This window comes from Allobosea sp. ASV33 (assembly GCF_016428755.1).
Classification (GTDB): domain Bacteria; phylum Pseudomonadota; class Alphaproteobacteria; order Rhizobiales; family Beijerinckiaceae; genus Allobosea.
This window is the reverse complement of the sequence record NZ_JAELTI010000006.1, coordinates 1-109,980: the sequence shown is the minus strand read 5'-3', so window position 1 is coordinate 109,980 and position 109,980 is coordinate 1. Positions and strand designations below refer to the sequence as shown.

Sequence of the window (109,980 nt, the reverse complement as noted above, 5' to 3'; positions counted from 1 at the left end):
CCCCCCCCCCCCCCCCCCCCCCCCCCCCCCCCCCCCCCCCCCCCCCCCCCCCCCCCCCCCCCCCCCCCCCCCCCCCCCCCCCCCCCCCCCCCCCCCCCCCCCCCCCCCCCGTTTTCATGCAAGGTTAATCGTCGGCAGCGTCAGATGTGTATAAGAGACAGCCCTTGGCCTCGCAGCCGCTCTGGGTCGTCGCCGGCGATCGGCTGGAGGGCGTGCGCGCCCACGGCATCTACGGTGCCGGCCTCTACAAGGGGCTCGACCTCAAGCTGAAGCGCTGAACGTCTTCGGCGCCGCGCGGTGGGAACCGCGCGGCGCTTTTTCTATGTCTGGCCACTAGGGAGGAATTGTCATGACGATCACGGTCATCAAGAACGCCGAAGTCGTTGTCGCCTGGGATGCGGAAGCCTCCCGGCATGTCTATCTGCACGGAGCCGATGTCGCCTTCGAGGACGGCACGCTGCGTTATGTCGGGCCCCGCTACGAAGGGCCGGCCGACGAGACCGTAGACGGCAGCGGGCGCATGGTCATGCCGGGCCTCGTCAACATCCATTCGCACCCCTCCAGCGAGGCGCTGAACAAGGGCTTCCTCGACGAGCTCGGCTCGCCCGCGCTCTACAATTCCTCGCTCTACGAGTTCATGCCGATTCTGCGTCCGGACGCCGAGGCCGTGCCGGATTGCGTGCAGGTCGCCTATTCGGAACTGCTGCTCTCCGGCGTCACCACGCTCGCCGACATGTCGGTCGCTCATCCCGGCTGGATCGATCTGGCTGCCAGTAGCGGCCTGCGCGTCTGCCTCTCGCCGATGTTCCGCTCGGCCCGCTGGTACACCAAGAACGGCCATGTCGTCGAATACGAGTGGGACGAGAAGGCCGGCGTCGCGGCCATGGAGCAGGCTTTCGCGGTCATCGAGCAGGCGCAGAAGCATCCGTCCGGCCGGCTCTTCGCGATGGTTTCTCCTTCGCAGATCGACACCTGCAGCGAAGGCCTGATCAAGGACAGCTACGCCGAGGCCAAGCGCCGTAACCTGCCCTGGCAGATCCATGCGGCCCAGTCGACGGTCGAGTTCCACGAGATCACCCGTCGCCATGGCGTGACGCCGATCCAACGGCTGGAGAAGCTCGGCGTGCTCGGCGACACCAGCATCGTCGGCCACGGCATCTTCCTCGACGATTACCCGCGCGTCGCCTGGCACAGCCGGCGCGACCTCGCGCTGCTCGCCGAGACCGGCACGATGGTCGCCCACTGCCCGACGGTCTTCATGCGCCGCGGCATCGCGCTCGACGATTTCGGCCGCTATCGCCGCGCCGGTGTCCGCATCGGCCTGGGCACCGACACCTATCCGCACAACATGCTCGAGGAGATGCGCCATGTCGGCTATGTCGCCCGCATGATGGCGGAGAACCCGCGCACGCTCACCACCACCGACATCTTCGAGGCCGCGACCACGGCGGGCGCCGCCGCGCTCGGCCGCGACGACATCGGGCGCCTGGAAGCCGGCTGCAAGGCCGACCTCGTTATGGTCGATCTCACCCATCCGATGATGCAGCCGCATCGCGACCCCGTCCGCAGCATGGTCTATGCCGCGGCCGAACGCGCCGTCGACCGCGTCTATGTCGACGGCAGGCTCGTGGTTCGCGACGGAACCGTCCTGACCATGGACTATCCGGCCGCAGCCTTGCGCCTCCACGAGGCCCAGAAGCGGACGGAAGCGGCGGCGCCCGCCAATGACTGGATCAAGCGCCCGGTGACGGATTATTCGCCGCTGACCTTCCCGGTGAAGTGAGGGGAACCCCCGCGGTCATGCTCGGGCTTGACCCGAGCACCTCATGAAGGAGAGGCAGCGGAGCCTTTCCCTGCCAGAGATTCTCGGGTCTGCGCTTCGCTTCGCCCGAGAATGACCCCTGCGATTTCGGGGTTCAGGGCGCATCGCCGCATCGTGAGCCCCCTGCGTCACGCCGCCCGCTTTCGGACGGCGCGATCCGGCGTTAGGTTGTGCCCATGTCGCAGGCAGACGAGACAACGCAGGCGGAGGCCGGCTCTTCGAGCCGTCTGGGCCTCATGCTGATCGGCGGAGGCTTCTTCGCCCTGTTTCTCACCGGCCTGCTGCTTTGGTGGCGCGAAGGCGATCGGCTTTTCACCGATGGTCTGATCGCCGCCATCGTGGCCTGTTTCTAGGCATCGGTCCGACAAGTGGGAACCGGTTTTCGGATCCGCCCGATGCCTGGAAAAAACGCTGTCTAGCGGCTGCGGCCGCCTGCCCGGGAAAACGTTCGTGAACCGCCGTCTCGTCCTGCCCCTCGTCGTCTTCCTGGCCGGGGCGCTCGCGCTCGCAGCCGCCGCGATCCTCACCTTCTCGCCCGGCCGCCAGGGTGGCGGCAGCGGCAGCGGCACGGCCAGCGTCGGCGGCCCGTTCACCCTGACGACGCAGGACGGCAAGCCGCTTTCCGACACCGACCTGAAGGGCTCGCCCTTCCTGGTCTTCTTCGGCTTCACCCATTGCCCCGACATCTGCCCGACCAAGCTCTTCGAAATCTCTGAGGCCCTGCGCGCGGCCGGCGACGGCGCCAAGGCGAAGGGGCTTAAAGCGCTCTTCATCACGGTCGATCCCGAGCGCGATACGCCGGACGCGATGAAGAGCTATCTCGGCTCCTTCGATCCGCGCATCGTCGGCCTGAGCGGTGACCGGCCGGCGATCGACGCCGTGATCAAGGCCTATCGCGCCTATGCCAAGAAGGTCCCGCTCAAGGATGGCGACTACACGATGGACCACACCGCGCTGGTCTATCTGATGGGCAAGGACGGCAACTTCGTCGGCGCCTTCAATATCGAGCAGCCTCCGGCGCAGGCGGCAGCGGAATGGTTGCGTCACTCCTGACCGGCTCTACAGGCGCGCGTCGGCGCGCCAGCCCATGCTCGGTCTTGTTCCAGGCGAAGCGGCGGTTGAAATAGTCGTAGAAGGCCATCCAGGCGGCGACCGAGACCAGCGCGTAGTAGAGAGGCAGCAGCGGAACGAGCAGCAGCAGGCCCGGCGCACCGCGTCGCAAAGCTCCGACGATCGGCGGCACGAACAGCGCGACGCTGCCCAGGAGCCAGACGCCGAGCGCGATGATCGAGGTGAGGGTCGCGACGGTGCCCACCGGCTCGAACAGCGAGCCGTCCCAATAGGCGATCAGCGCGGCGATGGCGAAGGCGGGATAGCCGAGAGCGGTCGCGACCGTACCGAAGACCAGCGACAGGAAGGCAAGGGTCGCGGCGAGGCCGGCCTCGCGGAGCAGGCGCAACGGCGCGCGCGAGTGCGTCACCAGCGTCTGGATATAGCCCTTGATCCAGCGCGAGCGCTGCTTCAGCCAGGCAGGAATGGTGACCGGCGCCTCTTCGCGCGTGTTCGAGGGCAGGTCGCCGATGCGATAGCCGGCGCGCACCAGCCGGAAGCCGAGATCGGCATCCTCGGTGACGTTCCAGGCATCCCAGCCGCCGACCGCGCGCAGCGCCTCGGTCCGGAAATGGTTCGAGGTCCCGCCCAGCATGATCGGCAGCTGGAACTGCAGCAGGCCGGGATTGAGCACCTCGAACAGCCCGGCATATTCCAGCGCGAACAGGCCGGGCAGCACGCCTTCCTCGGCATGGTCGATCACGAGCCTGGCCTGCAGGCAGCCGAGCTCCTTCGGGCCGCCGAGGAAGCGCGCCGCCGCCATGCGCAATTGCTGCGGGTCCGGAATGTCCTCGGCGTCGAAGATGGTGAAGAGCGAGCCGCGCGCTTCCAGTAGCGCCAGGTTCAGCGCGCGCGGCTTGGTCCGTGGCTGGCCGGGTGGCGCGACCGTCACCGAGAAATGCGGCGGCAGCGCCATCTGCGCCAACGCGCTACGCATGCCGGTATCGTCGGCCTCGATCAGCAGGCGGATATCGAGCTTGGCCGGGGGATAGTCGAGCGCGCCGAGCGCATCGACCAATTGCCGGAGCACCGCGAGCTCCCGGTAGAGCGGCACCGCGACGGTGTAGACGGGCAGGCGCGACTCGTCGATGCGCCAGCGATGGCTGCGCCAGAGATCGGGGGACGAGCGTTCGATCGAGGCCGCCAGCCGCAGCAGGATCAGGCCGAGGAAGAGCGGGCCGAGCAGCAATGCAAGCCCGAAGAAGGTTTCGAGCGGGGCGAAGACGCCGCCGAGCGCGGTGGTGGCGACCCCACCTCCGGCGGCGATCACCTGGCCGCGGCTCGCCCCGGTGCGCGCGCTCTCGCGCGCCAGCCCGGCAGGGTCGAGCCCGGCCGCGTGCTCCGCCAGGGTTTCGGCATTGCTCTGGCGCAGCGCGCCTGCGAAGCGGCGCGGCGTCGTCACGGCGATGTCGCCGCGGTTGCGCGGCCCGGCCTCCAGCATCCGCCGCAGCGCTGGTCCTTCGGGCGCGAGGATGAATCGGAACCGCAGGTCGTCGATCGTTGGCGCAATGCCCTGGCGCAGGATCGCCTCATGCCCGCCGCCGGGCATCGGGCGCGGCGGCTGCGGCAGGAAGGCGAGCCCCATCTCGTTCGCGAGCGCCCGGTAGAAGCCGGTCTCGTCGATCAGGCCGAGCGCGATCGCCTCGCGGACCGGTTCGGTGCGGTTGCGCCGGGATATGTCGGCAACGCGCGCGAGAAGCGAAGGCGCCAGGCCGTGCCGCGTCAGGAAGGCGAGTTCGACCGGCAGGCCGGTTGGACCCGGCCCGCGCCCGATCGGACGGTCGTCGTTACCGCTGCCCCCCACTGGCCCCGGTTCCGCTCCACGCGACGATGCCCGGCGCGGATGCGCCGGAAACAAGCTATGCTTGTCGCTGCCGATGCGAGAGTCGAGAGGCCGAGCCTAGAACTTTGGGCGAGGCCGGGGAGCGTCAGCGCGCGGCCAGGATCTCCGCGACCTGCGGGATGTCCTTGTCGCCGCGGCCGGAGAGGTTGATCACCATCAGGTGATCCTTCGGCTTCTGCGGGGCAAGATCGGCGACGCGGGCGAGCGCATGCGCGCTTTCCAGCGCCGGGATGATGCCTTCCAGCTTGGAGATCAGTTGGAACGCCTCCAGCGCCTCCTCGTCGGTGGCCGAAAGGTACTTCGCCCGGCCGATATCGTGCAGCCAGGAATGCTCCGGGCCGATGCCGGGATAGTCGAGACCGGCCGAGATCGAATGGGCGTCCTTGATCTGCCCGTCATCGTCCATCAGCAGGAAGGTGCGATTGCCGTGCAGCACGCCGGGGCGCCCGCCGCTCAACGAGGCCGCATGCAGGCCGCTCGGAATGCCGTGGCCGGCGGCTTCCACGCCGTAGATTTCGACGCTGGGATCGTCGAGGAACGGGTGGAACAGCCCCATCGCGTTCGAGCCGCCGCCGATGCAGGCGACGAGCGAATCGGGAAGACGGCCTTCGGCCTCCTGCATCTGCTCGCGGGTCTCCTTGCCGATGATCGACTGGAAATCGCGCACCATTGCCGGATAGGGGTGCGGGCCGGCGACGGTGCCGATGCAGTAGAAGGTCGTGCCGACATTGGTCACCCAGTCGCGCAGCGCCTCGTTCATGGCGTCCTTCAGCGTCTTGGTGCCGGATTCGACCGGAACGACCGTGGCGCCGAGCATTTGCATGCGGAACACGTTCGGCGCCTGCCGGGCGACGTCGACCGCGCCCATGTAGACGATGCATTCCAGCCCGTAGCGGGCGCAGAGCGTCGCGGTGGCGACGCCATGCTGGCCGGCGCCGGTCTCGGCGATGATGCGCTTCTTGCCCATGCGCCGCGCCAGCAGGATCTGGCCGAGCACGTTGTTCACCTTGTGGGAGCCGGTATGGTTCAGCTCCTCGCGCTTCAGGTAGATCTTGGCGCCGCCGAAATGGTCCGTCAGGCGCTCGGCGAGATAGAGCGGCGAAGGTCGGCCGACATAATGCTTCAGGCCGCTGGTCATCTCGGCGTGATAGGCCGGATCGGCCTTGGCGGCGTTGTAGGCCTCTTCCAGTTCCAGGATCAGCGGCATCAGCGTCTCGGCGACGAAGCGGCCGCCGAACAGGCCGAAGCGGCCGTTCTCGTCCGGGCCGTTGCGATAGCTGTTCGGGGTCGAGGGGGCGTTCATGCGCTCGAGCTTTCCTGTCCTGCCGCCGCGGCCTTGCGGGCCGCCGCGATGAATTCCGCGATCCGGTGGGGGTCCTTGATCCCCGGCGCGCTTTCGACGCCTGATGATACGTCGACACCGGCCGGATGGGTCACCTGGACCGCCTCGGCGACATTCGCCGGATCGAGCCCGCCCGATAGCATGAAGCGCTGCGAGGGGTCGAGACCGCCCAGCAGCCCCCAGTCGAAGGGCTTGCCGTGCCCGCCGGGGAAGGCGGCATCCTTCGGCGGCTTGGCGTCGAGCAGGACGAGATCGGCGGCATCGCGATAGCCCGTGACAGCTTTCAGGTCTTCCGCCGTGGCGATGCCGAGCGCCTTCATCACCGGCCGGCGAACGGCACGGCGCAGCGCCGCAATCTGCTCGGGCGTCTCGCGGCCATGGAATTGGAACCAGTCGGGATTGAGCGCGGCGGCAAGCTCTGCCGCCTGCTGCTCGCTCCAGTCCACGATCAGCGCGACGATCTCGGTCTTGCCACGCGCGATCGCCGCCAATTCCTTGGCCCGCTCCAGCGTGACGTAGCGCGGGCTCTTCGGGTGGAAATTCAGCCCGATCATGTCGGCGCCGGCCGCAAGTGCAGCCTCCAGCGTCTCGGGTGTCGAGAGACCGCAGATCTTGATCAGGAAGGGCGAACCATTGGACATGGCGCGGCGTTTAGCACGGTCCGAGCGCCGGTGCATGCCGTACTTGCGACATGATGGCGAAGGAAGCCATGTTCGGTCAGAGCGAGGAGGGGGGCGGATTGATCCGGCTGGGCATGGGCAGGCGCGGTTTGGCGATGGCGGCGGCGCTGCTTGCCGTGTCCGGCCTCGTCGCGGCGACGTTCTACTATATCGGCCAGCCGCGGACCTTGCGCCTCGCTGTCGGCCCGCTCGGCTCCGAGGATGCCCGCATGGCCGCCGCCTTCGTACAGGGTCTCAACCGCGACAAGGCCGCCGTGCGCCTGCGTCTCGTCCTCACGGAGGGCTCGGAGGACAGCGCCAAGCGGATCGATGCCGGCCAGGCCGATCTCGCCATGCTGCGCGCCGACATCGCCATGCCCTCGACCGCCGACACGGTGCTGATCACGCGCCGGACCTATCCGTTCTTCATCACCGCAACCGAAACCGCGATCGGCCGCATCGCCGATCTGCGCGGCCGCAAGATCGGCGTCGGGCGCAATCCGGCCGGCAATATCACCCTGCTGAAGCGGGTTCTGGCGCAATACGAGGTCAGGCCCGAGGAGGTCGAGATCGTCGGCCTGAACCAGGAGGAGATCGTCTCGTCGGCGAAGGAGAAGCGCATCGACGCCTTCTTCTCGATCAATGCCGTCGGCTCGCACACCAACAATGACGGCTTGCGCCGTCTGCGCGAGGCCTGGGGCAACGACCCCGTGCTGATCCCCGTCCGCGAGGCCGATGCGCTCGCCCTGCATTACCGCGCGATCGAATCCGGCGAGATCGTGCGCGGCGCGCTCGGCGGCGACCCGCCGCGCCCGGCCGAGAGCCTGCCGACGATCGCGATCACCTCCCGCCTCGTCGCGGCGCAGAGCCTCGACGACAATCTCGTCGGCGAACTGACCAAGGATATCCTCGGCCTGCGCCTGACGCTGGCCTCGGAACTGCCGGCCGTGCAGGCGCTGGAGACGCCCTCGACCGACAAGGACGCGCCGCTGCCGGTCCATTCGGGTGCGGCCGCCTATATCGACGGGGAGCAGGAGAGCTTCTTCGACCGCTATGGCGACTGGTTCTATATCGGCGCCATGGCGCTCTCGGCCGTGGGCACGGGCGGCGCCGCCCTGCTCGGCCGCGAGAGCGCCAACCGGCGCCGGCGGGCGATGGCGGGTCTCGACGAATTGCTGGAGCTCCTCGCCGTCATTCGATCCTGTGAGGACGAGGCGGAATTGATGCGCCTCGGTCATGAGGCCGACCAGATCCTGACGCGTGTGCTGGCGGATTATGCCAAGGGCGATCTCGACGTGGCCGCGCTCGCCGCCTACCGGCTAGCCATCGATCAGGTCGGCCGGGCCGTGGCTGAACGGCAGCGCGCGCTGGCGGAGGCTTGAGCGCATTTACTTTTCGGCAGCCTCTGCGGTTGCCGAAAAGCCCGTCAACGTTTATGTGCAGCGCAACGAATTCCAGATTCACGTGAAACAGGCTGCGCCGGCGGGGCATCGCTCCAGACCGGCTCGTGGCCTTGAAAGCAAGGCCCAACCCGCATGTCCATGCGCAACATCGCCATCATCGCGCACGTCGACCACGGCAAGACCACGCTCGTCGACAAGCTGCTGCAGCAGTCCGGCACCTATCGTGACAACCAGCGCGTCATCGAGCGCGTGATGGATTCCAACGACCTCGAGAAGGAGCGCGGCATCACCATCCTGGCCAAGGCGACCTCGGTCGTCTGGAAGGATACGCGCATCAACATCGTCGACACCCCCGGCCACGCGGATTTCGGCGGCGAGGTCGAGCGCATCCTGAACATGGTCGACTCGGCCATCGTTCTGGTCGATGCCGCCGAGGGCCCGATGCCGCAGACCAAGTTCGTGGTCTCGAAGGCGCTGAAGCTCGGTCTTCGCCCGATCGTCGCGATCAACAAGGTCGACAAGCCGGACGCCCGCACCACCGAAGTCATCAACGAGGTCTTCGACCTCTTCGCCGCGCTCGACGCCACCGACGAGCAGCTCGATTTCCCGATCCTCTACGGTTCGGGCAAGCAGGGCTGGATGGCCCATTCGCCGGAAGGCCCGCAGGATAGCGGCCTCGCGCCGATGTACGACCTCATCCTCTCGCATGTGCCGGAGCCCAAGGTCGAGGAAGGCCCGTTCCGCATGATCGGCACGCTGCTGGAAGCCAACCCTTATCTCGGCCGCATCATCACCGGCCGCGTCACTTCGGGCACGGCCAAGCCGAACCAGACCGTGAAGGTGCTCTCGGGTGACGGCTCGACCGTCGAGACCGGCCGCATCTCGAAGATCCTCGCCTTCCGTGGCCTCGAGCGCCAGCCGATCGAAGAAGCCGTCGCCGGCGACATCGTCTCGATCGCGGGCCTGGTGAAGGGGTCCGTCGCCGACACCTTCTGCGATCCCAGCGTCGACACCCCGATCAAGGCGCAGCCGATCGATCCGCCGACGGTGTCGATGACCTTCATGGTCAACGATTCCCCGCTTGCCGGTACCGAGGGCGACAAGGTTACCACCCGCGTCATCCGCGACCGCCTGTTCAAGGAGGCCGAGGGCAATGTCGCGCTGAAGATCGAGGAAGCTTCCGACAAGGACAGCTACATCGTCTCCGGCCGCGGCGAATTGCAGCTCGCGATCCTGATCGAGACCATGCGTCGCGAGGGCTTCGAACTCGGCGTCTCCCGTCCCCGCGTCGTGCTGAAGCGCGGTGAGGACGGCCAGTTGCTGGAGCCGATCGAAGAGGTCGTGATCGACGTCGACGAGGAGCATTCCGGCGTCGTCGTGCAGAAGATGTCCGAGCGCAAGGCCGACATGCTGGAGATGCGTCCCTCCGGCGGAAACCGCCTGCGTCTCGTCTTCCACGCTCCGACTCGCGGCCTGATCGGCTACCAGGGCGAATTGCTGACCGACACCCGCGGCACCGCCATCATGAACCGGCTGTTCCATGACTACCTGCCCTACAAGGGCGAGATCGGCGGCCGCCGCAACGGCGTGCTGATCGCGATGGAGACCGGCGAGGCCGTGGCCTATGCGCTGTGGAACCTCGAAGACCGCGGTCCGATGATGATCGAGCCGGGCTGGAAGGTCTATCAGGGCATGATCGTCGGCGAGCACACCCGCGAGAACGATCTCGAAGTGAACGTGCTCAAGGGCAAGAAGCTCACCAACATCCGCACGACGTCGAAGGACGAGGCGGTGCGCCTGACCCCGCCGATCCGGATGACGCTGGAGCGTTCGCTGGCCTGGATCGACGACGACGAGCTCGTCGAGGTCACGCCGAAGTCGATCCGCCTGCGCAAGGGCATCCTCGACCCGAACGAGCGCAAGCGCTCGCAGAAGCAGAAGGCCGAAGTGGCCTGAGATCAAATGCCCGGGCGCGAGCCCGGGCATTTTCGTTTCCGGGTCTGCGCTGAGCGCAGCCCGCGGATGACGCGCCGGGCGATTGTCCTTGCCCGCCCGCTCTGATCCTCTGCCGGCCTCTGGATCGTGTGTCGCATCGGGCCGAAAACTGGAGCCCAGTTTTCGGCCCGATGCGAAAGGGGAAGGATCATCGCCATGCAATTCCGCAATCTCGGCCGCTCGGGCCTGCGCGTCTCGCTCGTCGGGCTCGGCTGCAACAATTTCGGCGGTCGCATCGATCTCGATGCGACGCGCAAGGTCGTCGATGCCGCGATCGAACATGGCATCACCCTGTTCGACACGGCCGACATCTATGGCGAGCGCGGCGGCTCCGAGACCGCGCTCGGCGAGGTTCTGGGCGCGCGGCGCAAGCAGATCGTGCTCGCCAGCAAGTTCGGCATGGATATGGATGCCGAGGGTGTGAAGAAGGGCGGCTCGCGCCGCTACATCATGAACGCCGTCGAGGATTCGCTCCGGCGCCTCAAGACCGACTGGCTCGATCTCTACCAGCTCCACCGGCCGGACCCGCTGACCCCGATCGAGGAGACGCTGCGCGCGATGGACGACCTCGTCCGCCAGGGCAAGGTCCGCTATATCGGCTGCTCGAACGTCGTCGCCTGGCAGGTCGCCGATGCGCAATGGACGGCGCGCGATCTCGGCATCCCCGGCTTCGCCTCGGCCCAGGACGAGTACAGCCTGCTGAAGCGCGGCGCCGAGAAGGACCTGATCCCCGCCATCGCCCATTACGGCATGGGCCTGCTGCCGTATTTCCCGCTCGCCAACGGCGCGCTCACCGGCAAGTACAAGCGCGGCGCGGCGATGCCGGAAGGCGCGCGCCTGACCAAGCTGCCGCAGCGCGCCGACGAGATCTTCAGCGAGGATAACTGGCGCCGCATCGAGGGCCTGACCGCCTTCGCCGAGCAGCGCGGCCATACGTTGGTCGAACTCGCCTTCTCGTGGCTGGCCGCACAGCCGGTCGTCTCCAGCGTCATCGCCGGCGCCACCAGGCCGGAGCAGGTCGCGGCCAACGTCAAGGCGGCCGACTGGGCGCTGAGCCCGGAAGACCTCGCCGAGATCGACCGCATCACCGCGTAGGGCGTGCGACGATTCCGGGAGCGACACCGTCATCCCGGGCTTGACCCGGGATCCATCGTAGAGCGTCGAGCCCTCCGATGGGTCCTGTATCGGCGCGGCTACGCCGCTTGTCCGGGATGACGGCGCGCTTGTTGAAGCGGATGTCTCACAGGAAGGTCGCGATCTCCTCCAGCGGCTTCTTGCCGATGGCGGGGACGGCGCAGTCTTCCTGGGGATAGCCGACAACGAGCAGGATCAGGGCCTTCTCGTTGTCGGGCCGCCCGCAGATCGCGTTGAGGAAGTTCATCGGCGCGGGCGTATGCGTCAGCGTCGCGAGCCCGGCATCGTGCAAGGCGGCGATCAGGAAACCGGTGGCGATGCCCACCGATTCCGGCACGTAATAGTGCTTGATCTTGTTGCCCTCGGCATCGACGCCCCAGCGCTGGGCGAAGATCGCGATCAGCCAGGGCGCGGTCTCAAGGAAGGGCTTGTTCTCGTCGGTGCCGAGATGGGCGAGCGCGTCCAGCCATTCCTCGCCGGCGCGCCCCGCATAGAAGGCGCGCTCCTCCTCCTCCGCGCCCACGCGGATCAGTGCCTTGCGTTGGGGATCGGAGATGCAGACGAAGCTCCAGGGCTGCTGGTTGGCGCCCGAGGGAGCCGTGCCGGCAACGCGCACGGCGGTCTCGATCAATTCGCGCGGCACCGGCCTGTCGGAGAAGTCGCGCACGGTGCGGCGCTTGCGCATCTTGGCGAGGAAGGCGTCGGCCCGCCCCTGCATCTCCGCTTCCGGAACACCCTCGAAGACGAGGGGCATGGTGACATAGGGACTCACGACGCTTCGCTCCTGACGCATTTTGGCCAGCTTGCTGCGAATCGCCGCCCGGATGCAATGGACCGGTTGCGTCTGCCCGCTTATGGTCCGCGCCATGAGCGAGACAACCACCACCGCGCCCGCGCTGAAGCCCGGCGACCATCTCTTCCTGGTCGACGGCTCGAACTTCATTTTCCGGGCCTATTTCCAATCGATCAACCAGGACCGGAAGTACAATGCCCGCTCGGACGGCTTGCCTTCCGGCGCGGTCCGGCTCTTCGCCACCAAGCTCTTCCAGTTCGTGCGCGAGGGCGTGCTCGGCGTCCGGCCGACCCATCTCGCCATCGTCTTCGACAAGTCGGAGAACTCGTTCCGCAAGGCGATCTACCCGGCCTATAAGGGCAACCGCTCGGAGCCGCCGGCCGATCTCATCCCGCAATTCCCGCTGATGCGCGAGGCGGTGCGCGCCTTCGGCCTGATCCCGGTCGAGCAGGATGTCTACGAGGCCGACGATCTGATCGCGACCTATGCGAAGCAGGCCCGCGAGGCCGGCGCCGATGTCCTCATCGTCTCCGCCGACAAGGACCTGATGCAACTGGTGAAGCCGGGCGTCGCCATGTACGACCCCGCCTCCGGCGACCAGAAGAAGGGCGCGGGCTTCCGGGCCGAGCGCCGCATCGGCGAGCCCGAGGTGGTCGAGTATTTCGGCGTCATGCCGGACAAGGTCACCGACGTGCAGGCGCTGGCCGGCGACGCCACCGACAACGTGCCGGGCGCACCGGGCATCGGCATCAAGACCGCGGCCCAGCTCATCGGCGAATACGGCGATCTCGAAACCCTGCTGGCCCGGGCCGGCGAGATCAAGCAGCCCAAGCGCCGGGAGACGCTGACCAATCCCGAGGTGATCGAGAAGGTCCGCATCTCCCACCAGCTCGTCAGCCTCGTCGACGACGTGAAGGTCGAGACGCCCTTGGAAAACCTGACGCTGGAGCAGCCCGATCCGGCGAAGCTCATCGCCTTCCTCAAGGCGATGGAGTTCACGACCATCACCAAGCGCGTCGCCGAGGCCTATGAGGCCGATGTCGGCGCCGTCGACGCCGATCCGGATCTGGCGCCGGGTGGCGCACGCGCCGCCGAGCTCAAGGCCCTCTATGTCGGGGCCGATGCGATCGAGGACGCTGTATCCGGCTCCACACCGGTTGCGTCTCCCGCGCCTGCCGCTGCTACCTCGGGCGCCGCGGTCGGCGAAGACGGCTGGCTGAAGCCGGGCGACCTCGCCGCCGCCCGCAAGAACGAGGCGATCGCCGGCAAGATCGACCGCGCAGCCTATGAATGCGTGCGCACGCTTGCCGATCTCGAACGCTGGATCGGCTGGGCCTACGAGACCGGCCATGTCGCCCTCGATACCGAGACCAATTCGCTCGATGCGATGCAGGCCGATCTGATCGGCGTCTCGCTCGCGGTCGCGCCGGGCCGGGCCTGCTATATCCCGCTCCAGCATCGCGGCGGCGATGGCGGTCTCTTCGATGAAGGTTTGCTCGAAGGCCAGATTCCGCTGGCGGAGGCGGTTGCGGCGCTGAAGCCGCTGCTGGCGGATGCGGGCGTGCTCAAGATCGGCCAGAACCTCAAATACGACCTGCTGATCCTGGAGCGTCATGGCCTCAGCGTGTCCCCGATCGAGGACACGATGCTGATCTCCTATGCGCTCGATGCCGGCAACAACAGCCACGGCATGGACAAGCTCTCGGAATTGCATCTCGGCCACGAGACGATTCCCTATGCGCAGGTCGCCGGTACCGGCAAATCGCAGGTCACCTTCGACAAGGTCCCGCTCGACCGCGCGACGGACTATGCCGCCGAGGATGCCGACGTCACGCTACGCCTGTGGCTCGCGCTGAAGCCGCGCCTCGTCGCCGAGAAGAAGACGGCGGTCTACGAGGTGCTGGAGCGGCCGATGGTCGAGGTCCTCGCCCGGATGGAGCGCCGCGGCATCGCCATCGACCGGCAGATCCTCTCTCGCCTCTCCGGTGATTTCGCGCAGGCGCTGGCCCGGCTGGAGGACGAGATCTACGAGCTCGCCGGCGAGAAATTCACGATCGGCAGCCCCAAGCAGCTTGGCGACATCCTGTTCGGCAAGATGGGGCTGGCGGGCGCCAAGAAGACCGCGACCGGCCAGTGGGCGACCGGCGCCGGAGTGCTGGAAGAGCTCGCCGAGCAGGGGCATCCGTTGCCATCCAAGATCCTGGAATGGCGCCAGCTCGCCAAGCTGAAATCGACCTATACCGACTCGCTGCCTGCTTACGTGAACCCTCAGACCAACCGGGTTCACACCTCCTATGCGCTGGCGGCCACCACCACGGGCCGGCTCTCTTCGTCCGAGCCCAACCTGCAGAACATCCCGATCCGCACCGAGGCCGGCCGCAAGATCCGCACCGCCTTCGTGCCCGAGAAGGGCTACAAGCTCGTCTCGGCCGATTACAGCCAGATCGAACTGCGCCTGCTGGCCCATATCGCCGAGATTCCGCAGCTCCGGCAGGCCTTCGCCGATGGCATCGACATCCACGCCATGACGGCTTCCGAGATGTTCAGCGTGCCCGTCGAGGGCATGCCGAGCGAGGTGCGTCGCCGCGCCAAAGCGATCAATTTCGGCATCATCTACGGCATCTCCGCCTTTGGCCTCGCCAACCAGCTCGGCATTGGCCGCGAGGAGGCGAGCGCCTATATCCGCAAGTATTTCGAGCGCTTCCCCGGCATCCGCGACTACATGGACCAGACCAAGACCCATGTCCGCGCCCATGGCCAGGTCACGACGATTTTCGGCCGCGTCTGCCATTTCCCGGCGGTTTCCTCGAAGAACCCGTCCGAGCGCGCCTTCGTCGAGCGCCAGGCGATCAACGCGCCGATCCAGGGCTCGGCCGCCGACATCATCCGCCGGGCGATGACGCGCATGGACGATGCGCTCGCCGCCAACCGCCTCAATGCCCGCATGCTGCTGCAGGTCCATGACGAGCTGGTCTTCGAGGTCCCGGAGGAGGAGGTCGAGAAGACCTTGCCGATCATCGAGAAGGTCATGGTCGAGGCGCCGCATCCGGCCGTGCAGCTGCGCGTACCGCTCGCAGTCGAGGCCCGCGCCGCCGGCAACTGGGACGAGGCGCACTAAGAGCCTCTGGCCAACCGGAACCCGGTCGATCTTTCCAGCGTTGATCCCGTTGACGCGCCAGGGGGGCGCGGCTCGCGCGTTGGAAGCATCCCATGCTCAGTTCATCGGCCTGGCGGCCGTTTCCGCGCTACATGGCCGAGGCGGAACCGGTCGAGGACACCGTGGAGGTCACGCCCGTCGAGCATGACCTGATCGTGCGCTACGCCATCGTCGGCATCTTCGTCATTCTCGCCACGGCCTCGCTGGCACTGACCAAGGTCATCGCGATGCCGGTCGTTGCGGGCGTCATTTTCGGGCTCGTGCTCGGGCCCCTGGTCGATGTGCTGGCCCGCCACCGCGTTCCCCAACACGCGGCTGCGGCTCTGGTGGTCCTGCTCTTCATTGGCCTGCTGCTTGGCGCGGTCGCGATCCTCGCCGTGCCGGTCGCCGGCTGGAGCGACCAGGCTCCGGCGATGATGGCGGCCCTGCACGGCAAGCTCGCCGGCGTCTTCGCCTTCATGGACGAGTTCAAGCGCGGCATAGCCTCGATCACCGGCAAGGGCGCCGAACTTAGCGTCTCCCAGGGCAATCCGCTCTTCGACATCGCCATGTCCTCGTCGACGGCGGCCGGCGGCATGCTGATCTTCGTCGCGACGATCTATTTCTGGCTGGCGACGCGCCGCCACCTCAAGGCACGCGTGCTCAGGCTCTGTCTCGGTCGGGGCGCGCGCCGTTCGGCTGGGTCCTTCTTCGAGGAGATCGAGGCACGGGTGGCGACCTATTTCGCGTTGGTGACGGTGATCAATCTCGGCATGGGCATCCTGACGATGGCGATCGCCTGGCTTGCGGGCTTGCCTTTTCCGGTTTTTTGGGGCGCGCTCGCCTTCCTGCTCAACTATCTCGCCTTCGTCGGGCCGATCTTCGTCGCGATCATGCTTCTCGCCGGCGCATTGCTGGATGCGCCCTCGATCCTCGCGGCGCTCTGGCCGGCCGCGGCCTATTATGTCCTGCACCTGATCGAGGGCAACGCGGTCACGCCTGTCTTCGTCGGCAACCGGCTGACGATCTCGCCCTTCCTCGTTTTCATCGCTTTCATCTTCTGGCTCTGGCTCTGGGGGCCTGTTGGCGCCGTGCTCTCGACGCCGATCGTCATCGTCGCCATGGTGGCGCAGGAGGAATTTGCGCGCTATCGCCGCGAAAAGGCCAAGTCAGACACCGAAGAGGCCGATAAGACCGGCGAAGCCCAAGCTGCCTGAGCGGTTTCCGGAACAGAACCGCCTTGCACGCGTTTCCCGGTCAAGCGGTGGCCCTTGCGGTCGCCGCGCCTCCTCGCCACCATCCGCATTTCCATCAGCGACAGGACGACACCGCCATGGCCACCACGACATCCGCGAAACGACAGGCTGCCGCCGCCGCCAAACGCGCCAAGGCCGAGGTCGAGGCCGGCGCCGAGGATGTCGCGGCCGAGGTGCGCCAGGCCGGAGCCCGCGCCAAGCGCCAGGCGGGCGCGCTGGAAGACACCCTGACGCGTAGCGCCGAGGATATCGCCGCCACCGTCAGCGAGCGTCTGCGCGCCGTCGGCGTCGACACCGACAAGATGGTCGACATCGCCAAGGAGCAGGCGACCGAGCTGCAGCAGCTGATCGAGGACGAGATCCGCGAGCGGCCGCTGCGCGCGCTCGGCATCGCAGCGGCTGTCGGCCTGTTCGTCGGCTTCCTGTCGGCGCGCTGACCATGTTCGGGGGGATCGGGTCCTTCATCGCCGGGGAGATCTCCGGGGTGGTGAAGCGCAATGTCATCGTCTACGGCCTCTTCGGCCTCGCCGCCCTGCTCATGATCTGTGCCGGCGGCTATGCGTTGAACGCCCTGCATACCGTGCTGGAGCTTCGCTACGGCACGGTTGCGGCCAGCCTCTGGATCGCTGGCGGCCTGTTGGTGGCGGGCTTCCTCGCCATCTGCATCGCGCTCTTCGTCAAGAGCCGGCGCCGGCCGCCGCGCCCTGCCGCGACCGCGGCCCTCGCCGCGGCGCCGCTGGCGGCGAAGCTCATCGGCTCGCGCCTGAGCTGGCGCATGGCGCTGGCCGGCGGCATCGTCGTACTCGGTGCGATTCTGGGTCGCCAGATCGTCGCGGGCGGCGGTGATGACGATGCGGAAGCCTGATTCCGCATCGTTTCCCGGCATGGACGGGGCATGTCTTTTTACATAGGGATGTCGGCATGCGTCCCTTAACAAGAGCTGCATGTCCGATCAGGTGAGGCCTCCCACCCGCTTTCCGATACCGGTTTTCCCGGTCTTCGGCGCACGCCTGCGCTCTGCAACCTCCACGATCATTGCGATCGGCGTGGTGGCGCTGGCGGTCGTGCTGGCCGCCTGGATCAACCAGCAGGCGCGGCAGACGGCGGACCGCGTCTCCCATGCGATCGAGATCCGCGAACGGGCCGAGCGCTTCCTGGGCCGGATGCGCGATGCCGAGACCGGGCAGCGCGGCTTCCTGCTGACCGGTCAGGCCGATTATCTCGACCCCTTCACCGAGGGCCGGGCCGCCGCCGGCCCCGAACTCGACATCCTGGCCGCGCTGGTCGATGCCGATCCGGACCAGAAGGCTCGGGTCGCGGCCTTGCGTGCGGATATGGGCGTCAAGTTCGCGGAACTCGACCGCACGATCTCGCTGGAGCGTGCGGGGCGCCGGCCGGAAGCTCTGGCGTTGGTCCGCAGCGAGGCCGGCACGGCGGCGATGGACCGGCTGCGCGACAACGTCCAGGCCATCCAGCAGAGCGAGAATATCCGCCTGATGTCGCTTTACCGGCGCGAGGAGCGCCGCCGCCTCTGGGGCAGCACCGGCATCGTCGTGGCGCTGGCCGGCCTTGCCTTCGCTGCCTGGCAGCAATTGCGCCGCCGCCAGCGCCGCAGCAACGCATTGGCGATCAGCAATGCCGAGCTCGAGCGGATCGTGAGCGAGCGCACGCGCCAGCTCGAAAGCGAACGCCTGCGCATCGAGGCGCTGCTGCGCGACGTCAATCACCGCGTCGGCAACAACCTCGCCATGGTCTCGGCGCTGCTCAACGTGCAGAGCCGGCAGACGCGGGAGCCGGCGGTGAAGGCCGCGCTGGCACAGGCGCAATCGCGCATCCAGGCGATTGCGGCAGGTCAGCGGCGCTTGCGCCTGGACATCGAGACCGACGAGATCGATGCGCGACCCTATATGGAAGATCTGCTCGCCGAGATCGGCAAATCGGCGGAAGACCGGCCCATCAAGATCGATCTCGACATGGAGTCGATCCGTTTGCCCGGCCGCGACGCGGTTTCCTTCGTCGTCATTGTCAACGAACTCGTGACCAATGCCATCAAGCACGCCTTCCCGGACGGCATGGCGGGGCGGATCGTCATCCGTTTCGCCCCGGCCGACCATGAAGGCGAGCCCGCGCTTGCGCTGTCGATCGAGGATGACGGTGTCGGCATGCCGGCGGACGTGGCGAGCAAGGGCCTGGGCCAGACCGTGATCGCGAGCCTGCTGCGCAGCATGCGGGCGACCATGACGTCCGGGCCGCTCCATGATGACCATGCGGAGCGCCCCGGTACGAGGGTGATGATCGTCTTTCCAAAACGGGAAGCGCCCGCGCCCCAATCCTGAGATGCGTCAGCCCTGGGCCGACTCGAGGTCGGACGGTGCGACCGCGCTTTTCACGAAGGCCGCGACCTCGCGCGTCGAGAAGGGCTTGCGCAGGAAGCGGACGCCGCGCAGCGCGGCGGGCACCTCATGCGGCGCCGATCCCGAGACGAAGGCGAAGGGCGTTCCGCTGTCCTGGAGCACGCTCGCGACGTCGAAGGTCTTGCCGCCCACGACATCGATGTCGAGCAGGGCGCAGGCAAGCGGCTTCGCCGTCATGCGACGGGCTTCGGCCACGGATTCGACGACGATCAACTCGACGGCGTCGCCGAGCTGGTCGGCAACGGCGCTCTCGATGTCCATCGCGATGAACGGGTCGTCCTCGACGATCAGTACGCGGATATCAGCCATCGACCGGCTCTCTCACTCACTGCAATCTCTGGTTACGCGATGTCAACGTAACAGGATTGGCGAAGTTCCTGCTTCGGCACTCCAGCATGGCCGAAAGCTTGGAATTTGAGTCGAATTTGACCGGTCAAGGTTAGCAAAAGGTAATCCCGCCCGCGTTTGGGATGTCAGCGGCGGCGGCCTCCCGAGCCAGCCAAGGTCAGCTCGAACTGCGTCACGCCGACGGCGGCATTGAAGCCGCGCACCGTCTGCGCCACCCGCGGCTGAAGCGTGACCTTGTTGCCTTCGCCTCCGACGAGCGCAGACCCGGCGCCGGTCGCGGCCGGGGCGGGCGCCGTGTAGCTCCCGCTCAAGGCGCCCAGGGGCGCCCGCGCGTAGGGTCCGTAGACATGCCAGGCCATCCGCGTCCCGCGGATCGAGCCGAGATCGACCCCGTACTGGCGGACGATCCCGGTGTAATACTGTACCGGACCGCGGCGCGGCCTGAAGCGGCAGTCGAGCGGCTTCTGTGATTTGGCGATGGCGGCGAAGCCGGCGCCCACGGTGCAGGACAGGCGCCCGGTCGGCGGGCCGGAGGTCTGTGCCGCGGCGGGCTCATGCATTCCTATGAGGCCAGCGAAGGCAAGGGCGGTTAGGCAGGATCGGGAATGCCCAAGGCTCATCGCAAATGCTCCTGTGAACTGGCGGTACGAACGCCCCAAGAAACCCACAGTTCCTGGCTAGGGAACCAAAGGAGAGTTTGTAGCGTTGGCGTTTCATCTTGGCATGGGAATGTCGATGGCCGTGAGTCGTCCTCTTGGGGAAATCCCAACAATAATCGATCCGGAGTTCCTGGCGCTGCCGCCGTTCTGGGAGCTTGAGGACTTGATCGCCGCGGGCCTCGACTGCGAGGCCGCCCTGGCCGTGATGGCGGCGCGCCGCAGCGGCCCCCGCCTCGTCGATGGGATCGTGCCGAGCAGCCGGGAACGAAGCCTGCTGCTGCGCTTCCGGTCGTCCGACGACACGAACTGAAGTCCTCACTGGCAGAACCGCGAGGCGCGTGAGCGCCGCTCCTGAATGTCGACATGCAGGTGATTGGCATGGGCGGCATCCGAACCCGGCCCGAGCGTGGTCATGAAGGCGCCGCAGGCCGATTGCCTGACCGCATCGAGAAAGCGGTTCTGCGCAAGGCCCTGCGGCTTCTCGACCACGACCTCCACCGCATCCCCTCCAGTCCTCAGCTTGATCGCGAAGATGTCGAGCGCCTGGCCGGTCGCGTGCTCGCTGACCGGGCCGGTCGATGCGCGGTTGCGCCGCCGGCATTCGTGGCCGCCGCCGACGCGCAAGGCGACGAGATCGCGCTCGAAATGGCCGCGAGCCAGCGGCTGGAGGCTGCGGTCGAGCCAATCGGCGAGGGTGCGGGCCATGGCGCAGCTCAGCAAGGGCGGGGGTGCGAAGGTCACGACCGCTGGACCGCCCTGTCCGCGGATGGCGAGGGCCTCGACCCGGACCGGTTCGCTGACCCGGCAGGCCGGATCGCTATCCTGCGGCCCGGGCGTCGCCGCTGCGACGCGGTTGCCGGGAACCGCCGCCAAGGCCGACAGGCATGAAGCCTCGGTGGAGGGTGTTACCGGCGCATTCGCGCTCGGGGGTGCTGCCGTCGTAGCCGGCGGCTCGGCCTTTCCGGCTCCATCCGGCACGGACGGGCGCAATTCGGGCGGACGCGGCGGAGGCTTCTGTGCGGAGATCGGGGCCGTGACTGGGGCAGCCGCCGCAATGGCTGGCACCAGCCCGATGCCGAGGGCGATGATCAGAGAGAGGAGAAGCCCTTCGCCCGGACGACCACGGGCGTTCGCCCCGTACGGCTTGTTGGAATGTCGTGCTAGCTGTCCAGGGCCGAGGCGCTGACGATCGTGAGACCCGTCAGGCCGGCAAGGACCAGGGACAGGATGTCCGCGCCCGTCGCGCCCGGTTGCACGATCCCGGAAAAGAGGGCAGCCCCGATCGATAGCGCCGCGATCGCGGCCGAGAAGCAGGTCGTCGCCATAATCCACGCCCTCCCCAACTGCAAACGAAACTGTCATTCAACGCGGAACGCATCATCTCCGCCCGGGTTCCCGGATGGCAAGAAAAAAGGCCCGCGAATGGTGCCGCGGGCCTTGAGAATCTTCGACGGCGGTCGAAGCGTCAGGCGGCCTTGCGGCCGGCGCGGCGATCGAAGAACAGAGCCTGGCTGATCGCGGCCTTCACGGCCTCCGGCTGGAACGGCTTGGTGATCAGGAAGGCCGGCTCCGGCCGGTCGCCGGTCAGGAGGCGCTCGGGATAGGCGGTGATGAAGATCACCGGCACGTCGATCGAGGACAGGATCTCGTTGACGGCGTCGAGGCCGGAGCTGCCGTCGGCGAGCTGGATATCGGCGAGCACCAGCCCGGGCCGCCGCTTGGCGACGAGGGCGATCGCCTCGCGCTGTGTGCGGGCGACGCCGGTGACGGTATGGCCGAGCTCCTCGACCATGGTCTCGATGTCGAGCGCGATGATCGGCTCGTCCTCGATGATCAGTACCTCGGTCGCGACCTGCTCGGCGATTTCCTGGCCTGCGGTCTGGATCAGGGCGGAAGCCTCGGCCGCCGTCACGTCCATGACCTTGGCGACGTCGTCGAGCGGGAAGCCCTCGACCGTCCGCAGCAGGAAGGCTTGGCGCGGGCGCGGCGTCAGCGCCTCCAGATTGCGCTCGGCCGGGGCGCGCGAGAGCTCGACCACCGGCGCGGCCACGTCGACGCTGGCCGACGACCAGAGCTTCAGGAATGTCTTGTACAGACCGATGCGCGGATCGACGTCGCGCGGGAATCCGGAGGGGTCTGCGACCAGCGCTTCCAGCATGGCCACCACATAGGCGTCGCCGCTCGGCTGGCTGCCGCACAGCGCCCGCGCGAAGCGGCGCAGATACGGAAGATGAGGCGCAATTTCTTTTGCAATCGACATGAACGCGTCCCTTTTAACGTGCTGGAATAATGGCTTAGGATACGCGCGAGACAAGGAATTTATTTTTTCCTAACTGTGGAACCTTGTCTGGGGGGGCTCGTTGTAAAGGCGTATTGGTGTCGCTATCGCGTCGTGGCCTTGGCAACGGGCAGGATGTTGCAAGGCCTGGGATAGTGATGTTCGAGAATGAGGGACCGGCTGGAAAAGCTGGCCCGTCGGTGGTGCGAGGGCTGAGATGAACGGGTTGGATGCAGCGATGACTGAACCGGACGATCCCGACGAAGGTTTCGATCTGGTTCTGGACCCCAAGGTGCAGGAATCCATCGGCCGCTCCCTCAAGGCCCATTACGACGACATCGTGAACGCACCCGTGCCCGACAAGTTTCTCGTGCTGCTCGCGCAGCTTGAGGCGACCGAGCAGCGTGCAGCTGGAGCGTCGCGCGATGAGTCCCAGTGATATCGCGCCTGCAGGCCAGACTGAAACCCTGGCGCAGGAACGCAGGACCGAAGACTTCAAGGACGGGTTGATCCGCGAGATTCCGAATCTGCGCGCTTTCGCCGCCTCGCTCTCGGGTTCCATGCAGCTGGCCGACGATCTCGTGCAGGACACGCTGCTGAAGGCCTGGGGCAATTCGGACAAGTTCGAACCCGGGACCAGCCTGCGGGCCTGGCTCTTCACTATCCTGCGTAACACCTATTACTCGCTGTACCGCAAGCGCGGTCGCGAGGTGCAGGACAGCGAAGGCACCTATGCCGAGCGCATGGCGACGCATGGCAATCAGGAAAGCCATCTCGACCTCGCCGATTTCCGCAAGGCGCTGGCGAAGCTCCCGGAGGAGCAGCGCGAAGTGCTGATCATGGTCGGCGCGACCGGGCTCTCCTATGAGGAAGCCGCCGAGATCTGCGGCGTGGCGATCGGGACGATCAAGAGCCGGGTCAATCGTGCGCGCACGAAGCTGGCCGAGCTCCTGTCCATCGGCAGCGTCGATGACCTCGGTCCGGGCCGCACCAATGCAGCCGCGATGCAGAGAGTTGGTTCCGAACCCGTTGGATCTTGATGCGTTTGCGGCGTTTCAGCACAGTCAGGACGCGTCTGCTGGCTTTGCTGGTCGCGATCGCCATCCCGATCGCCTGCGCCTCGGCCTTTGCGGCTTACGCGACCTATCGGGCCGCGATCGTCGCGATCGAAGCCGCGCAGGCGCGCGCCGTCGATGATTTCGCGGTGCGCACCCGCGTCTGGTATCGCGGCATGTCGCGTGCACTGCTCGCCTTCGGCGCCACGGCAGCCGAAACCGGGCTCGCCACGGCCGGATGTCGCGATGCCGGCGTCAAGGCGATGGAACGGTCCGAAGGCTTCCGCGGCTTTCTGCTGCGCGGCACGGATGGACGGGTTTGCGCCGGGGCTGTCGATCCGGACCTTTCCGCTGAGGCGTTGGACGGCTTCGCGAGGCAGCTCGCGGGCCGGCCCGCAGTCGGAATGTGGAACGGCGCCAATCTCGGCCGTATGCGCTACGATCAGGTCACCGCCGGCGGGCGCCGCTATCTCGCCATCCTGGCCTCGGACATCCCCGGTGCGAATGGTGGATTGCAGCAGGCCCTGCTGCTGACGACCCCCGAACTGCTCGAGAACGTCTTCGATCTCGGCGAGGACGGCCAGGTCCTCAATGTCGCCTTGGTCGGACGCGATGCCGGCGTCATCGCCAGCCGTGGCAATAATCGCGACATGTCGTGGCTGCCGCGGACCGACCGCGTGATCGAGAAACATGCGCGCTGGATCGCGCCGAGCCGTGCCGGGGTCGACAAGGTCTATGCTGCCCGCGTGGTCGCCGAGCCGGACTTCTATATCGTCGCCAGCTTCGACGATCGTCCGGCCGACGCCGCCCGGCTGCAATTCGTGGTGCTGCTGCTCGCCCCGCTCCTGACGCTTGCCCTGCTCTGCCTGGTCTGCATGCGGGCGATCGACAAGCATTGCCTGCGCTGGCTGCGCGGGATCGAGGTCGCGGCGCGGTCGCGGACCTCCAACAACCGCGTACGCGCCTCCGTGGCGGACGACATGCCGAGCGACATCCGCAGCGTCGCCGAGGCATTCAACGGCATGGTCGAGGAGCAGGAGGTGCGTCAGCGCCGCCTCCAGACCGCACTCGACGACAACCGCTTCCTCGTCCGGGAGCTGCATCACCGGGTCAAGAACAGCCTGCAGGTCGTGCAGAGCTATATCGGGCTGAGCAAGCGCGATCATCGCGACGAGGCGCGGCTCGCTCTGGCCGATGCCGAATGCCGGGTGCATGTGCTGTCGGCGGCCTATCGTTTCACCCTCGCCGATGGCGAGATGCAGCCGGTCCGGGTCGACCTCTTCCTCGACGACGTCGTCACCATGATCTCCAACCTGATTCGCAGCCGCGACCAGTGGGTGACGAGCCGGATCGAGACCGAGGCGACGCTGTCCGTCGACCGCATCATCCCGCTCGGCTTTCTCGTGGCGGATGTCGCATCGAGAGCGCTGCGCAGCACGCCGGGCGTGCGGATCGCCGTGGAGGTCCTCGATCTCGATGATTCGGCGATCGAGGTCGGGCTCGAGGTCGATCGCGACATCCAGCATAGCCCGCCGCCACGGCTCTTCGCCGGGCTGCTCACCCAGATCGAGGCCGTCCAGACGCAGGAGCCCGGGGGCCGCAGCCTGGGCCGCTGGCGGATCGGCCACGGCTCCTGAAATCTTCAGGTTCGAAAATCTTCGGGTCACACGAGAAAGCGCGCCGCCATCCGGGTCTCTCCGGAATGACGGCGCGCTCGTAGTGATAGTGGATGTTCAGCGAACGATATGCGTGATCGGCCCTTCGGCCATCGCCTGCTGCGACGGCGAGGCGATCGCGCGCTTCGCGGCGCTGCGCGAGCGGTCGGACCGGTCGACGGCAGCGAACTGGACGGCATCGGCCTGACCGCGCTCACCCTTCGCGAGAGCGACGCTCGTCGAGCTCTGGTCCGCCGGCATCTGAAGCCCGGCACCCAGGGTCATGCCGGTCACGGCCCCACCCATGAGGCCGAAGAAGACGATGGCGCGCATGGCCGGCGCGAGGCTGGACTTGAGCATGGATGTCTCCAGGGCTGGCCGGCCGATTGACCGGCTTTCGGGATTGAAAACGCCCGAAATGCGGCTCAGGTTCCCATCAAGGCGTTCGTCGGCCCGCGGCTTCCGTCGCAGCGGAACGCGGAACGCCTTCGCAGCGTTGTCGGAAAAGCCGGATTTGCGCCGGCGATCGGGGGGATCGAATTAAGCCATGAACATCGCCAGCCGGCCGGGACGTCTCGGCACGCCCTGCCTCGCCTGCCCTTTACGGCTCAAGCCCGCTTTCAGGGACAAGTCGGATGAGGAGATCCGCTTCATCCAGACGATGAAGACCGATCACCGTACCGTGCACGCCGGGCAGGACATCATTCATCCCGGGCAGGAGGATGCGGAGCTCTACACGCTCTTCTCGGGCTGGGCCTTCCGCTACAAATCCCTGCCGGACGGGCGCCGCCAGATTCTCAATTTCCTGCTGCCGGGCGACTTGGTCGGATTGCAGGCGTCGCTGCTCTCGGCCGCCGAGCACGGCATCGAGGCCCTGACGGATGTCGAGCTCTGCGTCTTCCCCCGCAAGCGTCTCTGGGACCTGTTCGTGCGGATGCCGACGCTGGCCTACGAAGTGTCCTGGCTCGGCTCGCGCGAGGAGTGCATGGTCGACGACAACCTCACCTCGGTCGGCCAGCGCAACGCGGGCGAACGCATCGCCGCTCTGATCATCGCGCTCTATCACCGGGCCGACGCGCTCGGGCTCGTCACCAATAACGGCTTCGACTTCCCGCTCTCGCAGCAGCAGCTTGCGGATGCGCTCGGGCTCTCGCTCGTTCACACCAGCAAGACCTGGTCGCGGCTGCGTCGCGAAGGCTTGTTCTCGCTGGCAGGGGGAAAGCTCACCTTGCTCAATCCGCATCTCACGGCGCGGATGGCGGCGGCCTATGAGAGGATCACGGCGCCAAGGCCGCTGATCTGACGGCATGGTTTTGGGCCGTTGCGGATTAAGGACTTGGCTAAGCCGCGCTCTTGACCCCATATGCCCCGCAGGTAACGTTGATTTGCGTCAGACGCGTCGTCTCTGCGGCGTTCAAGGGGTGTCATGTCTTCGACGGTTCGTCATCGCCCACCGCGTGCCGCTTCGCTGGCGACTCGCCTGGGGCAGTCCCGCGTCGCGACGCGGATCGAAGGCGAGATGCGCGTCACCGCCGCCGATCTCGTCGATCGCGTGGCCGAGGCGAAGCTGAAGGTCGCGGCCGTCCGCTACAAGGTCGAGGGCGAGGTCCGCAACACCGCGGAGAAGTTCAAGAGCCGCGTCAGCGAGGCCAAGGCGAAGCTCGGCGACGAGGCGCGTTTCATCAAGTCCTGGATCGACGATCCCCGGCGGACCGGCTCGGTCACGCCGTCGAGCCCGGCGCTCGCCAAGCGCATGGCCTCCTTCGTCGATCCGGAGCAGCCCGGCCCGGTTATCGAGATTGGCCCGGGCACCGGCCCCGTCACCGAAGCGCTGATCGAGCGCGGCATTGATGAAAGCCGCTTGATCCTCGTCGAGTACAGCCCCGAATTCTGCGAATTGCTCAGCAAGCGCTTCCCGCGGGCGACGATCGTGCAGGGCGATGCCTATGCCCTGTCGGAGACGCTCGCCGGCCATCTCCATGAGAAGGCGATCGCGCTGGTTTCCAGCCTGCCTTTGTTCAACCGCCCGCCGGCCGCGCGTTCGGCGCTGGCGCGTGAGGTTTTCCCGCTGCTCGTCGAGGGCGCGCCCTTCATCCAGTTCACCTACTCGGTCATCTCGCCGATCCCGCGGAAGGGCTCGGGCCTCAAGGCCTTCGTGTCCGATTGGGTGCTGCGCAACATCCCGCCGGCGCGAGTCTGGGTTTATCGCCAAATTCGCTGATTTCCGGGGGTGCTGACGCTACGTCAGTGCATTCCGGAGCGAATTTCGGCCGTTTCCACACGAAATCGTAAGACCTCGCTGTTAGGCAGCGCTCGCGATCAGGTGCCTATTGGCCTGCTCGGCAGTGAGGAGCCTAACAGCCGATGAGTGGCGCAGTCCTCCGCTACAGTTTGCCGCGTTGGCGCGTGACGCGCTGGTTGGCGGATGCCGGACCGGATGTCCCGCCGGAAATCCGCGTGGCGCTCATCGCCAGCCTTTACGGCACGCTCCCGATCTTCATCGGCGGCGTCGTGAATTCGCTCGCCGTCTCCTTCCTGATCGCCTGGCGCATCCCGACGCTGCCCTTCATGCTCTGGTGCACCTTCGAGGTCATCTGCTGCAGCATCCGCCTGATCGTCCTGGTTCACGCCCGCCGCCGTGCCGCGCGCGGCGCCCCGACGCCGACCGATCTCTATCTGCTGCTGGGCGTCGCCTGGGCAGCGGGGATCGGCGCCGGCACCTTCCTCAGCCTGATGAGCGGGGACTGGGTCGCGGCGACATTGGCCTGTCTCTCGGCCGCCGCGATGGTCGGCGGCATCTGTTTCCGCAATTTCGCCGCGCCGCGCATGGCCGGCGTGATGATCGGGCTGACGCTGGGCCCCTGCGTGCTGGCGACGCCGTTCCTGGCCGAGCCGATGCTGCTGATCACCTTCATGCAGATCCCGCTCTATCTCTTCAGCATGACGGTCGCCGCCTACAAGCTGAACGCCATGCTGATCTCCACCATGCGGGCCGAGCGCGAGAACGCCTTCCATGCCCGGCACGACATGCTCACCGGCTTGTCGAACCGGACCGGGCTGGCCAAGGCCTTCGCGACGCGGTTCGAGAGCGAGACCGCGCCACGGGGGCTCGCGCTGGTCTATCTCGATCTCGATGGCTTCAAGGCGGTCAACGACAATTACGGTCACATGGCGGGCGACGCCCTGCTGCAGCTCGTCGCCGAGCGCTTGCGCGGCCTCGTCCGCAGTTCGGACATCGCGGCGCGCATCGGCGGGGACGAGTTCGTCGTGCTCTCCGAGCAGACCGAACGAACGCAGCTCCAGCGCTTCGGCGAGCGCATCGTGCGCGAAATCTCGGAACCCTACGAACTCGACAGCGGGCACCAGCTCCAGATCGGCGCCTCCGTTGGCATCGCGCTCGCCCCCGAGCATGGCCGCGACATGAACAGCCTGATGACGGCCGCCGATGCGGCGCTCTACCAGGCGAAGTCGCGCGGCAAGTCGCTCTGCGTCATCGCCGGGCAGCGCTCCGTCCTGGATGCCCGGGCTGCGAGCGGACGCCATCCGCGCTTGCAGTAGGGTAACAGGCGGTCGCCGGCGTCGCGCTTCGGCATAGGCTCGGCGCTTGACCGCAGGCACGGCCTCGGGCTTGGCTCTCCCGCCAAGGGGAACGGCCGGGGCGCGAGCGTGACGGATATCGGGCGGCTGGTCCGCGACATCGCCGATGAGATGCGGGGCGCTGAGGAGCGCGGCGAGGTCGCGACCTATATCCCGCCGCTCGCCCGCATCGATCCCCGCCAGTTCGGGCTCTGTGTCGTGACGGCGGATGGCGAGGTCCATGCGTCCGGCGACGCCGAGGAGCCCTTCTCGATCCAGAGCGTCTCGAAGGTCTTTGCGCTGACGCAGGCGCTCGGCAAGGTCGGCGACACGCTCTGGCGCCGGGTCGGCCGCGAGCCCTCGGGCACGCCGTTCAATTCCATCGTCCAGCTCGAGCGCGAGCAGGGCGTGCCGCGCAATCCCTTCATCAATGCCGGCGCCCTCGTCGTCGCCGATATCAACCTCGCCGGCCACGAGCCGCGCGTCGCCATCGGCGAGTTGCTGCGCTTCATGCGCTATCTCGCCGATGACGACACGATCATCATCGATGAAGCCGTGGCGCGGGCCGAGCAGGCGACCGGCTTCCGCAACATCGCGCTCGCCAATTACATGAAGGCCTTCGGCAACATCACCCATCCGCCGGAGCTCACGCTCGGCGTCTATTTCCACCAATGCGCCATCGCGATGAACTGCCGCCAGCTCGCCATGGCCGGGCGCTTCCTGATGCATGGCGGCTTCTACGAGCCCGGCGGCCCCCGCGTCGTCTCGGGCCAGCGGGCGCGGCGCATCAACGCGCTGATGCTGACCTGCGGCCATTACGACGCTTCGGGCGATTTCGCCTTCCGCGTCGGCCTGCCCGGCAAGTCCGGCGTCGGCGGCGGCATTCTCGCGATCGCGCCGGGCAAGGCCGCGATCGCGGTCTGGTCGCCCGGGCTCAATGCCAACGGCAATTCCCTGCTCGGCACGCTGGCGCTCGAACGCCTGACCGAAGCGACGGGCTGGTCGGTTTTCGCGCGGTAGGAACAAGGCTCGTCATGCTCGGGCTCGACCCGAGCATCTCAGGCCGAAGGAGGCGCCGTTTCTGCAGGAGATTCTCGGGTCTGCGCGGAGTTTATCCTTGGGCCGACCAGGGGTCGGACCCGAGGGCTTCGCCCGAGAATGACGGCGAGGTGCCAGCCTAGCTCCGCAGCCCCGGCGCTTCCTGCCCGGTGCGGGCGACGTATTCGGTATAGCCGCCGCCATAGGCATGGACGCCGTCCGGCGTCAGCTCCAGCAGGCGGTTGGAGAGCGCGGCGAGGAAATGCCGGTCGTGGCTGACGAAGAGCATCGTGCCCTCGTAGTTCGAGAGCGCGGTGATCAGCATCTCCTTGGTGGCGATGTCCAGGTGGTTGGTCGGCTCGTCCAGCACCAGGAAATTCGGCGGGTCATAAAGCATCATCGCCATGACGAGCCGGGCCTTCTCGCCGCCTGAGAGCACCCGGCAGCGCTTCTCGACATCGTCGCCCGAGAAGCCGAAGCAGCCGGCGAGCGAGCGGAGCGACCCCTGTCCGGCCTGCGGGAAGCGGTCCTCCAGCGCCTCGAACACGGTGCGCTCGCCGTCGAGCACCTCCATGGCATGCTGGGCGAAATAGCCGAGCTTGACGCTGGCGCCGATATTGACCGTGCCGGCATCGGGCTCGGTCGTGCCGGTGACGAGCTTCAGCAGCGTGGACTTGCCGGCGCCGTTGACGCCGAGCACGCACCAGCGCTCCTTGCGCTGGATCTGGAAATTCAGCCCCTCATAGATGCTGCGGCTGCCATAGGCCTTGTTCACGTTCTTGATGCTGACGACATCGTCGCCGGAGCGCGGCGCCGGCTGGAACTCGAAGGCGACGCTCTGGCGCCGCCGCGGCGGCTCGACGCGCTCGATCTTGTCGAGCTTCTTGACCCGGCTCTGCACCTGGGCGGCATGCGAGGCTCGCGCCTTGAAGCGCTCGATGAAGGCGATCTCCTTGGCGAGCATGGCCTGCTGGCGCTCGAACTGCGCCTGCATCTGCTTCTCGGCCAGCGCCCGTTGCTGCTGGTAGAACTCGTAATCGCCGGAATAGGTCGTCAGCGCGCCGCCATCGATCTCGATGATCTTGCCGACGATGCGGTTCATGAACTCGCGATCGTGCGAGGTCATCAGCACGGCGCCGTCATAGTTCTTGAGGAAGGATTCCAGCCAGATCAGGCTTTCGAGGTCGAGATGGTTCGACGGCTCGTCGAGCAGCATCGCGTCGGGACGCATCAGCAGGATGCGGGCGAGCGCGACGCGCATCTTCCAGCCGCCGGAGAGGCCGCCGACATCGCCCTCCATCATCTCCTCGCTGAAGCCCAGTCCCGCGAGCACCTCGCGCGCGCGGCCGTCGAGCGCATAGCCGTCGAGCTCCTCGAACCGGCCCTGCACCTCGCCATAGCGGGTGATGATCTCTTCCATCTCGTCGGCCCGGTCGGGATCGACCATGGCGGCTTCGAGTTCGGCGAGCTCGGCTGCGACCGTGCTGACCGGGCCGGCCCCGTCCATGACCTCGGCGACGGCGCTGCGCCCGGCCATTTCGCCGACATCCTGGCTGAAATAGCCGATGGTGATGCCGCGATCGGTCGAGACCACGCCTTCGTCGGGCGCCTCCTCGCCGGTGATCATCCGGAACAGCGTGGTCTTGCCGGCGCCGTTGGGCCCGACTAGGCCGACCTTCTCGCCCTTCAGCAGCCCGGCCGAGGCCTCGATGAAGACGATCTGCTTTCCGTTCTGCTTGCTGATGTTCTCGAGGCGGATCATGGAAATGGGGAACCTTGGCAGGGGCGGCGCCAATGACCACCGTGAGGCGGTGATTGGCGGAACCGCGCCGTCATCCCGGGCTTGACCCGGGATCCATCGGAAGGCGCCGGAGCTCTACGATGGATCCCGGATCGGCGCCGCTTCGCGGCTTGTCCGGGATGACGGGGGGATGGATGAATTGATTGGAGAGCGCTCTACGCGATGAAGGCGGTCAGGGGAAGGCTATTGACCGTGATCAGGCCGAGATGACGGCGCTGCGGGCATTGGCGGCGCTCAGGAGATCGGCGGGCGCCAGCGCGATCTGCAGGCCGCGCTGGCCGCCATTGACATAGACCAGCGCCTCGGCAGAAGCCGCCTCGTCCACGATCGTCGGCAATCTGCGCTTCTGGCCGAAGGGGCTGACCCCGCCGACCTTGTAGCCGGTCAGGCGCTCGGCATCCGGCACCGGCATCATCGCCGCAGCCTTGCCGCCGAACGCAGCCGCGACCTTCTTCATGCTGGCCTCGCGGTCGGAGGCGAGCACGATGCAGACTGGCTTGCCGTCGACCTGCGCGATCAAGGTCTTGAGCACGCGCTGGGGCGGCTCGCCCAGCGCCTCCGCCGCCTGCAACCCGACGCGCTCGGCATTCGGATCGTAGGTGTAGCCGTGCAGCTCGAAACGGATTCCGAGCTGCTTCAGCGCCAGCGTGGCGGGGGTCGTCTGGGCCATCGTCCCGGCGCCTGTGGGGAAACATAAATCTCTGACTCTCTCTGAAGAGATTTCCTAAGAATATCAATGTGGCTGTGCTTCCGGTGCTGGGCTATCTCTGACTCGCAAAACGCAGTTGCTTGACTCGAAGGTCGGCTCTTCGCAAAAGCCTGACTCATCGCTTTATGTCCTAAAATTTCTCGCTGCAGAGGCCTCCTTGCACAGCTTCGCGACCTCGGGATCGGCGGATTGAACGCATCCTGGCTCGCGCAATGTCGGAGAAAGTCGGTTCTGATAAGCCCGTTCTCAAAAATGCCTGACTCGAATGTTCTATCTTCTGTAGAAGATCGACTCAAATCGCTGATCTAACGCGTAAGTTGGTCTCGCAGACGCCGCCTAAGCCGCGCCATGCTCCCCCTCGCTCGCAGGCGCTCTCCAATCCATACGTCCGTTGGCTCGTCGAACCTACGCAGTCCGATCCGCTGCCGCGGCCGGCTAAAAATCGGGCTTAAGATCCGGCTCGCGCTTCCAGCCGGCCTCTGGGTAGCACAACACTCAGCCTACCAATCACGGTAAAAGCCGGCCCTTCTGCTCCGGAGTAGCGGAAAATGGCGACTCGCGGTCGAATACCTGCGGGGAATGCAAACCCCAAAGCCCTGCAGTTCAAGAATCATAGACTCTAGCCGACAGCGGGGCGCGCCCAGCATACTGCTTAGCAACGAGCACGATGGGTGCGGGGGTCTCCGCCCTCAGCCGAAGCAACCGGTCGTTGGAGAGGCACGCCTAAAAGCGGGTTTGCAGCTGCAGCCTTCGACTAGAGGCCCAAATCGGCGGCGGCAGATCGACCAGATCGCGCCCTTCGTCGGCCGCGGATTCATTGCTGCTTGCCCGCATCGCTCAACCTGCAGCCCGTGAGATCCGAGACGAGGCTCCCCGAGAAGCGCTCTGATCGGGATTTGTCGAGAAAATCTGACTCTTTTGCGCCGAAGGATGGCAATCACGAACCGTTTTAGCGACAAACTCCGGGCCGCTGTCTGAACGCACATATTCCGGAACACCGCGCAGGATGAAGAGGTCCGAGAGGACGTCGATGAAATCGGTCGACCTGAGCCGCCGATAGATGCGGATCGCCAGGCATTCCCGGGTGAGCTCGTCGATCACGTTCAACATGCGAAACCTCCGGCTGTTGTGGGTGAGGTCCTCGACAAAGTCATAGGACCAGACGTGGTTTGGGTGTTCTGGCCGCAGCCGCACGCAAGATCCGTCGCTCAGCCAGAGGCGCCTCTTCTTCGGCTGCCGCCGAGGCACTTTCAGCCCTTCTCGCCGCCAGATCCGCTCGATGCGCTTGACGTTTACTGCCCAGCCGGCGGGATGCAGCAGCGCTGTGATCCGCCGATAGCCGTAGCGCCCATATTGGGTGGCGAGCTCGACGATATCAGCCGTCAACGCTGCTTCGTCGGCGCGCCCCATTGGCTGCTTTCGCTGCGTCGAACGATGCTGCCCCAGGACCCGGCACGCCAGTCGCTCCGAAACATGGAGCTTCACCACGACATGCTCGATACAACGGCGACGCCGGGCGGGGCTCAGAAGTTTCCCGAGGCGGCCTCTTTGAGAATGAACTTCTCAAGCGTCAGGTCCGACACGGCCTTGCGTAGACGCTCGTTCTCCTTCTCAAGGTCCTTCAGGCGCTTCACTTGATCGCTCTTCAGGCCGCCGAACTCCTTGCGCCAACGATAATAGGTGAAGGCCGTCACCCCGATCGTCCGGACTGCCTCGGCAACCGGCCGACCCTGAGACAGCAACACGTCAACCTGTCGCAGCTTCGCGACGATCTCTTTAGGCTTGTGCTTCTTCTGCGCCATAGCGGCTTCCTCCAAGGCTCAAAAGCCTACTCCACGGAGGACCACTTTTCAGGGGGCAGGCCAAGCCCGGCGAGATGCATGCCCGAGGCCGGCTGATTTATGCCCATGACGGCGGCCGCCTCATGATCACGAAGCCGATCGACGGCAATCCCGCCACGGCGGCCAATGGTGGCACCATCGGCATTACGGCTGCGATCCGTTACCAGGTCCTCGCTTGGCACAAGGCCAGCAACACGCATGGCGGCACGGCGATCAAGAGCCCGCCTAGCGAGCGCCCAAACGGCATTCGTTGCCTTCCTTCGCGATCCTGACGGAAACAGGCTGACTGCGCGCCCTCAGCCGACTAGACGAATGTCGCGTGTTATCGAGAGGACCTCCTCGGCGGCGGCCGGCGCCGTAGGAGCAGACAGCTGCGACATTAAGACGAGCTCGGCTCAAATCGACCTGTCCGACGACGCGCCGGGTTACCGGGAGGCCGAGAGTTCAACGCCGCGCCAGAAGCGGAACTAAGCGCGCTGCCTGGAAGCAGCCATTGGAAGCGTTGTCGGCGTCTTACCTCAAGCAGCAAGGACTACGGCAGCTTGGCGCAGACGCAAGCGCTCAAGCTTCACATGACCTGGGCCAACGAATGGTGATACGGGCTTCCCGTCGGCATCTGGCTAAAGCGCGCTCAGCCTTCCATCTCCTCGATGTTGGCGAGCACACGCCCAAGAAGCGCGACGAGCGTTGCAACCTCCTCGGTGGATAGCCCCTTCGTCATATCGGCATTGCCCTGACGCAGCACCGCGCGCCCGGCCGGCAGGCGTCCGCGGGCCTCATCCGTCAGAGCGATCAGACTGGATCGACGATCCCGCGGGTCGGGCTCGCGGGTGATCAGCCCGTCGCGCTCCATGCGCGTGAGCATCTGTGCCATGGTCGGTTGCTCGACCTTGGCCAGGCGCGCCAGCTCGCTTTGCGAGAGGCGAGCGCCGCTTTGAAGGGCGGCGAGCACAGGCAGCTGGGCCGTCGCGAAGCCGAGAGCGCGAAGCCTCGCATCGCCGATGCGCATCATCCCCCGGGCGATGCGGCTGAAATAATGCCCCGGATGGCTTAACGGATCCCACTCGCCATCGACCATTGCATAGGCTCCTATGTTAATATACATAGGAGGCTATGTATATGGAAGACAAGGAGATGACAATGGATCGCATCGCGATCATCGGCGCGGGCCCTGGCGGGTTGATGCTAGCTCGACTTCTGCAGCGTGAAGGAAAGCGGGTCGTCGTGTTCGAGCGGGACCGGCATCAGGGCGAGCGCCCACAGGGTGGATCGCTGGATCTCCATGAAGAGACCGGCCAACACGCGATCCGATCTGCAGGGCTCCAGCCTGAGTTTGCCGCCGTCGCGCGTCCCGAGGATCAGGGCGACCGCTTGTACGATACCGAGGGAACGCTTCTCTACGACCGGGACGGCTTGGGTGACGACCGGCCGGAAGTCGACCGCGGCGCGCTTCGGCAAATCCTTTTGAATTCCCTTGAGCCGGGGACCGTGCGATGGGGACACCGCATCGGTGCGATCCGGCCGAAGGACACCTCCTTCGAGGTCTGCGGCGACGGCTGGAGCGAGCCGTTCGACCTCATCGTCGGCGCCGACGGGGCGTGGTCCTGCGTCAGGCCGCTGCTTAGCGAAGCTGAACCGAGCTACGAAGGCGTGACGCTGGTCGAACTGGGGTTCGATATCGATCGCCACCCGGCGGTCGATGCTTTGACCGGCCGGGGAAAGATGTTCGCGGTCGGAGACAACCGTGCGCTCATCACGCAGCGGAACGGCCAGCGGCATATCCGGGGATATGCCGGCTTGCGTGTTCCGGAAGGGATCGCGCGGCAATGGCGGGCGTTGCCTGCGGAGCAGTTGAGAGCCATTTTGCTTGAGGCATTCATCGGCTGGGCTCCCTCCTTGATGGAGGTCGTCGAGAGCGGGGATATCCTCGCAATACGCCCGCTCCATGCCTTGCCGATCGGGCACCGTTGGCGAAGCGCGCCTGGATTGACGTTGCTCGGGGACGCCGCGCATCTGATGTCCCCGTTCTCGGGCGAAGGGGTTAATCTGGCACTTGCCGATGCGACCGACCTCGCACAGGCCCTCGTCTCCGGCCAGGGCTGGGCGGCAGTCAGTGCATCCGAGGAAGCGATGGCGGCGCGGGCCGAAATCGCGGCCGAAGGCGCTGCTCAAGGGGTGGAAGGCGTCTTCTCTTCCCTGGGCGCCGCGTCGGTTCTGGAGCACTATCTGGAGCGCACGAAAACATAGGGCAAGACGAGCGTTGAGTGACGCGATGTTCACGCGAACAGGCGGATACTCGATCCGACAGCGTATCGGCGCTGAGCGCCATCAGCTGACGTTGGCACATGGCGCGGAAGCAGACATTGTCTTCGGTATCGCGCGTGAGGATAACGATGATATCCCGGCATCACTTATCGGCCGCCATTTCGCGGAGGTGGCCGACGAAGAGGGCCGTAAGCGGTGACAAGGTTCGGCCCCCCTTCTTCACAAGACTGATCTGCCTCTCGAACCCTGCCGCCTCGATCCTGCGCGACCGGATCGCTGGATAGGCATCGATCTCCTTTGCCGATGAAGGCAGGATCGCGATGCCCAGACCGGCCTGCACCATTCCTACAGCCGTCATCATATAGGTCACTTCGACCGCTGGGCGCGGGATCAGCCCTGCAGCATGAAAGCCGGCCTCGACCACGGCGCGGACGCTGGTATCCGGATCCATCATAATCAAAGGGTATCGCATCAGCAGGTCCGGGGTTACGAGCTGCGCTTCAGCGAGCGCGTGAACCTGCGGAAAGACCACATGCATGCGGTCTTCGATCGTGAGCAGAACATCGACATCGGCCGCATTGGCTGGCCCGCCCGTCACCCCGATATCGACCTCCTCTGCCTCCACAAGCCCCAGGACGCGCCGGGCGATCACATCGCGTATGCGGAAATCGGCGCCCGGATACGCGACGCGGAACGAAGCGATGGCTTTCGGCAGCAGGGCGGCGGCGGCCGTGGGCAAGGCAGCGACCCTGACCAGACCCTGATATCCGGCCCCGTGGTTGCGAACCTCGGCCACGACGCCATCCAGATCCTGGACGAGGCGGCCCAGGACCGGAAGCAGGTCGCGCCCGGTTTGGGTGAGCGCGACCGAGCGCGAAGTCCGGTCGAACAGCCTGACGCCGAGACCCTCCTCAAGCTTTCGGATCTGCACGGTCAGGGTCGGTTGCGCGACATGCAGCAGCGCAGCGGCGCGGGTGAAGCTACCCAACCGCGCGACGGTCACGAAGGCCCTGATTTGACGAAGGTTAAGATCCATAGTGAAAAGCTATTTCAGAGATTGAATCATTTCAATTGATTGATCACCCTCCTCGCGCCAGCCTTGCCGAATGCGAACCATCAGGATCGGTGCCGGAGCGGGTTTCGCGGGGGATCGGATCGAACCCGCCGTCGAACTCGCCTGTCATGGGAACCTCGATTATCTCGTCTTTGAATGCCTGGCGGAGCGGACGATCGCTCTTGCCCAGCAGGCGCGTCTCGCGGACCCGGACAAGGGTTACGATGTTCTGCTGGAGCTGCGCATGTCCGCCGTGCTTGCCGCCTGCCGCGAGAACGGCACGCGGATCGTCACCAATATGGGCGCCGCCAACCCGCTGGCGGCCGCGGAACGAGTCCGGGATGTCGCGCGCCGGCTGGGTCTCGCCGGCCTGAAGGTCGCGGCCGTGACAGGCGACGATGTGCTCGAAGCCATCCGCGGCAGCCGGCTCTCGCTTCTGGAAGGCGGCACGCTGGCCGACCTGGACAATCGCATCATCTCAGCCAACGCCTATACCGGCGCGGCTCCGATCGCCGAGGCGCTAGCGGCGGGCGCCGATGTCGTCGTGACCGGACGAGCGGCCGATCCGGCGCTGTTCCTGGGACCGCTGATCCATTCCTTCGGCTGGGCTGCGGACGATTGGGAGACACTCGGCAAAGGCGTGCTGGCCGGGCATCTGCTCGAATGCGCCGGACAGGTTACCGGCGGCTATTTCGCCGATCCGGGCGTGAAAGACATCGAGGGACTGGCGCGCCTCGGCTTTCCGATCGGCGAGGTTTCCGAGAACGGCGATCTTATCGTGACCAAGCTCGAAGGGACCGGCGGCGCTGTCACGACCGCCACGGTCAAGGAACAGCTCCTCTACGAGATCGAGGACCCCGCGCGGTATCTACAACCCGATGTCGTGGCGGATTTTTCACAGGTTCGCGTCCGGAGCGTGGGGCCGGACCGGGTTGCGGTCGACGGCGGAAACGGCGCGGCGCGGACCGGTCTGCTCAAGGTCTCGATCGGCTATATCGACGGCCATGTCGGCGAGGGCCAGATTTCCTATGCCGGGACGGGAGCCGTCGAGCGCGGCCGCCTGGCGCTCGCAATCGTGCGCGAGCGCCTGGCGCTCACCGGCGTGCCAATGACGGAGGTTCGTTTCGACCTGGTCGGCGTGGATGCGCTGCACGGCGCCGCGCTGTCGCAGGGCGGTGCTCCCTACGAGGTTCGCGTACGCGTGGCCGCGCGGACCGAGGCGGCGGCCGACGCGATAGCGATCGGCAACGAGGTCGAGGCGCTCTACACCAACGGCCCGGCCGGCGGTGGAGGCGTATCGAAATCGGTGAGGCAGGTCGTCGCGATCGCCTCGGCTTTGGTGCCCGAAAGCCTCGTTTCGACCCAACTCGGCTTCTTCGAGGCCTGACGCCATGAAGCTCCGCCAGATCGCGCATTCCCGGACCGGCGACAAAGGTAATGTCTCGACCATATCGGTCATTGCTTTCGACGAAGCTGACTATTCCCTCCTTGCCGAACAGGTCACGGCGGCTCGCGTCGCCGCGCATTTCGCTGGCATCGTGACGGGGCCGGTCATCCGCTACGAGCTCCCGCAGCTCGGCGCCCTGAATTTCGTCATGAAAGGCGCGCTCGGCGGCGGCGTCACGCGCTCGCTAGCGCTCGACGCGCACGGCAAGAGCCTGAGCTCCGCACTGCTCGATCTCGATCTCACCGCCCCGGAGCACCCGGAAGGCGGCCAAGCCCGGCAGGGCAAATCATAAAACTGAGAGGGACAACGCCCATGGCCACAAGACGCGGCTTTATCACTGGCATGGCTTCGACCCTGTGCCTGCCTTCGATTGTAGGGGCGCAAAGCGCGTCCACGCTCAAGTTCGCGCCGCAATCCGACGTGGCGATCCTCGATCCGATCATGAGCGTGTCCTATGTCACGCGAAATCATGCGCTGATGATCTTCGACACCCTCTACGGGGCCGACGAGCACAACCGCACCCAGCCGCAGATGGTGGAAGGCCATGGCGTCGAGCAGGACGGGCGCCAGTGGACGCTCACCCTCCGGGAGGGGCTGCGTTTCCACGATGGCTCGCCGGTGCTGGCCCGCGACGTGGTCACGAGCGTGAAGCGCTGGTGGAAGCGCGACAATGTCGGCCAGGTGCTTGCTGCGATCACGGACGAATTGTCGGCCGTCTCGGATCGCGAAGTCCGCTTCCGGCTCAAATCGCCGTTCCCGATGCTCCCCGACGCGCTCGGGAAATTTGGTACCAACAACGCGGTGATCATGCCCGAGCGGCTCGCGCTGACCGAGCCCACCGTGCAGGTTACCGAGATGGTCGGCAGCGGCCCCTATCGCTTCGTCGCCGATGAGCGCGTGCCGGGCAGCCGCATCGTCTACGCGAAATTCGACGGCTACGTACCGCGCCAGAGCGGGACAACGAGTGCTCTCGCCGGGCCGAAGATCGCCCATTTCAACCGTGTCGAGTGGGTGGTCATGCCGGACGTCGCCACCGCGGCTTCCGCGCTCCAGACCGGAGAGGTCGACTGGTGGGAGCAACCGGCCTCGGACTACTGGGACCTTCTCGCCGCCAACAAGGACGTGAAGCTGGACCTGATCGACTCCTTCGGGTCAGCAGGCGTCGTCCGCTTCAACTTTCTGCAGGGGCCGACAAGCAATGTCCTCGTGCGTCGGGCTGCGCTGGCGGCGATCAGCCAGAGGGACGTCATGACCGCCGTGATCGGCGAGGATGCGCAACGCTGGAAGGACAAGGTCGGCTATTTCCTGCCGGGTACGCCGATGGCGAGCGAGACGGGACTCGACGCGTTGAAAGAGCCGCCGGACAGGGAGGTGGCTAGGCGCCTGCTCAAGGAGGCCGGCTACAAGGGCGAGCCGCTGATCTATCTCGTGCCGGGCGATGTCGCCACGATCAAGGCTCAGGGAGAGGTCGTCACGGATGCGTTGAAGCAGGCCGGCTTCAACATCGACATGCAAATGATGGACTGGGGCACGGTGCTCACCCGCGCCAACAACCGACAAGGGCCCGACAAGGGCGGCTGGCACCTGGTGGGCACCTTCACGGCCGGAGTCGGCCTGCTCAACCCATCGAGCAACAACTTTCTGCGCGGCAGCGGCACATCCGCCATCTTCGGCTGGTCCGATATTCCCCGCCTCGAGGAGTTGCGGATGGACTGGTTCCGGACGCCCGACGAAAAGGCGCAAGCCGCGATCTGTGCCGAAATCCAGCGTGTAGCCTTCGAGACAGTACCCTATGCGCCGACGGGCCTCTACTTCCAGCAGACGGCTTATCGCAACAACCTGACCGGCGTGCAGAAGGGTCTGCCGCTGTTCTATGGAGTGCGCCGGTCATGAGCGGCATCATCGCGCAGCCGTGTCGCTCTATCCCGCGCGGCGAGGATTTCCTGCTGCTGTCGCCGACCTGGCAGGCCTATGCCTATGCCAATGTCGACGCCATGTTCGCGACGCGGGGCATCGCCCGCGGCGCCGAAGCCTTCCCGCTATCTCGCGGGCGGGAGATTACAGCGGACTACGAGTTGGCTGGTGAGCGCCGCGGCCTTGAAGACTATATAGAGCGGAACAACGTCGCCGGGTTGCTCGTGCTGCAGGGCAGTACGATCCGGCTTGAGCGTTATGCGCTGGGGCTGGAAGAGAACCGGCGCTGGTCGTCGATGTCGATGATCAAGTCGCTGACCTCCACACTCGTCGGCGCGGCCCTCCAAGACGGCTCCATCGAGAGCCTCGACGATGCCGTCTCGCGCTATCTCCCGGCGCTGCGCGGCAGCGCCTATGACGCGGTGAACGTTCGCGACCTGATCACCATGTCGTCCGGTGTCGACTGGAACGAGGACTACACCGACCGTAATTCGCATGTGAACCGCTACAGCAAATCGCTCGGCGACAAGGTGCCTGGCGGCGTGCTGGCACTCATGCGGAGCGTGCGCGGCCTGCATCCGCCCGGCAGCCAGTTCAACTACAATACGGGTGATACTTACCTCCTCGGCGCGCTGCTTTCGGCCGCGACGGGCCGCACGCTAGCGGATTACATGTCCAGCAAGATCTGGTCGCGCTTCGGCATGGAATTCGACGCCTTCTACACCCTCGAATCCGAGGGCGGCCAGGAGATCGGCGGCAGCCGCGCCGGGATGGCGCTGCGGGATTTCGGCCGGTTCGGGCTCTTCCTTCTCAACGGGGGCATGATCGGCAACGAACGTGTCCTGCCCGAGGGATGGCTCGATGCGGCCGGTTCTCGGGTCTTCATGCTCGACCCGGAGACCAACAATTACGGTGCTGATGGCTATGGCTACAGCTGGTGGATCGACCCTGACGGCGCGATGGTCGCGGTCGGATTCGCGGGGCAGACGCTATACATCAATCGGCAGGCCGACGTTGTCATCGTCACCTTGTCATGCCATCCGCAACCACCTTTCGCAGCGAGCTACGACGTGGATTTCAAGGCCGAGCGCTTCGCCTTCAAGGATGCGGTGCTACGCCAACTGGGGATCTAAATCGTTGCCCTGATAGCGTGATCCTTTGCGATCCTCCGAATGGTCGGCTCAGAACGAGATGCGCCACAACCAGACCCTCGACAGCTGACGGGAACCGGACGTAAGTCGCAAGTTGCGAGGTGGGCAATGTCAAAAGCGCTTTGCGCGCCGCCCCGATAATGCGACTTAGCGAGTCAGTCCATTCGGTTTGGAACAGTTCTTGAACATCACGATACGCGAGAGCGAGCGTTTGGCGGCGCTGGCCAGCTACAACATGCTGGACACACCGAGGGAACGCGACTTCGACGAGATCGCGGACCTGGCATCTCGAATCTGTGGCACGCCTATCGCGGTGGTGAACCTGATCGCCGAGGGTCGTCAGTTCTTCAAGGCCGAAGTCGGCCTTGGGGTGCGCGAGACGCCGCTCGACAGCTCGTTCTGCGCGAAGGCCATCCTCGAAGAGGACTTTCTACTCGTTCCTGACGCCACCAAGGATCACCGTTTCGATTGCAATCCCCTCGTCACTGGTGAGCCCGGGCTGCGCTTCTATGCCGGGGCCTTACTGAAGACCGAGCAAGGGCACGCGATCGGTACGGTGTGCGTCCTCGACTACAAGCCCCACGACCTCACCGACCTGCAGCAGGATACACTGAGGGTGCTGGCCCGCCAGGTGATGCGGCAGTTGGAGTTGAGGAAGGCTTTGAGGGATCGCGACGAGGCCCAGCGCCAGCAGGCCGTGCTGAATGCCGAGATCGCGCATCGCATGAAGAACACCCTCGCGATGGTTCAGGCCATCGCGACGCAAACGCTGAAGAGCGTGACCGAGCGCGACGCCGTCGCCGCCTTCAGCCAGCGGATCGCGGCCATGGGAATGGCACACGACCAGTTGCTTCAACAGGACTGGGAGGCAGCTTCCCTACTTAGCGTTGTCAGGCCGATGCTCGCTCTCCATGGCGACGACGGCCGGATCGTGGCATCGGGCTCCGACATCGAGCTTGGGCCGAAGGCGACGGTCTCCATCTCGCTGATGCTCCACGAACTGGCGACGAATGCCACCAAGCACGGCTCACTATCTTTGCCGACTGGCAAGGTCGACCTGTCGTGGCGGATCGACGAAAGTGGCGACGAGCCGACGCTGAGGGTTCGTTGGCTGGAATTTGGCGGTCCGCCGGTCTCAGAGCCGACCCGGCGCAGCTTTGGATCGCGCCTGATCGAGATGGGCTTGCTGGGCAAAGGCAGCGTCCAAAAGCAGTGGCTGCCCACGGGGCTGATCGCAGAATTCGAGGCGAGCCTGGCCGACGTCCAACTTCCGTGACCCGATAAAATTCAATCCGACACTGAACCATTCCATTCCACTCGAATTGGAACACCGCGGGTTAGAGGCGTTTTGAAAGTTCGAGAGAGCATGACCGTCGTTTTGGTGGTCGAGGATGAGCCGCTTATCCGCATGGACCTGGCATCCATGATTGAGGATGCAGGCATCGATGTGATCGAGGCTTGTAATGCGGACGACGCGATCGCGATTCTCGAAGTCCGCAAGGACATCACCATCATCTTCACCGACATCGAGATGCCCGGATCCATGGATGGATTGAAGCTGGCGTTCGCCGTGCGCGACCGGTGGCCACCGGTATCGATCATTATAGCCAGTGGCCGCATCCGGCCGGACCCGCATGAGATGCCGCCCGAGGTGCAGTTCCTCCGAAAGCCTCATAACGAGGTGATCGTGATGGAAGCCATAAAGGCGGCCTGAGAACGATGCCCGAAAGCATGATCCTCCGCCGCTGGGCATCCCGCATCCGGACCGACGACCGTGCAGCCTACACCGATTACGTCCGCCGCACCGGCGTATCGGACTATGGCGCCACCATGGGTAACTTGGGTTTCCAGATGCTGCTGCGGGATCTCGGCGACGGCACGACCGAGGTCGTCACGCTGTCCTGGTGGACGTCGATCGAAGCGATCAAGGCGTTCGCCGGCGAGGACCATAAGCGGGCGCGGTATTACCCCGAGGACGACAAGTACCTGTTGGAGAAGCCGGAAGGCGTAGAGCATTCCGATGTTGTGATCGACGGGATGTAGGGGCGCGGCATATGACCTCGGGCGCATTAATTTCGGTCCTGGACGATTGGTGCCTGTCCTATCCGGGCCTGTGGCTTTACGATCCAGGACGCCGGCATGTTCCCGCCGGACTACACTCGCTCATCTCCCTTGATCCGCGAGATGGACGGAATGCCAACGGTAGTTGCCGAAGGAACTGGCATGCACAATCCGCACGGAGGCTGATGCGAGCAGCGCGCCAACTCCGGACATTGGAGCCTTGCCCGGAAGCGGACCTTCATTTCGCAACGCAGCTCTCGCCGCGCCGGAAGTCACTATACCGGACCAGGCGCCTAGGCGGGCGCGAGGCCTAGGGCAGCCGCCTTCCCTTGCTGCCGCCCGCTCAGGCGACCGCATTGCCCGGGACCGCTCCGGTCAGGCCGGACTGTGCGGCATGGAGGCTGCGGTAGCGCCCGCCTTGCCGGGCGAGCAGCTGGGCATGGTTGCCCTGCTCGACGACATCGCCGTTTTCGACGACTACGATCCGGGTGGCATTGGCGATGGTCGCGAGCCTGTGCGCGATCACCAGTGTGGTCCGGCCGCGCGACAATTCCGCCAGCGAGAGCTGGATCGCCTTCTCGGTCTCAGTGTCGAGCGCCGAGGTCGCCTCGTCGAGGATCAGGATCGGCGGGTTCTTCAGGAAGATGCGAGCGATGGCGAGGCGCTGTTTCTGGCCGCCCGAGAGCTTGACGCCGCGCTCGCCGATCACGGTATCGAGCCCGTCTGGCAGGGCGGCGATGACGGCATCGAGCCGCGCTTGCCGCGCCGCTTCGATGATGTCCTCCTCGGTCGCTCCGAGGCGGCCATAGGCGATATTGTCGCGGATCGTACCGGCGAACAGGAACACGTCCTGCTGCACGATGCCGATATTGGAACGCAGCGATTTCAACGTCATGTCGCGGATGTCGATGCCGTCGATCGTGATCGCCCCGCCCGTGACCTCGTAGAAGCGCGGTAGCAGCGAGCAGATCGTGGTCTTTCCGGCGCCGGAGGGGCCGACGAAGGCGATCGTCTCGCCCGCGCTGATCTCCAGGTTCAGCCCGTCGAAGATCGGCCGTCCTGCGCTGTAGCCGAAATGCAGGTCGCGATAAGCGATGTCCCCGCGTAGCCGCTCGACCTCGCGGGCGCCGGGGCGGTCCGCGACATCGGGGCGCGTCGCCAGGAAGGCGAGGTAGCGCTGGAAGCCGGCGATGCCCTTCGGATAGCTCTCGATCACTGCGTTGATCTTGTCGACCGGCCGGAAGAACACGCCGACCAGCAGCAGGAAGCCGACGAAGCCGCCGGCCGACAATTCGCCGCGCACCACGAACCAGCCGCCGGCCAGCATCACCACGACCTGGACGAAGCGCATCGAGAGATAGGACAGCGAGGTCGAGGCGGCCATCAGCTTGTAGGCGGCGAGCTTGGTGTCGCGATAATGCCGGTTACTCTCGGCGAAGAGCCGGCGCTCGTGATCCTCGTTGCCGAAGGCCTGGACAACGCGGATGCCGCCGACATTCTCTTCGATCCGAGCATTGAAATCGCCGACCCGGCCGTAGAGGGCGTGCCAGTTCGTGGTCATGCGGCTGCCGTAGCGGATGGTGACGAAGGCGGTGAACGGTACCACGAGCGCGGTGATGACCGCGAGCTGGGGATGGACCCACAGCATCAGCATGAAGGCGCCGATCAGGGTCATGATCGCGATGAACAGGTCCTCGGGGCCGTGATGGGCGACCTCGCCGATCTCCTCCAGGTCCTTGGTCAGGCGCGCCACGAGATGGCCGGTCTTCTGGTTGTCGAAGAAGCCGAAGGAGAGCTTCTGGAGATGGTCGAAAGCCTTGGCCCGCATCTCGGTCTCGATGCCTATGCCGAGCATGTGGCCCCAGTAGGTCACGATGACCTGCAGGCCTGCACTGATCAGATAGGCGAGGAAGAGGCCCGCCGCGGCGAGCCCGATCAGCCCGATCTCGCCGGTCGGCAGCAGCCGGTCGATGAACAGCGTCATGGCGATGGGGAAGGCGAGCTCTAGCAGGCCAGCCGCGACCGCGCTGCAGAAATCCAGCAGGAAGAGGCCGCGATGCGGCTGGTAATAGGCGGCGAACCGCTTGATTAGGTCCATGTCGGTCTCCGCGGCGGCCGCTCTCAGGCTGGGAGGGCGACCGGGCGCTTTGTCTGCGGATGGGCGATGACGCTCATCTCGACGCCGTAGATACGGGCAAGCTGCAGCGACGTCATCACCTCTTCGGCCGCTCCGCGGACGATCAACCGGCCCGAATGCAGGGCGATGATCTCGTCGCAGAACCGGGACGCCATATTCACGTCGTGCAGCACGACGATGACACCGAGGCCCTTTTTCGCGGAAAGCTTATGCACCAGCGACAGGACCTCGATCTGGTGAGCGATGTCGAGGGCCGAGGTCGGCTCATCCAGCAGCAGGCATTCGGCGTCCTGCGCGATCAGCATCGCGATCCAGACGCGCTGGCGCTCGCCGCCAGAGAGCGTGTCCACCAGCCGGTCAGCGAAGGCATCGACGCCGGTCAGCGCCATCGCCTCAGCCACCTTCTCGCGATCCTTGGCGTTAAAGCGGCCAAGCGCGCCATGCCAGGGATAGCGGCCAAGCGCGACCAGCTCCTTGACCAGCATGCCGGACGAGGCCGGCGTCTGCTGCGGGAGATAGGCCACCTTGCGCGCGAAGCCGCGGCTGCTCCAGGCGTCGAGCGCGGTGCCTTCGAAGCGGATCGTGCCCGCCGTCGGAGCCTGCTGGCGCGCCAGCAGCTTGAGCAGCGTCGACTTGCCGGAGCCGTTATGGCCGATCAGCCCGATGACCTGCCGCGTCGGCAGCGACAGCGTCAGCGGTTCCAGTAGCACGCGGCCGGGCACGCTGAAGGAAACGCCGTCGAGTTCGAACAACTCGCCGGCGGTTTGTGACGCAGCCGCGGTCATTGTTAGCGCCTGTGCCGCCGGCACGCCGGAACCGGGCAGAGATGCCGAAACGTTGCTATCCATGATCCAATTCGCCTTGGGGAAGATTTTCCAGCTTCGGCCGCTCCGCCCTACACCGCCGTGAGCGGTGAAGAAAGGAGGCGGCATGCAAGCGCGCTGCCGAATGGCGGGGCGTGCCGCGCGCCTTATCGCGTTCGAGATGGCTTCAATCCATGGACGGGCGTTCTATCGTGCCGCGTCGCCAGGCAGCCGGAGTCTCGCCGATGAGGCGGCGGAAAACGCGCGTGAAATGGGCTTGGTCCGAGAAACCGGCTTCGACCGCGACCTCGGTCAGCGATCGGTCGCCGGCCGCGAGAAGGCGTTGGCCCCGCTCGATCCTGGCCTTGAGCTGCCATTGATGCGGCGGCAGGCCGGTCGAGGCCTTGAAGGCGTGGCTGAAATGCGATTGCGACAGGCCGACGAGCCCGGCGAGATCCTGCAGGCGGATCGTACCGGCTGCGTGCTCCGCGATGTAATCGGTTGCCGCCTTGAGCTGCCAGCTGGTCAAAGGTGTCCGCCGCCGCGGCGCGTCGCGCCGGAGGCCGAACAGGTCGATCAGCACCGCGAGCACTAAGCCGTCGCCATAGAGATCGTGTCGGGCGTCGGGCTCGGCGCATTCGCCGGCGATGAGCCGCGCCAGCGTCTGGATGCGCTCGTTCGAGAACATGATGCGCGGCTGCCGCAGAAGATCGGGCGACAGGGCCTGTCCGAGGCGTTCGCTGACGTTCGCCGCATCGAAATGCAGATCGAGATGGCGGATGCGCATGCGCTGCTGCGTGCGGCCCCAGACCGGCACGCCTGCCGGCATGAAGCTGATCGCATGGGCGCCACTCCGCGACGACAAGCCGGGCACGGATGGATTCAGGGTCGTCTCGAAAGGGCCGCCGACCTTGTCGAGGATGACGAAGAGGCGCGGATGCTCGGAAACATATTCCCCTGTCGCTCCCGCCTGGCATTCCGCCTGCCAGAGGTCCGCGACTACACCGTTCCAGACCCGGTATTTCAGCGCCCCGATGACACTGATGCCCTGGCGAACCGAGCGCATGTCTGGCTGGAAACCCATCCTGCCCCTCCTGCGGCGGGAAACTTGCGACAAATCGCGTGATCAAAATGCAACGCGAAGAGCGCAACCGCGCCTGCGTGCCCAAGAACGTTCAACGCATGACAGGAACGATCAATCCAGAAATTAATAGCAGTGTTACGTCGCCATGCAAAGCAGTGCCGATATTTTGAATGGTTCTAAGTTTGGGCAATTCACACAAGGCACACTATATTGAGGCTTGAGCTGGCCATGTGCTATAAGCGAAGCATGAATAAGAACTTTGTTCTTCATTCGACTGTTTCTTTGAGTGCGATTCTGTACGGAGCGATCGCCTTCGCGCAGACGGCGCCCGGCCCGACCGTCCAGCTCGACACGATCACGGTCGAAGGCCAGGGCGATGCGGCGACGGGGCCGGTCACCGGTTATGTCGCGACGCGCTCCGCCACCGGCTCGAAGAGCAACACGCCGATCACCGAAATCCCGCAGGCCGTCTCGGTCATCGGCCGCGAGGAGCTCGACGATCGCAAGGCCCTGAAGGTCGACGAGGCGCTGCGCTATACCGCCGGCGTCCAGGCGCAGCCCTTCGGCGCCGACCCCGACACGGACTGGTTCTTCATCCGTGGTTTCCAGGCGACACAGACCGGCGTCTATCTGGACGGCCTGCAGCTCTATTCCTACGGCTTCGGCGGCTTCCAGATCGACCCCTTCCTGCTGGAGCGGGTGGAGGTACTCAAAGGTCCGGCCTCGGTGCTCTATGGCGGCTCCAACCCCGGCGGGATCGTCAGCCTGGTCAGCAAGCGGCCGAACGGCAAGAATTTCGGCTATGTCGAGACCGGCATCAACAATTTCGGCAATGCCTATGTCGGCGTCGATGTCGGCACGAGCGATAAGCAGGGCGTGTGGAGCACGCGCCTGACCGGCAAGCTCTCCGGCGGAGACCAGTACACCGACTATTCCAAGGACTTCCGCGGCACGATCATGCCGCAGATCACCTATCAGCCGAGCGGCACCACGCGCGTCACCGCCTATGGCGCCTACAGCTATTTGGACCAGGTTCATTCCGGCGGCAGCTTCCTGCCTTATGTCGGCACGGTGGTGAACGCGCCCTTCGGCAAGATCAAGCGCGACGCCTTCTTCGGCGAACCCGCGATCGACAGCCAAAAGCGCGTCACGTCCATGCTGGGTTACGAATTCCAGCATGATTTCGGCGGCGTGACCTTCTCGCAGAACGCGCGATACGGCCAGATGCGCGGGGCGCAGCTCGGCCCCTACGGCTATGGCTATGCCGGACCCGGATCGCCATTCGGCAACGGCTTCCAGCCGATCGGTCCGGATTACCAGCTCTACCGCATCGGTTTCCAGGAGAACACGAAGGTCAACACCTTCACCATCGACAACCGCCTCGAGGGCAAGTTCGACACCGGGCCGTTGCAGCATTCCTGGATGGTTGGACTCGACTACAAGTATTTCGAGATCGACCATGTACAGGCATCGGGCGGCGCCACTACGATCAGCGTCACCAACCCGGTCTATGGCGCCGCGCAGGGCGCGAGCTTCGTCTATCTCGATCAGAAGCTGAAGCACCATCAGGTCGGCGTCTACCTGCAGGACCAGATCCGCTTCGGCGGCGGTTGGCTGGCGACCTTCAACGGGCGCTACGACTATGCCGAGAAGAAATCCGTGAGCCCGGCCACGCTCGCCTTCTCGCCGAGCTACGACGATCGGGAAGGGGCCTTCAGCGGGCGCGCCGGCCTCGCCTATGAATTCGCCAACGGCCTGACGCCCTATGCCAGCGTCGCGAGCTTCTTCAACCCCGTCTTCGACGGCACCTCGACCGGAACGCCGGGCGTCTTCCTGCCGTTCAAGCCGGAGAAGGGCTGGCAGGTCGAGGGTGGCGTCAAATACAAGCCGACCTTTGCGGACGCGCTGTTCACCGCTTCGGTGTTCCACATCGTCAAGGACAACGTCCTCGTTCCCGCGCCGACCTTCTTCAACGCCTTCGCCCAGCAACAGCTCGGACAAGTGACCTCGACCGGCTTCGAGTTCGAGGCCAAGGCCAACCTCACCGAGAACTGGAAGGTGCTGGCCTCGCTGACCGCGTTCAATCTGGAGATCAGCAAGCACACGGACCTCTCGCTGGTCGGCAAGACGCCGTTCATCGTACCGGAGATCACCGCGTCCGGCTGGGCCGACTATACCTTCACCGATGGCGCGCTGAAGGGTCTAAGCCTCGGCGCCGGCATCCGTTATGTCGGCAAGTCCTGGGCCGACAACGCCAATACCCTGAAGGTTCCCGGCGCGACGCTCGTCGATGCCGCGATCCGCTACAAGGTCGGCAACTGGGGATTTGCGGTCAACGCCACCAATCTCTTCGACAAGGCTTATGTGAAGAGCTGCCAGGACGTTTCGAGCTGCAGCTATGGCGATGCGCGCACCGTCACCGTCTCCGCGAACTACCGCTGGTAAGGTGCGCGGCAGCGCATTCGAGGCCGCAGCCCTGCGCTGCGGCCTACTGTCGTGGTAGGTGCCGGCGCATGATCGACCACACGGGACATCCGACGCGCCGCGGAGCCCTCGCCCTGATCGGGGCCGCGGGAATGCCGTGGCCGGCGCACGCAGCAAGCCTTCGCGTCGCAACCGTCGACTGGTCGGTGCTGGAGACGCTGGTCGCGCTCGGATGTCCGCCTGTCGCCGCGCCGGAACTGAGGCAATTCCGCGAGATCGCCGTCGAGCCTGCGGTGCCGGAGGAAGTCACCGATCTCGGCCTGCGCGGCACGGTCAATTTCGAATTGCTGCTGCTGTCGCGGCCCGAGCTGATCCTGTCATCGAGCTTCTATGTCGCCTCCGAGCCGCGCTTGCGCCATATCGCGCCCGTCGAGAGTTTCTCGGTCTACGCGCCGGGCAGGCCGCCCTATGACCCGGCGGTCGCAATGACGCAAGCCATCGGGGCGCGCCTTGGCGTTGCCGCGGCAGCCGAGCGCTACATTGCCGAGACTGAGGCACAATTCGCGGTGCTGCGCGAGAGGCTGAAGCCGCTTGCGGCGCGCGCCGTCATTCCCGTCAACCTGGGTGACGCTAGGCATTTCCGCGTCTTCGGCGATGACAGCCTGTTCGGCGAGGTGCTGAAACGGCTCGGCCTGGCCAATGCCTGGACCGACCATACCAGCTATTCCGCGATGGCGCCGATCGGGCTGGAAGCACTGGTGCGTGTGCCCGAAGCCCATATCGCCCTGATCCCGCCGGTGCCGCCCGGCGCGATGGAGATTCTCGCGCGCAGTTCCTTCTGGAATGCGCTGCCCAATCTCCGCGAAGGCCGGCTCCTGCGGATCGGCTCGATCAATCCCTATGGCGGCCTGCCGGCGGCGCGACGCTTCGCGCGGCTCCTCACCGAGGCCATGATCGCGGCGGAGGCGGCGCGTGGCTGAGCTTGCTGCTCGAACTCGCCGCCAGCTTGGCGCACGCTCCGGCATCTGGGCTCTCGTCGCATTGGCGGCGGCTGCGCTGCTCGGGGCGGTGGTGATGACACGGCCGTCGCTGCCAGCTGCGCCGGATCTGGCGCGAATACTGGAAAGTATCCTGCTCTGGCACAGCCTGATGCCGCGCGCCGTGACCGCGCTGATTTGTGGCGCGGCACTCGGGCTTGCGGGGATGCTGTTCCAGCGAGTACTGCGCAATCCAATCGCGGATGCCTCGACACTCGGCATAGCCTCGGGCGCGCAACTCGCGCTCACCATTGCCTCGGCCTATGCGCCCGCGCTGATCGCTTTCTCGCGGGAGGGCGTGGCGCAGGTCGGCGCTCTCGCGGCAGTCGTGCTCGTGCTCGGCCTGAACTGGCGGCGCGGTCTTGATCCGATGACCGTGGTCCTCTCCGGTATGGTCGTCTCGCTGGTCGCGGCAGCTGCGAGCGCGACGGTCATCCTTGCCAAGGGCGAATATGTGCTGTCGCTGTTCATCTGGGGCGCCGGCTCGCTCAACCAGCAAAGCTGGGATGCAGTCCTCGCGCTCGCGCCGCGCTTGGCCCTGAGTGCCGTCGCAGCGACCCTGCTGATGCGCCCGCTCACCTTGCTCGGCCTCGACGAGGATATCGCACGCGGCCTGGGGCTGACCTTGCACGCCGCGCGCCTCGCCGTGCTCGGCCTCGCGATCTGGCTGGCGGCCAGCGTCACCGCCGAGGTCGGGGTGATCGGCTTCGTCGGCCTCGCCGCGCCGGCCTTGGCGCGCGAGCTCGGCGCCCGCACCCCGCGCCAGATGTTGCTGGCGGCCCCGGCGCTCGGCGCCATGCTGCTCTCGATCACCGACAGCGCCGTGCAGCTGCTTGGTTCCGGCTTCAATGATCTCGCCCCGACCGGTGCTGCGACCGCGCTGATCGGTGGGCCACTCCTGCTCTGGCTGATGCGGCGGGTGCCGCCCACCCAGTCGCCGCAGGCGGTCGATACCTCGTGGCGGCCGGACCGGCAGGCGCGTTCGCTGGTTTCGCTGGTGCCCTTGGCTGGTCTCATTCTCGCGGTCGCAACGCTCGGCCTCGTGCTTGGACGGGGACCGCAGGGATGGGGTTGGGCGACGGGCACGTTGTTCTGGGACCTGCTGCCGTTTCGCGGTCCGCGCCTCGCCGCAGCGGGCGCGGCAGGTGCGCTTCTCGGGGCAGCAGGCTGCCTGATGCAGCGCCTGACCGCGAATCCGCTCGCCGGCCCTGAAGTGCTCGGCGTCAGCTCCGGCGGTGGTGTGGGATTGCTGCTGGCGCTGACGTTTCTGCCGACAGGCTCCTTCGCGGTACTGGCCGGCATCGCGGGCGGTTCGCTCGCGGTGCTCATCGTCATGCTGGTCTTCGCTGCACGTCCTAGCATCGGTCCGCAGCGCCTGCTGCTCGCCGGCATCGCCATGGGCGCGCTCTGCATGGCCGTGGTCTCGACGGCGATGGCCCAGGGCGATCTGCGCGCCTATTTGCTGCTGGTCTGGCTGTCGGGCTCGACCAACCGTGCCGGCGAGATCGAGGCCTGGACCGGCCTCATGGCCTGCATCGCGCTGGTCGTGCCGCTCCTGCTCGCCATCCGCTGGCTCGACCTCTTACCACTGGGCGAGGCGACGAGCCGCAGTCTCGGTCTACCGGTGGAGCGCAGCCGCCTTTGTCTGGCGGCCATGGCTGCGCTCGCAACGGCGGTCGCATCGCTGCTGGTCGGGCCACTGAGCCTGATCGGACTGATCGCGCCGCATCTCGCTCGTGTCGCTGGCTTCGCCGGCAGTCGCGATCAGCTGCTCGCCGCCATCCTGATCGGCTGCGGCGTGATGATCCTCGCCGACTGGCTCGCGCGCCTCGTCGTCTTTCCCTATCAGGTCCCGGTCGGGCTCTTCGCCGCGCTGATCGGCGGGCCCTATCTGATCTGGCTCTTGAACCGTGGAGGAGCCCGCAATGGCTGAGCTCGAACTGCGCGCCGATGCACATGTCGCGATGCGCGATCCCAATGCGATGCTGGAGCGGCTTTGCGCGCATTTCGTCGAGCACTTCACCGTAACGCGCCACGACAATGGCGCACGCCTGGAAGGCCATTTCGGTGCTGTGGACCTCTGCTCGCCGGACGGTGTCCTCGACATTGCCGTGACGAGCCCCAGCGAGACCTATCTCTTCGTCGTAACGTCCTCGGTCGCCGAGCACCTTCATGAGTTCGCCGAAGGTGAGCCGCTTGAGGTGAGCTGGCGTGGAAGCCTGCCGCAGCAACCGCGCATTCCGTATTTCCGTGAAGCTGTGGTGCGGAGTGCCCATGACATCACCCCGGCGATGCGCCGCGTTATCCTGACCTGCGAGGATACTGCGCATTTCGAGAGCGGCGGCCTGCATGTCAGCGTGCTCATCCCGCCGCCCGGGCGCATGCCGATCTGGCCGGGCGTCGGGCCAGATAACCGCGTGATCTGGCCGTCCGGCGCGGACGAACTGGTACGGCGCATCTACACGATCCGCTCCATCGATCATCAACGTCAAGAACTCGCCGTCGACGTGGTGCTGCACGATTCCTCACCGGGATCGACCTGGGCCCGCAATGCGAGATCCGGTGACCGCGTCGGCCTGCTCGGGCCTGGCGGCGGCGATATCGTTGCGGCCGACTGGTATCTGCTCTGCGGCGATGAAACCGCGCTGCCCGCAATCGCGCGGATTGCTGCCGAACTCCCTGCGACCGCCCGCGCAGCGATCATTTTAGAGGTCGCCGAAGACAGCGAGCGGCAGGACATCAAATCCAATGCTGCGATCGATGTGACCTGGCTCCACCGTGGCGATGCGCCGGCCGGAACGACCGATCTGCTGCTCGAGGCTATCAAAGCCATTACTACACCGGAGGAGAGGAACCCTTTCGTCTTCGTCGGCTGCGAGCGGGCTGCGGCGCGAGCGATCCGCAAGCATCTGCGCAGTGAATGGAGGCTGCCGAAGGACAGGCACCTTGTCGCGGCCTACTGGCGTCTTGGTCATGCCGACGTTCGCGACCACGGGGACTGATGCGCAGGCGCTTCGCCTCAGGAAAAACGCGCGGCCAGCCCGTTTTGAGATGCCCCCCGGTCGGCGGCTGCAGCGCCAGAAGTCAAAGTCGACATATTCTGGGGGCAGCGCCAGACAGCCAGACGCCGGTTCGGAAGCGCGCCGAATGGCCTCTTCCATCAACGGCCACCCTTGGGTCGTCGGTCCGCGCCAAGGGAATTGAGCGGGAAATCAGGCGGCGGCTTCCTTGGTCGACACGGAAGCACCTCACGGTCGAAACCGGCAAAGCGATTCTTCACATGCCGGACGCCGATGCTGCTGAGTTTGACGCTCTGTCTGCGATCGTAGCTGACATGCTGGCCGAAATTGCCGAGTTGCCCATCCTCCCCAGCGAGGCCGAGGACATTCTCTCCATCTCATCGCGCGAGCGCCACAAGTGGCTCGACGACGGCCGCCTGCAGAGCGCAGGAACCAAAACGGTCAAGCTGCGTGGCCGAGCCAAGGCCGTCACATTCCACGTCTTCACCGCGAGTTTCATCGAAAATGTCCTCGACAGGGGATTTCCGGAAATCTGGCGAGAAGAGGATATCGCGACGACAGCAGAGAACCGGCGGCGGGCAGCAGGGAAGGCGGCTATGAGGCGTGTGGAAAAGCGTTCGGCCAAATCCCGTAAGGCAACGCCCGATCCGGACGAACAGAAAACCGGCCTCGACGGCTGGGAAGAGTTTGAGGCTGAAGGTCTGCTTCGGTGAGGTATGCCGCCCGAAGGGACGGGAGAAAAGCTATTCAGCTATCGCCTGCACCTGTCTGCATGAGCGACACCCTCTCTATTCAGGGCGTCCATGCGGCACAGTGGTGTCCAAAAATCTCTCTATGGTGCGTCCGGGCTGTACCTCCGTTTCACCTCTCCGCTGTCGTCGTAGCTTGCTTCGAAAATCGGCGAAGCGAGAGTGGCGCGAACCTTCAGTGTTCCGGCTCCGCTGTTCGTGAATCCATGACGGCTGCCAGCGGGCACGATGACCGACTGGTTGGGCAGGACCGACATGACCTCGTCCTCGATGCGGATCTCCGCCTGCCCCTCAATAACCTCGAGGATTTCTTCGACGGTATGCGCGTGCATCGGCGCGCCAAGGCCTGGTTGGCAAAGCTGCTCGAAGATGCAGAGCTGGTGCGATCCGACGACGGCTGAAACCCGCATCGAGGTCAGCACGCCCTCTCGCCATTTTTCGAGTTCGGCGTTGGGCTTAATGACGCGCATGCGTTCGTTCCATTCCGCGCCCCCGCGCTACGCTGCAATTACCTCGGCGGCGCCGTCAATGCCAGAAGCCGGCTGATCTACGCTCGCAGCGTCAGCAGGCGGATGTCCGCAAAGACCCTAGCTAGGCATGCCTGCCTGATGCAGAGCGTCGAGCAGCCGTGTCAGAAACCGCTCGTTTCGCAAAGGGTGGCCGGCTCTCGTGCGCTGGATCGTGCTGTTGGGCTGACGCTGCAGCAGGGCGGCGAGTTCGCTGCGGGCCGCTTGCATGTCTCCGGCAGAGGCCAACGCCGCGATGAGGTAGCGCCTTGCCGTCGTCGCCTCCGGGACATTGGCCAGCGACCGCCGAGCCGCCGCGACGGCTTCATCGAAACGTTCGGCGTAGAAAAGCGCGGCGGCGCGGACGGAAAGGAGATCGGACTGAAGCGGCGAGAGCGGATCCAATCTCTCTGCCTCGTCCGCTCGGGCCAGCGCCAATTCAGACTCCCCAGCCCACACCGCGACCCAGGCGCCGAGCCGCCAGGCCTCGGCGCCGTTGGGATTGAGCCGCAGCGAAAGATCAAGCAGCGCGCCGCCTTCGTCATGCTCGCCGCCGAGAACCGACAAGAGATGTCCGCAAAGCGCAAGCACCTGCGGGTCGGCGCGATCGGCGGCCAGCGCCTGACGCGCGAGGTCCAAGGCCCGGGCTCTGCCGGCCGCATGGTCGGGCTCGACGCCGAGCCAGATCGTACTCGCGACGCAGCGCGCCAGAAGCGCCCGCGCCAGCACGAAATGCGGATCGCGCGCCAGCGCTTGCTCCAGCAGCACGACGGCCTCGGCATTGCCTGCAGGCGTGCGCGAATAATAGCCTGGCAGCGCGCGCAGGTAGCAGTCGAAGGCGTCGAAATCGCTGGTGCCCTTGCGCAGCACGCGATCGATCTCGGCTTTCAGCAAGCGTGGTTCGATCGCCGCGGCTATCGCTGCCGTCATCGCCTCATAGAGCGACAGCACGCCTGGGCCGTCACTTCTGAAGCTGTCCTGCCAGACCTGTCTGGATGACCGGGCATCGACGAGCCGGCAGCGCACGACCAGCCGGTCGCCTTCCTCCGCGAAGGAGCCCTCGATCAGATAGCGCACGCCGAGCCGCGCGGCGACGGCCGTCTCTTCGCCGGCTCGCCCGCCGCTTTGAGCTGCCGAGGCATTTGCGATGACGGTCAGCCAGCGGAAGCGCGAGAGGGCGATCGAGATCTCCTCGACCAGACCTTCGGCCAGATAGCTGCGGCTTGATGGTCCAAGCACGCGAAATGGCAGGATGGCCAGCGAGGGCCGACTGTCTGAGGGAGCCGGCGTCGGGAGCGCTTGCGCCTGGCCTTGCGGACTGCACGGGCAATCGAGCAGATAACCTCGCCCCGGGACGTGCCGCAGCAGCTTTCCGTTCCCGTCGTCGAGTGCCCGCCGCGCTTCCTTGACCGCCTGGAAAAGGCTGTCTTCGGTGACGTTGATCCGGCCCCAGATCCGGTCGAGCAACTCGGCCTTCGTCAATGGCTGGCCATCGGCTGTCGCGAGAGCGACCAGAAGTTCGAACGCCTTCGGTCTGATGCCGATCTCGCCGCCGTCCCGGCCGAGCAATCGCCCTCGCGCCGGCTCCAGCACGAAGCCGTCGAAGCCGATCACGGCTCGCTGGCCGCCGCCGGACCCGGTGCTCGACTGATCTTCGGTCATCGGCGAATTTCAGCACAGCTTCAGCGCGCTGTCAGGACGCGAACGCGGCGTCGACGGATGATGGCGGCATCGCAACCGATCGAGGATGTCGACCATGACCCCGACTATGAGCCCATCCCAGCCGTCACGGCGCGCCCCGCGGCCGATGATGTCCCGCCGCGGCGTCGTCGCCACCCTCTGCGCCATGCCGGCCTTCGGCGCGATCTCCCATGCCCAGGGCGTCTGGCCGGACCGGCCGGTTCGCATCCTGCTCGGGCAGCCGGCCGGCTCGGGCTCCGACCCGGTGGCGCGCGGCCTCGCCCCGCATCTCGCAGCGGCCTTCGGCAAGCCTTTCGTCGTTGAGAACATGCCCGGCGCCGGCGGCGTCGTCGCCGCTGCGGCTGTGGCCCACGCGGACGACGGTCATACGCTCGGCCTCGTGCTCGGCGGACCGACCACCACCGCCAAGGCGATGAACCCGAACCTGTCCTATGATCCGGCGACCGCCTTTCGTCCGATCAGCCTGCTCAACCGCTCTCCCTTCGTCCTCACGGCCCATGCGGGCAGTTTCGGCGCAGGCGCGCGCTTCGCCGATGTCGTCGATCATGTCCGCGCCCATCCCGGCCAGCTTTCCTATGCGTCGATCGGCACCGGCACCGTGACCCATCTCGCCATGGAGGAGCTGAAGGCAGCGCTCGGACTCGACATCGTCCATGTGCCCTATCGCGGCTTCCCGCAGGCGAGCCTGGATCTCGTCGCAGGACGCTGCCATCTGATGTTCAACGTCGTCGCGGCTGCAGCGGAGCATATCGCGGCAGGGACGCTGATCGGCGTGGCCCAGACCGGTGCGGGCCGGACAGGTTCGCTGCCGGACATCCCGACCTTACAGGAACTGCAAGCCCCCGGCGCACCGTTCTTCGGCTGGTCGGGCATGATCGCGCCTGCGAGCTTTCCGGACGAAACCGCGCGACGAATCGCTGCCGTCGTGCGCGCGGCATTCGCCGCCGATCCGAAGGCGCGAGGCGGGCTCGACCGCACAGGCAGCGAAGTCCTCGGCACCGACCCCGATGAGCTCCGGACGCTGCAGGAGAGCGAGGCGAGGCGCTGGAATGCCGTCATCGCGCGGCTCGGCCTGCGCATCTCCGACTGACCGGCACGAAAGTCGTGAGTTCGAGGAGAAAGATCATGGTAACCACCGAATCGGCCATCATGTTCGCCTTTCTGCTCACCAACTTCGCCCGGGTGCTCGCCTATCTCCCGCAGATCATCGCCATCGCCCGCGACGAGGGGCGGGCGAAGGCGGTATCCGGCTCGACCTGGAGCCTGTTCTTCGTCGCGAACCTGTCCTCGGCCCTCTATGCGGGCCTTCTGAGCGGGGACAGCACGATGATGGTCGCCTTCGCCGCGAACGCCGCCTGCTGCGCCGCGATCGTGGCAACCCTGTGCTGGAAGCGACGAATGGTCAGGCGCGTTCTCGATCTGCCGCGTCGCTAAAGCTCATGTCACGAATGCCCGGTTCCGAACGCTCGACACATGTCCGCAACTGGTGCCGAGGGGCAAACGCGGATGGTAGCCACCTCAGTCACGTAGAGATGAATCCCAATCGCGCGATGCCATGCCACGCGGAACTTGGAGCGGAGGGCGTCCCTCGGCGAGGATCGTCACGATGCCGTGTGATCCGCTCGACGACGACATTCTGTGGGATAGCTTCGGTAACACTGCAGTTGAACCGGAGGCTCGTGGCCTTGGCTGGCGGGCTACCAACTGGATCCATGGAGCACGCGATGCTGCCCCTTTCGACGACACGCCGCGGCCTGCTCGCTTCAGGCGCCGCCTTCGGTGCGGCGGCGCTGACCGCGGGAGCGCCGGCGATCATTCGGCCGGCGCAGGCCCAAGCTTTGGCACCGACGGACTCGATGCGCGGCGGCGCCAATAATTACCGGCCTGGCGCGCCTATCGTGCAGCGCATCGGCAATGGGGGCTTCTGGATGTCCGGTACGGTGCGCCGGGCCGGAGACGGCGTGCCGCTTCCTGGTGTTCGCATCCAGATCTGGGCCCATACTACGGAAGGCTACGAGACCGATGCGCAAAGCCACGGTGCGACGCTATCCGATGCCAACGGTGTCTTTCGTCTTGAGATGCCGCAGATCATCCCGGCCTTCGGACAGGCGCACGGTCACCTCGCTTATGACGACACCGCCTTCAAGACCGTGTTCCTGCGCCCGGTGATGCAGAGTTCCCGGGACAAGAGCCTGGAGGCCGACTTCGTGCTCCAGCCTGCGTGAAACGTATGGCGCGGATGAGGGCGGCCCTGATTTGGGCCGTGGTCACGGGCTCGATCGTTGTTTCGTTCGCCGCCGCTGCAACGAGCCCGCTGCTCGCCTGGCGTGGGCCGGTTTATGTCGTGGCCGGTTTCGCCGGCGTCTTGTCGCTTGCGCTCGTTCTGCTGCAGCCTCTGCTCGCGGCGGGATACCTGTCGGGGCTCTCGATCGGGCGCGGGCGTCAGGTGCATCGCTGGTTCGGTGCGGCACTCGTTGCGGCGATCATCATTCACGTCGCCGGGCTGTGGTTGACCAGCCCGCCTGACGTCGTCGACGCGCTACTCTTCGATTCGCCGACGCCATTTTCTGCCTGGGGGGTCGTCGCCATGTGGGCCGCCTTCGCCGCGGCGCTGCTCGCCGCTCTGCGCCGACCCCTGCGCATCAGGCCGCGGCTATTTCGTCTCGGCCATACGGTGCTCGTGGTGTTGGTCGTGCTGGGTGGGGTCGTCCACGCGTTGCTGATCGACGGAACGATGGAAAGCGTCTCTAAGCTCGTGCTCTGTGCGCTGGTCGTCGCGACCACCGCGGTCGCGCTGTTCAACCTCCGCGCCTGGACGGTGCTGACACGACGAAAACGGTAGGACCTGTTGCCATGATCCTGAAGGACATGCTCTCCGAGAAAGATTTCTCCCGACCCTCACCCGACATCTTGTAGTCGCCAAAAGGCACCCCGATGATGTGAGGCCGCGCGTCGTTGACGCAGACATAGCCGCTCTAGATCGCCGACGGCACGCTGGGCGTTGCTCAAGTTAGTTGTGAAAAGCGGCGCCGGTCAGGCTGCACTCGACCGAGTTGACGTCGTTGAGCATCGCCTACTCGTCCGACCACCTGAAGACTGGATTGGTCCGAACACCTCTTCGCGGGCAATGCTCATGCTCATAGCAACACCCGCTAGGACGGTGGCGTTGGAGGTAGAGGCCGCCGTCCAGCCTAGGGTCTCGGGGTAAGTCGCCTCCGTAGGCGAGCTTGCGCTCGGAGCGGATGTCGAAGCAGTAGCTGAGCCTAGAGGAAGCGCGCCTCGTGCATCCCTGCTCGATCGATCTGGAGGTATCGAACTGCGGTTTTCCGGTCGGCAAGGCCGGGGCCGTTCTCGCTGAGTTCGGCGCCTGTCTCCCCTGCGAACCTATCCCGCCGAAGTGCGTTTGAAACTCGCCAGCGGGATGCTGTGAAAGCCATTCGGAGGAGTTCAGAATGATCAGGTTGATATTGGCGGGCGCGGCGGGATGGATGCTCGCAACCCGTCCAGAGCTGCGGGAGCGAGTGTTCGGGGTTGTCCGAGACATCTTCCAGCGTCTCTCAGCGCGCTAGCGAACCTGCCACGTCGAGCCTATGCCTCTCAACCCTTCATCCTCGCTCGCCCAGCTGCTTGATGCCCCCGTAAGACCTGGTCACGTCGTGTGGCTTGGCATCCGACCGGGCCGTCGCGACGAGCTGATCGAGCTTCAGAGCGCGGATTTCAATGTAGTGAATGGTGTTCTCGGCGACCGTTACACGCGGGCCCAGGGAGCGCGTCAGGTGACCTTGATCCAAGTAGAGCACCTCGGCGCAATCGCCAGCCATTGGCCTGCTGCCGGTTTCGTGGGCGCTCAGTTAAGCTAATCCGACCTTCTTTTCGAACTCGACCGGGCTGATGTAGCCGATGGTCGAGTGCCTGCGAACGGCATTGTAGAAGCGCTCGATGTAATCGAACACGTCGGCACGAGCATCGTCGCGTGTCCGGTAGACCCTGCCTCTGATCCGCTCGGTCTCTCCCGTTCCGAGATTTCAGTTCGCGGCCTTGCAGGAACCAAAGGCGTCACCATTTCGTTGTCCGCGCGGTGCCATCATGGCCCCTGCCTGCTCTCCGGTTGGATGTGTCGCCGCGGATGTACCGGCCGCAGCCGACGGGAGGGCAAAGCCAGTTTCCTGGCGATGGCCGGTACCATAGTCCTGACAGAAGCCGGAGGCCCGCAGCTCCTGAACTGCGGGCTAATTGGTCACCCATATTGACGAGTTCGACGAGGGCATCGAGTCACCCTCGCGCGCGCGACCTTCGTTGCATGCGCTCGCGCGCATGCAACGGTACGCTAAAGTCGAGCCGAAACATGCTCATCGAGATACCGCGCACCGCTGCTAACCCGGATATTCCGCGGATCACTGCGGACGAGGCATCTGCTGCGGCGCGCGCCGTAGTCCGACTTTTTGAGAAGTGGAGCCTAAGCGACGCGGTCGCGTGTGACATCTTGGGCGGCTTATCGACTCGGCGTTTCACGCGCTGGAAAGCTGGCCTTATGGCCGGATCGACAGAGACCTCGCTACGCGGTTGTCACTGCTGATGGGCATACACAAGGGCGTCCGGATCCTCTTTGCCAAAGCCGACTGCGGTTACGCCTGGGTCAGCCGACCGAACGATTTCTTTGGAGGATCCACCCCCGCCGAGATTATGGCTGAAGGGAGCATGTTCTCATTGGCGCGCGTTCGTTCTTACCTTGACGCAGACAAGGTTGGTGACCGCATTGCCGCCGATTGCTCGAAGAGCGACACATTGGCGCTAGGGCTTCTTATGCGTTTTCTGCAGTTCGCCGCGAATAGAGCGCGCCTCGCATCCAGGGACCGACGCGAGCTAACGAGGTCCGCTGGCGACGCACGTGAAGCTAAGCCAGACACTAAACAGCTAACCGAACAGATACTTGGCCGACCCTATCTAGCTGAGCTGTCAGCAGTCCGGCGTCATGGACCGGCAGAACACCACAAAGGGTCCCAGTGGTCACAATCTGCCCCGCCTTCAAGCCCCCAAGATAATCGCTTTGCCTGTTTGCATAAGCCAGCAGAGGTAATAGTGGATCTCCAGCAGAATGGGATGCGGCAGCCCGATAGATTGACTTTTCATTCAGTGAAACTTGACATTTTAATTTACCGACCTGTTCAAGTGTATTGAGAGGTAATTTATCGCCAATTATGTAAGATCGATTTCCGAGATTATCTGCCAAAAATGATAAGAATGGCACATTTTCAGGATCTTCAAAACGCCCGCCGATTACTTCAATGCCTAGAACCAGATTCTCGATCGCGTCGAGGATATCGGAGCGCTCGTAAGAGCCGGTCTCTCGCGTTGGTAAATCCCTCCCGAGACGGACCGCCAGTTCGACTTCGATCGTACAATTTGGAAACAAGGTGATCTCGGAGTATGCGGTGTGCATTTCCTGCAGCGGAGCGGCGATTGGCTGTTTCTCCGGGCCCAGGGCCACTTTCCAGCCGCGCACGGTCCGGTCCAAACGGCGTTGGACGAGCGCTTGAACCTCCATGGCTTGGTCCGCGTGCTCCGGCACGGGCAGTCCGGCGCTCGCTACGCCGATCCCGGCGGCGTTCGCACGAACGAGGGCGACGGCGAGTGCTTCGGTGTTGTCGGAGCGAGAATTATTCAGCGTCATCCCTGGCCTCGTGTCCTTGTCCGATGTGATGTCGCGGGCCATGGCAGATTTCGCCCGCGACCGTTCCTGTGTCTGTCCGCTAGTTGGCGGGCGGCGTGAGCCTTGCCAACTTTCCGGCTTCGGCCAGTTTGACATCGGTCTCCGCATCAGCCGGGAGCAGTAACCGCGCGGCTACGAGCTCGTCGGCGGCAGCCTTCACCTTGGCCACATAGTCGGCCTCCGTGTGGTACAGTTCCTCGATCGTTGGGCGGGTATCGTTTGCGGCCCTCTGGGCGCGAGTGGCGGCGAAGGGCATGGCACTACCTTGTGCCTCGCATAGATCTTCCGGTCCCTCGGCGCCCTTCAGCGGATTCCAGCCTGTATAGGAACCGCGGGGTACGGCGACCATTGGCATCTTCACGCCGCCGCGTGAGTTGCCGTCGGTACCCGCCTGGGGAACCATCAGGTTGAACGTGCCCTCCACGACGGGACCCGTGGGTGTCTGAGCGACCCTATAGGCTCGCGCGTACTGCCCTTGATAAGGCAGAGCGTCGTTGGCGGGGTACGCGCTCGACGCGGGGCCGAGGGTGCCGTCTTCCAACGTTGGGTATCGGCTGGCAGGCGGCGGGGTTCCGCCGAGCCACTGATTGAGCGAGACGATCAGGGCACGGATCAAAGGCGGACCTTGAACGGAACTGCTGGCGAGCTTGCAGGCGGGCGTCGGTTGGGAGACGCGACCGCCCCAGCTTGAGTGCGGAGCCCCAACGATCATGAAGGCGCGCACCTCGGGGGGCAGGGCCAATGGCTTGCCAACAACGTCGGTGACATTCAGGCCCGCCTGCGAGGCCCAGAACTCGTATTCGGAATCGATTTGCACAATCTTGGGGCAAGTGCTGGTCACGCGGCACTGCTTCAGGATGCCGTCTTGGGCGCCGGTGCTCGGATCGACGCTCGTTTCGTACGCGAACGGAAATTGCGCAACGGGATACAAGCGGTCGGCCGACGGTCCCGGGTTGCGGCTCGGTTGGGCGAAGCGGGCGTTGGTGAAGCTCTTACGGGCACCTGGCACAACTGGCAGCATGCCATCGAACACCTGGCGGTTCTGCTCGTCGGCGTTGAACCCGAAATACAGGAAGTCGCGCAGTGCGCGGCCCGATTGGGAAATGCCGAAGCCGATTGTCTGCGGAGGCCCGTCGGGCGCCAGCGGGTTGGATGCGCTCTTGTCAAACTTTAGGAACGACACGACATCGCGCAGCGCGGCGAAGCCCATGCCCATCACAGCCGGATCGGTGGCGATGTAATTGAACTCGTAGACGGTCCGTGAGCCCATCCCGGCGGGGCGAGTGACCTCGATGGTCCTGGGATCGAGCTGGCGAAAGGTCAGGCCGTCCACAGCCTTGGCGTCGGCGTCTGGCGTTGTCCGCGCAGTGATGGTGCCCATGCCGCCCGCCGCGGCCGGATAGCTCAGAATGACCTTCTGGACAGCGTCGACCCCGGCGAAGGTGAAGCTTTCCCGCGACGGGCCGGTCAGGCCCTCGATCACCGGAGCTTGCAGGCCGATGCCGGTTGGAACATCGCCCTGCCAACCGACTTCGACAACAGTCATGCCGTTTTCGAACAAGAAGCCGCTGCCGCCGTTCGAAGCCTTGCTGAACACGGCGCCCAACGACCGCACCGGCTGCGATCCGGCCGAGGCCGGGCCGCTGGGAGGCGCGTCGGTCGCGTCGTGAAGCCATCGATTGAGCAAGTCATCGCCACGGTTGGGTAGGTCCACCAGCATCGGGCCGGTCGCGATGCGCGGCCGCAGGATGACAACGTCGGTGGTTGCCTCGACATGACCGCGCGCGTTGCGCGGCGCGCGTTCGAGGTCGACGATCTGGCGGTTGACGATGTTCATCGGGTCAACCGCGAAGGTCGCCTTGCCGACGATCATCTCGACTGGTCCGGCGGCTCCGAAGCTGCGGCCCTCGAAGGCCGGGCCGCGTGACACGATTTCAAATTTAGTCACCTCGGACACGGCCGGCGTCGCCGCGAGAACCGAGAGGCCTAGGGAACTCAAGAGCCACGTACGGCGCATGAAACTCTCCTGACGGTAACTTTGGCATCAAAGCTTGGTTGAAAGGGACGTCGAGCAGGGGCGGAAGGTGAGAAAACTGAACGCGAGGCAAACGTTTGAACACGAGCGAAACTTGAGCGAGAGGTACGCCGCCGGCGACCGGCTGGGCTTCGATGCTTCGCGGCCGCGACCTCAGAACCGTGGTGCCGCGACATGGTGTTTCCGCGGTCATGTCGCATATGCCTGGCCCCGGAGGGCGAGGCATGTCAGGCCGCGTCGGCGACGACGGTCTGGCGCTGCTCACCCAGCCCTTCGATCCCTAAAGTGACGATCTGGCCAGGACGCAGATAGATCGGCGGCTTCATGCCCTGCCCGACGCCGGCCGGCGTGCCGGTTATGATCACGTCGCCAGGATTGAGCGTCATGAGACCGCTGAGATAGCTGACGATCTCGGCGATGCTGAAAATCATGTTCTCAGTTGTGCCGTCCTGACGTCGCACGCCATCGACATCAAGCCAGAGCCGGAGCGCTTGAGGATTGGGGACCTCATCGGCGGTGACGAGCCAAGGCCCGATTGGTCCGAAGGTGTCGCAACTCTTGCCCTTGGTCCACTGACCCGTCCCTTCGGTCTGGAAAGCTCGCTCGGACACGTCGTTCGCGAGGAAGTAGCCTGCAACGTGATCGAGCGCGCGCTCTTTGGAAACGTATTTGGCCTTCATTCCGATCACGACCCCTAGCTCGACCTCCCAGTCCAGCTTGGTGGATCCGCGGGGTTGGACGATGTTGTCATTGGGGCCGACGATTGCGCTCGTTGCCTTCAGAAACACGACCGGCTCGGCCGGAGCCTCGTTACCCGTCTCACGCGCGTGATCGATGTAATTGAGCCCGATACAGATAAACTTCCCAACACCACTGATGCACGAGCCGATCCGCCCTACGTCGCTAACGATAGGCAGCGTTTTTGGGTCGAGCGCTGCAATCTGGCGGAGGCCATCGGGCGTCACGGACTCGCCATTGATGTCTTGAACGACCCGGCTCAGATCTCGGACAGTGCCGTCGTCTTCGAGAAGAGCCGGCCTCTCTGCACCCACCGGTCCGTAGCGAAACAACTTCATGACTGATTCTCCATCATCTGCGGGTGGAGTGGAAAGCAACGGCCCCACCCGCTTTGGCTTTAGCCGGCGCTCACTGCGCCTTGGCCAACGCTTCGTCGTAACGCTTCACGACTTCAGCGTAGGCGCTTTCTGGGGTCTCGCCGCGCAGCACGATCTTCTGAAATGCTTCGCCGACGATGGTGTGGAAGGCAGACAGGATCGGCGTGTAGCCAACGGTGCGACCGCGTTGGGCGATGAGATCGGCCCACTGCTTCTGGTTGGCCGCTGCTTCGGTCTGGAAGTAAGGGGCGCTATACGCCGACTTCCGCGAAACGACCTCGCCGCCCTCGGCCGCGAGCGCTTGAGCCTCGGGGCTGATCATGAACTTGATGAAGGTCCATGCGGCGTCCTGTTTCTTGGACTGCTTGTTCAAGGCGATATGATAACTGTAGACCGTCTGCTTATCGGTGACGGAGTACGATGGCGCAGGCGCCCACCCAAGATCGTCGCCGCCGCCTTGCTGCTGAATGGTCTTAAAGCGATAGAGCCCGAAGTTCGTCATCGCAATGGTGCCGGACCTGAGGCCATCATGCACCTCGTTGATCCCCATCTGAGCGCTGCGGAGCGGCGTCACCTTGCACGTCGTATAGAGGTCCTTGATCGTCTGGGCTGCCCGAACAAAGTCTTCCTTGGTGAAGGCGATTTTGCCCCCCGGGCCGAAATACTGGCCATTGTTTCCCGGGAACATCGAACTGATAAAGAACTCGCCGAGGCCTTGAGCGCCTCCGAGACCGCCGGTCGCGCCCAGAGGAACGGCAAATCCCGCTACGTTGTTCTGCGTGAATTTTCCGCCTGCTGCACAGACCTCGTCCCAGGTCTTCGGCGGGGTCACGCCGGCTTCCCTCAGGGCCGCTTTCCGATAGAAGAGGATCGGAATCCGGAAATCCTGGGGAAGGCTGAAAAGCTTTCCGTCCACCTGGGCGGTCGAAAGCGGCAGAAGGAAGTCATCAACTGGGATGCCGTCCTTTTTTACCAGATCATCGAGCTGGGCGATGTTTCCGGTCGCCGCGAATTCGGAAATCGCGAACCCGACGATACGGACGACGTCTGGGGTCTCGCTGCGGGATTTGATGGCTCTTGCGACAGTTTGAAGGGTCGGGTCGACAAGCAGCTTGATCTTGATATCGGGGTTCTTGGCCTCGAAAGCCTGGATCATCTTGGTCTGGGCCGCGGCACGCGGGTCGCTGGCGTTGTTCGGGTCGAGGAAGGTCGAATAGACGATCTCCGTGCCCTGAGCGGCGGCGTTGCCGGTGAGTGCGGCGGAAACGCTCGCATAGACGGCAAATGCGGCAGCTGTCTTGAAAATTGCTCGACGAGACTTAACGTCCATAGTTGTTCCCTCTCTAGTTTGTAGTTCTACACGGGCAAGGCATAGAAAAGTGTCCGTCAGCCCTTCACCGCGCCGGCAGTAAGTCCGGAGATGAACCATTTTTGGACAAGGCCAAACATAAGGATGACCGGCATTGACGCGATCACAACGAAGGCCATCATGTACGACCAGGAGATTCCGATCGCGTCGAACACTTGATTAACTAGCGCAACTTGAAGTGTCCTCTTAGCGACTTCAGGCGCGAACACCGCGACAGTGATGTAATCGTTCCAAGTTGTCACAATTCCAATCGTCGCGACGGCCGCGATACCAGGACGGATTAACGGCAGAATCAGGTTCCAAATGATCTGGAAGCGGTTCGCCCCATCCATAAACGCCGAGTCTTCGATCTCGATCGGAACGGCCTCTACGAAGTTGGCAATGAACCACACAGTCTGGGGAATGATCCGGGCCGCTAGGATGATCGTCACAACAATGCCGCTGTTGAGCAGCCCGAGTGTGTCGAGCAGGTAGTAGGTGGGCACAAGCAACGCGACACCTGGGACCATCGATGTCGCCAAGATCACGAGCATGAGGGCTCGCTTGCCTTTGAAGGAAAAGCGAGCGGCAGCGTAACCAGCGGGAATGCCGACCAGCAGTGCGACCGCCACCGCTCCAACGGCGTAAATGACAGAGTTCCAGAAATCACGAGCGAACGACTGATCGCGGAAGACCTTGAAATAGTTTTCCAGCGTTGCCGCGCTGGGCCAGAGGGTGGGCGGCACGGCCACCGCTTCAACTTCAGTTTTGAATGAGGTCGCAAGAGCCCAGACCACCGGCCCGAGAACAACGACCGCAAAAACGAACGACAGGAGGATTGCGGGGACGCGCCCTGTCTGGCGGCCAGTCGATACAGCTGCGCTCATCTGTAAAATCCTATCCAGTGACGCGGCCAGTGAGCCGGGTGTAGATCACGCCAAGGGCGACGTTGATCAGGAGGACGACGATCGAGACAACCGCGGTTGGGCCTATGTTGACGGCCTGTACGGTTCCACGGAAAGCCTCGAAACTGAGGGTCGTCGTCGACCCAAGCGGTCCGCCGCCGGTCATGACGATGATCAGAGTCATCAGGGTCAGGTACATAATCGACAGGGTAAGCGCGGTGCTACCCAGCGTTGGGAGGATCTGCGTCAGCGTGACATACCGAAACTTGATGAACGCCCCTCCGCCATCAATTTCCACGGCTTCGTAGAGTTCTTTCGGAATTGACTGCATGGCAGCGGTGGCCATGACCATGACGTAAGGAAACGACCACCAGGCGGTGACGACAATGATAAGGGGCAACGCGAGGCTCGGGTCGCCCAACATGAGGCCTGGCTCGATCCCGGCGACGTGCATCAGATAGGGGATAGGTCCGAAAGACGGGTTCAGAAGCCAAAGCCAGATGCTGCCGACAACCGACATCGACAGCGTCCAGGGGAATAGAATGAACACTCGCAGGACGGTGCCGGTCGGGCCCGCGTTGTTTAGCACGAGGGCGGCCGCCATACCGAGAACCAGCGCACCTGCGAGCGAGCCTACAACGTAGGCCAGCGAGACGAACACGGTGTCCCAGAATGCTGAGGAACCGAAAACCTCAGCATAATTGGCCAGACCTACGAAACCAGTCAGCTCGTAATACCGAGTTTTCTGAAAGCTAAGCCAGGTGACGAAGAACGTCGGGTAGAGGGTGACAAGAAACAGGATCACGATCGCTGGGGCGAACCAAAGATAGGGAGCCCAAGAGAAGCGAATTTGGCTGCTTGCATCCGGCGCGTCGCCTAGAAGACCAGCGCTGGGAGAGGTGATCGCGGCCTGTGTGGGGCTTGCTGACATTTTGATTCCGTTCGAGTTCTCTCGACCACAGCTGCAATCGCGCACGATGCAGCTAGGGAGAAAATGCTTCGGCACTCAGGAGAGGCGGCGTCCGTCGCGTTCGCTGAACAGATGAACGCGCGAAACATCCGGCCTGACTCGAATGGTTTCGCCAGGCTGCGGCAAATCCGAGTCCCGGAAAATGCAAACGATGCTGTGCGACCCGTGCCGAGCAATGACCTGTGTCTCAGCGCCCGTAGGTTCGACAACGGCTACTGTAAGAGCCAATCCGTCATCGCTGCGAACGAGATGCTCGGGCCTCACACCGTAGACCGCGTCGGACGACAGATGCGCGAGGCGTGACGGCAGAGGCAGCGTCGATCCGTCCTCAAGCAGGAACCGGCCGTTCTCGCAGCTGCCTTTCAGGAAGTTCATGGCCGGAGAGCCGATGAACCCAGCCACAAACATGTTGGCGGGGTTGTTATACAGCTCAAGCGGGGCGCCGACCTGCTCCACAATCCCATCATGCATCACTACGATTTTGTCGGCCATGGTCATGGCCTCGACCTGGTCGTGCGTCACGTAAACGGTCGTGGTCTTCAGGCGCTGATGCAGCTCCTTGATCTCCGTGCGCATCTGCACCCGGAGCTTGGCATCGAGGTTGGAGAGCGGCTCGTCGAAGAGGAAGACCTGCGGATTTCTGACAATCGCGCGGCCCATCGCCACGCGCTGACGCTGGCCGCCAGACAGTTCACGGGGATACCGGTCAAGCAGCTTTGTTAGGCTCAGAATCTCAGCGGCACGCCGCACACCAGCTTCGCGCTGCTCACGCGGAGCCTTCTTCAGCTTCAGGGAGAAGCCCATGTTTTCGGCGACGGTCATATGGGGGTACAGCGCGTAGTTCTGGAAGACCATCGCGATGTCGCGCTCCTTCGGCGGAACGTTATTCACCGTGCGGCCGCCTATTTGGATCTCCCCTCCCGAAATATCTTCAAGGCCCGCGATCATGCGCAGAAGGGTCGACTTCCCGCACCCTGACGGGCCGACCAGGGTCACGAACTCACCGTCGCGAATGTCGACCGTCACGCCGTGGATCACAGGGGCGATGCCGTACGTCTTCCGGACCGCTTTGAGCTCAACGTTCGCCACTTGTTTTCTCCCTGATCCGCGAAGCGGGTGTTTTTTGGTTGGCCAGTCTGCTGGCTGTTAGTGGAATGGTATTCCGTTAACGAGCTTTTTGTCAATTATCTCCTCGCGGCCGCAACATTAGGCGGCGCAATAAAGATTGTTCGACAATAATTTCAGTATGTTGAGAGGATTAGGCGCTCGTGGCCTGCCTCGTTGGCGTGGCGATTCTGTAGGGCCAAAGGGCTGAAAGCTCCTGCGCAGCTGCCTTCACCTGCTCGCCTACTGCTGGAACGACTAGCGGAGAGAAACGATGGATAGGGCCGGCAACACTCACGGTGCCAACCACCTGATCACCGACGCGGATCGGAGCGGCTATGGCCGCCACGCCAGGCTCGGCCTCTTCAATCGCCGAGCCCCATCCTCGCTCCAATGTCTCGTCCAGAGCGGCGGAAAAAGTCTGCTTTGTCGTGATGACGCGGGGGCCGCCGATATCGGTTCGACCCAGACCGCTGGCGACGGCACGAGCTAAGGCCTCGTCTCGGTTGAGCGTCGATAGCCAAGCTTTGCCATTGGCGGTCATGTGCAAAGGCACTTTGGCCACGAGTTCTGGCTGATAAATAAGCCCGGAACGAGCGCCTTGCGAATGAGCAATCCAGGTTAAGCCATCGGGGTCGACGATCGCAATTCTCCCGAGTCCTTCGGTGCTATTTGCCAGCCTATCCAAAATCGGCTGACAAATGTCCGGTATGCGCGTTCCGACCAGTAGTCTTTGTCCTACAACTGCTAGGCGCAGAGACAGGCGATAGAAGCCGCTATCGGCATCCTGCTCTGCCCATCCTAGGTCGCATAGGGTGGTTACGAGCCGATGGGCGCCGCTCTTTGGTACGTCGAGGCGCCTGCTGATCTCGCCGAGCGACATGGCGCCAGCGTTCTCGCTTAGCAAAGTGATGAGGTCGAAGCAGCGTTCGACGAGGGATTTGACAAGCCGCATGACACCACGTAGCAAAGAGGTTGCTGGAACGTCATTCCACTAGCACAATTCGCTGAGTTTCGCAAACCTGTGCGCCCCAATTACCCGCCTAGAAAATCCGGGAGTTACCAATGCAGCACGAGCTGTCGGGAAAGATCGCCGTGGTCACAGGCGCTGGCCGCGGATTGGGCAAAGCCATTGCCGAGGTTCTCGCCGGCCGCGGTGCTCATGTGGTCATCACCGATCGCGTGATCGAACCCGCCGAACAGACCGCAGCGTCCATCCGGGCCTCAGGCGGCAAAGCCAGTCCTATAGCCTTCGATGTGGCTGAACCCGATCAGGTCGAGGAAGCCTTCGGAAAAATCCGGGCTGAATTCGGCCGGGTGGACATTCTGATCAATAACGCCGGCATCGGGGATTTCGTGAGCTTCCCCGAGATCACCCCGGAAAAATGGGATCGGATGCTCAACATCCATCTGAAAGGCTCGTTCAATTGCTGTCAGGCCGTGCTCGCCGGCATGAAAGAGCAGAAGTACGGCAAAATCGTCAACGTCAGTTCCGTAGCCGGAAAGCGCGGCGATTTCATCGGCAATGCGCATTATACCGCTGCCAAGGCCGGAATTATCGGCCTGACGAAATCTCTAGCGCTCTACGCTGCCCCATTTGGCGTCAACGTCAATGCCGTCGCCCCCGGACTCTTCGCAACGGAGCTCACCGATGGGATGAGCAGCGACATGAGGGCGACGACGATTTCGCGCATTCCCGCAGGCCGCCTCGGGCGCCCTGAAGAGATCGGTCGCGCAACCGCCTTCCTCGTTTCCGACGACGCTAGCTACATCTTCGGGGAGACCCTAAGCGTCAACGGCGGCTCCTACATGGATTGAGTGACTCAACACTCGCTTTGTCACGGAGCTTCCTATGAAGATCGCAATATTCGACGTCAGTCATTGGCATTTCCCGCTCTACATCCCCGCGCTGAGCGATCCGGGGGTCGAAGTAGTCGGCATCTCCGATAGCGAAGCGTTTGCGGGAGCGCGTTTCGCGGAGCAGCTGAACTGCAAGCTTTTCCACTCGAACGAAGAGCTGCTCAAAGCGGATTTCGATTTCGCTCTCGTGTTCAGCCGCCATTCCAGGATGGCTGCCTTGGCCGAACGCCTCACCGACCGCGGTATTCCGTTCCTGATCGAGAAGCCTTGCGGCCTCAATCTGAAAGAGGTTCGCCGCATCCGGCAGCTGGCGGAGCGGCGGAGCGTTTACGTCAGCGTTCCGTTTATCAACCGGGTAAGCGATTGGGCTTCATGCCTCTCGCCCGCCGAAGGTTTTACGCCGGAAGGCTTTCAACATCTGTCCTTCAGATTCATCGTGGGTCTCGCTGATCGCTATGAGCGAAACGGGAACAGCTGGATGCTCGATAAACAACAGGCAGGCGGGGGTTCCCTCCTGAATGTCGGCATTCATTTTATCGACCTGATCTCGGCTCTGACGGCCGCCCCCATAACCCAGGTTTCGGCTCAGGCCCGGACGTTCCGCCACGACGTCTCCGTCGACGAGCAGGCCATACTGACCTGCCAGAATGCAGCTGGCCAAATTGGCATGATCGAAACCGGATACCTGTATCCGTCAACGGCGGAAGACCAGCGGGACTTCGCGTTTTCGATCTCGCACACCTCCTCTTACGTGCGAGCGTATGCTGACCAGCTCTACGTGAAGGGACGCAACGAGCAGCCGGGGCGGTCCGCCACTGTCGAGTTTAATACCGACGAATATTACCCGGTGTTTCTCAGACGCAGTTGGGTGGATCTGGCCGAAGGCCGAGCACCAATCGCAGGTCTACGCGAGGCGGAACATGCGATCGCCGTCCTCGAGGCAGCATACCGTTCCGCAGCCAACGGCGGCACGCCCCAAACTGTCGAACACGCACTGTAGGTCCAGACCCGGCCAGTAGCTCAATCCAGCTGTGACGCTATCGCGTTCGCCGGCCTTTCGGGCCGTTCGAACGCAACGGGAAAACAAACGAGCGAGGAGCTTCCCATGTCTTTGTCAGGATCAGGCGTTATCGCCATCTGGAACGATATCACCGATGAAGGCCGTGCCAATTTTTACGAATGGCACGATCGCGAGCATATCCCGGAACGGGTCGGTATTCCGGGCTTTCTGCGCGGTCGCCGTTACATCGCTTTATCGGGGACGCCGGAGTATTTCACGCTCTACGAGGTTGAGCACAAGTCGGTGCTCACCGGCGCGGACTATCTGGCGCGACTGAACAGCCCGACCGAATGGACTACGCGCTCGGTTCAGCACTTCAGGAACACCTCTCGTTCGCTCTGCGATGTGGAGCTCTCGCTGGGCGCGGGCTCGGGAGGCTTTATCGGCACGATCCGTTTCGACTCCGATCCTGCTCGTGACGCGGAGCTCCTGAAAGCAATCTCCGGCTCCATCCTGCCTGAGGTGGCGAAGGCGGCCGCTATTTCCGCAGCTCATGTCTGCCGGGCCGATGAGAGCGCGAGCAATGTCAAAACGGCTGAGCAGCGGGGGCGCGCCGCCAACATGGTTCCCCGCTGGGTCGTGATGGTCGAAGGCGCTACGCGGGAAGCGGTCGAGAACGCCCTGTCCACTCATTTGAGCGATGCGGCTCTTCGTGATTTGGGCGCTCTGGAGGCTCAGCAGGGCATCTACAGTCTGCAGTTTGACCTCGTCGACGCTCGATAATGCCATCCGCCTTAGGGCACCAGTGCTGGTGCCCTAAGGCGGCCCAAAAGCGCACCGTACGCCTCGTCGACGTGCGGCCTCACCAACAGGAATTCAGGACGATGCAGCCAGTTATATGCCTCCATGCCGACGACAATGTCGTCATCGCGCGTACGGCGTTACTGGTTGGTACGCCCCTTGCCGACGGGGCTGTGACCTCCGTTCGCATTCCTGCAGGGCACAAGGTCGCGGTCCGACCAATTGCCCGCGGAGAGGCGGTGCGCCGCTATAATCAGATCATCGGCTTCGCGACCACCGACATTGCCCCAGGGGAACATGTTCATGTTCACAATCTGGGCATGGGGGATTTTGCGAAGGACTATGCCTACGGCAAAGACGCGAAGCCGACCGACTACGTCGAGGTCCCTGCGACATTCGAGGGCATTCGCCGTCCCGGCGGCCACGTCGCCACCCGGAACTATATCGGCATCCTCACCTCGGTGAATTGCAGCGCCCACGTGGCGGGCCTCGTAGCCGACGCCTACAAGCGGCATCCACTGATGGGGATCGAGCCACTCGCGGACTATCCGAACGTCGATGGCGTTGTCGCACTCACGCACAAGACCGGCTGCGGCATGGCCGATGGGGAGCCTCTCCAACTCTTGCGGCGCACGCTTGCAGGTTACGCGCGACACCCGAATTTCTCCCACATCATCGTGCTGGGACTGGGATGCGAGGTGAACCAGATCAGCGCGATGCTGAAGGAGCACAACCTGACCGACCGCATCCGCAACATGGACATTCAGGCCATGGGCGGCACCCGTAAGACGGTAGAGGCCGGCATGGACTTTGTGCGCGAGGTCCTTGTCGACGCGAACCAGGTCCATCGAGAGACAGTCCCGGCGAGCGAGCTCAAAGTCGCACTGCAATGCGGCGGCTCGGACGGCTACTCGGGCGTCTCGGCCAACCCCGCTCTCGGCGTTGCAAGCGATCTCGTCGTGCGCAATGGCGGTACGGTAATCTTATCGGAAACGACCGAGACCTACGGCGCCGAGCATCTTTTTACTCGTCGAGCCGTAAGCCAAGAGGTCGGCGAAAAGCTGGTAAGCCTCATGAGCTGGTGGGAGGAATACACTCGCAAGCACGGGGCGGAGATCAACGCAAATCCGTCCCCCGGCAACAAGGCTGGTGGGCTCACGACAATCCTTGAAAAATCTCTCGGCGCGATGGCCAAGGCTGGAAGCACCAACCTCGTGGACGTGATCAGGTACGCCGACCCCGCGACCGCCAAGGGGTTCGTGTTCATGGACACACCAGGCTTCGATCCCGTCGCGGCGACCGGTCAGGTTGCGGGTGGCGCAAACGTCGTGTGCTTCACCACCGGGCGCGGAAGCGTCTTCGGTTGCAAGCCGGCGCCGTCGATCAAAATCGCAACCAACACTCCTCTCTACAAGCGGATGGAAGAGGATATGGACGTAAACTGCGGCACGATCCTCGACGGTGAGGAGAGCGTTGTAGAGTCCGGACAGCGGATTTTCGAGCGCATCCTAAAGGTCGCTTCCGGCGAGAGAACCAAGAGCGAGCTGTTTGACTTCGGCTCTGCCGAGTTCGCCCCTTGGCCGCTCGGCGTCACGGTCTGACGCGGCGGGCGTCCCGCGCTCTCCTCGAAGCCGACGTTGTGCTGCGCGATTGGAGGGATCCAACAGCGGTCCTGCCTCCCGCCAGTTCGAGAACACCTAGCGAAGCTCGCCTGGAACGTCTGGCCGCCGTCGTCATTGGACGCGGCCCCTTGGTTTCGACACCTGAACGGAAGACACGACATGAGTTCAACGGCTTCGCGCCACGCCCACCTCGGTCGAACCCTGCCCGCCGATGGCTTCAACGGCGCGCTTGCGGGGAGAGTATGGCGCCCCGGTATCGGGCCTTCGGTCGTTGCGATCCGAGAGGATGGCGTATTCGACATTTCGTCCCTTTCCCCCACGATGAGCCGGCTTGCGGCCACCGACGATCCGGCGCGCATTTTGACGTCAGCCGTGGGCGAACGGGTGGGGTCCCTTGATGAGATCCTCGCGAACACAGCGCCGGACAGCAGGGATACGTCGCGTCCTTGGCTTCTAGCCCCCATCGATCTTCAGGTCGTGAAAGCTGCCGGCGTAACGTTCGCGGTGTCCATGCTGGAACGCGTCATCGAAGAGCGGGCGCGAGGAGATGCTAGCGCCGCAGCGGCTATTCGATCGGAAGTCCTGCGACTGGTTGGTGATGATCTGAGGAAGCTCAAGCCCGGCTCGCCGGAGGCAACGCGGCTCAAGGAAGTTCTCGTCGCTCAGGGCGCCTGGAGCCAGTACCTCGAGGTGGGAATCGGACCGGATGCCGAGGTGTTCACCAAGGCGCCCACTCTCTCCGCTGTTGGCGCCTTCATGGATGCCGGACTTCATCCACGGTCGACTTGGAATAACCCAGAGCCCGAAGTTGTGCTCGTGGTCACTGCCGACGGTCGGATCGTCGGCGCAACATTGGGCAATGACGTGAATCTGCGAGATTTCGAAGGCCGTTCTGCTTTGCTGCTGTCCAAGGCAAAGGATAACAACGCCTCCTGTGCCGTCGGACCCTTCGTTCGGTTTTTCGACGAGACGTTTTCACTCGATGACGTCCGCAAGACGACAGTGACACTGACGGTGGAAGGAGAGGACGGCTTCGTGATGGAAGGCGCGTCGTCCATCGCTGAAATCAGTCGCGATCCCGAAGATCTCGTGGCCCAGACACTCGGTCCGCACCACCAGTATCCCGACGGCTTCGTCCTGTTCCTCGGCACGATGTTCGCGCCGACGCAGGATCGCGACGTGCCTGGAATGGGGTTCACGCACAAGACCGGCGACATCGTCACCATCGCGGCTTCCGGTTTGGGAGCGCTGACAAATCGGATGAAGCCGAGCTCCTCCTGTGAGCCTTGGACCTACGGCTTGGGCGAGCTGATGATGAATCTCGCGCAGCGTGGCCTCCTCAGCGGAAGCCCGCTAATTCCCTAGCATACGAGTGCAAGGCAAAGCCTTGCCGCGTCAGCTCGCTTGAGCGCGGCCCGGCAGTTCGAGGCCGAGCGGCAAGCAAAGGAGGACAGGCAGGCGAAAATTGCAGAAATCCCCGTCCTCCCGTCCGGTGACGTGGGAGCAAGGCTTCGGATCGTCTCAAAATTAATGGCTAATCTGGTCCGTTCTGGCATCCTCCGCGGGGAGAAGCGCGGCCATTCCGTCGTCTTCACCTTGGAAGAGGTCGAGCGGTTCGAGAAAACCTATATCCTCGCTACGGAGGCTTCGGAACATATCGGCAAAAAGGGCTCGATGACCGCGGTTGCCGCCTTACAGCGACTGGGGGTGCCTCCGATCGCTCCGTACTCCGAGCTCGGCGGCTACATCTACGACCGGGAGCAAGCTCTACGCGCACTGGATAGCCTTACCCAAAACCGCTGGTCAGCAGCCTAAAGCGGCAAATCCGCCCTAGCAGGGCGTCTTCTTCGCACGCTTTTGTTTTCGGGCCTGTGACCGCAGTTCGCGTACCCGTTGCTTGCTGGCGTCAGCCAGTTCGGCCTGGCTGCGTTCGCCTTCCTGAGTGAGTGCTACAGAAACCGGCCCTTTCAGGGCAGGTTTTGTCCGTTCCAGTAACTGAGACGACCGATCAGTCAATTCCAAGCCCAACGATCAAATTTCTTCGAGACGGCACTACCCAGGACATGTGTCAGTAGGACCACGCTGCAACGCTAGCGGTGCCTGCCTATCCCAATAGGCCCTACCGGACCCTACATGCATCTACGCGTCCTGCCGGTAGTGCCGGCAGGCCGGATCGTGCGAACACCAGACAAAATGCCGAGTTCGATGATCGCCGCGCGAAACCGCGCGTTACCCAATCGCCCAAGTCGCTCGCGCATTCGCCCAAGGCTCCGAGCTCTATAACGTCCATCATCAACTTGAGTCGACGATCTACGTCATTTGAGTCTGAATACCCGGCCTAGGAGTCAGGCTTTAGCGTGCCCCTACAAGGCGCCGCGGTGATCAGATGTCGACCGTCGCGTTCAGGGCGTTGGTCTGGATGAACTCGCGGCGCGGCTCGACGACATCGCCCATCAGCTTGACGAAGAGATCGTCGGCCTCGTCGTTCTGGTCGTTCTTGACGCGCAGCAGCGAGCGCACGTCGCGGTCGAGCGTGGTCTCCCAGAGCTGGTCCGGGTTCATCTCGCCCAGGCCTTTGTAGCGCTGCAGCGAGACGCCCTTCTTGCCGATGGTCGAGACCGCGTCGAACAGGTCGCTCGGGCCGTTGACCGTGAAGTCGTCGCCCTTGCGGCTGAGAACGCCGGGCTTGGCATAGGCTTCCTGCAAGGAGGCCGTCGCCGCGTGGAGCTTGCGGGCTTCCGCGCTGGCGAGCAGGCCGGCATCGACCGTCGCCGCCTGCTTCACGCCGCGGATCATCCGCGAGAACACGAAGCCGCCCTCGCTGACCTTGCCCTCCCAGCCGCGCTCCAGCTCGTCCGAGATCGCGTCGAGCCGGCGCGCGATAGTGGCCGCCGCCTCGTTCGCCTTGGCCTCGTCATCCTCGGTGATCGGGTGCAGCACGCCGGCGATGGCCATCTGCTCGACGACGCGGCGGTCATAGCGCGAATGCAATTGCGCCAGCGCGTTGCGGACGTTGCGGGCTTCCTCGATCAGGGCGCGCAGATCCGCGCCGGCCCGCTCGACGCCCTCGCTGGTGCGGAAGGTCGCGCCGTCCACCGTCGAGTCGACCAGATACTGCTCCAGCGCCCGCTCGTCCTTGAGATAGACATGGCTCTTGCCGCGCGCCGCCTTGTAGAGCGGGGGCTGCGCGATGAAGAGATGCCCGGCATCGATCAGCTCGGGCATCTGCCGGTAGAAGAAGGTCAGCAGCAGGGTCCGGATATGGGCGCCGTCGACGTCCGCGTCGGTCATGATGATGATCTTGTGGTAGCGCAGCTTCGCCAGGTTGAAGCCGCCCTGATCGGCCTCGGCCCGGCCGATACCGGCGCCGAGCGCCGTGATCAGCGTACCCACTTGGTCCGACGACAGCATCTTGTCGAAACGAGCCCGCTCGACATTGAGGATCTTGCCGCGCAGCGGCAGCACGGCCTGGTATTCGCGAGCGCGGCCCTGCTTGGCGGAGCCGCCGGCCGAGTCACCCTCGACGATGAAGAGTTCGGATTTGGCGGGGTCGCGCTCCTGGCAGTCGGCCAGTTTGCCCGGGAGCGAGGCGATATCCAGCGCGCCCTTGCGGCGGGTGAGGTCGCGCGCCTTGCGGGCGGCTTCGCGGGCGGCTGCGGCTTCCGCGACCTTGCCGACGATGGTCTTGGCCTCGCCCGGATGCTCTTCGAGCCATTCCGACAGCGCCTGGTTGACGACGTTCTCGACGACCGGGCGGACTTCCGAGGAAACCAGCTTGTCCTTGGTCTGCGAGGAGAATTTCGGATCGGGCACCTTGACCGAGACGATCGCGGTCAGGCCCTCGCGGCAATCGTCGCCGGTCAGCGAGACCTTCTCCTTCTTGGAGATGCCGGAGCTTTCGGCATAGCCGGTGATCTGGCGCGTCAGCGCGGCGCGGAAGCCGGCGAGATGGGTGCCGCCGTCGCGCTGCGGGATGTTGTTGGTGAAGCAGAGCACGTTCTCGTGGTAGCTGTCGTTCCACCACAGCGCGACATCGACGGTGATGCCGTCCTTCTCCGAGGTCAGCATGATCGGCTTCTCGATCACCGACGATTTCGCGCGGTCGAGATAGCGCACGAAGGCCTCGACGCCGCCGTCATACATCAGCTCCTCGCGCACGACCTCGGCATGGCGCGCATCGGTCAGCACGATGCGGACGCCCGAGTTCAGGAAGGCGAGCTCGCGCAGGCGGTGCTCCAGCGTCTTGTAGTCGAAGTCGACGTTGGTGAAGGTCTCCTGCGAAGGGGTGAAGGTCACCTCGGTGCCGCGCCTGTCGCCCTGCGGGCCGACGACGGCGAGCGGCGCCACTGCGTCGCCATGGCGGAATTCCATGTAATGCTCTTTGCCGCCGCGCCAGATGCGCAGCTTGAGCGAGACCGAGAGCGCGTTGACGACGGAGACGCCGACGCCGTGCAGGCCGCCCGAAACCTTGTAGGAGTTCTGGTCGAACTTACCGCCGGCATGGAGCTGGGTCATGATGACCTCGGCCGCCGAGATGCCTTCCTCGCTGTGGATATCGGTCGGAATGCCGCGTCCGTTGTCGCTGACGGTGACCGATCCCTCGGCATTCAGCGTCACCGTGACGAGATCGGCATGGCCGGCGAGCGCCTCGTCGATAGCGTTGTCGACGACCTCGTAGACCATGTGGTGCAGGCCGGAGCCGTCATCGGTATCGCCGATATACATGCCCGGCCGCTTGCGCACCGCGTCCAGGCCCTTGAGAACCTTGATGGAATCGGCGCCGTAGTCGTCGGGCTGGGCGCTGAGCGCGGCATCGGTCATGAAGTGGTCCCTGTACGGGCGAGCGGGCGCCCGCGATGTTCCTGATTCGAAATCACAATATAGGGTCTGACGATGGCTTTTTCACGCGCCTACGCGTACGTGCGCGCGGAGGGGCGGTTTCGTCCCCGAAATTGCGCGATGGAAACACGCCGTCATCCCGGGCGATCGAAGGGAGACCCGGGATCCATGCCGGAGCATTCCCGAAAAGGTTCAGGCATGGATCCCGGCTCTTCGCTGCGCTCCGGCCGGGATGACCTCGCGGGGAACGAAAAGCGGTCCGCTTACCCACGAAACTCCGAGATCGCCTCGACGAAGGCCTCGCCGTACTGCGCGAGCTTGCGTTCGCCGACGCCTTCGATCGCCCGCATCTCGTCCAGGCCCAGCGGCCGCTCGCGGGCCATCGCGATCAGCGTCCGGTCGGTGAAGATGATATAGGCCGCGACGCCTTCCTCGCGGGCGATCTGGAGCCTGAGCTTGCGCAGATGCTCGAACAGGCCGGCCGTGCCCTCGTCGAGCCCGTCGGCGCGGGCCGCATCGCGCTCGGTGCGGCGGGAGCGGCGTTCGGCGAAGGGATCGGCCCTGAGCGCGATCTCCTCGCGTCCGAACAGGATGTCTTCGCCCTTCGGCGTCAGCTTGAAACCGCCATGCTCGATGCTGGCCTCGGCCAGTGCGCCCGCCGCGAAGAGCTTGCGCGTCAGGCCCATCCAGGCGGCCTTGGGCTTGTCGGCGCCGACGCCGAAGGTCTTCAGGCCGTCATGGTTCTGGCGGCGGATGACCTCGGTCGTCGTCCCCGTGAGGATATCGGCGAGATGGCCGGCGCCGAAGCGCTCGCCCGAGCGGATGACCGCCGAGAGCAGTTTTCGCGCATCGAGCGTCGCATCCTGCAACGCGGGCGCCTCCGCACTACAGAGATCGCAGCGGAACGGTGCGTTGCCATGCCGGCAGGTCGGCGTTTCCTCCCCGAAATAGGCTAGCAAGGCGCTGCGCCGGCAGAGCGCGTTCTCGCAGAGATCGATCATTGCGTTGAGGCGCTTGTGCTCGATGCGCCGGCGCTCGTCGTCGATCGGCTTCTCGTCGATCTGACGGCGCCGGAGCGACATGTCGTCGACGCCGTAGAGGGTCAGCGTATCCGCCGGCAGCCCGTCGCGCCCGGCGCGGCCGATCTCCTGATAATAGCCCTCGATCGAGCCGGGCATATCGGCATGGACGACGAAGCGGACGTCGGGCTTGTTGATGCCCATGCCGAAGGCGATGGTGGCGCAGACGACGACGCCGTCCTCCTGCAGGAAGATGTCCTGGTTGCGGTTGCGCGTCTCCTGTTCGAGCCCGGCATGATAGGGCAGGGCATTCCAGCCCTTCTCGCTGAGCGCGGTGGCGAGGCGCTCGGTCTTGCTGCGCGATGAGCAGTAGACGATGCCGGAGCCATTGTGGTGCCGGCGCAGGAAATCGTCGATCTGCCGGCGCGGCTGCTCCTTCGGCGCGAAGGCGAGCTTCAGGTTCGGCCGGTCGAAGGAATGCACCACCATGTGCGGCGGCTGCGGGAAGAGCTGTTGGGCGATATCGGCCTGGGTTTGCCGGTCGGCAGTCGCGGTCAGGGCCGTTACCGGCACGCCGCCCAGCGCCTCGCGCGTCTTGGCGAGCAGGCGATATTCCGGGCGGAAATCATGGCCCCATTGCGAGACGCAATGCGCCTCGTCGATGGCGAGCCGGGTCACGCCGAGGCGCTTCAGGCGGCCGACCAGCCCTTCGCCGGCCAGCCGTTCCGGCGAGACGAAAAGCAGCCTGAGATCGCCGGAATTCAGTCTGTCCCAGGCCTGCGCCGCCTCTTCCTCCGTATTCATCGAGTTGAGCGAGGCGGCCGATACGCCGGCCCGCACGAGCTGCCCGACCTGGTCGCGCATCAGGGCGATCAGCGGCGAGACGACCAGCGTCAGCCCGCCCGCGACCAGCGCCGGCAACTGATAGCACATCGACTTGCCGGAGCCGGTCGGCATCACCGCGAAGACGTCTTCGCCATCGAGCGCGGCGGCGATCACCTCCCACTGGCCGGGGCGGAAATCGTCGTAGCCCCAGACGGATTTGAGGATCGCGCGGGCGTCTGATTCGCGGGATGGCGACATGGACAAGGGATGTGCCGCAGCCGGGCGCGCTTGGCCAGCCTTTCGAGGCCAAAGCCTGTGTCGATATCCCTCGGAACCACCACCGTCATCCCGGGCTTGCCCCGGGATCCATCGTAAGGCGCTGCGCTCTACGACGAACTCCCGATATCCGCGGAGTTTAACCTTGGGCCGATCGAAGATCGGACCCGAGGGCTCAGTCCGGGATGACGGCGTGAAGGCTGGATGGGCCTCAGACTTTGACGGCCAGCAGATGGATCGCGATCGCCAGAGCGAAAATCGCCGTGATGAGCTTGGACGGCCAGGGCCTGAGGTCGAACCAGATGAATTGCAGCGTCAGTCGCAGGCCCCAGAACGCGGCGCCCACCAGCGGCAAGACCGGATGCACGCCTCCCTGCCCGGCCAGCCAGATCAGGGTCGCGCCATAGGCCAGGAAGACGAAGATCAGCATCGCGTTCAGCGTCTGCGTGATCGCCGCGTTCAGGCTGCCGGAGGGGGCGAGCCGTTCCGGCCAGCCGAACAGCCGCCGGAACGCGGCGTGGAACAGCGCGAAGCCGAGATCGATGAGGCCGGCCGCCAGAGCCAAGCCGCTCAGCTCCGCGTCGCGATCGCGGCAGCGGCGCCCGCCATCACGCCGCCGGTCGTCCGGTTGATCCAGCGCATCGCGCGCGGGCTGGCGACAAGGCGCCGGGCCCGGTCTGCCGCATAGGCATAGGCCATCAGCGTGCCCGTGATGATCGGGGCGATCAGCGCGGCGACCTCGACGAAGGCCAGCATGCTCATCGCGTTGAGATCGATGACGAGCGGCAGGATCGACAGGAAGAACACCATGACCTTGGGATTGCCGAGCGTCAGCGCAATGCCGCCGAGGAACAGGCGCGCACCCTCGCCACGAGCGGCAGCGGAGGGCTTCGGTGCTTCGGCGGGCGCCGTCCAGGCCTTCCAGGCGAGATAGAGGAGATAGGCGCAGCCGGCATATTTGATCGCGACGAAGATGCCGTGAAAGCTCTGCATCAGCACGCTCAAGCCCAGCGCGCTCAGCGTGAACCAGACGAGATCGCCCGCGACGATGCCTGCGAGGAAGGGCAGCGAACGCCGGAAGCCCGAGGATAGCGAGCGCGCGACCAAAGCCGCGATGGCCGGGCCGGGCGAGGCGACGGCGAGGAAATACACGCCGGCGAACAGGGCAAGGCTGGAAATGTCCATGGAAAGCCTCCCAATGTCCAGCGATGCTGGTGCGCGCTCATTCGACACGAAACCACGCGGTCATCCCGGCCGAAGCGAAGCGTAGAGCCGGGATCCATGCCTGAGCTTTGGTCGGAAGCGCTCTGGCATGGATCCGGGGTCAAGCCCGGGATGACGGCGTATTTCTCGGCAAGATCAGCGGAGATTAGCAGGACCAGCGGCAGGCGTCCCATCGCAAGCCGTGGCCTGACCGATCAACCGAGCGGATCGATCCGCCCCGGCGTCACCGCGAAACGCTGCGCGCCGGCCGGCAGATCACCGAACAGGGCAGCGTCAGCCCCGGTCATCCAGACCTGGCAGCCGAGCCCGGTCAGCCCCTCGTAGAGCGCAGCGCGGCGGCGCGGATCGAGATGGGCGGCGATCTCGTCGAGCAGGACGAGCGGCGCAATCCCGCTCATCGCCGCGACAAGCCTGGCATGCGCCAGCACGAGCCCGATCAGCAGCGCCTTCTGCTCGCCGGTCGAGCCCTGTCCGGCCGGGATATCCTTCGGCCCGTGCCGCACCTCCAGATCGGAGGCCTGCGGCCCCGCGAGCGTGCGCCCGGCCGCCCGGTCGCGATGGCGGCTCTGGCGCAGCAGGTCGCGATAGGCGTCCTCGGCATCGACGGCCGGTAGGCGGGCGACGAGCGCGTCGATCTCGCCGGAAAGCGCGATATCGGCGAAGGGGAAGGGCGAGGCTTCGTCGCGCGTCTCGGCGATGATGGCGGAAAGCCGCGCCACGGTCTCGGCCCGCGCGGCAGCAACCGCGACACCGAGCTCGGCGACCTCGCGCTCGATCGCGTCGAGCCATTGGCCCTGCCCGGGGCTCTCTTCCAGGATGCGGTTGCGCGAGCGCAGCGCCCGCTCCAGCGCGTTCGAGCGCGTCGCGTGGCTCGGATCGATCGCCAGCACCAGCCGGTCGAGGAAGCGGCGGCGATCGCCGGCCGCGCCCCGGAACAGGCCGTCGAGATCCGGCGTCAGCCAGACCACGCGCAGATAGTCGCTGAAGGCCAGCGCCGAGCCGACATTCGTGCCGTCGATCCGGGCCAGCCGCGGCCGGCGCCCCTCTGCATCGAGTGCGCCCAGCCCGATGCCGAGCCGGCCCGCCTCATCGGCGAGCGTGATCGAGACGGCGAAGGAGCCGTCGCCGCCCTGACGCGCCATTGCCGTGATCTCGGCGCGGCGCAGGCCGCGCCCCGGCGTGAACAGCGAGAGCGCTTCGAGGATATTGGTCTTGCCGGCTCCGTTCTCGCCTGCGAGCGCAACGATTTGGCCCTCGACCGGGAGATCGAGGGCCTCGTAGGAACGGAAATCCTGCAGGATCAGGCGCGCAACGGCGGCCATGGAATGGGCAACTCCTCCGGGGCGATGCGACCCGGCTGCGTTATGGTCTTGGCGGAACCTCCCCGTCATTCCGGGGCGGGCCGAAGGCACGAGCCCGGAACCCAGAACCGATGCCCTCTGATAAAAAAGCTTGTTTCTCGCCGCCCTCTCCGCCAGTGCGGGCGGTTCTGGGTTCCGGACTCAAGCGCTGCGCGCTTGCCCCGGAATGACGGCGGAGATTCCGTCAGAGAACGACAAATGCGCCGGATCAGACGCGCATCGGCATCAGCACGTAGAGCGCGGAGGCCCCTTCGCGATCCTGGATCACGGTCGGCGAACCGGGATCGGCGAGCTTCAGCAGCGCGGTGTCGCCGTCGAGCTGGGCGGCGATATCCATCAGGTAGCGGGCGTTGAAGCCGATATCGAGCGGGCTCGCCTCGTAATCGACCTCGATCTCCTCGGTCGCCGAGCCCGAATCCGGGTTGGTGACCGAGAGCGTCATGCGCCCGTCCGCCATCGAGAGCTTCACGGCCCGGCCGCGCTCGGACGAGATCGTCGAGACGCGGTCGACCGACGCGGCGAAATCGCCCTTGTCGACGGTCAGGCGCTTGTCGTTGCCGCTCGGGATGACGCGCTGGTAATCGGGGAAGGTGCCGTCGATCAGCTTCGAGGTCAGCACGACACTGGCCGTGGCGACGCGGATCTTCGAGCCGGAGAGCTCGACAGCGACCTCGCTCTCGCCGTCTTCCAGCAGCTTCTGGATTTCGGAGACGGCCTTGCGCGGCACGATCACGCCGGGCATGCCGACCGAGCCCTTCGGGGCGGCGGTATCGACGCGGGCGAGGCGATGCCCGTCGGTCGCGACCGCACGCAGCACCGGGTGGCCATCGACATCGATGGTGTGGAGATAGATGCCGTTGAGATAATAGCGCGTCTCCTCGGTGGAGATCGCGAACTGGGTCTTGTCGATCAGGCGCTTCAATTCGCCGGCCGGCAGGACGAAGCGATGGGCCATCTCGCCCGCTGTGATATCCGGGAAATCGCTCTCGGGCAGCGTCTGGAGCTGGAAGCGCGAGCGGCCGGAGCGGAGCACGAGGCCGCTGTCGCCGGTGGTCTCCAGCGAGACCTGGGCGCCATCAGGCAATTTGCGGACGATGTCGTAGAGGGTGTGGGCCGGAACGGTCGTGGCGCCGGGCTCGGCTGCATCCGCAGGGATCGTCTCCACCACCTCGATATCGAGATCGGTCGCCTTCAGGCGCAGCCCGTTCTCGGAAGCACTGAGCAGCAGGTTCGACAGGATCGGGATCGTGTTGCGGCGCTCCACCACGCGATGGACGTGGCCAAGCGACTTGAGCATCGTGGAACGTTCGACCGTGACCTTCATGATTGTCTAGTCTTCTGGCGCTGGCCGCCCGCGCATCGCTGCGCGAGCCGAATGAGTGGCCGGCGACATTGCCGGACACCGGGCGGGGGCGCAAGGCCTGCCCGCTCCGGCAACCACAACCATTTGACGGCAGTGGCTAATGTCCGCGGATATCACTCCTGCAGCATGCGCTTCAGCAGGTCGACCTCGTCATGCAGCGAGCGGTCCTCGCTGATCGCCTTCTCGATCTTGCGCACGGCATGCAGCACCGTCGTATGGTCGCGCCCGCCGAAGCGGCGTCCGATCTCGGGCAGCGAGCGCGGCGTCAGCGCCTTCGACAGATACATCGCGATCTGGCGCGGCTTCACCACGGCTGCGGTGCGGCGCTCCGAGAGGATGTCGGCGCGGCTGACATTGTAGCGCGTCGCGACCAGCTTCTGGATGTCCTCGATCTTGACCCGGCGCGGTTCGCGGGTGCGGACGAGGTCGCGGATCGCGGCTTCCGCCGTCTCCAGCGTCACGAGTTGGCCCGACAGCGTCGCATGGGCGAGCAGGCGGTTGGCGGCGCCGTCCAGGTCGCGGCCATTGGTCGCGACGACGCGCGAGACATAGGCGATGACATCGGGGCTGACCTGGAAATTCGGATGGGCGGCTTGCAGCGCCTCCAGCCGGCTGGAGAGGATCGTGGCGCGCAGCGTCTCGTCGAGCTCGCCGACCTCGACCACCAGGCCGCCGCCGAGCCGCGAGCGGATGCGCTCGTCGAGCGCTTCCAGTTCGCCGGCGAGACGGTCGCCGGCGACGACGATCTGCTTGCCGGCATCGAGCAGCGCGTTGATCGTGTGGCCGAATTCCTGCTGGATCGACTTGCCCTGGATGAACTGCACGTCGTCGACGACGAGCAGGTCGATGCCGCGCAGCTTCTCCTTGAAGGCGAGCGCCGTCTGCGACTTCAGCGCCGCGACGAAGCCGTACATGAAGCGGTCGGCGGTGAAATAGGCGACGCGCTTGCCCTGCCGGCGCGCTTCCTGGGCGATCGCCTGCAGCAGATGCGTCTTGCCGAGGCCGACGCCGGCATGGAGATAGAGCGGGTTATACGGGCTCTGGCCGGCAGGCGCGGCGGCAATGCGCTCGGCCGCTGCGAAGGCGAGCTGGTTCGACTTGCCGACGACGAAGCTCTGGAAGCTCATGCGCCGGTCGAGCCCGGTGCCGCAGGCATCGACGAGTTCGCTCTCGCCGGCCTGGGGGGCGCTTGCGACGGCGGGGCGGCCGGTCTCGGCCGGGGCAGGGCTCGCCACCGTCGCGGGGCGGCTGCGCAGCGCCTCGATCTGCGGCTGGGCGGCCGGGTCGCGCGACACGGTCCGGACCGAGAGCATCACGCCGTTCGGCGCCGGCAGCTCGGCCATGCAGTTCACCCGCAGGCGCTCGGTATAATGCGCCTCGAGCCAGCTCTTGAGGAAGCGGGTGGGGACGGTGAGATAGGCCACGCCCTCGACGATGCCCGCGATCTCCAGCCGGCCGAACCAGCTCGAGAAGACATCCTCGCCAAGCTCGGCCCGCAGGCGCCGCCGCACGCGCTCCCACGCTTCCTGAATCGAAACCTCCCCGATCTGGACGGCGGCGGTCTCTTCCGCAGCGATCGTCACAACAACCGGCGCCGTCTCGACCATATCTCCGAAATCCTGCCGCTCGAACATCAATCGCCCCGTTCTTCAAAATCTACGCGCTCAGGGTTCGGCGGCCGCTTCCTGGCCTCCGTTCCCGCGCTGTTGTTCCGGTCAAAATGGTTCCTGTCCCGACGGGCGCATCGCGCCGCTTCGGGCCTCGGTTCCGGTTCTGCTGATTACGCTTGGAAGGCTCGCCGAAAGACGACGCCACCCTTCATCTCAATCAAGAAAGACAAAGGGTCACATCCTCCAACCTCCATGGTCGCGAGCCAAAACGCTGATCATCTCTGGAAATCCCGCGGCGGTCATTGCTGTCCGCCGGGCGATGAAAGGACCTTACAAGGCGCTCTCGGCGGGCTGCAACATCCCTTTCAGCCGGCTTCCGAGACTCGGGCCCGACGAGGCACTCCGATTGATGGGGATGTCTGCCGCAATTGGTTGGGGAACTTAAGATTTTCTTCATGCCCCCTTGCCGGTCTGCCGCCGAATCTTTTTTTGCGGCTCCCCGGAAAGCCTGCCGCAGAGTCGCCGCGATTCCGTCTTCCAAAATCCTTTGCCCGCTAACCTGATGAAAAATCACGTCTTTTTATGTGCGGTGGAGTCCGGTCGGGAGCCCGGTTTCGCGCCCTGAACGGTGCCTGAGAGTCAAGTCTGCAAGGCCGTGGAAAGCCTGCGAAAATCGCTTGAAATCGGCTTTGTCCTGTTCCTTGGAAGGCTGTGGCGAACGCGACACAGCGGCCATGAAGCCAACGAAAAAGCCCGGCCTTGCGGCCGGGCTTTCGGGTCGTCGAAACGATGTGATTTCAGGCTCAGGAAGCCAGGGCGCCGATCCGGTGCGCCAGGCGCGAGACCTTGCGCGAGGCGGTGTTCTTGTGAACCACGCCCTTCTGCGCGGCGCGCATGATTTCCGGCTGGGCGGCCTTCAGGGCCTCGGCGGCAACCGCCTTGTCCCCGGAAGCGATCGCCTCCTCGACCTTGCGCAGGAAGGTGCGCATCCGCGAACGGCGCGCCTTGTTGACCTCGGTGCGCCGCGCGATCTTGCGCGTAGCCTTCTTGGCCGACGTCGTATTGGCCATCGAAACGTCCTCGTCTCTTCATCGCGACCGGGCGCCTGGCGTCATTGCCGGCGGGGCTGGCCGCATCCTTGCTGGAAAAACGTGCGCGGCGGCCGAGCTTGCGCGGGCCGCCGCGAGTGGTGGGGCTATAATCGCTTGCCGGCGCTACGTCAACGCCGGAATTGCCGCAAGCCCGCCGAACTCACGCCGAGGGTGCGATGAAGCGGGCGAAACCCGCCAGATCGACATTGCCGCCGGAGAGGATGATGCCGACGCGCTTGCCTTCGACCGGCACGGCGCCGGTGAAGGCTGCCGCCGCGGCAAGGCACCCGGTCGGCTCGACCACGAGCTTCATGCGCTCGGCGAAGAAGCGCATCGCGTCGACGAGCGCGTCGTCGCTCACCGTGACGATGTCCTCGACCTCGCGCTGGATGATCGGGAAGGTCAGGTCGCCGAGAAAGGCGGTCTGGGCGCCGTCGGCAATCGTCTTGGGTACTCCGATCGCGACGATCTCGCCCTTGCGCAGCGATTGCTGGCCATCGTTGCCGGCCTCCGGCTCGACGCCGAAGACGCGGCAGCCCGGGTTCAGCGCCTTGGCGACAAGCGCCGCGCCGGCCAGAAGCCCGCCGCCGCCGAGCGGCACGAGCAGGATGTCGAGCGGGCCGGCATCCTCGATCAACTCCTTGGTCGCGGTGCCCTGGCCGGCGATGACGTCAGGATGATCGTAGGGCGGAATGATCGTCAGACCGCGCTCGGCCGAGAGCCTGTTGCCGATCTCGAGGCGGTTCTCGGTATAGCGGTCATAGCGCACGACCTCGCCGCCATAGCCCTCGGTCGCCGCGACCTTCGCGGCAGGAGCGTCGTTCGGCATGATGATCGTGGTCGGCACGCCCAGGAGCTGGCCGGCATAGGCGATGGCCTGGGCATGGTTGCCGGAGGAATAGGTGACGACGCCGGCCTTCTTCTGCTCGGGCGAGAGCGAGGCGATCGCGTTATAGCCGCCGCGGAACTTGAAGGCGCCCATGCGCTGCAGGTTCTCGGGCTTGAAGACGAGGCTGGCTTGCGTCCGCCGGTTGGCGGTGGCGGAGCTCATCGCCGGCGTGTGATGGGCGATGCCTTTGAGCCTTCCGGCCGCGGCCTCGACATCGGCATAGGTCGGGAGGGACGGTCCGGTCTGGGCGTTCATCGCGGGAAATCCTGCTGGCGAAAGACGGGAGCTATCTGCCAGCAGGAGCGTCGGTTCATCAAGGCGGCGGCGCTCGACGCCGCCATGCGGCAGGCGATGGCCGGCGGCTCAGCTGTTCTTGAAATCGGGCTTCCGCTTCTCGGCGAAGGCGGACATCCCCTCCTTCTGGTCGGCGGTGGCGAAGAGCGAGGAGAAGATGCGGCGCTCGAAGCGCAACCCCTCCTGAAGGGCTAGCTCGAAAGCGCGCTCGACCGATTCCTTCGCCATCAGCAGGGAAGGCAGCGATTTCGCCGCGATCGCCTCGGCCGCCTTCAGCGCCTCGCCCATGAGATCGGCCAGAGGAACGACGCGCGCGACGAGGCCGGAGCGTTCGGCTTCCTCGGCATTCATCATCCGGCCGGTGAGGATCAGGTCCATCGCCTTGGCCTTGCCGACCGCCTTGGTCAGGCGCTGAGTGCCGCCGGCACCGGGAATGACACCGAGATTGATTTCGGGCTGGCCGAACCGGGCATTGTCGGCGGCGATGATGAAGTCGCACATCATGGCGAGTTCGCAGCCGCCGCCGAGCGCGAAGCCCGCAACCGCCGCGATGATCGGCTTCTTGCGCCGGCCGATCCGGTCCCAGTCCTCGAACTTGTCGTCGAGATAGGTGCCCGGGAAGGTGCGGCCATGCATCTCCTTGATGTCGGCGCCGGCGGCGAAGGCCTTCTCGGAGCCGGTCATGACGATGCAGCCGATGCCGCCGTCGCGCTCGAAACCGTCGAGCGCCTGGTTGATCTCGCCGATGAGCTGGCCGTTCAGCGCGTTCAGCGCCTGCGGGCGGTTGAGCGTGATCAGCCCGACCTTGCCCTTCGTCTCGACGAGAATGGTCTCATAAGCCATGGCGGCCTCCCGGATGGTTCTATCCCGAAAGCTTTAGCGGGCGTCAGCAGGTCAAGTCCACGGGCAGGAGCGGCAATGCGAAATGCGCAAAGATCATCAGAAGCGGGAGAACGCAGGGATCCGGCGGGTGCCCCCGCGCGTATTCCTATGGAAGCGCGGCAAGACCGGCCGCTGGTCCAGTGGGAGGCCGACATGAAATCCATCCTGCTCGCTGCCGTCGCGGCCCTTACGCTCGCCGGCTGTGCCGGAACCGCGATGACCGGTGCGGACAAGGCGCCCGAACCGCGCAAGCGGATCGATGTCGCGCGCTTCTATACCGGCACTTGGCGCGAGATCGCACGCCGCCCCATGACGATCACGGATGGCTGCGTGGCCGGTGCGACCGAATACGGGCCGGATCGCAAGGGTGGCATTCAGGTGCTCGATTCCTGCCGCATGGGCAGCCCGCAGGGCGAGCTCAAGACGGTCGGTGGGCCCGGCACGATCCTTGACCCCGGTTTCAACGCCAAGCTGCGTGTGGACTACAAGCTCTACGGCTTCGTGCCCGTGCAGCGCGACTACTGGGTTCTGGACCGCGCCGACGACTATAGCTGGTTCATCTCGGCCGATCCGACGCTGCGCGATCTCTATATCTTCACGCGCGATCCGCAGATCGGTGCCGCCCAGCGCAAGCGGCTGGTCGCGCGCGCGGCTGCGCTCGGCTACGACGTCACGAAGCTCGAATTCCCCGAGCAGCCACGTCGTTGAGGCGCTAGGGGCGCTTGGCTGGCTGGCAGCTCTCGCAATAAAACGTCGAGCGTCCCGACTGCACCAGCCGCTTCACCAGATTCCCGCAGTCCGGCGTGACGCAGACCTCGCCCTCGCGGTCATAGACCTTGAAGCGGTGCTGGAAATAACCGAGCGAGCCGTCGGCATGGGCGAAGTCGCGGAGCGTCGAGCCCCCCGCCGCGACCGCCTCCTCCAGCACCTCGCGGATGATGCGGGCGAGCTCATGCGCTTTCTCGCGCGGCCGGCCGGTCGGCGTCGCGATCGTCCCGGCCTCCGCCTCCGGATGGAGCCCGGCCCGGAACAGCGCCTCGCAGACATAGATATTGCCGAGGCCCGCCACGAGCCGCTGGTCGAGCAGAGCGGCCTTGAGCGGCGCGAACTTGCCTGCGAAGAGCTTCGCCAGCATCTCGCCGGAGAGTTCGTTGCCGAGCGGCTCGATGCCCATGCCCGCAAAATGCTTCGACGTGGCCAGCTCGGCGCGCGGGACGAGATCCATGAAGCCGAAGCGGCGCACATCATTATAAGTGATGCGCGCGCCGGTCCCCATCTCGAACACGACATGGTCGTGGATCAGGTGCCGGCCGATCTCATTGTAATAGGCGCCGGGCTCGGTCGGCGGCGTTCCGGGCGCCTCGACGATGAAGCGCCCGCTCATGCCCAGATGCATCACGAGCGCCTCGCCGTCGTCGAGATCGGCGATCAGGTATTTCGCCCGCCGCGACAGGGCCTCGATGCGCCGGCCGGTCAGGCGCTCGGTGAAGCGCTCCGGCAGGGGAAAGCGCAGGTTCGGCCGGCGGAGTTCGACGCGCTGGAAGCGCTCGCCCAGCATGGCCGGCTCCAGCCCGCGCCGGACAGTTTCGACCTCGGGTAGCTCCGGCATATCAGCGACCTCACATAAAGCCTGCGTCGAGAGGGCCCGCGACAAGCCCGCCGCCTTTGGCTATTGATCGGCTCAGGCGAATACAAGACAGATTTGCACAAGGCCGGCCCGACCGTGACAGCAGCTTCCGACACCACCCATTTCGGCTTCGAGACGGTGAAGCTCGCCGAGAAGCAGGCGAAGGTCGACGACGTCTTCCACAAGGTCGCCAACCGCTACGACCTGATGAACGACCTGATGTCGGGCGGCCTGCACCGGGTCTGGAAGAGCGCGCTCCTGACCGCGATCAATCCGGCCAAGGACCGCCCCTTCCACCATCTCGACGTGGCCGGCGGCACCGGCGACGTCGCCTTCTCGGTGCTGGAGGCCGGTGGCCCTGAGACCGACGTCACCGTGCTCGACATCAACGCGGACATGCTGCGCGTCGGGCGCGAGCGCGCCGACAAGCGCTTCCCCGACAATGATCGCATCCGCTTCGTCCAGGGCAATGCCGAGGAACTCGGGCTGCCGGACAACCATTTCGACTGCTACACCATCGCCTTCGGCATCCGGAACGTGCCGCGCATCGACAAGGCGCTGGCCGAGGCCTATCGCGTGCTGAAGCGCGGCGGGCGCTTCCTCTGTCTCGAATTCAGCCATGTCGACGTGCCGCTGCTCGACAAGATCTACGAGACCTATTCCTTCAAGGTCATCCCGCCGATGGGCCGCATGGTCACCGGCGAGGCCGAGCCCTACCAGTACCTCGTCGAGTCGATCCGCAAGTTCCCGAAGCCGCAGGCCTTCGCCAACATGATCGAGGATGCCGGGTTCCGCCGCGCGAAATTCACGCCGATGACCGGCGGCGTCGTGGCGCTGCATTCCGGCTGGAAGCTGTGATGGGTTGTCCCGCGTCATGCTCGGGCTTGACCCGAGCATCTCTCGAAGGGAGCCTTTTCCGGCATGAGATGGTCGGGTCAGGCCCGACCATGACGGCTGGAACCGCATGATCTCCTCCTTCTTCCACTTGGCTCGCGGCGCGCGCGTCGGCTTCGTGCTGGCGCGCGAGGGCGCGCTCGCGCTTGTCGACCCCTCCGTGCTGCCGCCGCTGGCGCGCGGCATGATCCGCATCGGCCGCCTGATCGAGAGGCGCGGCGCCGGCTCCTCCGCGACGCGGCTCGCGGCGGCGATGACTCGGCTCGGCCCGTCCTATGTGAAGTTCGGCCAGTTCCTGGCGACGCGGCCCGATGTCGTCGGCATGAAGATCGCCGAAGACCTCTCGGCCCTGCAGGACCGGATGCCGGCCTTTCCGATGGCGGAAGCCCGCGCCATCGTCGAAGCCGCGCATGGCGTGAAGCTGGAGACGCTGTTCCCGGAATTCAGCGAGCCGGTCGCGGCCGCCTCGATCGCGCAGGTCCATCGCGCCCGATTGAAGGACGGCCGCGAGGTCGCGGTCAAAATCCTGCGTCCGGGCATCCGCGACCGCTTCAACCGCGATCTCGCCGCGATGCGCTTTGGCGCGGAGATGGCCGAGCAACGCTCCGCCGAAGCGCAACGCCTGCGTTTTACCGGCGTGGTCGAGACTCTGGCCCGCTCGGTCGCGATGGAGATGGACCTCAGGCTGGAAGCCGCCGCCCTTTCCGAATTCGCGGAGAATACCAAGGGCGATACCGATTTCCGCGTGCCGGAGCCGGATTGGCAGCTCACGGCCCGCGAGATGCTGGTCGACGAATGGATCGACGGCGTCCGCCTCTCCGATGTCGAGGGCTTGCGCGCGGCCGGCCATGACCTGCCGGAACTGGCGCGCAACATCATCCAGTCCTTCCTGAAGCATGCGATCCGCGACGGCTTCTTTCATGCCGACATGCATCCCGGAAACCTCTTCGTCGATGCGCAAGGGCGCCTCGTCGCGGTCGATGGCGGCATCATGGGCCGGCTCGGCTTGAAGGAGCGGCGCTTCCTCGCCGAGATCCTGCTCGGCTTCATCACCCGCGACTACACCCGCGTCGCGCAGGTGCATTTCGAGGCGGGCTATGTCCCGGCCCATCACGACGTCGCAGATTTTGCCCAGGCGATCCGCGCCGTCGGCGAGCCGATCCACGACAAGCGCGCCGACCAGATCTCGATGGCCAAGGTCCTGACCCTGCTCTTCGAGATCACCGGCATGTTCGACATGGCGACCCGCACCGAGCTGGTCATGCTCCAGAAGACCATGGTCGTGGTCGAGGGCGTCGCCCGCACGCTCGATCCGCATCTGGACATGTGGGGCACGGCCGATCCGGTGGTGCGGAGCTGGATCACCCACAACCTCGGCCCGATCGGGCGGTTGGAGGAGGCCGGGCGCGGCGCCCGCTCCCTGCTCGGCTCGCTCGCGGCCTTGCCGGAGACGGTCGTCCGCGCTGAGCGCGTGCTCGGCCAGCTCGAGGACGCCTCCCGCCACGGTTTCTCGCTCGACGAACGCAGCGTCGAGGCGATCGGCCGCGCCGAAGCCCGGCGCAACCGCTGGGGCAACATCGCGCTTTGGGTGATCGCGGGGTTGCTGGCTTACGGCGTCTTCGGCTGAGGCTGCCTTCGCTGGAAACACGCCGTCATTCCGGGGCGCCGCATAGCGGCGAGCCTGGAATCCAGAACCGATGCCGGGATTCGGGAACGAGGACAGGTCAGTGCGCTGGCGACAAAGCGCATCGGCTCTGGGTTCCGGGCTCATTGCTTCGCAATGCCCCGGAATGACGGCGCGGCATCCTGCGCTTCTTACCGGAACGGCGGCTCGTCGAAGCTCCTCAGCTTGCGCGAATGGATTGCCGAGCCTGCCTCCTTCAGCTTCTCCAGCGCGTCGAGCCCGATGCGCAGGTGCTCGCCGACGGCGCGCTCGTAGAAGGCGTTGGCGGCGCCGGGCAGCTTGATCTCGCCATGCAGCGGCTTGTCGGAGACGCAGAGCAGCGTGCCGTAGGGCACCCTGAGCCGATAGCCTTGAGCCGCGATCGTGCCCGATTCCATGTCGACCGCGATGGCGCGCGAGAGGTTGATGCGCCGCCGCTCCTTGGTCCATTGCAATTCCCAGTTGCGGTCGTCCTGGGTCACGACGGTGCCGGTGCGCAGGCGCTGCTTCAGCCGGTCGCCCTTCTCGCCGGTGATGTCGGCGGCTGCCTGCTGGAGCGCGACCTGCACCTCCGCCAGCGCGGGAATCGGGATATCCGGCGGCACGAGATCGTCGAGGATGCGGTCCTGCCGGAGATAGGCATGGGCCAGCACATAGTCGCCGATGATCTGCGTCTGGCGCAGGCCCCCGCAATGGCCGACCATCAGCCAGCAATTCGGCCGGAGCACCGCGAGATGGTCGGTGATGTTCTTCGCGTTGGAGGGGCCGACGCCGATATTGACCAGCGTCACGCCCTCGCCGCCGGTCCGGATCAGGTGATAGGCCGGCATCTGGAAGCGATGCCAGGGCGCCGACATCACGCGTTCGGCGGCCGAAACGTCGATGCCGTCCTTGTCGATGCGGATGCCGCCTGGCGCGACCAGCGCCTCGGCCGTGCCGGCCTCGATCTCGGCCAAGCCCAGCCGGACGAACTGGTCGACATAGCGGTGATAGTTGGTCAATAGCACCCAGGGCTGCACCGCCCGCCAGTCGGTGCCGGTGTAATGCACCAGCCGCCGCAGCGAATAGTCGACCCGGACGGCGTCGAAGAGCGAGAGCGGGCGCGGCTCGCCCTCGATCAGGTCGTAGGTGCCATCCGCGATCTCGTCGCCGACCAGCGCGAGCAGCGGCGTCGGGAAATAGCGCGCGAGCTCGGCGGCGGTGATCTTGCCGCGCCCCAATTCGTCGCCGCCTTCAAGCGCGTAGGGGTAGGGGATTTCCTGCGTGCTGACGCCGGTCTCGATCATCGCGCCATATTCGGCGACGAGCGGCCTGAGCTGGTCGAGCAGATAGGCGCGGAACTCGGCCGGCTGCGTCACCGTGGTCGAGTAGATGCCGGGCACCGCGAATTTCGCGTAGCCGCGCCGCGTCGCCTCCGGCAGCTTCGAAGGCTCGTAGGTCACGCGCAGCATCGGGTAGCGATAGCGCTCGCGGTCATCCGCGGTCGGGGCCTCGCCGGTCTCGAAGAAGCGCTGCAGATCGCTGCGCAGCGCCGAGCGCGCCTCGTCATAGAGCCGTTCGAGCCGGTCCACGGCGGCTTCCGGTGTCCCTGCGGTCTCGAAGCTCATGAACCCTCCTCGTCTTGTACTCGGTTCTAGCCGCGTGTCCGCGCTCCTGACAACAACCGGCGGTGGCCCGCGCCAGCTTGTCGCGAGCCTGGTTGACAGGCAGGAGGAACGCGATTAGTAAACCGATAAGTTAATTAACTGATCGGTTTCATATGATGTCGACGGACCCGCTCAGCCTGACCTTCGCCGCCCTCGCCGATCCGACGCGCCGCGCCATCCTGGCCCGGCTGTCGCAAGGCGAGAGTTCGGTGAAGGAACTGGCCGAGCCCTTCGCGATGAGCCTGCCGGCCGTCTCAAAGCACCTGAAGGTGCTGGAGCGCGCCGGGCTGATCACGCGGGGGAAGGAAGCCCAGTGGCGGCCCTGCCGGCTCGACCCGGGCCCGCTTCAGGACGTCTCGCAATGGCTGGAGCATTACAGCCGTTTCTGGGACCAGAGCCTCGGGCGGCTGGACGCGGTGCTCCGCGAGATCAAGGCAAAACCACCCGATAAACCGGGCGTTTGAGCTCATAACCATCGCTTCAGTTCATTCTTAAGGTGTTTTCATGCTCAAGACCGTTCTTCTCGGCCTTCTCGCTCTGCTCGCGGTCGGCATCGTCGCCGTGCTGATCCTGGCGGCCGGCAAGCCCGATACCTTCCAGGTGACGCGCTCCATCAAGATCGATGCCGCGCCGGAGCGCATCTATCCCCTGATCGCCGATTTCCGGGCCTGGAGCGCCTGGTCGCCCTGGGAGAAGAAGGACCCGGCGATGAAGCGCAGCTTCGGCGGCCCCGAGACCGGGGTCGGCGCGACCTATGCCTGGGCCGGCGACAAGAATGTCGGCGAGGGCAGCATGCGCATCACCGAGGCCCAAGTGCCCGGCAAGCTCGGGCTCAAGCTCGATTTCCTCAAGCCCTTCGAGGCACATAACGACGTCGTCTTCGCGCTGACGCCGCAGGGCCAGCAGACCAACGTGACCTGGATCATGACCGGCCCGACGCCCTTCATCGGCAAGATCATGCATGTCTTCATGGACATGGACCGCATGGTCGGCGGCGATTTCGAGGCCGGGCTCAGGGCGATGAAGGCGGCGGCCGAGCGCGCCGCCTGAGCCCTCGCCCGCCGGCCATCCGGCAAGCTCCGATTTTTACGTGCTCAACGAGGAGGACGAACCATGAAGCTCTCGACCTATCTGATGTTCGACGGCAATTGCCGGGAAGCCTTCACCCATTACGAGAAGGTGCTTGGCGGCAAGGTGCTCGCCATGATGGATCACAAGGGCACGCCGGCGGAGGAGCATGTTTCGGCCGAATGGCGAGACAAGATCCTGCATGCCTGCCTGGAGATCGACGGTCAGATGCTGATGGCCTCCGACGCGCCGCCGAATCGCTCGGACGGTCCGATGCGCTCGGTCTCCGTCAGCGTCGGCGTGAAGACGCCGGAAGAGGCCGAGCGCATCTTCGCCGGCCTCTCCGAAGGCGGCGCCAAGGTCACGATGCCGATGGCCGAGACCTTCTGGTCGCCGCGCTTCGGCATGCTGGTGGACCGCTTCGGCACGAGCTGGATGGTCGGCGCCGAGATGCCGGCGGATCAGGCGAATTGCGGTTGACATAGCCGGTTTCCCGAGGAAACACCCCGTCATTCCGGGCTTGACCCGGGATCCATCGTAAGGCTCCGCGCTCTACGATGGATCCCGGATCTGCGCGGCTTCGCCGCTTGTCCGGGATGACGGCGTGGTTCCGAGGAAGTCAGCCGTCCTACGACCGCCCGCCATCCACCGAGAGCACCTGCCCGCTGATCCAGCTGGCCTGCTCGCTCAGGAAGAACAGCGTGGCGCTGGCGATATCCTCGGGCGTGCCGAGCCGGCGGGTATGGATGCTTTCGACGAGCTTCTTCTGCCCCTCCGGCCCATAGCTCTGCCATTGCCGCTCGGTCGCGGGATTGGAGCGCACGAAGCCCGGCGCCACCGAATTCACGGTGATGCCGTGCGGGCCGAATTCCCAGGCGAGCTGCTTGGTCAGGCCGACCAGCGCATGCTTGGCGCTGGCATAGGCCTGGATGCCGGTAAGGCTCGGCCGCAGACCCGCGCCGGACGAGATCGTCACGATCCGCCCGTAGCCGCCCTGCTTCATCACGGGTGCCGCCGCCTGCGCCAGGAAGAAGGCGGCATCGACATTGGCGGCGAAGATCACCCGCCAATCCCCCTCGGAAACCGCCTCGATCGCCCGGCCGACTTGCCCGCGCACGCCGCCCGCGGCATGGACGAGAAGGTCGAGCCGGCCATCCCTCGCCACGATGTCGCGCACCAGAGCCTGTGCGGCCTCGGGTGAGCCGAGATCGGCGGCATGGCCGATCGCGCCGATCTCTTTCGCTGTGGCCTGCACCCCGGCTGCATCGATATCGGCCAGGTGGACGCGTGCGCCTGCCTCGGCCAGGGCGGCGGCGATTGCGCGCCCGATGCCCTGGGCTGCGCCGGTGACGAGGGCTACGCGGCCGTCGAAGCGGATCTGCATCGGTCGATCAATACTTTCAGCGTCTCGAAGGCCATCGGGCGGCGGCCGTCCTCGATGTCGTGGATGAGCGAAACCAGCGTCTCGATCGCGGTCGTCGCGATGCCGACCTCGCGGCCGAGTGTCGCGATGACGCCGATCTGCGGGTCGACCTCGGTCTTGCGCTTGCGCACTGCGAGGTCGCGCCAGATGCCGGAATGGGTCTTGGCGGTCTGCGCGGTGTAGTGCGCCAGCCAGTTGATCGTCTCGATCTGCGGACCTTTCGGCCGGCCGGGCGCGAAGACCATCGGGTCAAAATCGCCGAAACCGAGGGAGGTCACGCCGCGCTTGGCCGCGACCGCGCCGACTTCCCGGCCGAGCGCCAGCCAGACCGGAAGCCGCTCCGGGTCCGCAAAATTCGCCGACATCGAATCGTCGGTCAGCGCCGTCCCGAACAGCATCGCGCCATAGGCGAGCTTGCCCCAGAGATAGCCGAAGATGTTGTCCGTCAGGATCGCGTCCGGCTCGAACAGCGTCATCAGCCGGTGCATCTCGACGACCCGCTCGCTCATCGATCCGTCGAGCTCGCCGACGACGGTCGCACCGCGATTGCCATAGAGGATCTCGCCCGGTCCGAGCCAGTCGGCGCCGAAATTGACGAAGCAGCCCATGGTGCGCCGCTCGCCGACAGCCCTGGCGATGGCGAGCTCGTTCAGCCCGTTCTGGGCAGAGAGCACGAAACCGTCCTCGGCGAGATGCGGCTTGAGCGCGTCGAGCGCGGCCTCCGTCGCGCCGGCCTTCACGGCAAGGACGATGCGGCTGTAGCGGCCGGTCAATTCGGCTGGCGTCGCGGCCGGCACGACTTGCGTGAATTCCTCGACCGGCCCGGAAATGGCGAGCCCCTTGGTCCGGCAGGCTTCGACATGCTCGGGGACGATGTCGACGAGCAGAACCGGCACGCCGGCCCGCGCCCAATAGGCGCCGAGCGTGCCGCCGATCGCGCCGGCGCCCCAGATCAGGATGGGTTCGCTCACGCCTGCCCCGCCAGTTCGACATGGTCGTGCGTGGCGACATGGACGAGTCCGTCCGCCGTCACCCAGCCCCGATACATGCCTTCAGTGTTGTAGGGCGCCACGATCGCGCCATCGGCGCCGACCGCCACCAGCCCGGCTCCGATCTTGTGCTCGGAGAGTTCCGCAAGAACCGCATCCGTCGCCGCCTCCAGCGAGAGGCCCTTGTAAGCGATCAGCGATGCGATCTCGTGGCCGACGCAGTAGCGGATGAAATATTCGCCCTTGCCGGTGCCGGAGACGGCGCAGCGCCCGTCGCGGGCATAGGTCCCGGCGCCGATGATCGGGGAATCGCCGACGCGGCCGACCGGCTTGTTGGTATAGCCGCCGGTCGAGGTCGCGGCGGCGAGATGGCCCTGCGCGTCGCAGGCGACGGCGCCGACCGTGCCGTGCTTCTCGGCCTCGCTCGCCTCGGCGGCGGTGCCGACGATCTCGCGCAGCTTCATCGAGGCGAGGTTCTTGCGCCGGCGCTCGGTCGAGAAATACTCGTTCGCGACGGTATCGACGCCCTCATGCTCGGCGAAATCATCGGCCGCGGGGCCGGCGAGCAGCAGCGGATCGCCGCGCAGCATCAAGGCCTTGGCGGCCGTGATCGGGTTGCGGATGCGCTTGGCGCCGCAGACCGCGCCGGCGGCCAGCGTCGCTCCGTCCATGATCGAGGCGTCGAGCTCATGCTCGCCGTCGCTGTTGAAGGCCGCGCCATGGCCAGCGTTGAAATGCGGGGAATCCTCCATCACCCGCACGGCTGCCTCAACGGCGTCGACGGCCGCACCACCCTTGCTCAGGATCGCCCAGCCGGCGCGCAGGGCGCTGGCGAGGTCGGACCGAGCCTGGGCCCATTCGGCCTCCGTCATCTCGGCTTTCGGCAGCGTGCCGCAGCCGCCATGGATGGCAAGCGCGAGGGTCATGTTCGTCTTCCGATCAGTCGTTGTGCGAGGCAGGCCGTCAGGCTCGCCCCGATGCGAGCATCCACGTCTCGGACACCGAACCGGGGCGTCAAGCGAAGGCGTGGATGGCCGGGACGAGCCCGACCATGACGCGAAGGCGGTCCCGTTACTTCTTGGCGGGCTTGATGTCCATCGCCAGCGTGTCCTCGTCGACGCGCGGCGAGATCGTCACCTTGTCCTTCTGCATCGCCCAGGCGGAGCCCACGGCGGTGATCGGCAGGCGCGGCCGGTCCTTGGCGACGATCGCGGCGACATCGGCCAGCATCTGGTTGCGCTTGGCCTCGTCCATCTCGATGCCGGCATCCTCGATCAGCTTGTCGACCTGGGGATTGGCATAGTTCTGGATGTTGAAGGCGCCGAGCTTCTTGGCCGGGTCGTTGGAATGCACCAGGGAGGACAAGGTGTAGTTCGCCTCGCCCGTCAGCGTGCCCCAGCCCGACATCGACATCGAGAATTCGCCGCGCAGGCGCGCCGGGAAGAACACCGCGCCGGGCTGGGCATTGGCGTTCACCTCGACGCCGATGCGCGCCAGCATCTGCGCGATCGAGGTGCCGACCTGCCGGTCGCCGGGCAGGCGGTCATTGGTGAAGGAGAAGCTGATCTTGAAGCCGTTCGGATAGCCCGCCTCCTCCATCAGCTTCTTGGCCTTGGCGAGGTCGGGCTTGAGCGCCGGCAAGCTCTTGTTGAAACCGGCGATGGTCGGCGTCACCAGCTGGTTGGCGGGAGAGCCGAGCCCTTCCATGGCGATCTCGGCGAGCGCCGGCCGGTCGATGGCGAGATCGAACGCCTCGCGCACCCGGACGTCCTGCAGCGGGTTCTTCGGTAGGGCCGAGCCGTCCTTGGCGGTGACCTGCGGGGTCTTGTCCCGCATGTCGAGTTCCATGTTGAAGAGATAGACGCTCTCGATCGTGGCGACGGTGAGCTTGGCGTCGCGCTTCAGCGTCGGCACGTCGGAAGCCGGCGCGCGCACGATGATGTCGACCTGGCCGGCCTTGAGCTGCGCGACGCGGGCGGCGTCGTTCGGCAGTTCCTTGCGCACGACCTTGGCCCAGGGCTCCTTCGCGCCCCAGTAGCCGTCGAACCGGTCCAGCACCATCTGGTCCTTCGGCGTCCAGGAGACGAACTTGTAGGGGCCGGTGCCGATTGCGGCCTTGCCGGAATTGAAGGCCTCGTTGGCACTGTCCTTGGTCAGGCCGGCCGCGGCCTTGTGCGAGACGATGAAGAGGCGGATGAAATCGTTCGGCAGGTTCGGCGCCGGTCCGTCGGTGACGATATGGACCGTCAGCGGGTCGACGATCTTCACCTCCTTGACGCGCCGGACATAGATCGTGGTCGGGTTCGGGCCCGCGACGACCGGGATGCGCTCGATCGAGAACTTCACGTCCTCGGCGGTGAAGTCCGAGCCGTCATGGAATTTGACGCCGGGGCGCAGCTTGAACTCCCAGACCGTCGGCTCCAGCGTCTTCCAGCTCAGTGCCAGCCGCGGCTCGATCTGGAGCTTGTCGCCGGACCAGGTCAGGGTGTCGAAGACGTGCTTCAGCGCCTCGGCATGGGTGCCGGTCGCGGTGAAATGCGGGTCGATCGATTCCGGACCGGCGCGGACGCCGATCGTCAGGGTCTGGGCGAGCGCGCCGGTCGAGACGGTGGCGCCGAGCAGGGCGGCGAAGGCGGCAAGGCGGAAGCTTTGGGCAAGTTTCATGACGGTATCCCCTGATTGACGTGGTTTATGGTTATGACTGGAGTTCGTGAGGCCAGGCGGGCGAGGCGATGACGAGCTTGTCCATCAGCGCGCAGAGCTGCCGCTGCTCGTCCTCGCTGAGGCCGGCAAGCATCGTCGTCTGGTGCTCGACCATCGGCACCATCGTCTCGTCGAAGATCTTGCGGCCTGCCGGCGTGAGATGGAGCACATAGCTGCGCAGATCCGCGGGATCGGTCTCGCGCTTGAGCAGGCGCCGCTGCAGCAGCTTCTGCACGGCGCGCGAGAGCGTGTTCTTCGGCAGGCCGGAGGACGCCACGATGTTCTTGGCGGCAACGCCTTCCTTCAGCCCCACCGCATAGAGCGCGACGAATTCGGGGCGCACCAGGCCGTAGCGCGTCTCGATCCAGCGATAGACCGGGTCGTTGAAGCGGAAGGCGACGAAATTCAGCCGGAAGGACAGCCAGCAGGGATTGTCCCAGAGCTTGGTCACCGTCAGCGGGTCGAGCTCGGCGAGCGCTGCTCCGCGCTCGGGATCGACGCGGGAAGGGGAGGTTGGCGCGCGTCGCATCGGGACAATCTCTCGGCCGATTTAGTTCCAAATGGAACTTGACGCTCCGGGACGCCGGAGTCAAGGATGCCGGTAGTCGGGCGGTCCGTGCCGCCGGACGGGATTGTCTACCGCTTGGGAAAGCGAAGCAAGGATCGCGCCGTGCGTGTCGCCGATTTGAACTGGATGCAGATCGAGGCTCAGGCGAAGCGGGACGATCGCTGCGTGCTGCCGCTCGGCAGCGTCGAGCAGCACGCTTACTTGAGCCTGGCGACCGACGTGATCCTGTCCGAGCGCGTGGCGCAGGAGGCGGCGGAGCCGCTGGGCATCCCCGTCTTCCCGGTCCTGGCCTATGGCCTGACGCCGGGCTTCCTGAATTTTCCCGGCAGCATTTCCCTGAAGATGAGCACCTATGCGGCCTTGCTCTGCGACATCTTCGACGGCTTCTACCGCTCGGGCTTCCGCCGCATTGTCCTCGTCAACGGCCATGGCGGCAATTCGCCGGCGCTGAACTTCGCGGTCGAATGGATGGACAAGCACCCGGACGCCAGCATCCGCCTGCATAACTGGTGGGCGGCGCCGCAATTCCAGGCAGCGGTGAAGGCGGTCGATCCCGCCGCCTCCCACGCCTCCTGGATGGAGAATTTCCCCTGGACGCGGCTCGCCGGCGTGGCCATGCCCGATACGCTGAAGTCGCCTTTCAACCCGGCCGAATATCAGGCCGCGAGCCCGGCCAAGCGCCGCGAGATCCTCGGCGACGGCAATTTCCACGGCCTCTACCAGCGGCCGGACGAGGAGATGCTTGGGCTGTGGCAGGTCGGCGTCGAGGAAACCCGCGCCGCGATGGTGGAGAACTGGCCGTGAGGCCGCGCCGAAAGCTCCACCGATGCTAGGCCACATCGCCTCCCGCCTGGCGCAGGCCCTCGTCGTCATGCTCGTCATGTCGGTGCTGGTCTTCGTCGGCGTCTACGCGATCGGCAATCCGATCGACGTGCTGATCGGTCCCGATGTCAGCCAGGAACTGCGCCTCCAGACCATCGCCCATTACGGGCTCGACCGTCCGCTCTGGGAGCAGTACCTGACCTTCCTCGGGCGCGTGCTGCACGGCGATTTCGGCCGCTCCTTCGTCTTCGGCATGCCGGTGATGGATCTGATCCTGTCGCGCCTGCCGGCGACGCTGGAACTGACGCTGGCCGCCGTCTGCGGCGCGGCGCTGATCGGCATCCCAGCCGGAATCTATGCCGGCTACAGACCCGATAGCGTCGCCTCCAAGCTGATCATGACGATCTCGATCCTCGGCTTCTCGGTACCGACCTTCTGGATCGGCCTCGTGCTGATCATGGCCTTCGCCGTCGAACTGCAATGGCTTCCGGCTGGCGGGCGCGGCGAGACCGTTTCCATCTTCGGTGTCGCGTGGAGCTTCCTGACGCTGAACGGCCTGAGCCATCTGCTGCTGCCGGCACTCAACCTCGCCTTCTTCAAGCTCGCTTTGATGACGCGCCTCGCGAGGGCCGGCACGCGCGAGACCATGCTCTCGGACACCGTGAAATTCGCCCGCGCTGCCGGCCTCTCGGAATGGACCGTGCTGCGCCGCCATGTGCTCAGGCTGATCGCGATCCCGCTCGTCACGGTCTTCGGCCTCGAATTCGGCTCGACGCTCGCCTTCGCCGTGGTCACCGAGACGATCTTTTCCTGGCCCGGCATCGGCAAGCTGATTATCGACTCCATCCAGTCGCTCGACCGGCCGGTCATGGTCGCCTACCTGATGCTCGTCGCCTTCGTCTTCATCACCATCAATTTCCTCGTCGACCTCGCCTATGTCGGGCTCGATCCGCGATTGAGGAAGGGAGGCGCACGATGACCGACGCGTCCCCCGCCGCCCGCTTCTGGGCCGAATTCCGCGAGAGCCGGACCGCGGTCGTAGCGCTGGCCGTCGTCGTGCTGATGATCGGCATCGCCCTACTCGCGCCGCTGGTCGCGCCGCAGGACCCCTACGACCTCGCCAATCTCTCGCTCTCCGATGCGCGCCGCCCGCCGGGTTTCGTCGGCGAGGGCGGCTATACGCATTGGCTCGGCACCGACGCGCAGGGGCGCGACCTGCTCTCGGCCATCCTCTACGGCCTGCGCATCTCCCTGCAGATGGGATTGGTGGCGGGCGCCGTCGCCTTCATTCTCGGCGTCTCGCTCGGCATCGGCGCGGCCTATGCCGGCGGAAGGCGCGAGGCCTTCATCATGCGCGTCATCGACCTGCAGCTTGCCTTCCCGGCGATCCTGCTGGCGCTGGTGCTCTCGGCCTTGCTCGGCCAGGGCAAGATGCAGCTCATCGCTGCGCTGGCCGCCGCGCAATACGCCTATTTCGCCCGCACGGCCCATGGCGCGGCCTCGGCCGAGCGCGGCAAGGACTATGTCGAGGCGGTGCTCTCGACGCCTTTGCCGGCCTGGCGCGTCGTCCTGCGCCATATCTTCCCGAACTGCCTGCCGCCCTTGATCGTCGTCGCGACCGTGCAGGTGGCCAATGCGATCGCACTGGAGGCGACCTTGTCCTTCCTCGGCGTCGGCCTGCCGGTCACCGAGCCCTCGCTCGGCATGCTCATAGCCAACGGTTTCCAGTACATGCTGTCCGGCCGCTACTGGATCTCGATCTATCCCGGCATCGCGCTCATCGTGCTGATCGTCGCCATCAACCTCGTCGGCGACCGCATTCGCGATCAGGTCAATCCGAGGCTGAAGCGATGAGCGACGCGCCTCTCCTCCAGGTCACGAACCTCGCCACCCATTTTCACGCCCGCGCCGGCGTGGTGAAGGCGGTCGACGGCGTCTCCTTCGCGCTGAAGCGCGGCGAGGTCATGGGCCTCGTCGGCGAATCCGGCTCGGGCAAGAGCATCACCGGCTTTTCGATCATCGGGCTGATCGATCCGCCGGGCCGTGTCGAACCGGGCTCCTCGGTCAAGCTGGAAGGGCGCGAACTCGTCGGACTGGCTCCGTCCGATCTGCGAAAAATCCGCGGCAAGCAGATCTCGATGGTCTTCCAGGACCCGATGATGACGCTGAACCCGATGCTGACCATCGGCACGCAGATCCGGCTCGCCCTGGAGGCGCACGAGACGGTCTCCGGCGCCGAGGCGCGGCGCCGCTCCGTCGCGGCCTTGGCGCAGGTCCGCATTCCCGATCCCGAGGCCAAGGTCGATTTCTACCCGCACCAGTTCTCCGGCGGCATGCGCCAGCGCGTCGCCATCGCGATCGCCCTGCTGCACCGGCCGAAGCTGATCATTTGCGACGAGCCGACCACCGCGCTCGACGTCTCCGTCCAGGCCGAGATTCTCGCGGAGATGAAGGAACTCGTCGCCGAGCTCGGGACGGCGCTGATCTGGATCAGCCACGACCTCGCCGTCGTCGCGGAGCTGGCAGACCATGTCTGCGTCATGCGCCACGGCAAGATCGTCGAGGCCGGGCCGACGCTTCAGGTGCTGACCCATCCGCAGCACGCCTATACGCAGGCGCTGCTCGATGCGCTGCCCTCGCGCTCGGAACCCGGCAAGCTGCTGGCCGGCGGCGTCGGCTCCGATGTCGCTCCGCCGCCGCGGGTTGCCAAACAAGCTCCGACAGCGGTCGCCGACGCCGAGCACTATGTCCGCATCGAGCATGTCGCGAAGCGCTTCGCCCAGACCCCCGGCCTGTTCCGCAAGCTTGCGCAGAAGGCGGGGCTATCGAAGGCGCCGGTCGCGGTGCAGGCGGTCGACGACGTCACGTTGGTGTTGAAGCGCGGCGAGGCGCTCGGCCTCGTCGGCGAATCCGGCTCCGGCAAGTCGACGCTGGGGCGCGTCGCCGCCGGCATCTATGCGCCCGATAGCGGCTCCGTCCGCATCGACGGCGCCCCGGTGATGAGCGCGGGCGAGCAGCCTCACAAGGTGACGACGCGCGTCCAGACGATCTTCCAGGACCCCTTCGCCTCGCTCAACCCGCGCATGACCGTGGGCGATAGCATCGCCGAGGGGCCTCTGGCGCATGGGCTCGTCGAGCGCGCGCAGGCAAAGATCTATGTCCGGCAATGGCTGGCCGCGGTCGGGCTCAATCCCGAATTCGCGGACCGCTACCCGCACCAGTTCTCCGGCGGCCAGCGTCAGCGCGTCGCCATCGCCCGCGCGCTCGCGATGCAGCCCGATGTCGTCGTCTGCGACGAGCCGGTCGCCTCGCTCGACGTCTCGATCCAGGCGCAGATCATCAACCTGCTGATACGGCTCAGGCAGGAACTCGACCTGACGTTGATCTTCATCTCGCACGACCTCTCGGTGGTCCGCCATCTCTGCGACCGCGTCGCGATCATGTATCGCGGCAAGATCGTCGAGAGCGGCCAGGCCGGCGAGGTCTACGACCGCCCGCAGCACGACTACACCAAGCGCCTGCTCGCCGCCGTGCCCGTATTGCCGGGTGGGTAATGGTCAGCTTGCCGAAACAGCGCCGTCGTTCCGGGCGCAGCGAAGCGCAGACCCGGACTCCATCGTAAGGCGCGGTGCCCTCCGATGGATCCCGGATCGGCGCCGCCCTGCGGCTTGTCCGGAATGACGGGGGACTTGAACGATGCGCATGCCTATCGAGAGGAGCCTGCCATGACCGAACCCAATGAACTCCTGCCCTGGCAATGGCCGGAAGAGGTCTGGCGCGGCAAGGTCGAGCAGGTCCGCGCCGGCCGCAATCTGAAGCCGGCAAAATGGAAGAACGGCGCCCGCTGCGCCGTGGCGCTCTCCTTCGATGTCGATCACGAGACCAACGAATTGCGTGACGGCGGCAAGTCGGTCGGGCGCCTCTCCTGGGGCCAGTACGGCAACCGCGTCGGCGTGCCCCGCATCCTCGATCTGCTGAAGCGGCAGGATATCCCCGCAAGCTTCTTCGTGCCGGCCGTCACGGCCCTGCTCTATCCGGAAGAGCAGCGCCGCATCATCGGCGCCGGCCACGAGATCGGCCTCCATGGCTGGATCCACGAGGTCAACACGGCGGTGCCGCCTGAGAACGAGCGCGAACTCCACCTGCGCTCGGCCGATACGCTGGAGAAGGTCACCGGCGTCCGCCCGGTTGGCATGCGCACGCCGTCCTGGGATTTCTCCGACGTGACGCTCGCGATCGAGCGCGAGCTCGGCCTGCTCTACGATTCCTCGCTCTTCGCCGATGACGATCCCTATGAGATCGTCGAGAAGGGCGAGCCGACCGGCATCGTCGAACTGCCCGTCGAGTGGATCCGCGACGACGCGCCCTATCTCAGCATGAACCGCTTCCAGGCGCTCAGGCCCTATACGGCGCCGGAAGCCGTCTTCGACATTTTCCGCCGCGAGTTCGAGGGCGCCTATGCCGAAGGCGGGCTCTTCCTGCTGACCATGCACCCGCATGTCATCACCTATCGCTCGCGCTTCTGGATCCTCGAGGAACTGGTGCGCCTGGCCAAGGCCAAGGGCGATTGCTGGTTCGCGACCCATGCCGAGATCGCGGCCTATGTGAAGGAGCAGGCCGGCCTGTAAACGGCACGGGTAGCGGAACCGCTGCCCGATTCCTGCCGTTTTCGCTTCATCGCGGGTTCAGGCCACAAGGGGCCTGATACCCGCAGGTTGAAACGAACGACGGGAAAAGAAATGCGCACGAAACGCTGGTTGCTGGTCGGGACCGTCCTGCCGGCCCTCGTCCTTTCGCAAGCCGGACAGGCCTTTGCCCAGGCCGGATACAGGGTCGCACAGGCCCCCTCTTCCGGAGACGAGGATCCGCGCGGGCCACGGCGTCCGCAGGCGCCGGGAGGCGCGCAGCCCGGCCAGCGCGGCCCGGAAAGACCCGGGGCTCCATCCGCCCCCGCCCAGCCGCAGGCCCCGCGCCCGCCGCAGATGCAGCCGGCTCCGACGGCGCCGCGTCCGCAGCCGCCAGCCATGCCCGCGCCGCAGCCGCGCGCCTGTCTCTTATACACATCTCCGAGCCCACGAGACTCTAGGCGGAAAAGGGGGGGGGGGGGGGGGGGGGGGGGGGGGGGGGGGGGGGGGGGGGGGGGGGGGGGGGGGGGGGGGGGGGGGGGGGGGGGGGGGGGGGGGGGGGGGGGGGGGGGGGGGGGGGGGGGGGGGG

At 65.4% G+C, this 109,980-nt stretch carries 100 protein-coding genes and 5 pseudogenes; 58 read left to right on the top strand and 47 right to left on the bottom strand.

Translation table 11 applies throughout. The annotated features are described in order from the left end of the window. The first annotated feature begins 146 nt into the window (after nt 1–146). The 4 genes from JHD80_RS29055 to JHD80_RS03610 all read left to right on the top strand — a co-directional run bounded on the left by JHD80_RS29055 (nt 147) and on the right by JHD80_RS03610 (nt 2,875). A complete protein-coding gene (locus tag JHD80_RS29055) occupies nt 147–278 on the top strand; it encodes a hypothetical protein (protein WP_282568353.1) in 132 nt (43 codons plus the stop codon). A gap of 71 nt (nt 279–349) precedes the next feature. Further along, nucleotides 350–1,783: an amidohydrolase family protein gene (locus tag JHD80_RS03620; protein ID WP_199085004.1), complete on the top strand. Its 1,434-nt coding sequence runs from the start codon at nt 350–352 to the stop codon at nt 1,781–1,783. A 209-nt stretch (nt 1,784–1,992) separates the two neighbouring features. Further along, nucleotides 1,993–2,175, top strand: coding sequence for a hypothetical protein (locus tag JHD80_RS03615; protein ID WP_199085003.1), 183 nt, complete (start codon nt 1,993–1,995; stop codon nt 2,173–2,175). A 97-nt stretch (nt 2,176–2,272) separates the two neighbouring features. After that, nucleotides 2,273–2,875, top strand: coding sequence for an SCO family protein (locus JHD80_RS03610; RefSeq protein WP_199085002.1), 603 nt, complete (start codon nt 2,273–2,275; stop codon nt 2,873–2,875). Here the strand turns inward: JHD80_RS03610 and JHD80_RS03605 are convergent. The 3 genes from JHD80_RS03605 to JHD80_RS03595 form a co-directional block, all read right to left on the bottom strand. Further along, nucleotides 2,820–4,736 carry a glycosyltransferase family 2 protein gene (locus JHD80_RS03605; protein WP_199085001.1) on the bottom strand — a complete coding sequence of 639 codons (1,917 nt, stop codon included), beginning with the start codon at nt 4,734–4,736 and terminating at the stop codon, nt 2,820–2,822. The genes JHD80_RS03610 and JHD80_RS03605 overlap by 56 nt on opposite strands. 124 nt (nt 4,737–4,860) lie before the next feature. Next, entirely contained in the window at nt 4,861–6,078 is a 1,218-nt protein-coding gene (trpB, locus tag JHD80_RS03600; protein WP_199085000.1) for a tryptophan synthase subunit beta, read from the bottom strand. Continuing rightward, complete coding sequence (locus JHD80_RS03595) at nt 6,075–6,758, bottom strand: phosphoribosylanthranilate isomerase (RefSeq protein ID WP_199084999.1); 684 nt, start codon at nt 6,756–6,758, stop codon at nt 6,075–6,077. Before JHD80_RS03595 ends, trpB begins: the two co-directional genes overlap by 4 nt. Nucleotides 6,759–6,826: 68 nt before the next feature. Here JHD80_RS03595 and JHD80_RS03590 point away from each other — a divergent pair, with 68 nt between their 5' ends. The 3 genes from JHD80_RS03590 to JHD80_RS03580 all read left to right on the top strand — a co-directional run bounded on the left by JHD80_RS03590 (nt 6,827) and on the right by JHD80_RS03580 (nt 11,269). Next, nucleotides 6,827–8,158: a TAXI family TRAP transporter solute-binding subunit gene (locus JHD80_RS03590; RefSeq protein WP_199084998.1), complete on the top strand. Its 1,332-nt coding sequence runs from the start codon at nt 6,827–6,829 to the stop codon at nt 8,156–8,158. A 153-nt stretch (nt 8,159–8,311) separates the two neighbouring features. Next, on the top strand, nt 8,312–10,135 hold the full coding sequence (gene typA, locus JHD80_RS03585) for a translational GTPase TypA (protein WP_199084997.1): 1,824 nt from the start codon (nt 8,312–8,314) through the stop codon (nt 10,133–10,135). Nucleotides 10,136–10,330: 195 nt separating this feature from the next. Next, nucleotides 10,331–11,269 (top strand): aldo/keto reductase, encoded by a 939-nt coding sequence (locus JHD80_RS03580; protein ID WP_199084996.1) that lies wholly within the window; start codon nt 10,331–10,333, stop codon nt 11,267–11,269. A 145-nt stretch (nt 11,270–11,414) separates the two neighbouring features. On the opposite strand, the gene JHD80_RS03575 is transcribed toward JHD80_RS03580, so the two are convergent. Further along, complete coding sequence (locus tag JHD80_RS03575) at nt 11,415–12,080, bottom strand: nitroreductase family protein (protein WP_465246489.1); 666 nt, start codon at nt 12,078–12,080, stop codon at nt 11,415–11,417. 94 nt (nt 12,081–12,174) lie between these two features. On the opposite strand from JHD80_RS03575, the gene polA reads away from it, so the two are divergent. The 5 genes from polA to JHD80_RS03550 all read left to right on the top strand — a co-directional run bounded on the left by polA (nt 12,175) and on the right by JHD80_RS03550 (nt 18,829). Next, nucleotides 12,175–15,219: a DNA polymerase I gene (gene polA, locus JHD80_RS03570; protein ID WP_199084995.1), complete on the top strand. Its 3,045-nt coding sequence runs from the start codon at nt 12,175–12,177 to the stop codon at nt 15,217–15,219. A gap of 92 nt (nt 15,220–15,311) precedes the next feature. Further along, nucleotides 15,312–16,454, top strand: a complete 1,143-nt coding sequence (locus tag JHD80_RS03565) for an AI-2E family transporter (protein WP_199084994.1) — start codon at nt 15,312–15,314, stop codon at nt 16,452–16,454. 116 nt (nt 16,455–16,570) lie between these two features. Beyond that, a complete protein-coding gene (locus JHD80_RS03560) occupies nt 16,571–16,930 on the top strand; it encodes a glycine zipper domain-containing protein (RefSeq protein WP_199084993.1) in 360 nt (119 codons plus the stop codon). A 2-nt stretch (nt 16,931–16,932) separates the two neighbouring features. Continuing rightward, nucleotides 16,933–17,358, top strand: coding sequence for a hypothetical protein (locus tag JHD80_RS03555; protein ID WP_199084992.1), 426 nt, complete (start codon nt 16,933–16,935; stop codon nt 17,356–17,358). A gap of 79 nt (nt 17,359–17,437) precedes the next feature. Continuing rightward, nucleotides 17,438–18,829 carry a sensor histidine kinase gene (locus JHD80_RS03550; protein ID WP_199084991.1) on the top strand — a complete coding sequence of 464 codons (1,392 nt, stop codon included), beginning with the start codon at nt 17,438–17,440 and terminating at the stop codon, nt 18,827–18,829. Between the two features lie 6 nt (nt 18,830–18,835). Here JHD80_RS03550 and JHD80_RS03545 read toward each other — a convergent pair whose 3' ends face one another. Together JHD80_RS03545 and JHD80_RS03540 are read right to left on the bottom strand one after the other, a co-directional pair. Further along, nucleotides 18,836–19,216 (bottom strand): response regulator, encoded by a 381-nt coding sequence (locus JHD80_RS03545; RefSeq protein WP_199084990.1) that lies wholly within the window; start codon nt 19,214–19,216, stop codon nt 18,836–18,838. A 164-nt stretch (nt 19,217–19,380) separates the two neighbouring features. Then, the gene (locus JHD80_RS03540; RefSeq protein ID WP_199084989.1) at nt 19,381–19,815 is read right to left on the bottom strand and encodes a DUF992 domain-containing protein; all 435 of its coding nucleotides are present in this window, start codon (nt 19,813–19,815) and stop codon (nt 19,381–19,383) included. Between the two features lie 145 nt (nt 19,816–19,960). Here JHD80_RS03540 and JHD80_RS03535 point away from each other — a divergent pair, with 145 nt between their 5' ends. Beyond that, nucleotides 19,961–20,224, top strand: a complete 264-nt coding sequence (locus JHD80_RS03535) for a hypothetical protein (RefSeq protein WP_199084988.1) — start codon at nt 19,961–19,963, stop codon at nt 20,222–20,224. A gap of 5 nt (nt 20,225–20,229) precedes the next feature. On the opposite strand, the gene JHD80_RS03530 is transcribed toward JHD80_RS03535, so the two are convergent. The 3 genes from JHD80_RS03530 to JHD80_RS03520 form a co-directional block, all read right to left on the bottom strand. Further along, nucleotides 20,230–20,892: an extensin-like domain-containing protein gene (locus JHD80_RS03530; RefSeq protein ID WP_349237201.1), complete on the bottom strand. Its 663-nt coding sequence runs from the start codon at nt 20,890–20,892 to the stop codon at nt 20,230–20,232. Nucleotides 20,893–21,074: 182 nt separating this feature from the next. Next, nucleotides 21,075–21,239: a hypothetical protein gene (locus JHD80_RS03525; RefSeq protein ID WP_199084986.1), complete on the bottom strand. Its 165-nt coding sequence runs from the start codon at nt 21,237–21,239 to the stop codon at nt 21,075–21,077. A gap of 140 nt (nt 21,240–21,379) precedes the next feature. Continuing rightward, nucleotides 21,380–22,174 carry a response regulator gene (locus tag JHD80_RS03520; protein WP_199084985.1) on the bottom strand — a complete coding sequence of 265 codons (795 nt, stop codon included), beginning with the start codon at nt 22,172–22,174 and terminating at the stop codon, nt 21,380–21,382. A gap of 256 nt (nt 22,175–22,430) precedes the next feature. Here JHD80_RS03520 and JHD80_RS03515 point away from each other — a divergent pair, with 256 nt between their 5' ends. Genes JHD80_RS03515 through JHD80_RS03505 form a run of 3 tightly spaced genes read left to right on the top strand, consistent with a single transcriptional unit; the run spans nt 22,431 to nt 24,884 of the window. Beyond that, entirely contained in the window at nt 22,431–22,631 is a 201-nt protein-coding gene (locus tag JHD80_RS03515; protein ID WP_199084984.1) for a NepR family anti-sigma factor, read from the top strand. Further along, nucleotides 22,618–23,232, top strand: coding sequence for a sigma-70 family RNA polymerase sigma factor (locus JHD80_RS03510; RefSeq protein ID WP_199084983.1), 615 nt, complete (start codon nt 22,618–22,620; stop codon nt 23,230–23,232). The genes JHD80_RS03515 and JHD80_RS03510 overlap by 14 nt, the downstream gene beginning before the upstream one ends. Further along, nucleotides 23,232–24,884 carry a histidine kinase dimerization/phosphoacceptor domain -containing protein gene (locus JHD80_RS03505; protein WP_199084982.1) on the top strand — a complete coding sequence of 551 codons (1,653 nt, stop codon included), beginning with the start codon at nt 23,232–23,234 and terminating at the stop codon, nt 24,882–24,884. The genes JHD80_RS03510 and JHD80_RS03505 overlap by 1 nt, the downstream gene beginning before the upstream one ends. A 96-nt stretch (nt 24,885–24,980) precedes the next feature. On the opposite strand, the gene JHD80_RS03500 is transcribed toward JHD80_RS03505, so the two are convergent. Further along, nucleotides 24,981–25,262, bottom strand: coding sequence for a hypothetical protein (locus JHD80_RS03500; RefSeq protein ID WP_199084981.1), 282 nt, complete (start codon nt 25,260–25,262; stop codon nt 24,981–24,983). A gap of 187 nt (nt 25,263–25,449) precedes the next feature. On the opposite strand from JHD80_RS03500, the gene JHD80_RS03495 reads away from it, so the two are divergent. The 4 genes from JHD80_RS03495 (at nt 25,450) to JHD80_RS03480 (ending at nt 29,498) form a co-directional block, all read left to right on the top strand. Further along, entirely contained in the window at nt 25,450–26,205 is a 756-nt protein-coding gene (locus JHD80_RS03495; protein WP_199084980.1) for a Crp/Fnr family transcriptional regulator, read from the top strand. 123 nt (nt 26,206–26,328) lie between these two features. Then, nucleotides 26,329–27,123 carry a class I SAM-dependent methyltransferase gene (locus tag JHD80_RS03490; protein WP_248311368.1) on the top strand — a complete coding sequence of 265 codons (795 nt, stop codon included), beginning with the start codon at nt 26,329–26,331 and terminating at the stop codon, nt 27,121–27,123. Nucleotides 27,124–27,266: 143 nt separating this feature from the next. Further along, nucleotides 27,267–28,460, top strand: coding sequence for a GGDEF domain-containing protein (locus JHD80_RS29050; protein ID WP_199084979.1), 1,194 nt, complete (start codon nt 27,267–27,269; stop codon nt 28,458–28,460). Nucleotides 28,461–28,568: 108 nt separating this feature from the next. After that, nucleotides 28,569–29,498, top strand: a complete 930-nt coding sequence (locus JHD80_RS03480) for a glutaminase (RefSeq protein ID WP_199084978.1) — start codon at nt 28,569–28,571, stop codon at nt 29,496–29,498. Nucleotides 29,499–29,655: 157 nt separating this feature from the next. On the opposite strand, the gene JHD80_RS03475 is transcribed toward JHD80_RS03480, so the two are convergent. The 3 genes and pseudogenes from JHD80_RS03475 to JHD80_RS03465 all read right to left on the bottom strand — a co-directional run. Then, the gene (locus JHD80_RS03475) at nt 29,656–31,278 is read right to left on the bottom strand and encodes an ABC-F family ATP-binding cassette domain-containing protein (RefSeq protein WP_199084977.1); all 1,623 of its coding nucleotides are present in this window, start codon (nt 31,276–31,278) and stop codon (nt 29,656–29,658) included. A 235-nt stretch (nt 31,279–31,513) separates the two neighbouring features. Further along, on the bottom strand, nt 31,514–31,987 hold the full coding sequence (ybaK, locus tag JHD80_RS03470) for a Cys-tRNA(Pro) deacylase (RefSeq protein WP_199084976.1): 474 nt from the start codon (nt 31,985–31,987) through the stop codon (nt 31,514–31,516). A 975-nt stretch (nt 31,988–32,962) separates the two neighbouring features. Beyond that, nucleotides 32,963–33,828, bottom strand: a pseudogene (locus tag JHD80_RS03465) (IS3 family transposase); the annotation flags it as partial. Between the two features lie 62 nt (nt 33,829–33,890). Between JHD80_RS03465 and JHD80_RS03460 the strand changes: the two are divergent. Further along, nucleotides 33,891–34,176, top strand: a pseudogene (locus tag JHD80_RS03460) (VOC family protein); the annotation flags it as partial. Nucleotides 34,177–34,498: 322 nt separating this feature from the next. Here the strand turns inward: JHD80_RS03460 and JHD80_RS03455 are convergent. Next, nucleotides 34,499–34,945: a MarR family winged helix-turn-helix transcriptional regulator gene (locus JHD80_RS03455; RefSeq protein ID WP_199084975.1), complete on the bottom strand. Its 447-nt coding sequence runs from the start codon at nt 34,943–34,945 to the stop codon at nt 34,499–34,501. 35 nt (nt 34,946–34,980) lie between these two features. On the opposite strand from JHD80_RS03455, the gene JHD80_RS03450 reads away from it, so the two are divergent. Further along, nucleotides 34,981–36,114 (top strand): FAD-dependent oxidoreductase, encoded by a 1,134-nt coding sequence (locus JHD80_RS03450; RefSeq protein WP_248311367.1) that lies wholly within the window; start codon nt 34,981–34,983, stop codon nt 36,112–36,114. Between the two features lie 160 nt (nt 36,115–36,274). Here JHD80_RS03450 and JHD80_RS03445 read toward each other — a convergent pair whose 3' ends face one another. Further along, the gene (locus JHD80_RS03445; protein ID WP_199084974.1) at nt 36,275–37,168 is read right to left on the bottom strand and encodes a LysR family transcriptional regulator; all 894 of its coding nucleotides are present in this window, start codon (nt 37,166–37,168) and stop codon (nt 36,275–36,277) included. A 70-nt stretch (nt 37,169–37,238) separates the two neighbouring features. Here JHD80_RS03445 and JHD80_RS03440 point away from each other — a divergent pair, with 70 nt between their 5' ends. From JHD80_RS03440 to JHD80_RS03410, 8 genes and pseudogenes are all read left to right on the top strand, one after another. Then, nucleotides 37,239–38,573, top strand: coding sequence for an acyclic terpene utilization AtuA family protein (locus JHD80_RS03440; RefSeq protein ID WP_199084973.1), 1,335 nt, complete (start codon nt 37,239–37,241; stop codon nt 38,571–38,573). A gap of 4 nt (nt 38,574–38,577) precedes the next feature. Continuing rightward, nucleotides 38,578–38,925, top strand: a complete 348-nt coding sequence (locus JHD80_RS03435) for an AtuA-related protein (RefSeq protein WP_199084972.1) — start codon at nt 38,578–38,580, stop codon at nt 38,923–38,925. A gap of 20 nt (nt 38,926–38,945) precedes the next feature. Further along, nucleotides 38,946–40,526, top strand: a complete 1,581-nt coding sequence (locus JHD80_RS03430; protein ID WP_199084971.1) for an ABC transporter substrate-binding protein — start codon at nt 38,946–38,948, stop codon at nt 40,524–40,526. Further along, on the top strand, nt 40,523–41,680 hold the full coding sequence (locus JHD80_RS03425; RefSeq protein ID WP_199084970.1) for a serine hydrolase domain-containing protein: 1,158 nt from the start codon (nt 40,523–40,525) through the stop codon (nt 41,678–41,680). The genes JHD80_RS03430 and JHD80_RS03425 overlap by 4 nt, the downstream gene beginning before the upstream one ends. A gap of 253 nt (nt 41,681–41,933) precedes the next feature. Then, nucleotides 41,934–42,377 (top strand): annotated as a pseudogene (locus JHD80_RS29375) (GAF domain-containing protein); the annotation flags it as partial. Between the two features lie 18 nt (nt 42,378–42,395). Then, nucleotides 42,396–42,974, top strand: coding sequence for an HWE histidine kinase domain-containing protein (locus tag JHD80_RS29370; protein WP_465246490.1), 579 nt, complete (start codon nt 42,396–42,398; stop codon nt 42,972–42,974). Nucleotides 42,975–43,064: 90 nt separating this feature from the next. Continuing rightward, nucleotides 43,065–43,412, top strand: coding sequence for a response regulator (locus tag JHD80_RS03415; protein ID WP_199084969.1), 348 nt, complete (start codon nt 43,065–43,067; stop codon nt 43,410–43,412). Nucleotides 43,413–43,429: 17 nt separating this feature from the next. After that, nucleotides 43,430–43,741: an antibiotic biosynthesis monooxygenase family protein gene (locus tag JHD80_RS03410; protein WP_199084968.1), complete on the top strand. Its 312-nt coding sequence runs from the start codon at nt 43,430–43,432 to the stop codon at nt 43,739–43,741. A gap of 361 nt (nt 43,742–44,102) precedes the next feature. Here the strand turns inward: JHD80_RS03410 and JHD80_RS03405 are convergent, their stop codons facing one another. The 3 genes from JHD80_RS03405 to JHD80_RS03395 all read right to left on the bottom strand — a co-directional run bounded on the left by JHD80_RS03405 (nt 44,103) and on the right by JHD80_RS03395 (nt 47,783). Continuing rightward, nucleotides 44,103–45,857 (bottom strand): ABC transporter ATP-binding protein, encoded by a 1,755-nt coding sequence (locus tag JHD80_RS03405; RefSeq protein WP_199084967.1) that lies wholly within the window; start codon nt 45,855–45,857, stop codon nt 44,103–44,105. 23 nt (nt 45,858–45,880) lie between these two features. Next, nucleotides 45,881–46,681: an ATP-binding cassette domain-containing protein gene (locus JHD80_RS03400; RefSeq protein WP_199085009.1), complete on the bottom strand. Its 801-nt coding sequence runs from the start codon at nt 46,679–46,681 to the stop codon at nt 45,881–45,883. A 205-nt stretch (nt 46,682–46,886) separates the two neighbouring features. Next, nucleotides 46,887–47,783 carry a helix-turn-helix domain-containing protein gene (locus JHD80_RS03395; RefSeq protein ID WP_199084966.1) on the bottom strand — a complete coding sequence of 299 codons (897 nt, stop codon included), beginning with the start codon at nt 47,781–47,783 and terminating at the stop codon, nt 46,887–46,889. Nucleotides 47,784–48,011: 228 nt separating this feature from the next. Between JHD80_RS03395 and JHD80_RS03390 the strand changes: the two genes are divergently transcribed. The 5 genes from JHD80_RS03390 to JHD80_RS03370 all read left to right on the top strand — a co-directional run bounded on the left by JHD80_RS03390 (nt 48,012) and on the right by JHD80_RS03370 (nt 54,977). After that, nucleotides 48,012–50,228: a TonB-dependent siderophore receptor gene (locus JHD80_RS03390; protein WP_199084965.1), complete on the top strand. Its 2,217-nt coding sequence runs from the start codon at nt 48,012–48,014 to the stop codon at nt 50,226–50,228. Nucleotides 50,229–50,296: 68 nt separating this feature from the next. Further along, on the top strand, nt 50,297–51,187 hold the full coding sequence (locus JHD80_RS03385; RefSeq protein ID WP_199084964.1) for an ABC transporter substrate-binding protein: 891 nt from the start codon (nt 50,297–50,299) through the stop codon (nt 51,185–51,187). Continuing rightward, nucleotides 51,180–53,177 (top strand): Fe(3+)-hydroxamate ABC transporter permease FhuB, encoded by a 1,998-nt coding sequence (fhuB, locus tag JHD80_RS03380; protein WP_349237200.1) that lies wholly within the window; start codon nt 51,180–51,182, stop codon nt 53,175–53,177. Before JHD80_RS03385 ends, fhuB begins: the two co-directional genes overlap by 8 nt. After that, nucleotides 53,170–54,246, top strand: a complete 1,077-nt coding sequence (locus tag JHD80_RS03375; protein WP_199084963.1) for a siderophore-interacting protein — start codon at nt 53,170–53,172, stop codon at nt 54,244–54,246. The genes fhuB and JHD80_RS03375 overlap by 8 nt, the downstream gene beginning before the upstream one ends. 278 nt (nt 54,247–54,524) lie before the next feature. After that, entirely contained in the window at nt 54,525–54,977 is a 453-nt protein-coding gene (locus JHD80_RS03370) for a hypothetical protein (RefSeq protein ID WP_349237199.1), read from the top strand. Nucleotides 54,978–55,096: 119 nt separating this feature from the next. Here the strand turns inward: JHD80_RS03370 and JHD80_RS03365 are convergent, their stop codons facing one another. Then, nucleotides 55,097–55,483, bottom strand: a complete 387-nt coding sequence (locus tag JHD80_RS03365; protein ID WP_199084962.1) for a cupin domain-containing protein — start codon at nt 55,481–55,483, stop codon at nt 55,097–55,099. A 117-nt stretch (nt 55,484–55,600) separates the two neighbouring features. Next, nucleotides 55,601–57,088: a winged helix-turn-helix domain-containing protein gene (locus JHD80_RS03360; RefSeq protein ID WP_210339791.1), complete on the bottom strand. Its 1,488-nt coding sequence runs from the start codon at nt 57,086–57,088 to the stop codon at nt 55,601–55,603. 187 nt (nt 57,089–57,275) lie between these two features. On the opposite strand from JHD80_RS03360, the gene JHD80_RS03355 reads away from it, so the two are divergent. The 4 genes from JHD80_RS03355 (at nt 57,276) to JHD80_RS03340 (ending at nt 60,062) form a co-directional block, all read left to right on the top strand. After that, complete coding sequence (locus JHD80_RS03355) at nt 57,276–58,310, top strand: Bug family tripartite tricarboxylate transporter substrate binding protein (protein ID WP_199084960.1); 1,035 nt, start codon at nt 57,276–57,278, stop codon at nt 58,308–58,310. 35 nt (nt 58,311–58,345) lie between these two features. Next, complete coding sequence (locus JHD80_RS03350; RefSeq protein ID WP_199084959.1) at nt 58,346–58,654, top strand: hypothetical protein; 309 nt, start codon at nt 58,346–58,348, stop codon at nt 58,652–58,654. A gap of 290 nt (nt 58,655–58,944) precedes the next feature. Next, nucleotides 58,945–59,445 (top strand): peptidase associated/transthyretin-like domain-containing protein, encoded by a 501-nt coding sequence (locus JHD80_RS03345; RefSeq protein ID WP_199084958.1) that lies wholly within the window; start codon nt 58,945–58,947, stop codon nt 59,443–59,445. A 5-nt stretch (nt 59,446–59,450) separates the two neighbouring features. Beyond that, the gene (locus tag JHD80_RS03340) at nt 59,451–60,062 is read left to right on the top strand and encodes a ferric reductase-like transmembrane domain-containing protein (RefSeq protein WP_199084957.1); all 612 of its coding nucleotides are present in this window, start codon (nt 59,451–59,453) and stop codon (nt 60,060–60,062) included. A 763-nt stretch (nt 60,063–60,825) separates the two neighbouring features. Here the strand turns inward: JHD80_RS03340 and JHD80_RS03335 are convergent. Continuing rightward, the gene (locus JHD80_RS03335; RefSeq protein ID WP_199084956.1) at nt 60,826–61,041 is read right to left on the bottom strand and encodes a hypothetical protein; all 216 of its coding nucleotides are present in this window, start codon (nt 61,039–61,041) and stop codon (nt 60,826–60,828) included. 30 nt (nt 61,042–61,071) lie between these two features. Further along, a pseudogene (locus JHD80_RS03330) lies at nt 61,072–61,230 on the bottom strand (IS3 family transposase); the annotation flags it as partial. 116 nt (nt 61,231–61,346) lie between these two features. On the opposite strand from JHD80_RS03330, the gene JHD80_RS29240 reads away from it, so the two are divergent. Beyond that, nucleotides 61,347–61,796 (top strand): antitoxin Xre-like helix-turn-helix domain-containing protein, encoded by a 450-nt coding sequence (locus JHD80_RS29240; protein ID WP_349237198.1) that lies wholly within the window; start codon nt 61,347–61,349, stop codon nt 61,794–61,796. After that, nucleotides 61,796–61,906 (top strand): annotated as a pseudogene (locus tag JHD80_RS29365) (hypothetical protein); the annotation flags it as partial. The gene JHD80_RS29240 and the pseudogene JHD80_RS29365, both read left to right, overlap by 1 nt. A gap of 220 nt (nt 61,907–62,126) precedes the next feature. Here JHD80_RS29365 and JHD80_RS03320 read toward each other — a convergent pair. From JHD80_RS03320 to JHD80_RS03285, 8 genes are all read right to left on the bottom strand, one after another. Beyond that, nucleotides 62,127–62,933 carry a fumarylacetoacetate hydrolase family protein gene (locus tag JHD80_RS03320; protein ID WP_199084955.1) on the bottom strand — a complete coding sequence of 269 codons (807 nt, stop codon included), beginning with the start codon at nt 62,931–62,933 and terminating at the stop codon, nt 62,127–62,129. A 37-nt stretch (nt 62,934–62,970) separates the two neighbouring features. After that, nucleotides 62,971–64,947, bottom strand: a complete 1,977-nt coding sequence (locus JHD80_RS03315) for an alpha/beta hydrolase domain-containing protein (RefSeq protein WP_199084954.1) — start codon at nt 64,945–64,947, stop codon at nt 62,971–62,973. 245 nt (nt 64,948–65,192) lie between these two features. After that, a complete protein-coding gene (locus JHD80_RS03310; protein ID WP_199084953.1) occupies nt 65,193–66,041 on the bottom strand; it encodes a fumarylacetoacetate hydrolase family protein in 849 nt (282 codons plus the stop codon). A gap of 70 nt (nt 66,042–66,111) precedes the next feature. Beyond that, nucleotides 66,112–67,410 carry an ABC transporter substrate-binding protein gene (locus JHD80_RS03305; RefSeq protein ID WP_199084952.1) on the bottom strand — a complete coding sequence of 433 codons (1,299 nt, stop codon included), beginning with the start codon at nt 67,408–67,410 and terminating at the stop codon, nt 66,112–66,114. A gap of 56 nt (nt 67,411–67,466) precedes the next feature. Next, nucleotides 67,467–68,315 (bottom strand): carbohydrate ABC transporter permease, encoded by an 849-nt coding sequence (locus JHD80_RS03300; RefSeq protein ID WP_199084951.1) that lies wholly within the window; start codon nt 68,313–68,315, stop codon nt 67,467–67,469. Nucleotides 68,316–68,325: 10 nt separating this feature from the next. Further along, nucleotides 68,326–69,264 (bottom strand): carbohydrate ABC transporter permease, encoded by a 939-nt coding sequence (locus JHD80_RS03295; protein ID WP_199084950.1) that lies wholly within the window; start codon nt 69,262–69,264, stop codon nt 68,326–68,328. A 75-nt stretch (nt 69,265–69,339) separates the two neighbouring features. After that, complete coding sequence (locus tag JHD80_RS03290) at nt 69,340–70,392, bottom strand: sn-glycerol-3-phosphate ABC transporter ATP-binding protein UgpC (protein ID WP_199084949.1); 1,053 nt, start codon at nt 70,390–70,392, stop codon at nt 69,340–69,342. 169 nt (nt 70,393–70,561) lie between these two features. Then, nucleotides 70,562–71,362: an IclR family transcriptional regulator gene (locus tag JHD80_RS03285; RefSeq protein ID WP_199084948.1), complete on the bottom strand. Its 801-nt coding sequence runs from the start codon at nt 71,360–71,362 to the stop codon at nt 70,562–70,564. Between the two features lie 110 nt (nt 71,363–71,472). On the opposite strand from JHD80_RS03285, the gene JHD80_RS03280 reads away from it, so the two are divergent. From JHD80_RS03280 to JHD80_RS03255, 6 genes are all read left to right on the top strand, one after another. Then, nucleotides 71,473–72,225: an SDR family NAD(P)-dependent oxidoreductase gene (locus tag JHD80_RS03280; protein ID WP_199084947.1), complete on the top strand. Its 753-nt coding sequence runs from the start codon at nt 71,473–71,475 to the stop codon at nt 72,223–72,225. 34 nt (nt 72,226–72,259) lie between these two features. Then, entirely contained in the window at nt 72,260–73,267 is a 1,008-nt protein-coding gene (locus JHD80_RS03275) for a Gfo/Idh/MocA family protein (RefSeq protein ID WP_199084946.1), read from the top strand. Between the two features lie 105 nt (nt 73,268–73,372). Next, entirely contained in the window at nt 73,373–74,050 is a 678-nt protein-coding gene (locus tag JHD80_RS03270) for a DUF4286 family protein (RefSeq protein ID WP_199084945.1), read from the top strand. 101 nt (nt 74,051–74,151) lie between these two features. Continuing rightward, entirely contained in the window at nt 74,152–75,669 is a 1,518-nt protein-coding gene (locus JHD80_RS03265; protein ID WP_199084944.1) for a UxaA family hydrolase, read from the top strand. A 180-nt stretch (nt 75,670–75,849) separates the two neighbouring features. Continuing rightward, nucleotides 75,850–77,055 (top strand): fumarylacetoacetate hydrolase family protein, encoded by a 1,206-nt coding sequence (locus JHD80_RS03260; RefSeq protein WP_199084943.1) that lies wholly within the window; start codon nt 75,850–75,852, stop codon nt 77,053–77,055. Nucleotides 77,056–77,094: 39 nt separating this feature from the next. Further along, nucleotides 77,095–77,505, top strand: a complete 411-nt coding sequence (locus tag JHD80_RS03255) for a hypothetical protein (RefSeq protein ID WP_199084942.1) — start codon at nt 77,095–77,097, stop codon at nt 77,503–77,505. A gap of 567 nt (nt 77,506–78,072) precedes the next feature. Here the strand turns inward: JHD80_RS03255 and gyrB are convergent. The 10 genes from gyrB to JHD80_RS03205 form a co-directional block, all read right to left on the bottom strand. After that, nucleotides 78,073–80,511 (bottom strand): DNA topoisomerase (ATP-hydrolyzing) subunit B, encoded by a 2,439-nt coding sequence (gene gyrB / locus JHD80_RS03250; protein ID WP_199084941.1) that lies wholly within the window; start codon nt 80,509–80,511, stop codon nt 78,073–78,075. Nucleotides 80,512–80,792: 281 nt separating this feature from the next. Continuing rightward, nucleotides 80,793–82,631 carry a DNA helicase RecQ gene (gene recQ, locus JHD80_RS03245; protein WP_199084940.1) on the bottom strand — a complete coding sequence of 613 codons (1,839 nt, stop codon included), beginning with the start codon at nt 82,629–82,631 and terminating at the stop codon, nt 80,793–80,795. Nucleotides 82,632–82,860: 229 nt separating this feature from the next. Next, nucleotides 82,861–83,214 carry a hypothetical protein gene (locus JHD80_RS03240; RefSeq protein WP_199084939.1) on the bottom strand — a complete coding sequence of 118 codons (354 nt, stop codon included), beginning with the start codon at nt 83,212–83,214 and terminating at the stop codon, nt 82,861–82,863. A 5-nt stretch (nt 83,215–83,219) separates the two neighbouring features. After that, a complete protein-coding gene (locus JHD80_RS03235; RefSeq protein ID WP_199084938.1) occupies nt 83,220–83,834 on the bottom strand; it encodes a LysE family translocator in 615 nt (204 codons plus the stop codon). Between the two features lie 233 nt (nt 83,835–84,067). Continuing rightward, a complete protein-coding gene (gene recF / locus JHD80_RS03230) occupies nt 84,068–85,195 on the bottom strand; it encodes a DNA replication/repair protein RecF (RefSeq protein WP_199084937.1) in 1,128 nt (375 codons plus the stop codon). Nucleotides 85,196–85,442: 247 nt separating this feature from the next. Continuing rightward, a complete protein-coding gene (dnaN, locus tag JHD80_RS03225) occupies nt 85,443–86,558 on the bottom strand; it encodes a DNA polymerase III subunit beta (protein WP_199084936.1) in 1,116 nt (371 codons plus the stop codon). 152 nt (nt 86,559–86,710) lie between these two features. Further along, complete coding sequence (dnaA, locus tag JHD80_RS03220) at nt 86,711–88,204, bottom strand: chromosomal replication initiator protein DnaA (protein ID WP_199084935.1); 1,494 nt, start codon at nt 88,202–88,204, stop codon at nt 86,711–86,713. A gap of 806 nt (nt 88,205–89,010) precedes the next feature. Continuing rightward, nucleotides 89,011–89,277, bottom strand: coding sequence for a 30S ribosomal protein S20 (rpsT, locus tag JHD80_RS03215; RefSeq protein ID WP_047581773.1), 267 nt, complete (start codon nt 89,275–89,277; stop codon nt 89,011–89,013). Between the two features lie 181 nt (nt 89,278–89,458). Beyond that, nucleotides 89,459–90,442, bottom strand: coding sequence for a threo-3-hydroxy-L-aspartate ammonia-lyase (locus JHD80_RS03210; RefSeq protein WP_199084934.1), 984 nt, complete (start codon nt 90,440–90,442; stop codon nt 89,459–89,461). A 108-nt stretch (nt 90,443–90,550) separates the two neighbouring features. Beyond that, nucleotides 90,551–91,324, bottom strand: coding sequence for an enoyl-CoA hydratase (locus tag JHD80_RS03205; protein WP_199084933.1), 774 nt, complete (start codon nt 91,322–91,324; stop codon nt 90,551–90,553). Nucleotides 91,325–91,516: 192 nt separating this feature from the next. Between JHD80_RS03205 and JHD80_RS03200 the strand changes: the two genes are divergently transcribed. After that, on the top strand, nt 91,517–92,071 hold the full coding sequence (locus JHD80_RS03200; protein WP_248311365.1) for a lipocalin family protein: 555 nt from the start codon (nt 91,517–91,519) through the stop codon (nt 92,069–92,071). 4 nt (nt 92,072–92,075) lie between these two features. Here the strand turns inward: JHD80_RS03200 and mutM are convergent, their stop codons facing one another. Continuing rightward, complete coding sequence (gene mutM / locus JHD80_RS03195; RefSeq protein WP_199084932.1) at nt 92,076–92,972, bottom strand: bifunctional DNA-formamidopyrimidine glycosylase/DNA-(apurinic or apyrimidinic site) lyase; 897 nt, start codon at nt 92,970–92,972, stop codon at nt 92,076–92,078. A gap of 114 nt (nt 92,973–93,086) precedes the next feature. Between mutM and ubiE the strand changes: the two genes are divergently transcribed. Beyond that, nucleotides 93,087–93,848, top strand: coding sequence for a bifunctional demethylmenaquinone methyltransferase/2-methoxy-6-polyprenyl-1,4-benzoquinol methylase UbiE (gene ubiE / locus JHD80_RS03190; RefSeq protein ID WP_199084931.1), 762 nt, complete (start codon nt 93,087–93,089; stop codon nt 93,846–93,848). Between the two features lie 106 nt (nt 93,849–93,954). Next, nucleotides 93,955–95,511, top strand: a complete 1,557-nt coding sequence (gene ubiB, locus JHD80_RS03185; protein ID WP_199084930.1) for a 2-polyprenylphenol 6-hydroxylase — start codon at nt 93,955–93,957, stop codon at nt 95,509–95,511. Between the two features lie 188 nt (nt 95,512–95,699). On the opposite strand, the gene JHD80_RS03180 is transcribed toward ubiB, so the two are convergent. Continuing rightward, complete coding sequence (locus JHD80_RS03180; protein ID WP_199084929.1) at nt 95,700–97,154, bottom strand: AMP nucleosidase; 1,455 nt, start codon at nt 97,152–97,154, stop codon at nt 95,700–95,702. A gap of 155 nt (nt 97,155–97,309) precedes the next feature. Here JHD80_RS03180 and JHD80_RS03175 point away from each other — a divergent pair, with 155 nt between their 5' ends. The 3 genes from JHD80_RS03175 (at nt 97,310) to JHD80_RS03165 (ending at nt 98,741) form a co-directional block, all read left to right on the top strand. Beyond that, nucleotides 97,310–97,657 (top strand): ArsR/SmtB family transcription factor, encoded by a 348-nt coding sequence (locus JHD80_RS03175; RefSeq protein ID WP_199085005.1) that lies wholly within the window; start codon nt 97,310–97,312, stop codon nt 97,655–97,657. A gap of 40 nt (nt 97,658–97,697) precedes the next feature. Further along, nucleotides 97,698–98,243 (top strand): SRPBCC family protein, encoded by a 546-nt coding sequence (locus tag JHD80_RS03170; protein ID WP_199084928.1) that lies wholly within the window; start codon nt 97,698–97,700, stop codon nt 98,241–98,243. Nucleotides 98,244–98,306: 63 nt separating this feature from the next. Then, on the top strand, nt 98,307–98,741 hold the full coding sequence (locus JHD80_RS03165; RefSeq protein ID WP_199084927.1) for a VOC family protein: 435 nt from the start codon (nt 98,307–98,309) through the stop codon (nt 98,739–98,741). A gap of 148 nt (nt 98,742–98,889) precedes the next feature. On the opposite strand, the gene JHD80_RS03160 is transcribed toward JHD80_RS03165, so the two are convergent. The 5 genes from JHD80_RS03160 to JHD80_RS03140 all read right to left on the bottom strand — a co-directional run bounded on the left by JHD80_RS03160 (nt 98,890) and on the right by JHD80_RS03140 (nt 103,905). Then, nucleotides 98,890–99,645: an SDR family NAD(P)-dependent oxidoreductase gene (locus tag JHD80_RS03160; RefSeq protein WP_199084926.1), complete on the bottom strand. Its 756-nt coding sequence runs from the start codon at nt 99,643–99,645 to the stop codon at nt 98,890–98,892. Beyond that, a complete protein-coding gene (locus tag JHD80_RS03155; protein WP_199084925.1) occupies nt 99,618–100,655 on the bottom strand; it encodes a 2-dehydropantoate 2-reductase N-terminal domain-containing protein in 1,038 nt (345 codons plus the stop codon). The genes JHD80_RS03160 and JHD80_RS03155 overlap by 28 nt, the downstream gene beginning before the upstream one ends. Further along, nucleotides 100,652–101,599: an isoaspartyl peptidase/L-asparaginase family protein gene (locus tag JHD80_RS03150; protein ID WP_199084924.1), complete on the bottom strand. Its 948-nt coding sequence runs from the start codon at nt 101,597–101,599 to the stop codon at nt 100,652–100,654. The genes JHD80_RS03155 and JHD80_RS03150 overlap by 4 nt, the downstream gene beginning before the upstream one ends. A gap of 145 nt (nt 101,600–101,744) precedes the next feature. Beyond that, the gene (locus JHD80_RS03145; protein WP_199084923.1) at nt 101,745–103,337 is read right to left on the bottom strand and encodes an ABC transporter substrate-binding protein; all 1,593 of its coding nucleotides are present in this window, start codon (nt 103,335–103,337) and stop codon (nt 101,745–101,747) included. Between the two features lie 31 nt (nt 103,338–103,368). Further along, on the bottom strand, nt 103,369–103,905 hold the full coding sequence (locus tag JHD80_RS03140; RefSeq protein WP_199084922.1) for a MarR family winged helix-turn-helix transcriptional regulator: 537 nt from the start codon (nt 103,903–103,905) through the stop codon (nt 103,369–103,371). A gap of 141 nt (nt 103,906–104,046) precedes the next feature. Between JHD80_RS03140 and JHD80_RS03135 the strand changes: the two genes are divergently transcribed. The 5 genes from JHD80_RS03135 (at nt 104,047) to JHD80_RS03115 (ending at nt 109,394) form a co-directional block, all read left to right on the top strand. Continuing rightward, a complete protein-coding gene (locus tag JHD80_RS03135) occupies nt 104,047–104,748 on the top strand; it encodes a creatininase family protein (RefSeq protein ID WP_199084921.1) in 702 nt (233 codons plus the stop codon). A gap of 22 nt (nt 104,749–104,770) precedes the next feature. Beyond that, nucleotides 104,771–105,745, top strand: a complete 975-nt coding sequence (locus JHD80_RS03130) for an ABC transporter permease (RefSeq protein ID WP_199084920.1) — start codon at nt 104,771–104,773, stop codon at nt 105,743–105,745. Beyond that, on the top strand, nt 105,742–106,620 hold the full coding sequence (locus JHD80_RS03125; RefSeq protein WP_199084919.1) for an ABC transporter permease: 879 nt from the start codon (nt 105,742–105,744) through the stop codon (nt 106,618–106,620). Before JHD80_RS03130 ends, JHD80_RS03125 begins: the two co-directional genes overlap by 4 nt. Then, nucleotides 106,617–108,320: a dipeptide ABC transporter ATP-binding protein gene (locus JHD80_RS29045; RefSeq protein ID WP_199084918.1), complete on the top strand. Its 1,704-nt coding sequence runs from the start codon at nt 106,617–106,619 to the stop codon at nt 108,318–108,320. The genes JHD80_RS03125 and JHD80_RS29045 overlap by 4 nt, the downstream gene beginning before the upstream one ends. Nucleotides 108,321–108,491: 171 nt before the next feature. Beyond that, nucleotides 108,492–109,394 carry a polysaccharide deacetylase family protein gene (locus JHD80_RS03115; RefSeq protein ID WP_199084917.1) on the top strand — a complete coding sequence of 301 codons (903 nt, stop codon included), beginning with the start codon at nt 108,492–108,494 and terminating at the stop codon, nt 109,392–109,394. Nucleotides 109,395–109,980: the final 586 nt, after the last annotated feature.

Excerpts from the sequence above, each read along its gene's own strand:
- JHD80_RS03620 (WP_199085004.1), top strand. The coding sequence starts at position 350 with ATGACGATCACGGTCATCAAGAACGCCGAAGTCGTTGTCGCCTGGGAT.
- trpB (WP_199085000.1), bottom strand. The coding sequence starts at position 6,078 with ATGAACGCCCCCTCGACCCCGAACAGCTATCGCAACGGCCCGGACGAG.
- JHD80_RS03595 (WP_199084999.1), bottom strand. The coding sequence starts at position 6,758 with ATGTCCAATGGTTCGCCCTTCCTGATCAAGATCTGCGGTCTCTCGACA.
- JHD80_RS03590 (WP_199084998.1), top strand. The coding sequence starts at position 6,827 with ATGTTCGGTCAGAGCGAGGAGGGGGGCGGATTGATCCGGCTGGGCATG.
- typA (WP_199084997.1), top strand. The coding sequence starts at position 8,312 with ATGTCCATGCGCAACATCGCCATCATCGCGCACGTCGACCACGGCAAG.
- JHD80_RS03580 (WP_199084996.1), top strand. The coding sequence starts at position 10,331 with ATGCAATTCCGCAATCTCGGCCGCTCGGGCCTGCGCGTCTCGCTCGTC.
- polA (WP_199084995.1), top strand. The coding sequence starts at position 12,175 with ATGAGCGAGACAACCACCACCGCGCCCGCGCTGAAGCCCGGCGACCAT.
- JHD80_RS03565 (WP_199084994.1), top strand. The coding sequence starts at position 15,312 with ATGCTCAGTTCATCGGCCTGGCGGCCGTTTCCGCGCTACATGGCCGAG.
- JHD80_RS03560 (WP_199084993.1), top strand. The coding sequence starts at position 16,571 with ATGGCCACCACGACATCCGCGAAACGACAGGCTGCCGCCGCCGCCAAA.
- JHD80_RS03555 (WP_199084992.1), top strand. The coding sequence starts at position 16,933 with ATGTTCGGGGGGATCGGGTCCTTCATCGCCGGGGAGATCTCCGGGGTG.
- JHD80_RS03550 (WP_199084991.1), top strand. The coding sequence starts at position 17,438 with ATGTCCGATCAGGTGAGGCCTCCCACCCGCTTTCCGATACCGGTTTTC.
- JHD80_RS03545 (WP_199084990.1), bottom strand. The coding sequence starts at position 19,216 with ATGGCTGATATCCGCGTACTGATCGTCGAGGACGACCCGTTCATCGCG.
- JHD80_RS03540 (WP_199084989.1), bottom strand. The coding sequence starts at position 19,815 with ATGCATGAGCCCGCCGCGGCACAGACCTCCGGCCCGCCGACCGGGCGC.
- JHD80_RS03525 (WP_199084986.1), bottom strand. The coding sequence starts at position 21,239 with ATGGCGACGACCTGCTTCTCGGCCGCGATCGCGGCGCTATCGATCGGG.
- JHD80_RS03520 (WP_199084985.1), bottom strand. The coding sequence starts at position 22,174 with ATGTCGATTGCAAAAGAAATTGCGCCTCATCTTCCGTATCTGCGCCGC.
- JHD80_RS03515 (WP_199084984.1), top strand. The coding sequence starts at position 22,431 with ATGACTGAACCGGACGATCCCGACGAAGGTTTCGATCTGGTTCTGGAC.
- JHD80_RS03510 (WP_199084983.1), top strand. The coding sequence starts at position 22,618 with ATGAGTCCCAGTGATATCGCGCCTGCAGGCCAGACTGAAACCCTGGCG.
- JHD80_RS03505 (WP_199084982.1), top strand. The coding sequence starts at position 23,232 with ATGCGTTTGCGGCGTTTCAGCACAGTCAGGACGCGTCTGCTGGCTTTG.
- JHD80_RS03500 (WP_199084981.1), bottom strand. The coding sequence starts at position 25,262 with ATGCTCAAGTCCAGCCTCGCGCCGGCCATGCGCGCCATCGTCTTCTTC.
- JHD80_RS03495 (WP_199084980.1), top strand. The coding sequence starts at position 25,450 with ATGAACATCGCCAGCCGGCCGGGACGTCTCGGCACGCCCTGCCTCGCC.
- JHD80_RS03490 (WP_248311368.1), top strand. The coding sequence starts at position 26,329 with ATGTCTTCGACGGTTCGTCATCGCCCACCGCGTGCCGCTTCGCTGGCG.
- JHD80_RS29050 (WP_199084979.1), top strand. The coding sequence starts at position 27,267 with ATGAGTGGCGCAGTCCTCCGCTACAGTTTGCCGCGTTGGCGCGTGACG.
- JHD80_RS03475 (WP_199084977.1), bottom strand. The coding sequence starts at position 31,278 with ATGATCCGCCTCGAGAACATCAGCAAGCAGAACGGAAAGCAGATCGTC.
- ybaK (WP_199084976.1), bottom strand. The coding sequence starts at position 31,987 with ATGGCCCAGACGACCCCCGCCACGCTGGCGCTGAAGCAGCTCGGAATC.
- JHD80_RS03455 (WP_199084975.1), bottom strand. The coding sequence starts at position 34,945 with ATGGTCGATGGCGAGTGGGATCCGTTAAGCCATCCGGGGCATTATTTC.
- JHD80_RS03450 (WP_248311367.1), top strand. The coding sequence starts at position 34,981 with ATGTATATGGAAGACAAGGAGATGACAATGGATCGCATCGCGATCATC.
- JHD80_RS03445 (WP_199084974.1), bottom strand. The coding sequence starts at position 37,168 with ATGGATCTTAACCTTCGTCAAATCAGGGCCTTCGTGACCGTCGCGCGG.
- JHD80_RS03440 (WP_199084973.1), top strand. The coding sequence starts at position 37,239 with ATGCGAACCATCAGGATCGGTGCCGGAGCGGGTTTCGCGGGGGATCGG.
- JHD80_RS03435 (WP_199084972.1), top strand. The coding sequence starts at position 38,578 with ATGAAGCTCCGCCAGATCGCGCATTCCCGGACCGGCGACAAAGGTAAT.
- JHD80_RS03430 (WP_199084971.1), top strand. The coding sequence starts at position 38,946 with ATGGCCACAAGACGCGGCTTTATCACTGGCATGGCTTCGACCCTGTGC.
- JHD80_RS03425 (WP_199084970.1), top strand. The coding sequence starts at position 40,523 with ATGAGCGGCATCATCGCGCAGCCGTGTCGCTCTATCCCGCGCGGCGAG.
- JHD80_RS03415 (WP_199084969.1), top strand. The coding sequence starts at position 43,065 with ATGACCGTCGTTTTGGTGGTCGAGGATGAGCCGCTTATCCGCATGGAC.
- JHD80_RS03410 (WP_199084968.1), top strand. The coding sequence starts at position 43,430 with ATGATCCTCCGCCGCTGGGCATCCCGCATCCGGACCGACGACCGTGCA.
- JHD80_RS03405 (WP_199084967.1), bottom strand. The coding sequence starts at position 45,857 with ATGGACCTAATCAAGCGGTTCGCCGCCTATTACCAGCCGCATCGCGGC.
- JHD80_RS03400 (WP_199085009.1), bottom strand. The coding sequence starts at position 46,681 with ATGACCGCGGCTGCGTCACAAACCGCCGGCGAGTTGTTCGAACTCGAC.
- JHD80_RS03395 (WP_199084966.1), bottom strand. The coding sequence starts at position 47,783 with ATGGGTTTCCAGCCAGACATGCGCTCGGTTCGCCAGGGCATCAGTGTC.
- JHD80_RS03390 (WP_199084965.1), top strand. The coding sequence starts at position 48,012 with ATGTGCTATAAGCGAAGCATGAATAAGAACTTTGTTCTTCATTCGACT.
- JHD80_RS03385 (WP_199084964.1), top strand. The coding sequence starts at position 50,297 with ATGATCGACCACACGGGACATCCGACGCGCCGCGGAGCCCTCGCCCTG.
- JHD80_RS03375 (WP_199084963.1), top strand. The coding sequence starts at position 53,170 with ATGGCTGAGCTCGAACTGCGCGCCGATGCACATGTCGCGATGCGCGAT.
- JHD80_RS03370 (WP_349237199.1), top strand. The coding sequence starts at position 54,525 with ATGCCGGACGCCGATGCTGCTGAGTTTGACGCTCTGTCTGCGATCGTA.
- JHD80_RS03365 (WP_199084962.1), bottom strand. The coding sequence starts at position 55,483 with ATGCGCGTCATTAAGCCCAACGCCGAACTCGAAAAATGGCGAGAGGGC.
- JHD80_RS03355 (WP_199084960.1), top strand. The coding sequence starts at position 57,276 with ATGACCCCGACTATGAGCCCATCCCAGCCGTCACGGCGCGCCCCGCGG.
- JHD80_RS03350 (WP_199084959.1), top strand. The coding sequence starts at position 58,346 with ATGGTAACCACCGAATCGGCCATCATGTTCGCCTTTCTGCTCACCAAC.
- JHD80_RS03345 (WP_199084958.1), top strand. The coding sequence starts at position 58,945 with ATGCTGCCCCTTTCGACGACACGCCGCGGCCTGCTCGCTTCAGGCGCC.
- JHD80_RS03340 (WP_199084957.1), top strand. The coding sequence starts at position 59,451 with ATGGCGCGGATGAGGGCGGCCCTGATTTGGGCCGTGGTCACGGGCTCG.
- JHD80_RS03335 (WP_199084956.1), bottom strand. The coding sequence starts at position 61,041 with ATGGCTGGCGATTGCGCCGAGGTGCTCTACTTGGATCAAGGTCACCTG.
- JHD80_RS29240 (WP_349237198.1), top strand. The coding sequence starts at position 61,347 with ATGTACCGGCCGCAGCCGACGGGAGGGCAAAGCCAGTTTCCTGGCGAT.
- JHD80_RS03320 (WP_199084955.1), bottom strand. The coding sequence starts at position 62,933 with ATGGCCCGCGACATCACATCGGACAAGGACACGAGGCCAGGGATGACG.
- JHD80_RS03315 (WP_199084954.1), bottom strand. The coding sequence starts at position 64,947 with ATGCGCCGTACGTGGCTCTTGAGTTCCCTAGGCCTCTCGGTTCTCGCG.
- JHD80_RS03310 (WP_199084953.1), bottom strand. The coding sequence starts at position 66,041 with ATGAAGTTGTTTCGCTACGGACCGGTGGGTGCAGAGAGGCCGGCTCTT.
- JHD80_RS03305 (WP_199084952.1), bottom strand. The coding sequence starts at position 67,410 with ATGGACGTTAAGTCTCGTCGAGCAATTTTCAAGACAGCTGCCGCATTT.
- JHD80_RS03300 (WP_199084951.1), bottom strand. The coding sequence starts at position 68,315 with ATGAGCGCAGCTGTATCGACTGGCCGCCAGACAGGGCGCGTCCCCGCA.
- JHD80_RS03295 (WP_199084950.1), bottom strand. The coding sequence starts at position 69,264 with ATGTCAGCAAGCCCCACACAGGCCGCGATCACCTCTCCCAGCGCTGGT.
- JHD80_RS03285 (WP_199084948.1), bottom strand. The coding sequence starts at position 71,362 with ATGCGGCTTGTCAAATCCCTCGTCGAACGCTGCTTCGACCTCATCACT.
- JHD80_RS03280 (WP_199084947.1), top strand. The coding sequence starts at position 71,473 with ATGCAGCACGAGCTGTCGGGAAAGATCGCCGTGGTCACAGGCGCTGGC.
- JHD80_RS03275 (WP_199084946.1), top strand. The coding sequence starts at position 72,260 with ATGAAGATCGCAATATTCGACGTCAGTCATTGGCATTTCCCGCTCTAC.
- JHD80_RS03270 (WP_199084945.1), top strand. The coding sequence starts at position 73,373 with ATGTCTTTGTCAGGATCAGGCGTTATCGCCATCTGGAACGATATCACC.
- JHD80_RS03265 (WP_199084944.1), top strand. The coding sequence starts at position 74,152 with ATGCAGCCAGTTATATGCCTCCATGCCGACGACAATGTCGTCATCGCG.
- JHD80_RS03260 (WP_199084943.1), top strand. The coding sequence starts at position 75,850 with ATGAGTTCAACGGCTTCGCGCCACGCCCACCTCGGTCGAACCCTGCCC.
- gyrB (WP_199084941.1), bottom strand. The coding sequence starts at position 80,511 with ATGACCGATGCCGCGCTCAGCGCCCAGCCCGACGACTACGGCGCCGAT.
- recQ (WP_199084940.1), bottom strand. The coding sequence starts at position 82,631 with ATGTCGCCATCCCGCGAATCAGACGCCCGCGCGATCCTCAAATCCGTC.
- JHD80_RS03235 (WP_199084938.1), bottom strand. The coding sequence starts at position 83,834 with ATGGACATTTCCAGCCTTGCCCTGTTCGCCGGCGTGTATTTCCTCGCC.
- recF (WP_199084937.1), bottom strand. The coding sequence starts at position 85,195 with ATGGCCGCCGTTGCGCGCCTGATCCTGCAGGATTTCCGTTCCTACGAG.
- dnaN (WP_199084936.1), bottom strand. The coding sequence starts at position 86,558 with ATGAAGGTCACGGTCGAACGTTCCACGATGCTCAAGTCGCTTGGCCAC.
- dnaA (WP_199084935.1), bottom strand. The coding sequence starts at position 88,204 with ATGGTCGAGACGGCGCCGGTTGTTGTGACGATCGCTGCGGAAGAGACC.
- rpsT (WP_047581773.1), bottom strand. The coding sequence starts at position 89,277 with ATGGCCAATACGACGTCGGCCAAGAAGGCTACGCGCAAGATCGCGCGG.
- JHD80_RS03210 (WP_199084934.1), bottom strand. The coding sequence starts at position 90,442 with ATGAACGCCCAGACCGGACCGTCCCTCCCGACCTATGCCGATGTCGAG.
- JHD80_RS03205 (WP_199084933.1), bottom strand. The coding sequence starts at position 91,324 with ATGGCTTATGAGACCATTCTCGTCGAGACGAAGGGCAAGGTCGGGCTG.
- JHD80_RS03200 (WP_248311365.1), top strand. The coding sequence starts at position 91,517 with ATGAAATCCATCCTGCTCGCTGCCGTCGCGGCCCTTACGCTCGCCGGC.
- mutM (WP_199084932.1), bottom strand. The coding sequence starts at position 92,972 with ATGCCGGAGCTACCCGAGGTCGAAACTGTCCGGCGCGGGCTGGAGCCG.
- ubiB (WP_199084930.1), top strand. The coding sequence starts at position 93,955 with ATGATCTCCTCCTTCTTCCACTTGGCTCGCGGCGCGCGCGTCGGCTTC.
- JHD80_RS03180 (WP_199084929.1), bottom strand. The coding sequence starts at position 97,154 with ATGAGCTTCGAGACCGCAGGGACACCGGAAGCCGCCGTGGACCGGCTC.
- JHD80_RS03175 (WP_199085005.1), top strand. The coding sequence starts at position 97,310 with ATGTCGACGGACCCGCTCAGCCTGACCTTCGCCGCCCTCGCCGATCCG.
- JHD80_RS03170 (WP_199084928.1), top strand. The coding sequence starts at position 97,698 with ATGCTCAAGACCGTTCTTCTCGGCCTTCTCGCTCTGCTCGCGGTCGGC.
- JHD80_RS03165 (WP_199084927.1), top strand. The coding sequence starts at position 98,307 with ATGAAGCTCTCGACCTATCTGATGTTCGACGGCAATTGCCGGGAAGCC.
- JHD80_RS03160 (WP_199084926.1), bottom strand. The coding sequence starts at position 99,645 with ATGCAGATCCGCTTCGACGGCCGCGTAGCCCTCGTCACCGGCGCAGCC.
- JHD80_RS03150 (WP_199084924.1), bottom strand. The coding sequence starts at position 101,599 with ATGACCCTCGCGCTTGCCATCCATGGCGGCTGCGGCACGCTGCCGAAA.
- JHD80_RS03145 (WP_199084923.1), bottom strand. The coding sequence starts at position 103,337 with ATGAAACTTGCCCAAAGCTTCCGCCTTGCCGCCTTCGCCGCCCTGCTC.
- JHD80_RS03140 (WP_199084922.1), bottom strand. The coding sequence starts at position 103,905 with ATGCGACGCGCGCCAACCTCCCCTTCCCGCGTCGATCCCGAGCGCGGA.
- JHD80_RS03130 (WP_199084920.1), top strand. The coding sequence starts at position 104,771 with ATGCTAGGCCACATCGCCTCCCGCCTGGCGCAGGCCCTCGTCGTCATG.
- JHD80_RS03125 (WP_199084919.1), top strand. The coding sequence starts at position 105,742 with ATGACCGACGCGTCCCCCGCCGCCCGCTTCTGGGCCGAATTCCGCGAG.
- JHD80_RS29045 (WP_199084918.1), top strand. The coding sequence starts at position 106,617 with ATGAGCGACGCGCCTCTCCTCCAGGTCACGAACCTCGCCACCCATTTT.
- JHD80_RS03115 (WP_199084917.1), top strand. The coding sequence starts at position 108,492 with ATGACCGAACCCAATGAACTCCTGCCCTGGCAATGGCCGGAAGAGGTC.